The sequence below is a fragment of the Nonomuraea angiospora genome, assembly GCF_014873145.1.
In the GTDB taxonomy this organism is placed as follows: domain Bacteria; phylum Actinomycetota; class Actinomycetes; order Streptosporangiales; family Streptosporangiaceae; genus Nonomuraea; species Nonomuraea angiospora.
Genome location: NZ_JADBEK010000001.1, coordinates 4,949,127 through 5,063,991 on the forward strand (window position 1 = coordinate 4,949,127; position 114,865 = coordinate 5,063,991).

104 protein-coding genes, 3 tRNA genes, 3 rRNA genes and 1 riboswitch (1 of these 111 running past the window's edge) are annotated in these 114,865 nt (G+C 69.8%); of the genes, 35 read left to right on the forward strand and 75 right to left on the reverse strand.

The window, feature by feature from the left end; all coding sequences use genetic code 11:
- The 3 genes in view from H4W80_RS22340 to H4W80_RS22350 are tightly spaced (at most 49 nt apart) and all read left to right on the forward strand, a layout consistent with a single transcriptional unit that may run on beyond the window.
- Positions 1-637: the 3' portion of an nSTAND1 domain-containing NTPase gene (locus H4W80_RS22340; RefSeq protein ID WP_192786880.1), read on the forward strand. It extends 1,013 nt beyond the left edge of the window; 637 of the gene's 1,650 nt are visible here — the last part of the coding sequence; its start codon lies off the left edge, out of view; it ends in the stop codon at positions 635-637.
- 49 nt (positions 638-686) lie between these two features.
- A complete protein-coding gene (locus tag H4W80_RS22345) occupies positions 687-1,883 on the forward strand; it encodes an FxsB family cyclophane-forming radical SAM/SPASM peptide maturase (RefSeq protein ID WP_318786999.1) in 1,197 nt (398 codons plus the stop codon).
- Positions 1,880-3,166, forward strand: a complete 1,287-nt coding sequence (locus tag H4W80_RS22350; protein ID WP_192786881.1) for an HEXXH motif domain-containing protein — start codon at positions 1,880-1,882, stop codon at positions 3,164-3,166. Before H4W80_RS22345 ends, H4W80_RS22350 begins: the two co-directional genes overlap by 4 nt.
- A gap of 50 nt (positions 3,167-3,216) precedes the next feature.
- Here H4W80_RS22350 and H4W80_RS22355 read toward each other — a convergent pair whose 3' ends face one another.
- The 8 genes from H4W80_RS22355 to nadD all read right to left on the reverse strand — a co-directional run bounded on the left by H4W80_RS22355 (position 3,217) and on the right by nadD (position 10,520).
- Positions 3,217-3,999: a glycerophosphodiester phosphodiesterase gene (locus H4W80_RS22355; protein ID WP_192786882.1), complete on the reverse strand. Its 783-nt coding sequence runs from the start codon at positions 3,997-3,999 to the stop codon at positions 3,217-3,219.
- Between the two features lie 33 nt (positions 4,000-4,032).
- A complete protein-coding gene (locus H4W80_RS22360) occupies positions 4,033-5,262 on the reverse strand; it encodes an alpha/beta fold hydrolase (protein WP_192786883.1) in 1,230 nt (409 codons plus the stop codon).
- A gap of 99 nt (positions 5,263-5,361) precedes the next feature.
- Positions 5,362-6,042, reverse strand: coding sequence for a response regulator transcription factor (locus H4W80_RS22365; protein ID WP_318787000.1), 681 nt, complete (start codon positions 6,040-6,042; stop codon positions 5,362-5,364).
- Positions 6,039-8,501: a sensor histidine kinase gene (locus H4W80_RS22370; RefSeq protein ID WP_192786884.1), complete on the reverse strand. Its 2,463-nt coding sequence runs from the start codon at positions 8,499-8,501 to the stop codon at positions 6,039-6,041. Before H4W80_RS22370 ends, H4W80_RS22365 begins: the two co-directional genes overlap by 4 nt.
- 64 nt (positions 8,502-8,565) lie before the next feature.
- Positions 8,566-8,638, reverse strand: a tRNA-Ala gene (locus H4W80_RS22375).
- Positions 8,639-8,751: 113 nt separating this feature from the next.
- Entirely contained in the window at positions 8,752-9,381 is a 630-nt protein-coding gene (locus H4W80_RS22380; protein ID WP_192786885.1) for a histidine phosphatase family protein, read from the reverse strand.
- Between the two features lie 34 nt (positions 9,382-9,415).
- Positions 9,416-9,811: a ribosome silencing factor gene (gene rsfS, locus H4W80_RS22385; RefSeq protein ID WP_192786886.1), complete on the reverse strand. Its 396-nt coding sequence runs from the start codon at positions 9,809-9,811 to the stop codon at positions 9,416-9,418.
- A gap of 91 nt (positions 9,812-9,902) precedes the next feature.
- Positions 9,903-10,520 (reverse strand): nicotinate-nucleotide adenylyltransferase, encoded by a 618-nt coding sequence (nadD, locus tag H4W80_RS22390; protein ID WP_192793669.1) that lies wholly within the window; start codon positions 10,518-10,520, stop codon positions 9,903-9,905.
- A gap of 87 nt (positions 10,521-10,607) precedes the next feature.
- On the opposite strand from nadD, the gene H4W80_RS22395 reads away from it, so the two are divergent.
- Positions 10,608-11,639 (forward strand): M48 family metallopeptidase, encoded by a 1,032-nt coding sequence (locus H4W80_RS22395; RefSeq protein WP_378526859.1) that lies wholly within the window; start codon positions 10,608-10,610, stop codon positions 11,637-11,639.
- A 111-nt stretch (positions 11,640-11,750) separates the two neighbouring features.
- On the opposite strand, the gene H4W80_RS22400 is transcribed toward H4W80_RS22395, so the two are convergent.
- The 29 genes from H4W80_RS22400 to H4W80_RS22540 all read right to left on the reverse strand — a co-directional run bounded on the left by H4W80_RS22400 (position 11,751) and on the right by H4W80_RS22540 (position 49,245).
- Entirely contained in the window at positions 11,751-13,457 is a 1,707-nt protein-coding gene (locus H4W80_RS22400) for a serine/threonine-protein kinase (protein WP_192786888.1), read from the reverse strand.
- 82 nt (positions 13,458-13,539) lie between these two features.
- Positions 13,540-13,716 carry a hypothetical protein gene (locus H4W80_RS22405; protein WP_192786889.1) on the reverse strand — a complete coding sequence of 59 codons (177 nt, stop codon included), beginning with the start codon at positions 13,714-13,716 and terminating at the stop codon, positions 13,540-13,542.
- A 50-nt stretch (positions 13,717-13,766) separates the two neighbouring features.
- The gene (locus tag H4W80_RS22410; RefSeq protein WP_192786890.1) at positions 13,767-15,041 is read right to left on the reverse strand and encodes a glutamate-5-semialdehyde dehydrogenase; all 1,275 of its coding nucleotides are present in this window, start codon (positions 15,039-15,041) and stop codon (positions 13,767-13,769) included.
- 156 nt (positions 15,042-15,197) lie between these two features.
- Entirely contained in the window at positions 15,198-16,316 is a 1,119-nt protein-coding gene (gene proB, locus H4W80_RS22415) for a glutamate 5-kinase (protein ID WP_378526860.1), read from the reverse strand.
- Positions 16,317-16,429: 113 nt separating this feature from the next.
- Positions 16,430-17,782: a GTPase ObgE gene (obgE, locus tag H4W80_RS22420; RefSeq protein ID WP_192786891.1), complete on the reverse strand. Its 1,353-nt coding sequence runs from the start codon at positions 17,780-17,782 to the stop codon at positions 16,430-16,432.
- 120 nt (positions 17,783-17,902) lie between these two features.
- Positions 17,903-18,160, reverse strand: coding sequence for a 50S ribosomal protein L27 (gene rpmA / locus H4W80_RS22425; protein ID WP_012893687.1), 258 nt, complete (start codon positions 18,158-18,160; stop codon positions 17,903-17,905).
- Positions 18,161-18,175: 15 nt separating this feature from the next.
- Positions 18,176-18,478 carry a 50S ribosomal protein L21 gene (gene rplU / locus H4W80_RS22430; protein ID WP_049575732.1) on the reverse strand — a complete coding sequence of 101 codons (303 nt, stop codon included), beginning with the start codon at positions 18,476-18,478 and terminating at the stop codon, positions 18,176-18,178.
- A gap of 216 nt (positions 18,479-18,694) precedes the next feature.
- A complete protein-coding gene (locus H4W80_RS22435) occupies positions 18,695-21,691 on the reverse strand; it encodes an Rne/Rng family ribonuclease (RefSeq protein WP_192786892.1) in 2,997 nt (998 codons plus the stop codon).
- 144 nt (positions 21,692-21,835) lie between these two features.
- Positions 21,836-22,588, reverse strand: coding sequence for a TIGR03936 family radical SAM-associated protein (locus H4W80_RS22440; protein ID WP_366329369.1), 753 nt, complete (start codon positions 22,586-22,588; stop codon positions 21,836-21,838).
- Between the two features lie 153 nt (positions 22,589-22,741).
- A complete protein-coding gene (locus tag H4W80_RS22445) occupies positions 22,742-24,652 on the reverse strand; it encodes a TIGR03960 family B12-binding radical SAM protein (RefSeq protein ID WP_192786893.1) in 1,911 nt (636 codons plus the stop codon).
- Between the two features lie 20 nt (positions 24,653-24,672).
- Complete coding sequence (locus tag H4W80_RS22450; protein ID WP_192786894.1) at positions 24,673-24,852, reverse strand: hypothetical protein; 180 nt, start codon at positions 24,850-24,852, stop codon at positions 24,673-24,675.
- A gap of 4 nt (positions 24,853-24,856) precedes the next feature.
- A complete protein-coding gene (gene rodA / locus H4W80_RS22455) occupies positions 24,857-26,023 on the reverse strand; it encodes a rod shape-determining protein RodA (RefSeq protein WP_192786895.1) in 1,167 nt (388 codons plus the stop codon).
- 172 nt (positions 26,024-26,195) lie between these two features.
- The gene (gene mrdA, locus H4W80_RS22460; protein WP_192786896.1) at positions 26,196-28,241 is read right to left on the reverse strand and encodes a penicillin-binding protein 2; all 2,046 of its coding nucleotides are present in this window, start codon (positions 28,239-28,241) and stop codon (positions 26,196-26,198) included.
- Entirely contained in the window at positions 28,238-28,684 is a 447-nt protein-coding gene (mreD, locus tag H4W80_RS22465) for a rod shape-determining protein MreD (RefSeq protein WP_318787623.1), read from the reverse strand. The genes mrdA and mreD overlap by 4 nt, the downstream gene beginning before the upstream one ends.
- Before the next feature lie 727 nt (positions 28,685-29,411).
- A complete protein-coding gene (gene mreC, locus H4W80_RS22470; protein WP_192786898.1) occupies positions 29,412-30,305 on the reverse strand; it encodes a rod shape-determining protein MreC in 894 nt (297 codons plus the stop codon).
- Positions 30,305-31,336, reverse strand: coding sequence for a rod shape-determining protein (gene mreB, locus H4W80_RS22475; protein ID WP_192786899.1), 1,032 nt, complete (start codon positions 31,334-31,336; stop codon positions 30,305-30,307). Before mreB ends, mreC begins: the two co-directional genes overlap by 1 nt.
- A gap of 380 nt (positions 31,337-31,716) precedes the next feature.
- A complete protein-coding gene (gene ndk, locus H4W80_RS22480; RefSeq protein ID WP_138720277.1) occupies positions 31,717-32,127 on the reverse strand; it encodes a nucleoside-diphosphate kinase in 411 nt (136 codons plus the stop codon).
- Between the two features lie 153 nt (positions 32,128-32,280).
- Entirely contained in the window at positions 32,281-33,768 is a 1,488-nt protein-coding gene (locus H4W80_RS22485) for a hypothetical protein (protein WP_192786900.1), read from the reverse strand.
- Between the two features lie 9 nt (positions 33,769-33,777).
- Entirely contained in the window at positions 33,778-34,119 is a 342-nt protein-coding gene (locus H4W80_RS22490; protein ID WP_225963599.1) for a DUF4233 domain-containing protein, read from the reverse strand.
- On the reverse strand, positions 34,116-35,408 hold the full coding sequence (locus H4W80_RS22495) for a bifunctional folylpolyglutamate synthase/dihydrofolate synthase (protein WP_192793672.1): 1,293 nt from the start codon (positions 35,406-35,408) through the stop codon (positions 34,116-34,118). Before H4W80_RS22495 ends, H4W80_RS22490 begins: the two co-directional genes overlap by 4 nt.
- Positions 35,409-35,542: 134 nt before the next feature.
- A 5S ribosomal RNA gene (rrf, locus tag H4W80_RS22500) occupies positions 35,543-35,659 on the reverse strand.
- Positions 35,660-35,730: 71 nt separating this feature from the next.
- Positions 35,731-38,833 (reverse strand): 23S ribosomal RNA (locus tag H4W80_RS22505).
- A 293-nt stretch (positions 38,834-39,126) separates the two neighbouring features.
- Positions 39,127-40,647, reverse strand: a 16S ribosomal RNA gene (locus tag H4W80_RS22510).
- Together the 16S, 23S and 5S rRNA genes form the textbook arrangement of a ribosomal RNA operon.
- A gap of 431 nt (positions 40,648-41,078) precedes the next feature.
- On the reverse strand, positions 41,079-43,652 hold the full coding sequence (locus H4W80_RS22515) for a valine--tRNA ligase (RefSeq protein WP_192786902.1): 2,574 nt from the start codon (positions 43,650-43,652) through the stop codon (positions 41,079-41,081).
- 72 nt (positions 43,653-43,724) lie between these two features.
- A complete protein-coding gene (gene clpX, locus H4W80_RS22520; protein ID WP_185067261.1) occupies positions 43,725-45,008 on the reverse strand; it encodes an ATP-dependent Clp protease ATP-binding subunit ClpX in 1,284 nt (427 codons plus the stop codon).
- 186 nt (positions 45,009-45,194) lie between these two features.
- Complete coding sequence (locus H4W80_RS22525; protein ID WP_192786903.1) at positions 45,195-45,818, reverse strand: ATP-dependent Clp protease proteolytic subunit; 624 nt, start codon at positions 45,816-45,818, stop codon at positions 45,195-45,197.
- A gap of 14 nt (positions 45,819-45,832) precedes the next feature.
- Positions 45,833-46,465: a ClpP family protease gene (locus H4W80_RS22530; RefSeq protein ID WP_185078200.1), complete on the reverse strand. Its 633-nt coding sequence runs from the start codon at positions 46,463-46,465 to the stop codon at positions 45,833-45,835.
- A 321-nt stretch (positions 46,466-46,786) separates the two neighbouring features.
- The gene (tig, locus tag H4W80_RS22535; RefSeq protein WP_192786904.1) at positions 46,787-48,178 is read right to left on the reverse strand and encodes a trigger factor; all 1,392 of its coding nucleotides are present in this window, start codon (positions 48,176-48,178) and stop codon (positions 46,787-46,789) included.
- Between the two features lie 200 nt (positions 48,179-48,378).
- Complete coding sequence (locus H4W80_RS22540; protein ID WP_192786905.1) at positions 48,379-49,245, reverse strand: helix-turn-helix domain-containing protein; 867 nt, start codon at positions 49,243-49,245, stop codon at positions 48,379-48,381.
- 233 nt (positions 49,246-49,478) lie between these two features.
- Here H4W80_RS22540 and H4W80_RS22545 point away from each other — a divergent pair, with 233 nt between their 5' ends.
- The gene (locus tag H4W80_RS22545) at positions 49,479-49,955 is read left to right on the forward strand and encodes an ATP-binding protein (RefSeq protein WP_192786906.1); all 477 of its coding nucleotides are present in this window, start codon (positions 49,479-49,481) and stop codon (positions 49,953-49,955) included.
- A 9-nt stretch (positions 49,956-49,964) separates the two neighbouring features.
- Here the strand turns inward: H4W80_RS22545 and H4W80_RS22550 are convergent, their stop codons facing one another.
- The 4 genes from H4W80_RS22550 to H4W80_RS22565 all read right to left on the reverse strand — a co-directional run bounded on the left by H4W80_RS22550 (position 49,965) and on the right by H4W80_RS22565 (position 53,506).
- A complete protein-coding gene (locus tag H4W80_RS22550) occupies positions 49,965-50,465 on the reverse strand; it encodes a DinB family protein (protein ID WP_192786907.1) in 501 nt (166 codons plus the stop codon).
- A gap of 20 nt (positions 50,466-50,485) precedes the next feature.
- A complete protein-coding gene (locus H4W80_RS22555) occupies positions 50,486-51,448 on the reverse strand; it encodes a coiled-coil domain-containing protein (RefSeq protein ID WP_225963600.1) in 963 nt (320 codons plus the stop codon).
- A riboswitch (cyclic di-AMP (ydaO/yuaA leader) is annotated at positions 51,448-51,589 on the reverse strand. It overlaps the preceding gene by 1 nt.
- A 64-nt stretch (positions 51,590-51,653) precedes the next feature.
- Positions 51,654-52,733, reverse strand: a complete 1,080-nt coding sequence (galT, locus tag H4W80_RS22560; RefSeq protein ID WP_192786908.1) for a galactose-1-phosphate uridylyltransferase — start codon at positions 52,731-52,733, stop codon at positions 51,654-51,656.
- Positions 52,730-53,506: a DeoR/GlpR family DNA-binding transcription regulator gene (locus H4W80_RS22565; RefSeq protein WP_192786909.1), complete on the reverse strand. Its 777-nt coding sequence runs from the start codon at positions 53,504-53,506 to the stop codon at positions 52,730-52,732. Before H4W80_RS22565 ends, galT begins: the two co-directional genes overlap by 4 nt.
- 145 nt (positions 53,507-53,651) lie before the next feature.
- Between H4W80_RS22565 and H4W80_RS64585 the strand changes: the two genes are divergently transcribed.
- The gene (locus tag H4W80_RS64585; RefSeq protein ID WP_376776135.1) at positions 53,652-53,729 is read left to right on the forward strand and encodes a 50S ribosomal protein bL37; all 78 of its coding nucleotides are present in this window, start codon (positions 53,652-53,654) and stop codon (positions 53,727-53,729) included.
- A gap of 35 nt (positions 53,730-53,764) precedes the next feature.
- Here the strand turns inward: H4W80_RS64585 and H4W80_RS22570 are convergent, their stop codons facing one another.
- From H4W80_RS22570 to H4W80_RS22580, 3 genes are all read right to left on the reverse strand, one after another.
- A complete protein-coding gene (locus tag H4W80_RS22570) occupies positions 53,765-55,075 on the reverse strand; it encodes a TrpB-like pyridoxal phosphate-dependent enzyme (RefSeq protein WP_192786910.1) in 1,311 nt (436 codons plus the stop codon).
- Between the two features lie 98 nt (positions 55,076-55,173).
- A complete protein-coding gene (locus H4W80_RS22575; protein WP_192786911.1) occupies positions 55,174-55,800 on the reverse strand; it encodes a nucleoside/nucleotide kinase family protein in 627 nt (208 codons plus the stop codon).
- A 34-nt stretch (positions 55,801-55,834) separates the two neighbouring features.
- Positions 55,835-56,308 (reverse strand): hypothetical protein, encoded by a 474-nt coding sequence (locus H4W80_RS22580; protein WP_192786912.1) that lies wholly within the window; start codon positions 56,306-56,308, stop codon positions 55,835-55,837.
- A gap of 441 nt (positions 56,309-56,749) precedes the next feature.
- On the opposite strand from H4W80_RS22580, the gene H4W80_RS22585 reads away from it, so the two are divergent.
- Both H4W80_RS22585 and H4W80_RS22590 read left to right on the forward strand, forming a co-directional pair.
- Positions 56,750-57,277: an RICIN domain-containing protein gene (locus tag H4W80_RS22585; RefSeq protein WP_192786913.1), complete on the forward strand. Its 528-nt coding sequence runs from the start codon at positions 56,750-56,752 to the stop codon at positions 57,275-57,277.
- A 118-nt stretch (positions 57,278-57,395) separates the two neighbouring features.
- Positions 57,396-57,692, forward strand: a complete 297-nt coding sequence (locus tag H4W80_RS22590) for a site-specific integrase (RefSeq protein ID WP_192786914.1) — start codon at positions 57,396-57,398, stop codon at positions 57,690-57,692.
- A gap of 53 nt (positions 57,693-57,745) precedes the next feature.
- On the opposite strand, the gene H4W80_RS22595 is transcribed toward H4W80_RS22590, so the two are convergent.
- Positions 57,746-57,819: transfer RNA gene (locus H4W80_RS22595), tRNA-Gly, on the reverse strand.
- Positions 57,820-57,908: 89 nt separating this feature from the next.
- Between H4W80_RS22595 and H4W80_RS22600 the strand changes: the two genes are divergently transcribed.
- Positions 57,909-57,985 (forward strand) — tRNA-Pro (locus H4W80_RS22600).
- A gap of 50 nt (positions 57,986-58,035) precedes the next feature.
- Here the strand turns inward: H4W80_RS22600 and H4W80_RS22605 are convergent.
- Positions 58,036-58,386, reverse strand: a complete 351-nt coding sequence (locus H4W80_RS22605) for an MmcQ/YjbR family DNA-binding protein (RefSeq protein WP_192786915.1) — start codon at positions 58,384-58,386, stop codon at positions 58,036-58,038.
- A 7-nt stretch (positions 58,387-58,393) separates the two neighbouring features.
- Complete coding sequence (locus tag H4W80_RS22610) at positions 58,394-59,698, reverse strand: M50 family metallopeptidase (protein WP_192786916.1); 1,305 nt, start codon at positions 59,696-59,698, stop codon at positions 58,394-58,396.
- Between the two features lie 156 nt (positions 59,699-59,854).
- Here H4W80_RS22610 and H4W80_RS22615 point away from each other — a divergent pair, with 156 nt between their 5' ends.
- Entirely contained in the window at positions 59,855-60,451 is a 597-nt protein-coding gene (locus H4W80_RS22615) for a response regulator transcription factor (RefSeq protein ID WP_192786917.1), read from the forward strand.
- A 117-nt stretch (positions 60,452-60,568) separates the two neighbouring features.
- Here the strand turns inward: H4W80_RS22615 and H4W80_RS22620 are convergent, their stop codons facing one another.
- Positions 60,569-61,681 carry a PP2C family protein-serine/threonine phosphatase gene (locus H4W80_RS22620; RefSeq protein ID WP_192786918.1) on the reverse strand — a complete coding sequence of 371 codons (1,113 nt, stop codon included), beginning with the start codon at positions 61,679-61,681 and terminating at the stop codon, positions 60,569-60,571.
- Positions 61,682-61,799: 118 nt separating this feature from the next.
- Between H4W80_RS22620 and H4W80_RS22625 the strand changes: the two genes are divergently transcribed.
- Both H4W80_RS22625 and H4W80_RS22630 read left to right on the forward strand, forming a co-directional pair.
- Entirely contained in the window at positions 61,800-63,029 is a 1,230-nt protein-coding gene (locus H4W80_RS22625) for a GNAT family N-acetyltransferase (protein WP_192786919.1), read from the forward strand.
- Positions 63,030-63,077: 48 nt separating this feature from the next.
- Positions 63,078-63,224 carry a hypothetical protein gene (locus H4W80_RS22630; protein WP_192786920.1) on the forward strand — a complete coding sequence of 49 codons (147 nt, stop codon included), beginning with the start codon at positions 63,078-63,080 and terminating at the stop codon, positions 63,222-63,224.
- On the opposite strand, the gene H4W80_RS22635 is transcribed toward H4W80_RS22630, so the two are convergent.
- A complete protein-coding gene (locus tag H4W80_RS22635) occupies positions 63,221-63,700 on the reverse strand; it encodes a ribose-5-phosphate isomerase (protein WP_192786921.1) in 480 nt (159 codons plus the stop codon). The two genes, H4W80_RS22630 and H4W80_RS22635, sit on opposite strands and share 4 nt — an antisense overlap.
- Positions 63,701-63,791: 91 nt before the next feature.
- Between H4W80_RS22635 and def the strand changes: the two genes are divergently transcribed.
- Both def and H4W80_RS22645 read left to right on the forward strand, forming a co-directional pair.
- The gene (gene def, locus H4W80_RS22640; RefSeq protein ID WP_192786922.1) at positions 63,792-64,277 is read left to right on the forward strand and encodes a peptide deformylase; all 486 of its coding nucleotides are present in this window, start codon (positions 63,792-63,794) and stop codon (positions 64,275-64,277) included.
- 36 nt (positions 64,278-64,313) lie between these two features.
- Positions 64,314-65,018 (forward strand): SDR family oxidoreductase, encoded by a 705-nt coding sequence (locus H4W80_RS22645; RefSeq protein WP_264085997.1) that lies wholly within the window; start codon positions 64,314-64,316, stop codon positions 65,016-65,018.
- A gap of 53 nt (positions 65,019-65,071) precedes the next feature.
- On the opposite strand, the gene H4W80_RS22650 is transcribed toward H4W80_RS22645, so the two are convergent.
- The gene (locus H4W80_RS22650) at positions 65,072-66,475 is read right to left on the reverse strand and encodes an aldehyde dehydrogenase family protein (protein ID WP_192786924.1); all 1,404 of its coding nucleotides are present in this window, start codon (positions 66,473-66,475) and stop codon (positions 65,072-65,074) included.
- A 127-nt stretch (positions 66,476-66,602) separates the two neighbouring features.
- Positions 66,603-67,223, reverse strand: a complete 621-nt coding sequence (locus H4W80_RS22655) for a mycothiol-dependent nitroreductase Rv2466c family protein (protein WP_192786925.1) — start codon at positions 67,221-67,223, stop codon at positions 66,603-66,605.
- Between the two features lie 90 nt (positions 67,224-67,313).
- Here H4W80_RS22655 and pepN point away from each other — a divergent pair, with 90 nt between their 5' ends.
- From pepN to H4W80_RS22670, 3 genes are all read left to right on the forward strand, one after another.
- Positions 67,314-69,878: an aminopeptidase N gene (gene pepN / locus H4W80_RS22660; RefSeq protein WP_192786926.1), complete on the forward strand. Its 2,565-nt coding sequence runs from the start codon at positions 67,314-67,316 to the stop codon at positions 69,876-69,878.
- Positions 69,879-70,059: 181 nt separating this feature from the next.
- Positions 70,060-71,337 carry a serine/threonine-protein kinase gene (locus H4W80_RS22665; RefSeq protein WP_192786927.1) on the forward strand — a complete coding sequence of 426 codons (1,278 nt, stop codon included), beginning with the start codon at positions 70,060-70,062 and terminating at the stop codon, positions 71,335-71,337.
- A 50-nt stretch (positions 71,338-71,387) separates the two neighbouring features.
- The gene (locus H4W80_RS22670; RefSeq protein WP_192786928.1) at positions 71,388-72,338 is read left to right on the forward strand and encodes a hypothetical protein; all 951 of its coding nucleotides are present in this window, start codon (positions 71,388-71,390) and stop codon (positions 72,336-72,338) included.
- Here H4W80_RS22670 and H4W80_RS22675 read toward each other — a convergent pair.
- Entirely contained in the window at positions 72,335-72,697 is a 363-nt protein-coding gene (locus H4W80_RS22675) for a DUF5130 family protein (protein WP_192786929.1), read from the reverse strand. The two genes, H4W80_RS22670 and H4W80_RS22675, sit on opposite strands and share 4 nt — an antisense overlap.
- Before the next feature lie 7 nt (positions 72,698-72,704).
- Positions 72,705-72,995 carry a hypothetical protein gene (locus H4W80_RS22680; protein ID WP_192786930.1) on the reverse strand — a complete coding sequence of 97 codons (291 nt, stop codon included), beginning with the start codon at positions 72,993-72,995 and terminating at the stop codon, positions 72,705-72,707.
- Between the two features lie 256 nt (positions 72,996-73,251).
- Here H4W80_RS22680 and H4W80_RS22685 point away from each other — a divergent pair, with 256 nt between their 5' ends.
- Positions 73,252-74,028: a nuclease-related domain-containing protein gene (locus H4W80_RS22685; protein WP_318787003.1), complete on the forward strand. Its 777-nt coding sequence runs from the start codon at positions 73,252-73,254 to the stop codon at positions 74,026-74,028.
- Positions 74,029-74,076: 48 nt separating this feature from the next.
- Here H4W80_RS22685 and H4W80_RS22690 read toward each other — a convergent pair whose 3' ends face one another.
- Positions 74,077-74,796 (reverse strand): TetR/AcrR family transcriptional regulator, encoded by a 720-nt coding sequence (locus H4W80_RS22690; protein WP_192786932.1) that lies wholly within the window; start codon positions 74,794-74,796, stop codon positions 74,077-74,079.
- 96 nt (positions 74,797-74,892) lie between these two features.
- Here H4W80_RS22690 and H4W80_RS22695 point away from each other — a divergent pair, with 96 nt between their 5' ends.
- On the forward strand, positions 74,893-75,675 hold the full coding sequence (locus H4W80_RS22695; RefSeq protein WP_225963602.1) for a thioesterase family protein: 783 nt from the start codon (positions 74,893-74,895) through the stop codon (positions 75,673-75,675).
- Here H4W80_RS22695 and H4W80_RS22700 read toward each other — a convergent pair.
- Positions 75,672-78,368, reverse strand: a complete 2,697-nt coding sequence (locus tag H4W80_RS22700; protein WP_192786934.1) for an ABC transporter substrate-binding protein — start codon at positions 78,366-78,368, stop codon at positions 75,672-75,674. The two genes, H4W80_RS22695 and H4W80_RS22700, sit on opposite strands and share 4 nt — an antisense overlap.
- A gap of 146 nt (positions 78,369-78,514) precedes the next feature.
- Here H4W80_RS22700 and ilvD point away from each other — a divergent pair, with 146 nt between their 5' ends.
- From ilvD to H4W80_RS22715, 3 genes are all read left to right on the forward strand, one after another.
- The gene (gene ilvD, locus H4W80_RS22705) at positions 78,515-80,353 is read left to right on the forward strand and encodes a dihydroxy-acid dehydratase (protein WP_192786935.1); all 1,839 of its coding nucleotides are present in this window, start codon (positions 78,515-78,517) and stop codon (positions 80,351-80,353) included.
- Positions 80,354-80,446: 93 nt separating this feature from the next.
- The gene (locus tag H4W80_RS22710; protein WP_192786936.1) at positions 80,447-80,941 is read left to right on the forward strand and encodes a helix-turn-helix transcriptional regulator; all 495 of its coding nucleotides are present in this window, start codon (positions 80,447-80,449) and stop codon (positions 80,939-80,941) included.
- Between the two features lie 67 nt (positions 80,942-81,008).
- Entirely contained in the window at positions 81,009-81,884 is an 876-nt protein-coding gene (locus tag H4W80_RS22715) for a serine hydrolase (RefSeq protein WP_192786937.1), read from the forward strand.
- Positions 81,885-81,900: 16 nt separating this feature from the next.
- Here the strand turns inward: H4W80_RS22715 and H4W80_RS22720 are convergent, their stop codons facing one another.
- Genes H4W80_RS22720 through H4W80_RS22730 form a run of 3 tightly spaced genes read right to left on the reverse strand, consistent with a single transcriptional unit; the run spans position 81,901 to position 83,517 of the window.
- Positions 81,901-82,110: an FmdB family zinc ribbon protein gene (locus tag H4W80_RS22720; RefSeq protein ID WP_192786938.1), complete on the reverse strand. Its 210-nt coding sequence runs from the start codon at positions 82,108-82,110 to the stop codon at positions 81,901-81,903.
- 25 nt (positions 82,111-82,135) lie between these two features.
- Entirely contained in the window at positions 82,136-82,960 is an 825-nt protein-coding gene (locus H4W80_RS22725; protein ID WP_192786939.1) for a GNAT family N-acetyltransferase, read from the reverse strand.
- 47 nt (positions 82,961-83,007) lie between these two features.
- On the reverse strand, positions 83,008-83,517 hold the full coding sequence (locus H4W80_RS22730) for an HNH endonuclease (protein WP_192786940.1): 510 nt from the start codon (positions 83,515-83,517) through the stop codon (positions 83,008-83,010).
- A gap of 283 nt (positions 83,518-83,800) precedes the next feature.
- Here H4W80_RS22730 and H4W80_RS22735 point away from each other — a divergent pair, with 283 nt between their 5' ends.
- Positions 83,801-85,858 (forward strand): prolyl oligopeptidase family serine peptidase, encoded by a 2,058-nt coding sequence (locus tag H4W80_RS22735; RefSeq protein ID WP_192786941.1) that lies wholly within the window; start codon positions 83,801-83,803, stop codon positions 85,856-85,858.
- Positions 85,859-85,931: 73 nt separating this feature from the next.
- On the opposite strand, the gene purU is transcribed toward H4W80_RS22735, so the two are convergent.
- On the reverse strand, positions 85,932-86,786 hold the full coding sequence (gene purU, locus H4W80_RS22740) for a formyltetrahydrofolate deformylase (protein ID WP_192786942.1): 855 nt from the start codon (positions 86,784-86,786) through the stop codon (positions 85,932-85,934).
- Between the two features lie 197 nt (positions 86,787-86,983).
- Here purU and H4W80_RS22745 point away from each other — a divergent pair, with 197 nt between their 5' ends.
- Positions 86,984-87,934 (forward strand): inorganic phosphate transporter, encoded by a 951-nt coding sequence (locus tag H4W80_RS22745; RefSeq protein WP_192786943.1) that lies wholly within the window; start codon positions 86,984-86,986, stop codon positions 87,932-87,934.
- A gap of 48 nt (positions 87,935-87,982) precedes the next feature.
- Positions 87,983-88,648: a DUF47 domain-containing protein gene (locus tag H4W80_RS22750; RefSeq protein WP_318787004.1), complete on the forward strand. Its 666-nt coding sequence runs from the start codon at positions 87,983-87,985 to the stop codon at positions 88,646-88,648.
- On the opposite strand, the gene H4W80_RS22755 is transcribed toward H4W80_RS22750, so the two are convergent.
- Positions 88,645-89,598 (reverse strand): SDR family NAD(P)-dependent oxidoreductase, encoded by a 954-nt coding sequence (locus tag H4W80_RS22755; RefSeq protein WP_192786944.1) that lies wholly within the window; start codon positions 89,596-89,598, stop codon positions 88,645-88,647. The genes H4W80_RS22750 and H4W80_RS22755 overlap by 4 nt on opposite strands.
- Positions 89,599-89,651: 53 nt before the next feature.
- Positions 89,652-90,539 carry a TIGR03620 family F420-dependent LLM class oxidoreductase gene (locus H4W80_RS22760; protein WP_192786945.1) on the reverse strand — a complete coding sequence of 296 codons (888 nt, stop codon included), beginning with the start codon at positions 90,537-90,539 and terminating at the stop codon, positions 89,652-89,654.
- A 33-nt stretch (positions 90,540-90,572) separates the two neighbouring features.
- On the opposite strand from H4W80_RS22760, the gene H4W80_RS22765 reads away from it, so the two are divergent.
- Positions 90,573-90,929, forward strand: coding sequence for an ArsR/SmtB family transcription factor (locus H4W80_RS22765; protein WP_192786946.1), 357 nt, complete (start codon positions 90,573-90,575; stop codon positions 90,927-90,929).
- A 10-nt stretch (positions 90,930-90,939) separates the two neighbouring features.
- Complete coding sequence (locus H4W80_RS22770; protein WP_318787005.1) at positions 90,940-91,419, forward strand: NUDIX domain-containing protein; 480 nt, start codon at positions 90,940-90,942, stop codon at positions 91,417-91,419.
- On the opposite strand, the gene H4W80_RS22775 is transcribed toward H4W80_RS22770, so the two are convergent.
- Genes H4W80_RS22775 through H4W80_RS22785 form a run of 3 tightly spaced genes read right to left on the reverse strand, consistent with a single transcriptional unit; the run spans position 91,403 to position 93,588 of the window.
- The gene (locus H4W80_RS22775; RefSeq protein WP_192786947.1) at positions 91,403-92,143 is read right to left on the reverse strand and encodes an MBL fold metallo-hydrolase; all 741 of its coding nucleotides are present in this window, start codon (positions 92,141-92,143) and stop codon (positions 91,403-91,405) included. The genes H4W80_RS22770 and H4W80_RS22775 overlap by 17 nt on opposite strands.
- Before the next feature lie 20 nt (positions 92,144-92,163).
- Positions 92,164-92,955, reverse strand: coding sequence for a hypothetical protein (locus H4W80_RS22780; protein ID WP_192786948.1), 792 nt, complete (start codon positions 92,953-92,955; stop codon positions 92,164-92,166).
- Between the two features lie 15 nt (positions 92,956-92,970).
- A complete protein-coding gene (locus H4W80_RS22785; RefSeq protein ID WP_225963604.1) occupies positions 92,971-93,588 on the reverse strand; it encodes a TetR/AcrR family transcriptional regulator in 618 nt (205 codons plus the stop codon).
- 57 nt (positions 93,589-93,645) lie between these two features.
- Here H4W80_RS22785 and H4W80_RS22790 point away from each other — a divergent pair, with 57 nt between their 5' ends.
- Positions 93,646-94,581, forward strand: a complete 936-nt coding sequence (locus H4W80_RS22790) for a zinc-binding dehydrogenase (protein WP_192786949.1) — start codon at positions 93,646-93,648, stop codon at positions 94,579-94,581.
- Here H4W80_RS22790 and H4W80_RS22795 read toward each other — a convergent pair.
- The 5 genes from H4W80_RS22795 to H4W80_RS22815 all read right to left on the reverse strand — a co-directional run bounded on the left by H4W80_RS22795 (position 94,578) and on the right by H4W80_RS22815 (position 100,512).
- Positions 94,578-95,030, reverse strand: a complete 453-nt coding sequence (locus H4W80_RS22795) for a hypothetical protein (RefSeq protein ID WP_192786950.1) — start codon at positions 95,028-95,030, stop codon at positions 94,578-94,580. The two genes, H4W80_RS22790 and H4W80_RS22795, sit on opposite strands and share 4 nt — an antisense overlap.
- A 26-nt stretch (positions 95,031-95,056) precedes the next feature.
- The gene (locus H4W80_RS22800; protein ID WP_225963605.1) at positions 95,057-96,688 is read right to left on the reverse strand and encodes a tetratricopeptide repeat protein; all 1,632 of its coding nucleotides are present in this window, start codon (positions 96,686-96,688) and stop codon (positions 95,057-95,059) included.
- Between the two features lie 276 nt (positions 96,689-96,964).
- The gene (locus tag H4W80_RS22805; protein ID WP_192786952.1) at positions 96,965-98,188 is read right to left on the reverse strand and encodes a DMT family transporter; all 1,224 of its coding nucleotides are present in this window, start codon (positions 98,186-98,188) and stop codon (positions 96,965-96,967) included.
- A gap of 297 nt (positions 98,189-98,485) precedes the next feature.
- Complete coding sequence (locus H4W80_RS22810) at positions 98,486-98,974, reverse strand: GNAT family N-acetyltransferase (protein WP_192786953.1); 489 nt, start codon at positions 98,972-98,974, stop codon at positions 98,486-98,488.
- Positions 98,971-100,512: an NsdA family TPR-like regulatory protein gene (locus H4W80_RS22815; RefSeq protein ID WP_192786954.1), complete on the reverse strand. Its 1,542-nt coding sequence runs from the start codon at positions 100,510-100,512 to the stop codon at positions 98,971-98,973. The genes H4W80_RS22810 and H4W80_RS22815 overlap by 4 nt, the downstream gene beginning before the upstream one ends.
- Before the next feature lie 276 nt (positions 100,513-100,788).
- Here H4W80_RS22815 and H4W80_RS22820 point away from each other — a divergent pair, with 276 nt between their 5' ends.
- From H4W80_RS22820 to H4W80_RS22835, 4 genes are all read left to right on the forward strand, one after another.
- The gene (locus H4W80_RS22820; protein WP_192786955.1) at positions 100,789-101,073 is read left to right on the forward strand and encodes a hypothetical protein; all 285 of its coding nucleotides are present in this window, start codon (positions 100,789-100,791) and stop codon (positions 101,071-101,073) included.
- Between the two features lie 557 nt (positions 101,074-101,630).
- Positions 101,631-102,494 (forward strand): mechanosensitive ion channel family protein, encoded by an 864-nt coding sequence (locus tag H4W80_RS22825; protein WP_225963607.1) that lies wholly within the window; start codon positions 101,631-101,633, stop codon positions 102,492-102,494.
- Positions 102,495-102,503: 9 nt separating this feature from the next.
- On the forward strand, positions 102,504-102,884 hold the full coding sequence (locus H4W80_RS22830; protein WP_185067323.1) for a globin: 381 nt from the start codon (positions 102,504-102,506) through the stop codon (positions 102,882-102,884).
- 17 nt (positions 102,885-102,901) lie between these two features.
- Positions 102,902-104,410: a glycoside hydrolase family 13 protein gene (locus tag H4W80_RS22835; RefSeq protein ID WP_192786957.1), complete on the forward strand. Its 1,509-nt coding sequence runs from the start codon at positions 102,902-102,904 to the stop codon at positions 104,408-104,410.
- Between the two features lie 399 nt (positions 104,411-104,809).
- Here the strand turns inward: H4W80_RS22835 and H4W80_RS22840 are convergent, their stop codons facing one another.
- The 4 genes from H4W80_RS22840 to H4W80_RS62810 form a co-directional block, all read right to left on the reverse strand.
- Complete coding sequence (locus H4W80_RS22840; RefSeq protein WP_192786958.1) at positions 104,810-105,973, reverse strand: MFS transporter; 1,164 nt, start codon at positions 105,971-105,973, stop codon at positions 104,810-104,812.
- The gene (locus tag H4W80_RS22845) at positions 105,970-106,341 is read right to left on the reverse strand and encodes an acyl-CoA thioesterase (protein WP_337960002.1); all 372 of its coding nucleotides are present in this window, start codon (positions 106,339-106,341) and stop codon (positions 105,970-105,972) included. The genes H4W80_RS22840 and H4W80_RS22845 overlap by 4 nt, the downstream gene beginning before the upstream one ends.
- 571 nt (positions 106,342-106,912) lie before the next feature.
- Positions 106,913-107,518 carry a TetR/AcrR family transcriptional regulator gene (locus H4W80_RS22850; protein ID WP_192786960.1) on the reverse strand — a complete coding sequence of 202 codons (606 nt, stop codon included), beginning with the start codon at positions 107,516-107,518 and terminating at the stop codon, positions 106,913-106,915.
- Between the two features lie 289 nt (positions 107,519-107,807).
- Positions 107,808-108,320 carry a VOC family protein gene (locus tag H4W80_RS62810; RefSeq protein ID WP_192786961.1) on the reverse strand — a complete coding sequence of 171 codons (513 nt, stop codon included), beginning with the start codon at positions 108,318-108,320 and terminating at the stop codon, positions 107,808-107,810.
- 162 nt (positions 108,321-108,482) lie between these two features.
- Here H4W80_RS62810 and H4W80_RS22860 point away from each other — a divergent pair, with 162 nt between their 5' ends.
- From H4W80_RS22860 to H4W80_RS22870, 3 genes are read left to right on the forward strand one after another with little or no spacing between them, the layout of a single operon-like run.
- Positions 108,483-109,799, forward strand: a complete 1,317-nt coding sequence (locus H4W80_RS22860; protein ID WP_192786962.1) for an MFS transporter — start codon at positions 108,483-108,485, stop codon at positions 109,797-109,799.
- Positions 109,796-110,743 (forward strand): ribonucleotide-diphosphate reductase subunit beta, encoded by a 948-nt coding sequence (locus H4W80_RS22865; protein WP_192786963.1) that lies wholly within the window; start codon positions 109,796-109,798, stop codon positions 110,741-110,743. The genes H4W80_RS22860 and H4W80_RS22865 overlap by 4 nt, the downstream gene beginning before the upstream one ends.
- Before the next feature lie 3 nt (positions 110,744-110,746).
- Positions 110,747-111,157 (forward strand): hypothetical protein, encoded by a 411-nt coding sequence (locus H4W80_RS22870; protein ID WP_192786964.1) that lies wholly within the window; start codon positions 110,747-110,749, stop codon positions 111,155-111,157.
- Positions 111,158-111,407: 250 nt separating this feature from the next.
- Here the strand turns inward: H4W80_RS22870 and ettA are convergent, their stop codons facing one another.
- Positions 111,408-113,072, reverse strand: a complete 1,665-nt coding sequence (gene ettA / locus H4W80_RS22875) for an energy-dependent translational throttle protein EttA (protein WP_192786965.1) — start codon at positions 113,070-113,072, stop codon at positions 111,408-111,410.
- 480 nt (positions 113,073-113,552) lie between these two features.
- Positions 113,553-114,761: a GGDEF domain-containing protein gene (locus H4W80_RS22880; RefSeq protein ID WP_318787008.1), complete on the reverse strand. Its 1,209-nt coding sequence runs from the start codon at positions 114,759-114,761 to the stop codon at positions 113,553-113,555.
- Positions 114,762-114,865: the final 104 nt, after the last annotated feature.

The following is a 114,865-nucleotide window of genomic DNA, read 5'->3' on the forward strand; positions in this document are numbered from 1 at the left end:
GTACGAGGGCATCGAGCAGACCACGGGCATGCCCAACGCCGTGGCCCGCGCCCTGGAGGACCGGCACATCCTGCGCGGCGAGCACCGCATGGGCAGCCGCTGGTACGAGCTGGCCCACGACCGGCTCATCGGCCCGGTCTCGCACCGCGGCTCGCCCTCGACGTACCTGGAGGCGGCCCGCACGGCGCGGGCCCAGCGCAACTGGCCGCTCGCCGCCCGGCTCGCCGACGAGGCCAGGCACGCGGCCGAGCCCGACGACTCCTGGGTGCGCGCCGAGGTCGCCGAGATCCACGCCGACGCGGCGCTCGCCCAGGGCGACGTCAAGCAGGTACGCCGCTACTGCGAGGAGGCGGTGAGCCTGTACGCCGAGCGCGGCCGCTTCGACGGCGTCGCCCGCGCGCTCACCATCGACGGCCGCTGGCACCTGGCCCACGGGGATCTCAACAGAGCGATCGAGCAGATCAACGCGGCAGTGACCCTCGCACCAAATGACATAGCCGCACAAATGGCACTAGCGGAGGCATTTCACCGTTCGGGCACTCCCCGGGCCGCCGCGGCCGTGGTTCACGGCATCTTTCCCCTGCTCACCGACGAGGCGCTCGACAGGGCGAACGAGATGCTTCGACTATCAGAATGACGTCATATGCTGGGCACCTCGCAAGTCTCAATGTGGAGGCTGATCCGCGGTGTCAGAGTGGCCAGCGACATTGGACGTCGACGCGCTGCTGGCCCGCGGCTGGCGGCCGACGCCGTTCCGGCAGTTCATCCTGAAAGTACATAGCAGATGTGATTTGTCATGCACATATTGCTACATGTACGAAATGGCGGATCAAAGCTGGAGATTTCGCCCAAAACGTATGTCTCGGGAAACGGTCGAGGCCACCGCGGCCAGGATCGCCGAACACGCCAAGGCACACGATCTCGACGGCGTCGACGTGATCCTGCACGGCGGGGAGCCGCTCCTGGCCGGCCACGACGAGATCCGCGACCTCGTGGGGCTCGTCAGGTCCGCCGTGCCGGTCCGCGTGGACGTCAGCGTGCAGACCAACGCGACGCTCCTCGACACCCGCTTCCTGCGGCTCTTCGACGAGCTGGAGATCGGCGTCGGGGTCAGCCTCGACGGCGGGCAGGCCGACCACGACCGCTCCCGCCGCACCGCCGACGGCCGCGGCAGCTACCACCGGGTGGCCGCCGCGCTGGAGCTCCTCACGTCCGAGGACTTCCGGCACCTGTTCCACGGGCTGCTGTGCACCGTCGACCTCCGCAACGACCCGCTGGGCACCTACACCGCCCTCCTGGGCTTCGACCCGCCGCTGATCGACTTCCTGCTCCCCCACGGCAACTGGACCGAGCCGCCGCCCGGCAGGGTCCCGGGCTCACCGGACACCCCGTACGCGACCTGGCTGGCGACGGTCTTCGACCGGTGGTACACCACGCCGTCCCACGCCACCCGCGTCCGGCTGTTCGACGAGATCATCCATCTGCTCCTCGGCGGGGAGTCGGCCACCGAGCAGATCGGCCTCTCGCCCGCGGCCATGATCGTGATCGAGACCGACGGCGAGATCGAGCAGTCCGACCTGCTCAAGTCGGCGTTCGAGGGCGCCGGGAGCACCGGGCTGCACGTGTCCCGCGACTCCTTCGACGACCTCCTGCTCCACCCCTTCACCGCCGCCCGCCAGATCGCCCGCCTCGACCCCGCGCCGGAGTGCGCCGCGTGCGAGGTGGGCATGATCTGCGGTGGCGGCCTGTTCGCCCACCGCTACAGAGCGGGCGACGGCTTCCACAACCCCTCGGTCTACTGCGCGGACCTGCTGCACCTGATCAAGCACGTCGGCCGCACCGTGCAGGCCGACATCCGTCGCCGTACGAAGGATCCCCTATGAACCTCACTGACCACCGGATCCCGGCGGACGCGTTCGACGCCCTCGCCGACGGCGGCGGAGGCGGCGGCGCCGTGCGGCGGCTCAAGGCCGCCCAGTACAGCAAGCACCTGCTGCTCATCAGGGGTGTCCTGGACGTGGCCCGCGAGCTGGGCCACACCTCCTGGGCGCGGACGCGGCGGGCCTACGACCTGCTCGCAACGCTCCAGACGAGCCACCCGGAGGCGGTCGGCAGGGTCCTGCAGCACCCGTCCGTGGGCGCCTGGGCCCGCCACGCGGTCCGCTCCCGGCGCTCGCCGGAGCAGCTGGCCGCCCTGGCCGCGGCGGCGGCCATCCACGCCCGCACGACGTGCGAGGTGGACGTCCCGGTCATCGCCGGCAGGGCCATGCTGCCGTCGCTGGGGCAGGTCGCCTTCCCCGACGGCGTGACCATGGCGACCGTGCACTGCTGGCCGGAGGGCGCGGAGGTGAGCGCGGGCGACCTGGTGGTCGAGATCCGCGACGACGCCCCCGGCTGGCAGCGGCTGCGGGCCCTCTCGGCCGAGTCCGGCGGCAGGCGGCTCAACGTGCTCATCGACGACCTCGACCCGCACCGGCTGCCGGGGGCGAGCGACCTGCACGGGCGGCTCACGGACGCGGAGGCGGCCCGCTGGCAGCGCCTCCTGGACGAGTCCTGGCGGCTCCTGGTGAGCCACCACGAGCCGGTCGCCGAGGAGGTGTCGGCCGGCATCACGGTCCTCACGCCGCTGACCGCTCCCTCGACGGGCTCGTCCAGCGCCTCCTCGCGCGACGCCTACGGCTGCATAGCCCTCTCCGACCCGTCGGACCCCCGCACGCTGGCCGAGACCCTCACCCACGAGGCCCAGCACGCCAAGCTCTCGGCCCTGCTCGACATCGTGCCGCTGACCGAGCCGGACGACGGCTCGCGCTACTACGCGCCCTGGCGCGAGGACCCCAGGCCCGCCGGGGGACTGCTCCAGGGCGCGTACGCATACCTGGGCGTGACGGACTTCTGGCGGCGGCAGATGCGGCACGAGACGGGCGAGGACGAGATCCGCGCGGGCGCCGAGTTCGCCCGCTGGCGGGCGGCGGCCCACCTGGTCACCCGCACCCTCCTGAGCAGCGGCCGGCTGACCGAGCACGGGGTGGCCTTCGTGGGCCGGATGGGCAGCCGGCTCGGCTCCTGGGCCGGCGAGCCGGTGCCCGCCGCGGCGACGGCCCTGGCCGAGGACGCCGCCGAGCGCCACCGGGCCCGCTGGCGGGCCCGCAACGGCGACCTCAACTGATCGACCCGGCCCCGCCGGCAGGTCCGCAGACGGCCGGTCGCGTCACCGGGTCACTGGCACTTCCCCTTCAGCCACGCGTTGAACTGGGACGTGTAGTCGGTGGCCACCCGCTTGGCGCCGCGATCGAGCGCCCCCTGCCAGGCGCTCTCGTTCAGCGTCCACGAGGGAGGCGGCTCTTCCCACTTGGTGACCTCCGGCCAGATGGGCCCGCCGCTCAGCACCTTGCTCATGCCCGCGGCGCTCACCCGGCTCCTCAGCTCGGCCGCGATCTCGCTGTTGTGGGAGTACAGGATGATCTCCTGCGACTGGTAGCGCTCCTTGACGGGGTCGAGCACCTCGGCCCAGGCCCGCGCCTTGATCGCGGCGTCGGAGCTGAGCAGCGACTGCCGGGCCTCCGGCTTGATCTCGACCAGCCCGATCATGCCGGCGCTCTTCATCGCGGACAGCCACTCGCGGAAGGTGTAGACGGTCTCGCCCTGGAAGACGCCGCGGTTGATGGTCCGGCCCTTGAGCGCGGTGTCGCCGGCCGCCCACCAGATGTCGGTGATGTTCTTCTTCGTGCCCGTCAGGCCCCAGGTAGAGGTGTTGTGCCACATGACGGCCTTGGTGCCGTCCTTGGTGAGCTGCAGGTCGGCCTCGACGCCCGACGCGCCCCAGGACTGGTAGCGGCGGATGGCCGTGGGGTTGTTGGGCTGACGCACCTGGTCCCGCTCCCAGGCGTTGGCGCCCGTGGGGTAGCCGCCGTGCGCGAAGATCAGCGGGCACGTGGGCAGGGCGGAGGACGGGGCGGTGAGCAACGAGGCGAGCGCTAAAGCGGCGAGGGAGGCTGCCAAGGTCCATACCTTTCGATCTTGTTTTCCCGCACACTATCGCTCGGTCAGGAAGGTCCGCAGGAGGCGGGTGTAGGCGTCCGGCTGGTCTCCGGCGATGGAGTGACCCGCGTTCGCCACGGGCACCAGCGTGGCGTCGGGGAACGTGCGCCGGTACTCGTCGGCGCCTTCGACGGGGATGAAGTCGCAGGAGCCACGCATGATCAGCACCGGCACCCGGACGTGGCGCAGCTTGGGGCGGGGGTCGGGCACCCGGAGGAAGTCCTCGCTGGTGATCTGGTTGACGTAGAAGCCCTGGCGGTTGCCGTGCGGCTCCCGTACGGGCGCGCCAGGGCACGAGCCGGTGTTGCGGCCCACCAGCGCGAGCTCGTGGAAGCGCGCGTCGGCCTCGCGATCGCCCATCAGGGCATGCGCGGCGTTGGGGTTGATGCCCAGCAGGATGGACATGGTGAGCATCCGGGGCGAGCCCGCGAGCTCGTCGTAGCGTCGTTGCTCCTCGGGGGTGAGACGCCGGGAGAAATCGCTGTCGGGCCGGGAGCCCGGCCACAGCGCCCCGGGCGCGGTGAAGACCACCTTGGCGACGCGATCGGGGTGCGCCGCGACGTATTGGGCGGCGAGCGAGCCGCCCCACGACTGGCCGACGATGACGAGCCGGTCCGCGCCGATGGTGCGGCGGATGGCCTCGAGGTCGGCGACGTGCCGGGCGACCGTGTAGCCGGTGACGTCCGGCAGCCGGGTGGAGCGGCCGGCGCCGACCTGGTCGTAGGAGTACACATCGAAACCGGCGGCGGCCAGGGCCTCGCCGCCGACCGGGATGCCCTCGCCGGGAGTGCCGGGGCCGCCGTGCAGGAAGATCACCGGTGTGGGGCGGGGCGTGCCGGTCGCGGGCGCGTGGACGTAGGCGATGCGGGAGCCGGTCGGCAGCTCCCAGTAGCGGACGCCCGCGGGGGCCGGCGCGGCCTGCGGGATCGGGCCCGGTCGCAGGACGGTGACGGATGCGAGCACGGCCAGGGCGGCCGTCGCGCCGAGCGCGGTCAGCGTCGCCGCCCTGCGGGGGCCCCGGGCGCCGAGCAGGGTGAACGCCGGCCGGCCGATCAGGAAGGCGGTACCGGCCATCACCACCAGCCCTGCGGTCGCGAGGACGGGGATGGCCGTGCTGGCGGCCGCGGTGAGGAGGAAGGCGGCGGCGCCGGCGAACGACGCCACGACCACCGCGGTGAAGACGAGAACGCCGCCGAGCAGGCGACGGATCGAGGTGCGTGCCATGGATTTCACGCTAGAAGCGGGAGAACGCCCTTCCCTGGGCCTGCGGGACCGTCTTGGACCTCCCGGAACCACGCTGTCCGGCGGATGCCGCCCCCCGCCTCACGGCGGAGGCGCGATGGCGCGGCCACCGCTGTCGCCCGGCCTCACAAGGCCGGTTTCGTAGGCGACGATGGTCGCCTGGACCCGGTCCCGCACCCCCAGTTTGGCGAGGACGGCGGCGACGTGGTCCTTGACGGTGGCCGGGCTGATCCGGAGGTCGGCGGCGGCCTCGGCGTTGGTCAGGCCGCGCGCCACCCGCAGGAGCACCTGCCGCTCGCGCGCGGTGAGGACGGACAGCCGCCCGGCGTCGGCCGGGCCGGGTCCGGCGGCGAAATGGTCGAGCAGCCGCCGGGTCACGGCGGGGTCCAGCAGCGCCTCCCCGCCGGCGACCACGCGGATCGAGTCGATGACGCGGTCGGGGTCGGTGTCCTTGAGCAGGAAGCCGGCCGCGCCGGCGCGCAGGGCCGCGAACACGTACTCGTCGAGGTGGAACGTGGTCAGGACGATGACCCGCGTGGCGGGCACCGCGGCGGTGATCTTCGTGGTGGCGTCCAGCCCGTTCATGCCCGGCATCCGGATGTCCATGAGCGCGACGTCGGGCCGCAGCGAGGTCGCGAGGTCCACGGCGGCGGCGCCGTCGGCGGCCTGGCCGACCACGCTCAGGTCCGGCTCGGCGGCCACGATGGCGGCGATCCCCGCGCGCACCACGGCCTGGTCGTCGGCCACCATCACCCGAATCACGACAAGAACACCTCCGGCAGCCACACCTGCGCCGCCCCGTCGTCGGCGATCGTGAGCGTACCGTCCGCGGCGTCCGCGAGCGCGCGCAGCCGTCGCCGGACGACCGGGCCGGTCGGCGATCGGCCCGACACCATGACCCCGCCGTCGAGGAAGGTCACCGTGACGGCGGTCCCCTCGGTGAACAGTTCGCGGGCGACCTCGTAGGCGGTGGCCTCGGCGTCCGGTGACAGCGGCCGGCGGGCTCCCACATAGCGGGCCGCGGCGCCGCGCCGTGCCGCCAGCGCGGCGATGCCGTCCACGGTCGGTGGCGGGTCGTAGCTGACCTCGCGTTCCCGCGCCTGGGCCAGCAGCTCCCGCAACGCGCCCAGCCCGGCCCTGGCCTCGGCCAGGACGACCGCCAGGTCTCCGGCGTCGGCTCCGTCGACCACCCCCTGGGCGTGCCGGCGGGCCGTACGGCGCAGGCCGTCGAGGATCCGGCGGCGCTCGGCCGTCGCCGCCCTGGCCGCGTCCCGTTCGAGCAGATCCCGCTCCCGGGCCAGCGCCGTGCCGCGCCGCCGGCGGCGTGCCGCCACGAACCTCCCCGAGGCCCAGGCCGCCCAGGCGGGCAGGGCCAGCCCCACGGCCAGCACCAGCCAGGCGGCCGGACGATCACCCGTGATGCCGTCGCCGCTCACGAGTGCCAGCCCGCCGCACCCCGCCACCGCGGCGGGCGCGAGCCAGTCGCGGGCGCCCGCGCGGCAGGCGCCGATCGCGTAGACCAGGGCCAGCTCCACCCACCAGCACCACAGGAACGCGTCGCTGAGCGGCGGGCCCGGCCAGCCCGCGATGTCCAGGCCCAGCCACGCCATGAGGGTGGCGAGCGCGACCACCAGGCTGCGGCGGGAGGCGTTCCTGCGCCACCAGAGGGGCAGCGCGTGCAGGCCGAACAACACCGCCAGGAGCACGCCCGCGCCGGTGGAGGCGAACGGGTCGAGGTCGTCACCGGGCAGCAGGTTCGCGCCCAGCGAGAGCGCGATCGCCAGGATGACCAGGGCTCCGTCGAGCGCCGACGAGCCGCGCCAGCCGGCCCCGCGCCTGGCGGTCAGGCCGTACGGGGCCTCCGGCGGGGGCATGGGGAGGACGGCCCGCACCTCCCAGCCGCCGTCCTTGGGGCCGGCCCGCAGCGATCCGCCGGCGCTCCGCACGGCCGAGCGCAGTCCGGCGAGCCCGTTCCCCGTCCCCAGATCGGCCGCCGCCGGGGTGCCGCCGGAGTCGGTGACCGTGACGGCCAGTTCTCCCGGCAGAGCGTCGATCCGGACCCGGGAGGCGCCCGCCGCGTGACGCATCGCATTCGTCAGCGCCTCGCGGACCACCCGGTAGGCGAGGTCAGCGACCTGCGGCGGCACTGCGACGGCCGTACGCCGGTAGTCGAGGTCAGCGACCTGCGGCGGGACGGCGGCGGCCGTACGCCGGTAGTCGAGCTCGGCCACCTGGACGGCCATACGCCGGTGGTCGAGGTCAGCCACCTGCGGCGGCACGGCGGCGGACGTGCGCCGGTGGTCGAGGTTCCCGTGCTCGGAGACGAGCGCGTCGATGTCCTCCAGCGTCATGGGTTCGGACGCCTCGGCCAGGCGGTCCAGCTCCGCCACCGCCTGGCGCCCGGCTTCGGCGGCATGCCGGGCGGCCTCCACGGCGAGCCCCGCGTCAGGCAGGCGAGTGGCGGCGGCAGCGGACACCACGATTCCGGTGAGCCGGTGCGCGGCCACGTCGTGCAGCTCCGCCATCAGCCGGGCCCGCTCCGTACCGGCGGCCAGGCGCGGCACCGACGCGGAGCGCGCGCGATACGCGGCGGCAGCGGCCCGGCGGGCCTGTCCGCGCCGCCGGGACCGTCCCATCACCCAGACGACGGCCGCCAGGCCCGCGGCCTGGAGAGCGAGTCCCGCGACGGTCCTCGCCGACGCCCCGGCGGCAAGGGCCGCCCCGATCACGACCAGGACGGCGCAGAGGCCCCCGGCCGCGGCGAGCCCGGCCGTACGGCGCACGGCCAGCGAATGAAGGGCGACCAGCACCGCCACCGACGCCACCACAGCACCCCCGACCGCACCCACACCCGCCACGGGCCCCACTACAGCACCATCCATGGACACCGGCCCCACTAGAGCACCACCGACCGACACCGGCTCCACAAGAGCACCACCGACCGACACCGGCTCCACCAGAGCGCCACCGACCGTGCCCACACCCCACACCGGCCCCACCAGAGCGCCACTGACCGCGCCGACGCCCAGCACCGCCGCCGGCAGCGTGCCGCCGAAGGCCCAGGCGGGTGCGAGGCGGCGGCAGCTGAGGGCGGCGAAGGCGATCACCGTGCTCGCGGCCGGGAGGACCCCTGGGACGCGCGGTGCCCAGAGCAGGATCTGCGCCACGGCCAGGACGCCCGGAAGCAGCATCTCCCGCCATCCCAGTCTGCCGGCGCCCACAGCGACCAAGCCTAGACAGCAAAAAGCCCGGCTCCATCGCGGAAGCCGGGCTTCGTCATGCTTGTGGAGCTATGGGGATTCGAACCCCAGACCTCCTCCATGCCATGGAGGCGCGCTACCAACTGCGCTATAGCCCCTGGTCACCGCTCCGAGTCCACCCGTTGCGGCGCTCCGAGAGCATATAGCCATCCGCGCCCATTCGCCTAATCGGAGCGCGCCGGTCGTACGGCCCCCGAGCCGTACGAACTCGCTATGCCTCGGCCTCCGGCCGGTCGTCGCTGCGAACGGGCTCGGGCAGCGTCCCGGCGTTGTGCTCCAGCAACCGCCAGCCCCTGCGCCCCTCCTGCAACACCGACCACGAGCAGTTGCCCAGCCCGCCCAGCGCCGGCCAGAGCTGCTCGGGCAGCCCGAGCAGCTCGCAGATGCCGAGCCGCAGCGCGGCCCCGTGGGAGGCCACGACCAGCAGGCCGTCGTCGTCGAGCTTGGCCGCCCAGCGCCGCATGGCGCCGGCCACTCTGGTGGCCACGTCGGCGACGGGCTCTCCACCCGGCGCCTCCCAGGCCACGTACTCCTCGGGCCAGCGCGAGGCGATCTCGTCGCGCGTGAGCCCTTCCCATTCGCCGCCCCCGCGCTCGCGGAGGTCCTTGTCCACGTTCACGTCCAGCCCGACGACCCGCGCGAGCGCCAGCGCCGTGTCGTTGGCGCGCTGGAGATCGGACGAGACGATCAGGGTGGGCCGCAGGGAGGCCAGCAACGACGCCGCCCTGGCGGCCTGCGCGATGCCGGTCTCGTCGAGGGGGATGTCGGAGTGCCCCTGAAATCGCTGCTCGACGTTCCACAAGGTCTGCCCGTGCCGGAGGCAGACGATCCTCTTGCTCATGCGGAACGCTCGGGCTCGAGATGGAGGAGCCCGCTCACGCGCGTGCCCGCTGGAGGTTGGCCTGCATGACGCTCTCCGGCAGCGAGATGGCCGGGCAGTCCTTCCACAGGCGCTCGAGCGCGTAGAACGTGCGGTCTTCCTCGTGCTGGACGTGCACGACGATGTCGATGTAGTCGAGCAGCACCCAGCGGCCCTCGCGCTCGCCCTCTCGGCGCACGGGCTTGGCGTCGGCCTCGGCGCGCAGCCGCTCCTCGATCTCGTCGACGATGGCGCGTACCTGGCGGTCGTTGGTGGCGGAGCAGAGCAGGAAGGCGTCGGTGATGACGAGCTGTTCGCTCACGTCGTATGCGAGGATGTCATCGGCCAGCTTGTCCGCCGCGGCTTCCGCAGCGATGCGCACGAGCTGGACGGATCTGTCGGATGCGGTCACGATGCGGGTCTGTCCTCCTGTGTCGGCAGCATGCCTATACGTTGAGGGTACCCTTCCGGGCCGAAACCCCTCACCTACGGCACGGAGACCGTCATCCTTCCGCGTGATACAGCCCCCGCTTGTTGATGTACTGGACGATTCCGTCCGGCACCAGATACCAAATCGGCTCACCCTTGGCGACACGTTGCCGGCACTCGGACGACGAGATGGCCAGTGCGGGAATTTCCAGCAACGTCACCCGCCCCTCCGGCAGCCCGGGATCGTGGAGCGTGTGCCCCGGACGGGTACAACCGACGAAATGGGCCAGCTCGAACAGCTCGTCCGCGTTCTGCCAGTCCAGGATGGCGCCTAGAGCGTCCGCGCCGGTGATGAAGTACAGCTCAACCCCAGGACCGTAAATTTCCGAAATATCACGCAAAGTATCGATGGTGAACGTCGGCCCCGGGCGATCCACGTCCACCCTGCTCACCGAGAACCGGGGATTGGACGCGGTCGCGATGACCGTCATCAGATAGCGGTCCTCCGCGGCCGACACCTCGCGCTCGGCCTTCTGGTACGGCCGCCCGGTCGGCACGAACACGACTTCGTCCAGGTCGAAGTGGTGGGCCACCTCGCTGGCGGCCACCAAGTGGCCGTGGTGGATGGGATCGAACGTCCCACCCATCACTCCGACTCGCCGCTTCCCCTGCACACCAGGAGCATTCATCATGAAACGGACCTTACGCGGACCTTGTACCACAACATGATGGCACCCCCCTTGGTGATGACCGCGCATCGCTCCCGTTGCGGACGTAGCATGCCGGGCATGACGACCACCCCGGACCGCAACCGCGTCCAACTGCCCGGCATCTCGTCCCGAGCCTACGAACACCCCGCAGACCGGTCCGCCCTGGTCGCTCTGCGTAAGCTGAGTGGGTTCGACACGGTTCTCAAGCAGATGTCCGGTCTCATCAGCGAGCGCCGCCTGCGCCTGATGTACCTGGCGTCAGCCGTGCGCGTGAGCGAGACCCAGTTCCGCTCCGTCTACGACATGGGCCGCGACGCCGCCTACACGCTCGACCTGCACCGGATCCCCGAGATCTACATCCAGCAGGATCCGCAGGTCCAGGCCAAGGCCATCGGCTTCGACGACCCGTTCATCGTCGTGACCACCGGTCTGCTCAACCTCATGAACGAGGAGGAGCAGCGCTTCGTCATCGGCCACGAGACCGCCCACATCCTGTCGGGACACGCGGTCTACCGGACGATGCTCGACATCCTCACCCGCCTCGCCACCCGCGTCGCGTGGATTCCGCTCGGCTACATCGGCCTGCGCGCGATCGTCGCGGGCCTGGAGGAGTGGTATCGCAAGTCGGAGCTGTCCTCCGACCGCGGCGGCCTGCTCGTCGGCCAGGACCCCGAGGCGGCCAAGAGGGCGCTGATGAAGCTCGCCGGCGGCGACTACACCCACGAGATGAACATCGAGGCGTTCCTGGAGCAGTACCAGGAATACGACACCGCGGGCGACCTGCGCGACGGCTTCCTCAAGGTGCTCAACCTGCTCGGCACGACCCACCCGTTCGCGGTGGTGCGCGTGGCCGAGCTGGACAAGTGGCAGCGCAGCGGCGAGTACGAGCGCATCATCGGCGGGGACTACCCGCGCAGGGAGGACGACCCCAACGCACGAGTGACCGACGAGATCAAGGCCGCGGCCGAGTCCTACCGCGCGTCCTGGTCCCAGTCGCAGGACCCGTTCATCGGCGTCCTGCGCGACGTGGCCGAGGGCGCGGTCAACGCGGGCGAGCGCATCTTCAACCGCTTCTCGCGCCGCGACGGCGGCCAGGGCTGACCGGCCGCACCGCCGTACGCGGCCGATCAGCTTGATCGGCCGTGAAAACCGCCGCGGCCCCGCCGAGGGACAGCGGCGGCAAAGCTTCGGCCTGCCTTGGAGCGCGGCAGGTCAGAGCAGGAGAGCGATGGCGCGCACGGCGGCCGCGCACAGGGCGACGAACCCGCCCAGCACGGCCAGTGCGCGTAGCCCTTCCCGACGCAGATCGGGCAGCCGATGCCCGATCCGCTCGATCTCGCGCCCGGCGAAGCCTCCGCACAGCATCCCGAACACCACGCCCGCCACCGTCACGGGCGCGGGCTGCTGCCACCAGTCGGAGTCGATCACTCCGCCGCCGGTCACCCAGAGCGCGCCGCCCGAGGCCAGCGCGACCGGCACGCCCGGCCACACGCCGGCGGTGGCGGCCGCCCCGACCAGGGCGACCGGGAAGAGCAGCACGCGCAGCGCCACCCGCGTACGTCGCGAGCTGCGGTTTCTGACCAGCCAGTGGCTCATCCAGAGCGTCCTGGTCAGCACCACGAACACCGTGGTGATGGCGATGGAGGCGATCGGCCAGATCACCGAGGTCACCACGCACGGCACGGCGAGCACGGCCAGCATCAGCAGGGCGCCGTTGCCCGCGGGCAGCGTGGTGGCCGACTCCGCCCTGAGCCCGGCCTTCCTGCGCACCTGAGGCCGGCTCCGCACGGCCGCCGCCGCGCGCTGGCGCGGCGCGGCGGTCATTTTGGAGCGCGCGAGAGCGGACTTCCCGTCCGCCGCGCCCGTGCGCCCGCGCGGCGCGGGCACCTCGGCGCGGCTGCGCACCGCGGCGCCCTTCCCATCGGTGCCGGTACGGCTGCGCGCCGCGGCGCCCTTGCCGTCGGCGCGGACGGCCGAGCCCTTCGTGTCGGGGTTCGCCCGGGTGCGCGGCGCGGGCACCTTACTGTCGGTGTTCGCCCGACTCCGGGCGGATTTCTCCTCGGGGGTGGCGCGGCCCGTCTTGGCCTCCTCCGAGGGCCCGGCGGCGGTCTCCGGCTCGGCCGCGCTGGTGGCTCTGGCCAGCCGCGACAGCCGATCGGCCAGCAACGCCGCCGTGGGGCGCTTGCCGGGCTCCCTGTTGAGCGCGGCGCGTACCAGCGGCAGCAGCTCCACGGGCACGCCCTTGAGGTCGGCCTGCCCGTTCAGCACCGCGTACATCTGCGCCTCGGCCGTCCCCCGCCCGAACGCCGGCCGCCCCGTCGCCGCGAACGCCACCGTCGCCGCCCAGGCGTGTATGTCGGCGGGCGAGTCGACCTGCTCGTCGGCGAAGATCTCCGGCGCGGTGTAGCCGGGCGTGCCGAGGAACGTGCCGGTCATGGTGAGCCGGGTCGCGTCGAGCACCTGCGCGATGCCGAAGTCGATGAGCACGGGCCCCTCGGAGCCCATGATGATGTTGCCCGGCTTGAGGTCCCGGTGCACGACCCCGGCCGCGTGAATGATCGCCAGGGCCGCGGCGATGCCCTGCGCCAGGTCCACCAGGTCGGCGACGTCGAGCGCGCCGCTCTGGCGTACGCGGTCGAGGAGCGTGGCGCCCTGGATGTACTCCATGACCAGGTACGGGCGGGCACAGCTCAGGTCGGCGTCGAGCACCTTGGCCACGTACGGGCTCTCGACCCTGCGCAGCGCCCGGACCTCGCGCTCCAGCCGGACACGGGAGGTCTCATCCTCGGCCAGGTCGTGCAGGACCTTGAGAGCGACGCTCTCGCCCCGGCGGGTGGTCGCGAGGTAGACCTCGCCCATGCCGCCCCGACCGAGCCGCTCGACCAGGGTGTACGGCCCGATTTTGCCGAGCTTGCTCACCGTCCCTCCCCGCCCGGCGCGCCCATAAGGGACCTAACCCTAGCGCTGGGACGCCTGTCGACGCTTGAGGCACGCCGAAGGATTATCGGCGAGTGTGATCCGAGAGCATGGTGTCGAGCCGGGCCGTGGGCTCGTCCGACAGCTGCCTGCGTCCCTTCCTGCGCCAGTGGACGTGTCCGCGGCTCTCGAGCCAGAGCAGCAGCCGGTCGGCGCCGAACAGCACGACCGCCGAGAAGACGAGGGCGATGACAATCTCCATGCCTCTCAGTCAACCTGCGCTCCGCTGCGCCGGTCAGGCCGACACGCCGATCAACCGGCCACCACCGTGCCCTCTGACGTGCGCAAATGCCCCTCACCGGTGTAGATCCACTTGGTGGAGGTGAGCTCGGGCAGCCCCATCGGGCCGCGCGCGTGGAGCTTCTGCGTGGAGATGCCGATCTCCGCCCCGAACCCGAACTCCCCGCCGTCGGTGAACCTCGTCGAGGCGTTGACCGCCACGGCCGCCGAGTCGACCAGCGTCACGAACCTGCGCGCCGCCCGCTGCGACCTGGTGACGATGGCGTCGGTGTGGCCGGAGCCGTACTTCCTGATGTGGGCCACCGCCTCCTCCAGCGAGCCGACGACCGCGGCGGCGATGTCGAGCGAGAGGTATTCGGCGTAGAAGTCGTCCTCGGTGACGGGCACGACGCCGGAGCCGTACCCGGCGATGCGGTCGTCACCGTGCACGGTCACGCCCGCCTCGGCGAGCGCCGCCAGCGCCCGGGGGACGAAAGCGGCGGCGACGTCCTCGTGGACGAGGAACGTCTCGGCCGCGTTGCACACCGACGGCCGCTGCGCCTTGGCGTTGACCAGGATCTGCACGGCCAGGTCGACGTCGGCCTCGGCGTCCACGTAGACGTGGCAGTTTCCGACGCCGGTCTCGATCACCGGCACCGTGGACTCCTCCACCACCGAGTTGATCAGCGAGGCGCCGCCGCGCGGGATCAGCACGTCGACCAGGCCGCGGGCGCGCATGAGCTCCTTGACCGAGTCGCGGGTCTGCCCCGGCACGAGCTGGACGGCTCCGGCGGGCACCTCGGTGCCCTCCAGCGCGTCCTGCATGACCTTCACCAGGGCCGTGTTGGAGGAGTAGGCGCTGGAGGAGCCCCTCAGCAGCACCGCGTTGCCGCTCTTGAGGCAGAGCGCGGCGGCGTCGACGGTGACGTTGGGGCGGCCCTCGTAGATGATGCCGATGACGCCGAGCGGCACCCTGAGCTGGCGCAGCTCCAGGCCGTTGGGCAGGGTGCCGCCGCGTACGACCTCGCCGACCGGGTCGGGCAGGTCGGCCACCTGGCGCACCGCCTCGGCGATGGCGGCGACCCTGGCCTCGTCGAGCCGAAGCCGATCGATCATCGCCTCGGAAGTGCCCTGCGCCCTGGCCTGATCGACGTCCTTGGCGTTGGCCTCGACGATCTCCGCCGCGTGCGCGACCAGGGCGTCGGCCACGGCACGCAGCGCCCGGTCCTTCGGCGCCCGCGGCAGCGGGGCCAGCTCGGCAGCCGCCTCTCGCGCCGCCTGGGCCACCTTCAAGAACTCTGCGCTCATGGCTACGCTCCGCTCCGCTGTTCGGGACTCTCCGAGTCCCGCTCTTCCCTCGTCACTCCGGTCGCTCCGCTCCCTGCGCTCCTCAGTCCAGAGCGGGACGAGCCCCTCACGCTCATGGCTACGATCCGCTCTTCCCTCGTCACGCCGACCGGACGACTAGTTGTGGGCTTCCAGTATGACGATGTCGTCACGGTGGATCAGCTCACGCTCATATTCCGGACCAAGGGCGCTCGCCAACTCCCTGGTGGAGCGGCCGAGCAGCCCCGGGATCTCGGTGGCGTCGAAGTTGACCAGCCCCCGAGCCACCACGCCCCCCTGAGGCCCGCACAGATCCACCGGATCGCCCGCCGCGAACTCACCCTCCACGGACGTCACCCCCGCGGGCAGCAGCGACTTGCGCCGCCCCACGATGGCCTCCACCGCCCCCTGGTCGAGGTGGAGGCGGCCGCGCCCGGTGGTGGCGTGCGCGAGCCACAGCAGCCGCGTGCCGGGGTGGCGGCCCCCCGGGTGGAAATAGGTTCCGACGTCGGCTCCACCGAGCGCCTGGGCGGCGTGAGCGGCCGCCGTGAGCACCACGGGAACTCCCGCCCCCGTGGCGATCCTGGCGGCCTGCACCTTGGTCACCATGCCGCCGGTGCCCACCGCCGCGCCGTTCTTCCCGAGCTCGACGCCGACCAGGTCTTCCGGCCCGCGGATCTCCGACAGGCGCTGGGAGCCGCTGCGGCTCGGCGGGCCGTCGTACAGGGCGTCGACGTCCGACAGCAGCACGAGCGCGTCGGCGTGGATCAGGTGCGCCACCAGGGCCGCCAGCCGGTCGTTGTCGCCGAAGCGGATCTCGTCGGTGGCCACGGTGTCGTTCTCGTTGACGATGGGCACGATGCCCAGCTCCAGCAGGCGCGCGAGCGTGCGCTGGGCGTTGGCGTGGTGGGCGCGCCGCATCATGTCGTCGGCGGTCAGCAGCACCTGGCCCACGCGCAGGGAGTAGCGGGCGAAGGAGGAGGTGTAGCGGGCGACGAGCACACCCTGCCCGACGGACGCCGCCGCCTGCTGGGTGGCCAGGTCGCGTGGTCGCGCGGTCAGCCCGAGCGGGCCGAGGCCCGCCGCGATCGCCCCGGAGGAGACCAGGACGATCTGGGTCCCCGTACGGCGCCGCGCCGCCAGCACGTCCACAAGGGCGTCGACCCGATCGACGTCGATCGTGCCCTGGGGGGTGGTGAGCGAGGAGGAGCCGACCTTGACAACGACCTTCGACGCTGAGCTGATCTGTTCCCGCACGTCTGGCAGCCTATCCGAGCCCCGAGAGCCCTTCGCTCGCGGAGCCCGGCGGGGTACGGCCCGCCGACCCTCCACGCCGAGCGCACCCGAACGTCGGCCGGTGCGTGGCGCTCCTATACGAGGCGGTTGTCGGACCCTCGCGGGCCCTGCCGTACGGACTCGGCGCTGAGCGTGGGCTGCCAGTCGAAGACGTAGCCGCCCTCCATCGGCCCGATGACCACCTCGGCGCCGGCGGTGGCGCCGGCCTTGGCCAGCTCCGCCTCCACGCCGAGCCGTTCGAGCCGGTCGGCGAGGTATCCCACGGCCTCGTCGTTGCTGAAGTCCGTCTGCCTGATCCACCGCTCCGGCTTCTCGCCCGTGATCTGGAACAGGTTCTCGTTGACCCGCCGCACCCGGAACCCGGTGTCGCCGAGCTGCTTGGGCCTGATGACCAGCCTGGTGGGCTCCTCGATCGGCTTCTGGGCCCTGGCCGCGGCGACCCATTCGCCCATCGCGTACGTGAGCTCCCGCAGCCCGTCGTGCGTGGCCGCGGAGATCGTGAACACCCGCAGCCCCCGCGCCTCGAACTCGGGCGTGACCAGCTCGGCCAGCTCCCGCGCGTCGGGCACGTCCGCCTTGTTCAGCACGACCAGCCGGGGCCGGTCCTCCAGCTTCCCGTACGCGTGCAGCTCCGACTCGATGACCTCGTAGTCCGTGATCGGGTCGCGCCCGGGCTCCATGGTGGCGCAGTCGATGACGTGCACGAGCATGTCGCAGCGCTCGACGTGGCGCAGGAACTCGTGCCCGAGCCCCTTCCCCTGCGAGGCCCCGGGGATCAGGCCGGGCACGTCGGCGACGGTGAACACGGTCTCCCCCGCGGTCACCACCCCCAGGTTGGGGATCAAGGTCGTGAACGGGTAATCCGCGATCTTGGGCTTGGCCGCGCTCAGGGCGGCGATCAGCGAGGACTTGCCGGCGCTCGGGAACCCGACCAGCGCCACGTCCGCCACGCTCTTGAGCTCCAGCATGACGTCGAGCGCGTCCCCGGGCTCCCCGAGCAGCGCGAACCCGGGCGCCTTCCGCTTGGTCGTGGCGAGGGCGGCGTTACCCAGGCCGCCGTGCCCGCCCTCGGCGATGACGTACCGCGTGCCGACGCCCACGAGGTCGACCAGCACCTCACCCGTGGAGGCGTTCTTCACCACGGTGCCGTTGGGCACGGGCAGGATCACGTCCGCGCCGTTGGCCCCGTCCCGGTTGGAGCCCTGCCCCTGCTTGCCGTTCTCGGCCTTGCGGTGCGGCCGGCGGTGGTATTCGAGCAGCGTCGCCGTGTTGGGGTCGACCTCGAGGACGACGTCACCGCCCCGGCCGCCGTTGCCGCCGTCGGGGCCGCCGAGCGGCTTGAACTTCTCCCGATGGATGGAGGCGCACCCGTTCCCCCCATCACCGGCGCCGATATGAAGGACCACCTGGTCCACAAAGTCCGGCACTCTGCACTCCTCCACACCCGCCGCCCACCGGCGGAAGTCAGCCAAAAGCAAAGGGGCGGATCGACACCGCGATCCACCCCTCTGGCAAGAAAACCCAAGGTCTACGGAGAGGAAGAACCCCTACTCCGCGACGGGAACGATGCTCACGGCCCGCCGGCCGCGCTTGACACCGAACTGCACGTGACCGGCCGCCAGCGCGAACAGCGTGTCATCGCCGCCACGCCCCACGTTGTCGCCGGGGTGGAAGTGGGTGCCACGCTGACGGACGATGATCTCGCCCGCGTTGACCAGCTGGCCGCCGAAGCGCTTGACGCCCAGGCGCTGAGCGTTGGAGTCACGACCGTTCCGGGTGGACGACGCGCCCTTCTTGTGTGCCATCTCTCAAACTCCCGTTCAGGCCTGGTCGATACCGGTGATCTTGACCTGGGTGTACCGCTGACGGTGACCCTGGCGCTTCTTGTAACCGGTCTTGTTCTTGTACTTGAGGATCCGGATCTTCGGGCCCTTGGTCTCGCCGAGGATCTCGGCGCTGACCGTGAACTTGCCCGCCTCCGTGGTCACATCGCCGTCGTTGACGACGAGCACCGTCGGCAGCGAAACCGAAGAGCCGACCTCGCCGGCGACCTTGTCCACCTCGAGGACGTCACCGACGGAGACCTTCTGCTGCCTGCCGCCGCAACGAACGATCGCGTACACCGCGGAACCCTTCTACTGACTCACTGTTGTCTCGTACATCAGCCGCCCCATCGAGAGGCGGCCGCCGAATGCTGCGCCTGTCATTCGGCCTGTCTCAAACCGACGAACCGAGTAAGCGCGCCAACAGGGCACGTCACCTGACGCACCGATACACCAGGGTACCGGATTAACGGTGCCCTAGGCGAACCGGACGGAACGTCGGAAGCCTGCCGAGAACTACTCGGCCGACTTGGCTCGGCGCGAGCGTCGCCGCCCTCTGCCGGAAGTCTGGCTGGCCTGGTCGTCCTCAGCCGGGACGTCTTCAAGCGCACCGGTCACCGTATCACGGCTCGAGGTGTCCTTGGCCGCGGAAACCTTGTCGGAGACCGCCTTCTCGATGGCCATCTTCCCCTGCGTGCCGCGCGGCTCGGGCTTCGGCTCGACCGGCTCCGTGGAGACGAGCAGGCCACGCCCGTTGCAGCACTCGCACGGCGTGGAGAAGGCCTCCAGCAGCCCCTGTCCGACCCGCTTACGCGTCATCTGGACCAGACCCAGCGAGGTGACCTCGGCCACCTGGTGCTTGGTCCTGTCGCGGGCCAGGCACTCCAGCAGCCGCCGCAGCACCAGGTCACGGTTGGACTCCAGCACCATGTCGATGAAGTCGATCACGATGATGCCGCCGATGTCGCGCAGCCTGAGCTGGCGCACGATCTCCTCGGCCGCCTCGAGGTTGTTCCGGGTGACGGTCTCCTCGAGGTTGCCGCCCTGCCCGGTGAACTTGCCGGTGTTGACGTCGACGACGGTCATCGCCTCGGTACGGTCGATCACCAGCGAGCCGCCGCTGGGCAGCCACACCTTGCGCTCGAGCGCCTTGCCGAGCTGCTCGTCGATCCGGTAGTGCTCGAACACGTCGCCCTGGTCGCCGTCCCACCGCGCCAGGCGCTCGCCCAGGTGCGGGGCGACGTACTTGACGTAGTCGTCCACCGTGTCCCAGGCGTCGGCGCCCTGCACGATCAGCGAGGTGAAGTCCTCGTTGAAGACGTCGCGCACGACCCGGATCGTGAGATCGGGCTCGGCGGACAGCAGCTCGGGCGGGCTGGCCGACTTGGCCTTCTTCTGGATGCTCTCCCACTGGGCGGACAGGCGGGCCACGTCGCGCGCCAGTTCGTCCTCGGAGGCGCCCTCCGCGGCGGTACGCACGATCACGCCGGCGTTCTCCGGCATGACCTTCTTCAGGATGCTCTTGAGCCGCGTGCGCTCCTTGTCGGGCAGCTTGCGGCTGATGCCGGTCATCGACCCGTCCGGCACGTAGACGAGGTATCGCCCGGGCAGGCTGATCTGGGACGTGAGCCGGGCGCCCTTGTGCCCGATCGGGTCCTTCGTGACCTGTACGAGCACCGACTGGCCCGACTTCAGCGCCGACTCGATGCGCTTGGGCTGGCCCTCCAGCCCGGCGGTGTCGAAGTTGACCTCTCCGGCGTACAGGACGGCGTTCCTGCCCTTGCCGATGTCCACGAACGCCGCCTCCATCGAGGGCAGCACGTTCTGGACCTTGCCGAGGTAGACGTTGCCGACGTAGGACTGGCTGGCCTCGCGGTTGACGTAGTGCTCGACGAGCACGCCGTCCTCCAGGACCGCGATCTGCGTACGGTCGCCGTGGCGGCGCACCACCATCATCCGGTCGACGGACTCGCGGCGGGCCAGGAACTCCGACTCCGTGATGATCGGCGGACGCCTGCGCCCCAGCTCGCGCCCCTCGCGGCGGCGCTGCTTCTTGGCCTCCAGCCGGGTGGAGCCGCGCACGCTCTGCACGCCGTCGGTCGCGGTCTCCAGCGTGCTGCTGCGGCCCGCGCGCGGCGCGCGGATGCGCACCACCGTGTTCGGCGGGTCGTCGCTGGCCGGCTCGGCGCCCTCGTCGGAGCCCCGGCGGCGACGGCGACGGCGGCGGCGCGAGGTGGAGGACTCCTCGTCGTTGGCGCCCTCGTCGGCCTGCTCCTCCTCGGACTCCTCGTCCTGCTCCTCGCCTTCCTCGCCCTCGTCACGCTCGCGCGACTTGCCGCGGCCCCGGCCGCCCCGCCTGCGGCGGCGACGACGGCCCGCGCCCTCTTCCTCCTCCTGCTCGTCGGAGGTGTCGAGGTCGGTCTCGTCCTCTACCGCGGACTCGTCGACCGGCTCCTCGATCTCCTCGGGCTCAGGAGCGGGCTGCGGCGCCTCGGCCCGCCGGGTGACGGCGGGCTTGGCCTGGCTGGGGTCGGGCGCCTGGAACAGCGGCGCGAAGATCGCCGCCGGCCGCTGGAACGCGGTGCCGGGCTCGGCCGGCGTGCGCGCGGCGAACCCGAACGGGTCGGACAGCAGGCTCGGCCGTACGGGCTCCTCGTCGAGGTCCTCGCCGGCAGGCTCGTCGTCCAGGGGCTCGTTGTCGGGCAGGATCTCCAGGATGTCCTCATCCTCGGCCGCCTGGGCATCACCGGCGCGCTCGGCGTCGGCCTGCCCACCGTCGGCACGGGCCGCCTGGGCGCCACCGGCGCGTGCAGCCTCAGCACCACCGGCGCGTGCGGCCTCGGCGGTCGCCTGGGCGCCGGCGGCGGGTGCCGTCCCGGCGCTCGGCGTGGTCGTCGCGGCCGGGCCCTCGCTCGCGGCGGCCTTCTCGGAGTCGGCCACCGCCCCCACAGCGCCTGCGACGGCCTCCTCGACGGCCTCTTCCGCCTTCTTGCGCGTCCTGCGCCGCTTCACCGGCTCGGCGGCCTCGGCGGCCGGCTCCTCCACGGGGGAGGCGGCCTCCGCCTCGGCCTCGGCGGCCTTCTTCGTCGTGCGGCGCCGCGTCGTCGTGGCGGTGGACCGGGTCCGCGTGGTCCTCTTGGGCTTCTCCTCGACCGCCTCAGCGACGGCCTCGGCCGCGGCCGCCTCGACCGGGCTCTCCGGCGCGGCCGCCTCGACCGGGCTCTCCGGCGCGGCCGCCGCAGCGGCCTCCGGCGCGGGCGCGGCGGAGATGATCTCGGGCGCGGGCTCTCCCGCCGCGCGCTGCGCGGCGGTGCTCTGCACCGGTTGTACGTCAGCCACGGACGGCGCGGCCTGCGCCGCGACAGTGGTGACCGGAACGTGGACAGGCTCCTCCGGCTCCGGCGGCGGACCCGCCGGGCGGCTGGCGGAGCGGCGACGTGGGGTCACCTCGGGCTGTTCAATTGTCTCCCCGTCAGGGCCAATGGCCCCGGCGTTGGGCTCGTTCTCGAGCATGCGGGCGCTCTCCCGTCAGCTCCCGGGCGCGTCGCCGCGCCGCGCAGGAGCTCTCGTGTCTCGTTGTCCGCCAACGCCCCCGATGAGGGGGTGTCGGCGCCAAGTCCTGTCAGCGGTCGTGCCCCGCTCACGCAGGGCACCTCCTCAACCGGCGACGTGCTCACTCGCCGGTCCCGCCTCGCCGCCGCGCGTGGTGTCGCGGTCCAGGTCGAGCGGATCGGCAAGCGCACCAGTGCTGGCGTCGAGCGGCCCCTGCGCCAGCCTGGTCACCTCGGGGGGAACCGGCGGCGCGAAGTCGGCCACAAGGCGCAGCCCTGTGAGCACATCGTCGGGTCGAACGGCAGGCGTCATGTGCCGAACAACCATGCGCAGTATGACACACGGCCCTCCGAGCACCTGAGCTGCAGTTCTGTCTGTTCCCTCGGACACCGTCAGCCCCAGGACGGCCTCCCGCGCGTCAAAGCGACGGGGGCCCTTCTTGGTGAGGCGCTCGACCTCCACAGTGCCTGCCGCGAGAAACTTCTCGGCCGCCACCTCGGCGAGCTCGCGATCGGCACCGGGCAGCCGCACCTCCCAGTCGGAGACCTCCAAGCGGTCAGCCAGCCCACCCGGGCCCGCCGCCACAACGTCGAGCACATCGAGCCCCGGCGGCAGCGACCCGTCCAGGTCCTGTCTCACCTGCTCCGGATCGCACGGCGTGGTGACACCGATCTCGAGGTATTCGGCTTCGCTGGCGACGCCGGTCGGCGCCGCGCCCGCGTAGGAGATCTTCGGGTGGGGCGAGAAACCTGCGCTGTAGGCCACCGGTATGCCGGCACGGCGGACCGCCCTTTCAACGGCCCGCGAGATGTCGCGGTGGCTGGTGAAGCGCAGGCGGCCGCGCTTGGCGTAGCGCACGCGAAGGCGCTGCGCCGTGGGCGCGGGCGGAGGCCCTTCGGGAACAGGTTTCAGAGCTGGTCGTCCTTCCCTTGTAAGAGTTCCTTCGTCTCAGGATAAGCCGCCCCGGCGCGTGTGCGTGTACGCCGAGGCACCGGCTGCCCACTGAGCGCGCTAGACCACCGTCAGAGGAAGGAGTTTTCGCCCCGTGGGGCCGATTTGAATTTCCGTGCCCATCGTCGGGCAGACCCCGCAGTCGTAGCAAGGAGTCCAGCGGCAGTCTTCGACCTCGCCGCCGGAGACGGCCTCCTGCCAGTCCTGCCAGAGCCACTCACGGTCGAGCCCGGCGTCGAGGTGGTCCCACGGCAGGACCTCGTTCTCCGCCCGCTCGCGCGTGGTGTACCAGTCGACGTCGACGCCCGCCTTCGCGGCGGCCGCCATCCAGCGCTCGTAGGAGAAGTGCTCGCTCCAGCCGTCGAACCTGCCGCCGTCCTCCCAGACGGCGCGGATCACGGCGCCGACCCGGCGGTCGCCGCGCGAGAGCAGGCCCTCCACGATCGAGGGCTTGCCGTCGTGGTAGCGGAAGCCGATGGATCTGCCGTACTGCTTGTCGCCTCTGAGCGAGTCGCGCAGCGCCTTGAGCCGTCGGTCGACGGTCTCGTGGTCGGCCTGCCCGGCCCACTGGAACGGCGTGTGCGGCTTGGGCACGAAGCCGCCGATGGAGACCGTGCAGCGGATGTCGCGGCTGCCGGTCGCCTCGCGGCCCGCCTGGATGACCTTCTTGGCCAGGTCGGCGATGCCCAGCACGTCTTCGTCCTGCTCGGTGGGCAGGCCGCACATGAAGTAGAGCTTGACCTGCCGCCACCCCTGCGAATAGGCCGTGGTGACGGTGCGGATCAGGTCTTCCTCGGTGACCATCTTGTTGATCACCTTGCGCATGCGCTCGGAGCCGCCCTCCGGGGCGAACGTCAGGCCGGATCGCCTGCCGTTCCTGGAGAACTCGTTGGCCAGATCGATGTTGAACGCGTCGACCCTGGTGGACGGCAGCGAGAGCGAGGTGTTGGTGCCCTCGTAGCGGTCGGCCAGGCCCTTGGCGACGTCGCCGATCTCGGAGTGGTCGGCCGACGACAGCGACAGCAGGCCGACCTCGTTGAAGCCGGACTCCTTGATGCCGTTTTCGACCATCGCCCCGATCGTGGTGATCGAGCGCTCCCGCACCGGGCGCGTGATCATGCCCGCCTGGCAGAACCTGCAGCCCCGGGTGCAGCCGCGGAAGATCTCCACGCTGAACCGCTCGTGCACGGTCTCGGCCAGCGGGACCAGCGGCTTCTTCGGGTAGGGCCACTCGTCGAGGTCCATCACGGTGTGCTTGTGCACCCGCCACGGCACGTCGGCCCTGTTGGGGGCGACGCGCTTGATGCGACCGTCCGGGTGGTAGTCCACATCGTAAAATTTCGGGACATATACCCCGCCGGACTCGGCGAGCCGCATGAGCAGCTCGTCCCGCCCGCCGGGTTTGCCCTCGGCCTTCCACTCGCGGATGACCTCGGAGATGGCGATGGAGATCTGCTCTCCGTCACCGAGCACGGCCGCGTCGAGGAAGTCGGCGATCGGCTCGGGGTTGAAGGCCGCGTGGCCGCCGGCGAGCACGATCGGGTCGTCCTCACCCCGGTCCACGGCCATCAGCGGGATGCCCGCCAGATCGAGCGCGTTGAGCATGTTGGTGTAGCCCAGCTCCGTCGAGAACGACACGCCGAGCACGTCGAAGGCGCGCACCGGCCGGTGCGCGTCGACGGTGAACTGCGGGACTCCCTCGGCCCGCATGAGCGCCTCGAGATCCGGCCACACCGCGTAGGTGCGCTCGGCCAGCGTGCCGGGCAGCTCGTTGAGGATCTCGTAGAGGATCGCCACACCCTGGTTGGGCAGCCCGACCTCATAGGCGTCCGGATACATCAGCGCCCACCGCACGTCGGCGGAGTCCCAGTCCTTGAGGGTCGAGTTGAGCTCACCCCCGACGTACTGGATGGGCTTCTGCACCTTGGGCAGCAGCGCTTCCAGGCGGGGGAACACCGACTCGACAGACATACGGTCCAGCGTAGCGGCGCTCAGACGGTGGCAGGTCCAGGGATGTCGATGTCGTTTCCGCTGAGCACCAGGATCCGGTGCCCTTCGTAGCAGGTCAGCTCGACGGCGATCACGCCGCTCGCCAGATTGTGCACGCCGACGACGTGGTTCGCGGGCAGCAGAAAGCGCTCCTCGCACTCATCGCAATAGGCCAAGAACATGTCTCTAATTAAACGACTGTCTTCGCACTCTGATGGCTTGAAGAAGCCCAATCGCAATGAGATTCGCGAACGTGGCCGTACCGCCGTACGACACGAACGGCAGCGGCAGCCCCGTGATCGGCATGATCCCGATCGTCATGCCCACATTGATGAACGTCTGGAACGCGAACCAGCACACGATCGTGCCCGCCACCAGCGTCCCGAACCTGTCGTCACACTGCCTGGCGATCTTCAGCCCGCGCAGCAGCACCACGCCGAGCAGCAGCACCACCGTGACCGACCCGAGGAACCCGAACTCCTCCCCCGCCACCGTGAAGATGAAGTCGGTGTGCTGCTCGGGCACGAACCGCCCGGTCGTCTGCCCGCCGCCCAGCAGCCCCTTCCCCAGGAGCTGCCCGGAGCCGATCGCGATCATCGACTGCGTGCTGTTGTAGCCCACGCCGCGCGGATCGACGCTCGGATCGACGAACGCCGTGAACCGGGCCACCTGGTACGGCTCCAGCAGCTGGAAGTAGAACACCGAGAACACCCCGGCGATCGCCAGCAGCGTCAGCACCCCGATCCACCGCTTGCGCACCCCCGCGATGATCAGCCCGGCGGCCGTGATCACCGCCAGCACCAGCGCCGTCCCCAGGTCCGGCTGGAGCATCACCAGCCCCATCGTGATCCCCGAGGCTAGGAGCGCCAGCCATATGTCCAGCCCGCGCGGCCGATCGCTGCCCTCGGCCGGCTGCGCGAGCACCATCGCGATGATCAGCAGCAGCCCGACCTTGGCGAACTCCGACGGCTGCACCGCGAACCCGCCGCCGAGCAGGATCCACGAGTGCGACCCGTTGATCGTCGCGCCCAGCGGCGTGATGACCAGCCCCAGCCCTATCAGCGACACCAGGAACACCAGCGGCGCGTACGCGCGCATCGCCCGGTGGTCTACGGTCGCCACGATCGCGCACAGGACGATCCCGATCGCCTCGTTGAAAATGTGCTTCTTCACCAGCCCCGTCGAGCCCGGGGCCCAGGTCCTGGTGGACGACCAGACGAGCAGCGTGCCGATCACGCACAGCCCGGCCACCGCGACCAGCATCAGGGCATCCAGCCTGCGCACCGTCGAGTTCTCACCGGCGACTCGGCGGAACAGCGACGGCCGCCGGACACCCACCGTCCGATCGATCACCTCCGCACCTCCATCCCAGCCACCATCCACCCGCCCGCACAGCCGGCCACCCAGCCGCCCACCGATCCGGCCGCACAGCCGCCCACCCACCCGCCTGCACAGCCGGCCGCACAGCCGCCTGCACAGGCGCCAACCGCCCGACCGCCCGCGCCCGGCCCCGGGCTCAGGGCGCTCATCCTCCGGCCACCGTTCCGTCAGGCGAGAAGCGGGGCAGCCTCGTCGTGAGCCTCCCACCAGGCACGGCGGGCGGCCGCTTGATGCCGTAGATCCCTTCGTAGATCTCCCGCGCGGCAGGCGCCGCCGTCTGCGCGCCCATCCCACCCTGCGAGACCATGACCACGACCACGTACTGCGGATTCTTCGTAGGCGCGAATGACGCGAACCACGAGGTGTCCTGCTTGCCCCAGACCTCCGCCGTACCGGTCTTGCCACCGATGCGCACCTTGTCCATCGGGAACCCGGCGAAGGCCCCCGCCGCGGTGCCGTCCGATGGGACGTCGCTCAGCGCGTTCTTGATGTAGAGCCGTTCCTTCTCGCTGATCGGCAGCTTGCCCACGACCGGCACCGGGATGGTCCGGACCACCTTGCCGTCAGGCCGCACCTGCGCCCAGCCGATGCGCGGGCTGCGCAGCTTCCCGTCGCTCACCAGCGCCATGTACGCCCGCGCGAGCTGCATCGGCGTCACCAGCACGTCGCCCTGGCCGATGGAGAAGTTGGCCGAGTCTCCCGGCCGCAGCAGGAACCCCTCGGTGCAGTTCTCCAGCGCGAGCCGTTTGAGGAAGTCGGCCCGCGCCCGATCCTTGACCTCCGGATATCCCTTGCGCGACCGCTCGCAGGTCACGGCGTTGGTGCGGTTCCACAGGTCCTTCTTCCACGCTCGGTCGGGGATGCGCCCGGAGGACTCACCCGGCAGGTCCACCCCGGTCGGCCTGCCGAACCCGAACGCCCTGGCCGTGTTCGCGAAGATTTCCTTGGTCGCCTTCTTCGGGTTGCGCCCGCCGTCCTTCAGGTACTGCTCGTACGCGGCTTTGTAGAAGATCGTGTCGCACGACTTGACCAGCGCGGTGTGCAGGCTGAGATCGCCGAGAGAAACGCCGCGGAAGTTGCTGAACGCCCGGTCGCCGACCATGTAGGAGCCGGGGCATCCGTACGTGCCGTTCAGCGGGTATCCGGACCGCAGCATCGCCGACACCGACGAGATCTTGAACGTCGAACCCGGCGCGAACTGCCCGTTGATCGCCCGGGACACGAGCGGCTTGCCGGACTTATCCGACAGCAGCCATTGATATCCGCGCGTCGAGATCCCGCCCGCCCAGACCGCCGGGTCGTACCCGGGAGCGCTGGCCAGCGCCACCACCCGTCCCGAACGCGCGTCGAGCACCACCGCGGCACCGCCGTCGGCCCCCGGCGCGGACTTCATCGCCTTCTCCAGCGCCCTCTCCACCACGGCCTGCACCCGCGAGTCGATGCTGGTCACCAGATGGTCGCCGGGGATCGGCGTGATCTGCTCCTCGACGCCGAGCGCCTTGCCCATCCTGTCGACCTGCACCCTGCGCAGCCCCGACTTGCCGCGCAACGCCTCGTCGTAGACGTACTCGAGCCCGTCACGCCCCGCCAGGTCCACCCCGGAGAAGCTGGCCTTCAGCCCTTCGCGCTTCTCCAGCTCGGCCTCGGTGACCGGCTGCAGGTAGCCGAGCATCTGCGCCCCGTCACGCCCGCCGGGATACTGCCTGACGGAGTGGATCTCCGCCGTGACCCCGGGAAACTCCTCCTGCCGCTCGAGGATCTGCAGCGCCTCCCGAGTGTCCACCTTCTCGTCGAGCGGAACCGGCTGGTACGGCGACCCCGTCCAGCAGGGCTTGGAGACCCCGGGACCGCACGGCGTGATGCGCTGCTGCAGATCGGCGACCGGCCGGCCGAGCACCGCCGACAGCTTGCCCAGCACCTTGAGCCCGCCGTCCTTCATCCTGGTCAGCCTGGTCCGGTCCACGGACACGACCAACGCGGTCTTGTTGCGCACCAACGGCCGCCCGTGCGAGTCGAGGATCTGCCCCCGCACCGCGGGCACGATCACGGCCCGTGTCCTGGTCTCCGTCGCCCGCGTCACGAACTCGTTCCCGCGCACCACCTGCACCTGCCACAGGCGCACGGCCAGCACGACGAGCAGCGTCACCACGAGCACCTGAACCACCAGCAGCCTGGCCCGCATCCGCATCATGTCGAGAACCTCGCCTCCCTGCCCCGTGTGGTCAGCCAGATCACGATGGGGGACACGACCAGCGTGTAGACGATGGTGACGGGCACCTGCTCGGTCAGCGTGGAGATCGTCACCCGTGGATCGGCGATCAGCCCGCTCACGACCGCCGCCAGCAACGGCGCCATCAGCACGCACAACACCACGGTCGTGACCGGCCCGCCGGCGCCACGCCCGGCCACGTAACCCACGAGCGCCAGCACGAACGCGTACTGCCCCACGAGGTGCGCGGTCGGCGGCATGACATCGACGAGCAGCCCGGTGCTGAACCCGAGCACCGCCCCGGACGCCGCGCCCCGCCCCAACACCGCCCCGATCACGGCCAGCAGCACCAGGTCAGGCGAGCCCCCGGCCGGCAGGGGAAATCGGTTGACCAACATGACCTGCGCCAGCAAGGCCAACAACACGGACAACCCGCCGATCACCGCGCCCCCTCCCGGGAATCCCTCACAATCCGCCCCGCCCCACACGCCCGCCCCACGCCCGGCTCGCCGGATGGAGCCCGGCCAGGCCGTTCGAGCCGTTCCAGCGAACCGCGCCACCGACGGTCCAGCCCGATCGTCACCAACGCCCACCGGCCACCGCCCGCCGCTCGGACCCGCGCCAACGACGAGACCCGCGCCCGCAACCGGACTCGCGCCGACGACCGGAGCCCACGCGAGCCCGATGCCCAAGCCGACGTCCTCACCGACTCCCACACCGGGGCCGAGGCCGAGCTTCCGCAAGTCGCCCGCACGCCGATCCACCCCGATGCCCTCCGCACCGGCCACGCCCAGCCATCGCCAGGGGCCGCCACAAGCCCTCTCAGAGACCCGCAGCGCCACCTCTTGATGGAACGCTCCAGCCGGCCACCGCTGCCCTGACAGGCGCCCACACGCCCGCCGGCGCCCCACCTCACGTCGACGCGCCCGCCGGCGCCCCACCGCGCGCCCGCATGCCCACCAGCACGCCACGCCACGTCCGCATGCCCACCAGCGCCCCATCGCGCGCCAAGCCACCCGCCACCACTGCACCGCGCGCCCAGAAACCTGCCGGCACCGCCCCAGGAAGCCAGACAGCCGGCGCCGCTTCCGCGAGCTCCGGTATCACCACGCCCATTGATCGGCAGGCGCCGTGGAACCGCCCGCCGCCCGATCATCGCGATCCCTCCGTGGCAGGCAGCGCCTTGGCGGGCAGCACCGCGTCACGCGGATCCCGCTTCGGAGCCTCCACCACCACACCGACCACGTCCAGGGCCGACAGATCCGCGTACGGACGGGCGTACGCGATACGCGTGAGCTCCCCCGGCGTCGACTCCACCCGCTCGATCACCCCGATCGGCACCCCGGGCACGTACGGGCTGCCGTTCTGCGAGCCGAAGCTCACGATCCGCGCGCCACTGGTCAGCGGGGCCGTGGAGTCGAGGAGGCGGAACTGGACGAGCCGCCCGTTCTCCCCCACCCCATGCACCACGCCGATCTCCTTGCCGCCCTCCAGCCGCGCCCCGACGGCCGAGGCCGGGTCGCTGAGGAGCACCACCGTCGAGCTGTGCGGGGCGGCGTTGACGACGCGTCCGACCAGGCCTTCGCCGCTGAGGACGGTCATCTCCGTACGGATGCCGTCACTCGTGCCCGCGTCGATCTGCACGGCGTCCTCGAAGCCCGGTAGCCCGCGCCGCGCGACCACGTTGGCCGGGACCACCTTGTATCCGCCCGACCCCGACAGGCCGAGCAGCTGCTTGAGCTCCTTCGAGCGGGTCGCGTCGAGCTTGCTGGCGACCAGCCCGGCCCGCAGCTCGGCGTTCTCCGCTTTGAGCGCGTTGATGCGGTCCTGGGCGCCGGGCGCGTTCAGGAGGGCGCGGACGAACCCTCCGACGGGGCGCACCAGCCCCCCGCCGAACTGCTCCGCTGTGCCGAACACATAAGCCGCCGCAGTCCGCAGCGGCCGCAGCGGCGAGCTGTCGCCAGTGCGATGGTCGACGGTCAGGATGATCAGGGCCGCCGTCAGCAGCCCGCCCAGGATCAGCCGCGCATGGCGAGAGTCTCTCATCAGTGCCGCGACTCCGGCACCAGGACCTGCTGGAGCGCCTCGAACTCCTCGGCGCACTTACCGGAGCCGATGGCGACCGAGTCGAGGGCGTTTTCGACCAGGTGCACGGGCATGCCCGTCTCGGCCTTGACGCGCTCGTCCATCCCCTTGAGCAGGGCGCCCCCGCCGGTGAGCGCGATGCCGCGGTCCATGATGTCGCCGGACAGCTCGGGCGGGCACTTGTCGAGCGTGGTCTTGACCGCGTCGACGATGGCGTTGACCGGCTCCTCGATGGCCTTCCTGACCTCTTCGCTCGACACGACGATGGTCTTGGGCAGCCCGCTGACCAGGTCGCGCCCGCGGATCTCCGCGTGCGACTCCTCCCCGGTCGGGCCGGCCGAGCCGATCGCGATCTTGATCTCCTCGGCGGTGCGCTCGCCGAGCATCAGCGAGTGCTCCTTCTTGGCGAACGCGATCACCGCCTGGTCGAGCTCGTCGCCGCCGATCCTGATGGACTGGCTGGTGACCACGCCGCCCATCGAGATGATCGCCACCTCGGTGGTGCCCCCGCCGATGTCGACCACCATGTTTCCGGTCGGCTCGTGCACCGGGAGCCCGGCCCCGATGGCGGCGGCCATGGGCTCCTCGACGATGTAGACCTTCCTGGCGCCTGCCTGGTAGCCGGCCTCCTTCACCGCGCGCTGCTCCACGCTGGTGATGCCGCTCGGCACGGCGATGATGATGCGCGGCTTGGCGAGATGGCGACGTCGGTGCACCCTCTGGATGAAATATCGCAACATCCGCTCAGTCACATCGAAGTCGGCGATCACGCCGTCTTTGAGCGGGCGGACGGCGACGATGTTGCCAGGCGTACGACCGATCATCCGCTTGGCCTCGATGCCGACCGCCACGATCTTGCCTGTGGCGGTGTTGATCGCTACGACTGAGGGCTCGTTGAGCACGATGCCCCGGCCGCGCACGTAGACCAGCGTGTTGGCGGTGCCCAGGTCGACCGCCATGTCACGGCCGAGAAACGCGAGCTTGCTGCCCATGGGGAACGGAGCCCTCCGTAACGTCGTTCGCGAATGATTACGGATCGAATTCGAATCGTAACGTGACGTACCCACCGATGGGCGCAATGAGCCCTCGCGCCCCACAAAAATCTCCAGCCCCTACCTCAACCGCAATTTTGCCCGGATTGCACCACAACACCCAAAGGCTTGCTGGAACGATCCAAAACGCCCATCAGCTTGAGGCCTCACGTATCGACCCTGCCAACCGTACGCGGAAGCCCCGACAAAATCCCGCCCCCACCTCGCCCAGGAATCTTCCCCGCACACCAAGACGTCGCCACCCTACGGCAGGCGCCCGACAAAAACGCGCGCCCGCGCAGCGACATGCTGCACGGGCGCGGATTGGCGAGGCGAATCGCCTAGAAACGGTCAGGGAAGAAGATCTTGATCTCCCTGGCGGCGGACTCGGGCGAGTCGGAGCCGTGGACGACGTTTTCGCCGATCTCGAGTGCATGGTCGCCGCGGATCGTGCCGGGGGCCGACTTGACCGGGTCGGTCGCGCCGGCCAGCGCGCGAAACGCCTCGACGGCGCGCGGGCCCTCGAGGACCATGGCGACGAGCGGCCCGGACGTGATGAACTCGACGAGCTCACCGAAGAACGGCCGCTCGGAGTGCTCGGCGTAGTGCGACTTGGCGGTGTCGGCGTCGAGGGTGCGCAGGTCCATCGCCACGACCTTGAGGCCCTTGCGCTCCACACGGGCGATCACGTCACCGATGAGGCCGCGCTTAACCCCGTCGGGCTTGATCAGGACAAGAGTGCGCTCGGACACTTGGAGTTCTCCTTCGAACAGAGTGAGGATCGCGATCACGGGCGCCCGGCCCGGCCGCGGGATTCTTCGCGAGGGACGGGCCCACGCGTCACCGTGGCTTGGGCCTCAGCTTACCGTCCCGCGCCCCCACCCTCGGTTTCCCACGGAACGGTGTCACGGAGAGGCGGTGTCCTCGGGCGATTGGCCGGGCGGCGGCACGGCGGGCACCGAACCGGCAGGTTCTTCCTCTTCCTCCGCCTTGTCGGCGCCCTCCCCGGGCGGCACGGACGCCGTTTCCCCGGGCCCGGCGGCACCCCTCCGGGCCATCACGGTGGAGAGCACGATGACCAGCACCGCGAGGAAACCGCCGATCAGGGCCCACGAGTGCAGCGCGCCGACGAAGCTGTCGACCAGCTCCTGAGCCGACGAAACGCCGTCCAGCATGGCCATCTGCACACCCGTACCGAGCAGGAACCCCGCCAGCACCCCCGCGACGCACAGCGAGAGCCCGAAGACCGCCGTCCCGACCCCCACCTCCTGCAGCGCCGACGTCAACGTCACCGCCGCCCCCACGGCGAGCAGCGTGAACGGCACCGCCAGCACCAACCCGTCGGCCGACGGCACGACGAGCCGCACCGAGCACAGCCCCACGACCATCGCGAGCAGCCCCAGAGGCACCAGCCACCGCCCGGAAGCCCCCGCGAACCGGCGCACGGCCGCGGCGGCGCCGACGGCGAGCAGCCCGGCCACCGCGTACGGCACCCAGAGCCCCCGCAGCCCCGGCCCGCCGAGCCCGCCCATCTCCACCAGCGTGATCTGGGCCGCGCTGGGCAGCAGCACCACGCCGACCGCCACCATGGAGTACGCCAGCGTACGGCTCTCCGCGGCCCCGATCGTGGCCAGCCCCAGCAGCCCGGCCACGGCGACCACCGCCAGTGCGATCACCGGAAGGGCCCGCCATCCCTCGGTCGCGGTGCTGATCGCCACAACCGCGATGCCCGCCGCCGGCACGGCGGCCAGCAGCAGCCGGCTCCGCTCCCCGTCGTTGAGCATCGGCGTGGCGGGCCGCCCGAGCAGGATCCAGAGCATCAGGTACGCGCCGGCCAGGGCCAGCGCGATCCCCGTCAGCATCGGGTAGGGCTGCAGCGTGACCCTCCAGCTGCTCGCCTCGTCGAGCGGCCACAGCGCCAGCGCCTCGGCCGCGAGCAGGCTCAGGCTGAACACGCCCACCCACAGCGCCCGCAGCACCGGCACGCGGTCCCAGACGGCCGCCAGCGTGGCCGGCACGACCAGGCCCGCGCCGACGCCGCGCAGCACCCGCACCGCTCCGGCGAGCAGCTCCGAGCCCGCGTACCCGCCGGCGACGTCGGACAGGGCCACCAGCGCCAGCCCCAGCAGCACGACGTGAACCACCTGGACGCGCCGCAGCACCACCGCCGCCAGCGGCACGGTCAGCATGAGCGCGGGCAGGGCCAGGCCGTGCGTGCGCATCAGCCCGACCTGGTCGATGTCGCCGGGCAGCAGCTTGGCGACGACGGAGAGCGTGTTGGGAACGGTGACGATCGCCAGCGGCAGCGCGGCAACGACGAGCAACCCGAGCGTCACATCGAGCAGCCATGGGACCCGGGGCCCGGCCGACCGCTGAATCGGGGGGACGGTCATGCGCCGACTTTAGCGGGAAGTAGCGCCCTCAACACGGCGAGCGACGATAATCGCTGTGATCCACAGCGCCGTGAAGATCGCGCCGAGGAAGAACATCATCGGCACGAGGAAGCCCGTGCAGATCGCCAGCACCTGGACGAGGCTGCCGAGGATGTAGCCGAAAGGCCGCTTGAGCAGGCCCGCGGCGACCACGCACAGCACGGCCAGCCCGATGCCGGCGGTCACCGCGAGCGCGGGCGCGACCCCGCCCACGGTGATCGCCACAGGCGTGATCAGCCCCGCCACGATGGCCTCCATGCCGAGCACGCTGGCGCCCAGCCTGCGCATGCCTGGAGTCACCTGGAAATTCATCGTGAACCATCCGCCTTGAGCAGCTGCCGCGCGTCACCCGCCGTCACGACCGACCCGGTGATGAACACGCCCGTGCCGCTGAACTCGCCCTCGGCGTCGGCGGCGCCGATGGCCTGGTCGATGGCGTCGTCGAGCCGCTCGACCAGGTGGACGCGCTCCTCGCCGAACAGCGGCTCGGCCAGGGCCGCGAGCTCCTCCGGCGACATGGACCTGGGGGAGGAGTTACGCGTGACGATGATCTCGTCGAGCACCGGTTCGAGCAGCTCGAGCAGCGCGTCGACGTCCTTGTCCCGCATGACCGCGACGACCCCGACGACCTTGGCGAAGTCGAACGCCTCGTGCAGCCCCTCCAGGGTCGCCTGCATGCCGCCCGGGTTGTGGGCCGCGTCGATCACGACCGTCGGCGTCCGCCGCACGACCTCCATCCGCCCCGGCGAGGCCGCCTGCGCGAACGCCTGCCGTACGAGATCGACGTCGAGCGGGTCGTCACCGCCGGTCAGCGCCTCGACGGCGGCCAGTGCGCAGGCCGCGTTGCTCGCCTGGTGCGCGCCGTAGAGCGGCAGGTAGACCTCGTCGTAGACGCCCTTGAGGCCGCGCAGGGTGAGCAGCTGCCCGCCGATGGCCACCTCCCGGTTGAGCACGCCGAACTCGAGCCCCTCACGGGCCACGACCGCGCCGACCTCGGCGGCCCGTCGCATGAGCACCTCGGCGGCGGCCAGCTCCTGCTGGGCGAGCACGGTGGTCGAGCCGGGCTTGATGATGCCCGCCTTCTCGCCGGCGATGCTGGGAATGTCGGGACCCAGGCGATCGGTGTGATCGAGCGAGATGGGCGTGATCACGGACACGGTGCCGTCGGCCACGTTCGTCGCGTCCCAGGACCCGCCCATGCCGGCCTCGATCACGCCGACGTCGACCGGGGTGTCCGCGAAGGCGGCGAAGGCCATGGCGGTCAGCAGCTCGAAGAACTGGATGCGCCGCCCCTGGGTGTCGGTCAGCTCGACATACGGGATGATCTCCTCGTATACCTCCGCGAACCGCTCCTCGCTCAGCGGCTCGCCGTCCACCGTGATCCGCTCGCGCACCGACACCAGATGAGGGCTGGTGAACCGTCCCACTCTGAGATTGCGCTCCTTGAGCAGGGCCTCGGTAAGCCGGGCCGTGCTCGTCTTTCCGTTGGTGCCCGCGATGTGTATGACCGGGTACGCCCTTTGCGGCGAACCGAGCACATCGAGAAGGGCCGCGATCCTGTCGAGCGTCGGCTCGAAATCCCACTCGACGCCGCGCTCCATGATCGCGCGTTCTACCGCACGATAATCCACGCCTCAACCCTACTGACCGCCGGAAGCGGTCCCGACCGGGGGCCGTGACAGCACACAAAAAAAAGGGGGTCCGACACCCAAGGCGTCGAACCCCCTCAAAGATTGTCCGGCGGCGACCTACTCTCCCACACCCTCCCGAGTGCAGTACCATCGGCGCAGAGAAGCTTAACTTCCGGGTTCGGAATGTAACCGGGTGTTTCCTTCCCGCCATAACCGCCGTAACCCTATGAAACTATCAAGCACTACCGCTTGTTGTTTCAGAATTGCCTAGTGGACGCGAGCAAGAAGCTTTGTGGTCAAGTCCTCGGCCTATTAGTACCGGTCAGCTCCACACGTTACCGTGCTTCCACCTCCGGCCTATCAACCCGGTCGTCTACCGGGAGCCTTACCCACTCTCGTGGTGGGAGACCTCATCTCAAGGCAAGCTTCCCGCTTAGATGCTTTCAGCGGTTATCCCTCCCGAACGTAGCCAACCAGCCGTGCACCTGGCGGTACAACTGGCACACCAGAGGTTCGTCCGTCCCGGTCCTCTCGTACTAGGGACAGCCCCTTTCAAGTCTCCTGCGCGCGCAGCGGATAGGGACCGAACTGTCTCGCGACGTTCTAAACCCAGCTCGCGTACCGCTTTAATGGGCGAACAGCCCAACCCTTGGGACCTACTCCAGCCCCAGGATGCGACGAGCCGACATCGAGGTGCCAAACCATCCCGTCGATATGGACTCTTGGGGAAGATCAGCCTGTTATCCCCGGGGTACCTTTTAGCCGTTGAGCGACACCGCTTCCACACGCCGATGCCGGATCACTAGTCCCAGCTTTCGCTCCTGCTCGACCCGTCAGTCTCACAGTCAAGCTCCCTTGTGCACTTACACTCAACACCTGATTGCCAACCAGGCTGAGGGAACCTTTGGGCGCCTCCGTTACCCTTTGGGAGGCAACCGCCCCAGTTAAACTACCCACCAGACACTGTCCCCGATCCGGATCACGGACCAGAGTTAGACATCCAAAACGACCAGAGTGGTATTTCACCAATGACTCCACCCGAACTAGCGTCCGAGCTTCCCAGTCTCCCACCTATCCTACACAAGCCGTTCCAAACACCAATGTCAAGCTGTAGTGAAGGTCCCGGGGTCTTTCCGTCCTGCTGCGCGAAACGAGCATCTTTACTCGTACTGCAATTTCACCGGGTCTGCGGTTGAGACAGCGGGGAAGTCGTTACGCCATTCGTGCAGGTCGGAACTTACCCGACAAGGAATTTCGCTACCTTAGGATGGTTATAGTTACCACCGCCGTTTACCGGCGCTTAAGTTCTCACCTTCGCACGATTACTCGCACTAAGCGGTCCCCTTAACGTTCCGGCACCGGGCAGGCGTCAGTCCGTATACATCGTCTTACGACTTCGCACGGACCTGTGTTTTTAGTAAACAGTCGCTTCCCCCTGGCCACTGCGACCCCCACCAGCTCCGAGTGCAAGACTCATCACCAGCAGAGGTCCCCCTTCTCCCGAAGTTACGGGGGCAATTTGCCGAGTTCCTTAACCACAGTTCACCCGATCGCCTTAGTATTCTCTACCTGACCACCTGAGTCGGTTTAGGGTACGGGCCGCCACAACACTCGCTAGAGGCTTTTCTCGGCAGCATAGGATCATCCACTTCACCACAATCGGCTCGGCATCACATCTCAGGATATATGCGAGGCGGATTTGCCTACCTCACTCCCTACATGCTTACCCCAGGACAACCATCGCCTGGGCTGGACTACCTTCCTGCGTCACCCCATCGCTTACCTACTACCCGATCGGTTCGAGCGTTCACTCTGACGGCCGTCCCGAAGGACAACCCGAGTTAAGGACTCTTAGCATCACGAGGTTCAGTATGGGCGCGTTAAAGCGGGTACGGGAATATCAACCCGTTGTCCATCGACTACGCCTGTCGGCCTCGCCTTAGGTCCCGACTTACCCTGGGCGGATTAGCCTGCCCCAGGAACCCTTGGTCATCCGGCGCGAGGGTTTCTCACCCTCGATTCGCTACTCATGCCTGCATTCTCACTCGCACAGCCTCCACAACTAGATCACTCTGCTGCTTCGCCGGCTGCACGACGCTCCCCTACCCATCAACACAACATGTGTGTCAATGCCACGACTTCGGCGGTGTACTTGAGCCCCGCTACATTGTCGGCGCAGAATCACTTGACCAGTGAGCTATTACGCACTCTTTCAAGGGTGGCTGCTTCTAAGCCAACCTCCTGGTTGTCTCTGCGACTCCACATCCTTTCCCACTTAGCACACGCTTAGGGGCCTTAGTCGGTGATCTGGGCTGTTTCCCTCTCGACTACGAACCTTATCGCCCGCAGTCTCACTGCCACGCTCTCACTTACCGGCATTCGGAGTTTGGCTGACGTCAGTAACCTTGTCGGGCCCATTAGCCATCCAGTGCTCTACCTCCGGCAAGAAACACGCGACGCTGCACCTAAATGCATTTCGGGGAGAACCAGCTATCACGGAGTTTGATTGGCCTTTCACCCCTACACACAGATCATCCCCCAGGTTTTCAACCCTGGTGGGTTCGGTCCTCCACCCAGTCTTACCTGAGCTTCAACCTGCCCATGCGTAGATCACTCCGCTTCGGGTCTACAGCATGCGACTCAACGCCCTATTCAGACTCGCTTTCGCTACGGCTCCCCCACACGGGTTAACCTCGCCACACACCATAACTCGCAGGCTCATTCTTCAAAAGGCACGCAGTCACATCACACAGAAGCAAGCTTCTGTAAGCTCCTACGGCTTGTAGGCACACGGTTTCAGGTACTATTTCACGACCCCTCACCGGGGCACTTTTCACCTTTCCCTCACGGTACTCGTGCACTATCGGTCATCAGGGAGTATTTAGGCTTACCAGGTGGTCCTGGCAGATTCACACAGGATTTCTCGAGCCCCGTGCTACTTGGGATCCCCTCAAACAGTCGACAAGGTTTCGCCTACCCGGCTCTCACGGTCTACGGCAGCCCTTCCCAGAGCTTTCAACTACCCCATCGATTTCTTACTGTCCGGCCGATCGGCAGATCGACCAAGAGGGTCCCACGACCCCGGACATGCAACGCCTGCCGGCTATCACACACGCCCGGTTTAGCCTCATCCGCTTTCGCTCACCACTACTCACGGAATCACTGTTGTTTTCTCTTCCTACGGGTACTGAGATGTTTCACTTCCCCGCGTTACCACCAACCGCCCTATACATTCAGGCGGAGGCAACACCACATGACTGGTGCTAGGTTTCCCCATTCGGACATCCCCGGATCAACGTCTGGTTGGCGACTCCCCGAGGCTTAACGCAGCCTCCCACGTCCTTCATCGGCTCCTGATGCCAAGGCATCCACCGTGTGCCCTAAAAAACTTGGCCACAAAGATGCTCGCGTCCACTATGCAAATCTCAAACAACAAACAGCAACCACCTCCACAACCCGAAAGGTTGCTTCAGTGGCCCTGTACGTCAGAAGAACCGAACACGCATGCCCGTTTCCTCAGGACCCAACAGTGTGTCCAATCAGCCCGGACCCTCGAAACCCCGTTCCCACTCCCTCACGGGCGGTACTAGCAGTCCGACAATCACGGCCTGGTTGAGTAGCCAGTGCTCCACTAGTGAGCTGTCACCCCACCACACATTCGGTGGTGAAGGGTGAAGATGCTCCTTAGAAAGGAGGTGATCCAGCCGCACCTTCCGGTACGGCTACCTTGTTACGACTTCGTCCCAATCGCCAGCCCCACCTTCGACCGCTCCCCCCAGCAAGCTGGTTGGGCCACGGGCTTCGGGTGTTGCCGACTTTCGTGACGTGACGGGCGGTGTGTACAAGGCCCGGGAACGTATTCACCGCAGCATTGCTGATCTGCGATTACTAGCGACTCCGACTTCATGGGGTCGAGTTGCAGACCCCAATCCGAACTGAGACCGGCTTTTAGGGATTCGCTCCACCTCACGGTATCGCAACCCTCTGTACCGGCCATTGTAGCATGTTTGCAGCCCAAGACATAAGGGGCATGATGACTTGACGTCATCCCCACCTTCCTCCGAGTTGACCCCGGCAGTCCCCCATGAGTCCCCACCACCCCGAAGGGCGTGCTGGCAACATGGAGCAAGGGTTGCGCTCGTTGCGGGACTTAACCCAACATCTCACGACACGAGCTGACGACAGCCATGCACCACCTGTCACCCAGTCCGAAGAGGGCCCCATCTCTGGAGCTTTCCGGGTGATGTCAAACCTTGGTAAGGTTCTTCGCGTTGCGTCGAATTAAGCAACATGCTCCGCCGCTTGTGCGGGCCCCCGTCAATTCCTTTGAGTTTTAGCCTTGCGGCCGTACTCCCCAGGCGGGGCGCTTAATGCGTTAGCTCCGGCACGGAGATCGTGGAAGATCCCCACACCTAGCGCCCAACGTTTACAGCGTGGACTACCAGGGTATCTAATCCTGTTCGCTCCCCACGCTTTCGCTCCTCAGCGTCAGGTAAGGCCCAGCAAGCCGCCTTCGCCACCGGTGTTCCTCCTGATATCTGCGCATTTCACCGCTACACCAGGAATTCCACTTGCCCCTACCTACCTCTAGCCGGCCCGTATCCACCGCAGACCCGCAGTTAAGCTGCGGGCTTTCACGGCAGACGCGACCAGCCACCTACGAGCTCTTTACGCCCAATAATTCCGGACAACGCTTGCGCCCTACGTATTACCGCGGCTGCTGGCACGTAGTTAGCCGGCGCTTCTTCTGCAGGTACACGTCAACTTCGTCCCTGCTGAAAGAGGTTTACAACCCGAAGGCCGTCATCCCCCACGCGGCGTCGCTGCGTCAGGCTTCCGCCCATTGCGCAATATTCCCCACTGCTGCCTCCCGTAGGAGTCTGGGCCGTGTCTCAGTCCCAGTGTGGCCGGTCGCCCTCTCAGGCCGGCTACCCGTCGTCGCCTTGGTAGGCCACTACCCCACCAACAAGCTGATAGGCCGCGAGCCCATCCCCAACCGAAAAACTTTCCACCACCACCCGATGCCGGGGGCGGTCGTATCCGGTATTAGACCCAGTTTCCCGGGCTTATCCCAGAGTCAGGGGCAGGTTGCTCACGTGTTACTCACCCGTTCGCCGCTCGAGTACCCCGAAGGGCCTTTCCGCTCGACTTGCATGTGTTAAGCACGCCGCCAGCGTTCGTCCTGAGCCAGGATCAAACTCTCCAAACAATGTCTTTCGTTTGGATTGTGAATCCAAGCAATTTCCGTCAATAATGACGGGGATATGCATGTATCTCATGCACTGGCTTTTAACACACTGTTGAGTTCTCAAGAAACGGACGCGTACATCCCCGCCAAGATCTTGCTTCAGACCCTAGCGCGGAGGCGCACATTTCATTTCCTTCAGTCTAGCAGATCCGGACGATCCTTGTCAAACCGCCCGATCCGGTAGCTTCCGGACTTGCCTCTCTCCGAGGCAACCCTGCTAACTTACTCCAACTTTCGGCGCTTGTCCAACCGCGCGGCTGGAACCGCCCGAAACCGGGAGTCGATCAGAAGGGGTGTCAGGGCAACCGCCCTACGTTGAAAACTGTAGCAGCCCCGACGGCGTCGAAGGTCCATCTTAGGTAACGAATGGACCTTCCCCGCGTTCGTATGGTTCAAACCCCGAGCCCGGCGAGCTGTGCCTCGAGGCGCGCGATGTCCGCGGCGGCCTGCTCGGCCCGGCTCCTGACCTTGGTGACCACGTCTTCCGGCGCCTTGGCCATGAACTGCTCGTTGCCCAACTTGGCAGCCACCTGCGCAGCCTCCTTGCGGGCGACCGCCAGATCCTTCTCCAGGCGCTTGCGCTCGGCCACGACGTCGATGGCGCCCGCGGTGTCGATCTCCACGGTCACCCCGCCCACCGTGAAGCTCGCCGTCGCGCTGAACGACTCCGCCGGCTCCGTGAGACGCAGCAACGCCCGGATCGCGCTCTCCTGACCGGTCAGCGCAGTGCCCGCCAGGCCGAGCCGGGCGGCGACCTTCTGGCCCGGCTTGAGCCCTTGGTCCGAGCGGAACCTGCGGACCTCCGTCACCAGCTCCTGCAGCGCCCCGATCTCCGCCTCTGCCGAGGCGTCGGCGTAGCGGGTGTCGACCTCCGGCCACGGGGCCGTCACGATCGACGCGCCGCCCGTGACGGCCCGCCAGAGCTCCTCGGTCACGAACGGCACGAGCGGATGCATCAGCCGCAGCAGCGCGTCGAGCACGTGGCCGAGGACCAGCCGAGTGTGTTCGAGCCCCTCGCCGAGCTGGATCTTGGCCAGCTCCAGGTACCAGTCGCAGACCTCGTCCCACGCGAAGTGGTAGAGCAGGTCGGACGCCTTGGCGAACTCGTAATCCTCGAAGGCCGCGTCGGCGGCCGCCACCACGGACTGCAGGCGCGACAGGATCCACCGGTCGGCCGCCGTCAGCTCGGCCCCTTCCAGCGATCCCACGGCCGCGCCGTTCATCAGGGCGAACCTGGTGGCGTTCCAGATCTTGTTGCAGAAATTGCGGGACCCGGCCGCCCACTCCTCGCTCACCGCGACGTCGGCGCCGGGGTTGGCCCCGCGCAGCAGGGTGAAGCGGGTGGCGTCGGCGCCGAACCGGTCGATCCAGTCGAGCGGATCGACCACGTTGCCGAACGACTTGGACATCTTCTTGCCGTACTGGTCGCGGACCATGCCGTGCAGCGCGACCACGCGGAACGGCGGCTCGCCGTCCATGGCGTAGAGCCCGAACATCATCATCCTGGCCACCCAGAAGAACAGGATGTCGTATCCGGTGACCAGCACGGACGTCGGGTAGAAGCGCTGGAGCTCGGGCGTCGTGTCCGGCCAGCCGAGCGTCGAGAACGGCCACAGCGCCGAGGAGAACCACGTGTCGAGGACGTCGGAGTCCTGCGTGTAGCCGGCGGGCGGCTCCTCGTCGGGACCCACGCACACGACCTCGCCGTCCGGCCCGTACCAGACCGGAATGCGGTGCCCCCACCAGAGCTGCCGGGAGATGCACCAGTCGTGCATGTCGTCGACCCAGTCGAAGTAGCGCTTGGCCAGCTCCGGCGGGTGGACGCGGGTGCGGCCGTCGCGGACGGCGTCGCCCGCCTCCTTGGCCAGCGGCCCGACGTTGACGAACCACTGCAGCGACAGCCTGGGCTCGACCACGGTCTTGCAGCGCGAGCAGTGGCCGACCGAGTGGAGGTAGGGGCGCTTCTCGGCGACGATGCGGCCATCGGCGCGCAGCGCGGCGACGACGGCGGGCCTGGCCTCGAAGCGGTCGAGCCCCTGGAAGGGACCGTGCGCGGTGATGACGCCGCGCTCGTCCATGACCGTGATCGACGGCAGGGAGTGACGCCGTCCGATCTCGAAGTCGTTGGGGTCGTGGGCGGGGGTCACCTTGACCGCGCCGGTGCCGAAGGCGGGGTCGACGTGCTCGTCGGCGACCACGGGGATCATGCGCCCGGTGAGCGGCAGCTCCACCATCGTGCCGACCAGGTGCGCATACCGCTCGTCGGAGGGGTGGACGGCCACGGCCGTGTCGCCGAGCATCGTCTCGGCGCGCGTGGTGGCCACCACGATCTCGTCGGAGTAGCGGATCGAGACCAGCTCGCCCTCGTCCTCGCTGTGCTCCACCTCGATGTCGGACAGCGCGGTCAGGCAGCGCGGGCACCAGTTGATGATCCGCTCGGCGCGGTAGATCAGCCCGTCGTCGAACAGCTTCTTGAAGATCGTCTGCACGGCCCGCGAGAGCCCGGTGTCCATCGTGAACCGCTCGCGCGACCAGTCGACGCCGTCACCGAGCTTGCGCATCTGGCCGAGGATCCGGCCGCCGGACTCCTCCTTCCACTCCCAGACCCGCTCGACGAACGCCTCGCGCCCGAGGTCGTGGCGCGACTTGCCCTGCTTGGCCAGCTCGCGCTCGACGACGTTCTGGGTGGCGATGCCGGCGTGGTCCATGCCCGGCAGCCAGAGGGTCTCGCGCCCCTGCATGCGGGCGCGCCGCGTCAGCGCGTCCTGGATGGAGTGGTCGAGCGCGTGGCCGATGTGCAGGACACCCGTCACGTTGGGCGGGGGCAGGACGATGCTGTACGGCACGCGCGAGCTGCCCGGGTCGGCGGTGAAGTACCCCTGGGATACCCAGCGCTCATAGCTCCGGGTCTCGACGTCGGCCGGGGTGTACTGGGTGGGCAGCTCTGGCGTTGTCACGGTGACCAATTCTAAGGAGGTGGGAAAGCAAAACGCCCCAGGGATCGACTCCGCCGGGGCGCTTGCCGTGGGTTTATGGGATCAGGCTGACTTTTCCCGCGGCGTGCGCTGCTGCTTGGCGGCAAGCTGGTCGCGGGGTACGAGCGTCGGGATGGCGTGTTCGAGCACGGACTCGCGGGTGATGACGACGCGGGCCACGTCTTGGCGCGACGGCACTTCGTACATCACCGACTGGAGCACTTCCTCCAGGATCGCGCGCAGCCCGCGGGCGCCGGTGCCGCGCAGGATGGCCTGGTCGGCGATGGCCTCGAGGGCGCCGTCGGTGAACTCCAGCTCCACCCCGTCGAGCTCGAGCAGCTTGCGGTACTGCTTGACCAGCGCGTTGCGCGGCTCGGTGAGGATCTGGATGAGCGCCTCGCGGTCGAGGTTGTGCACCGAGGTGATGACCGGCAGCCGCCCGACGAACTCGGGGATCATGCCGAACTTCAGCAGGTCCTCGGGCATCACGTCGCCGAAGATGTCGGCCGTGTCGACCTCTTCCTTCGACCGGATGATCGCGTTGAAGCCGATGCCCTTCTTGCCGATGCGCGACTCGATGATCTTCTCCAGACCGGCGAACGCGCCACCACAGATGAACAGCACGTTGGTGGTGTCGATCTGGATGAACTCCTGGTGCGGGTGCTTGCGGCCGCCCTGCGGGGGCACGCTGGCCGTGGTGCCCTCCAGGATCTTCAGCAGCGCCTGCTGCACACCCTCACCGGAGACGTCGCGCGTGATCGACGGGTTTTCGCTCTTACGAGCGATCTTGTCGACCTCGTCGATGTAGATGATGCCGGTCTCGGCCTTCTTGACGTCGTAGTCGGCGGCCTGGATGAGCTTGAGGAGGATGTTCTCGACATCCTCACCGACATATCCCGCCTCGGTCAGCGCGGTGGCGTCGGCGATGGCGAACGGCACGTTGAGCATCTTCGCCAGGGTCTGCGCCAGCAGCGTCTTGCCCGAACCGGTGGGCCCGAGCAGCAGGATGTTGCTCTTGGCCAGCTCGAGGCCGTCGTCTCTGCCCCGGTCTCCCGACTGCACCCGCTTGTAGTGGTTGTAGACCGCCACCGAGAGGGCCTTCTTCGCCTTGTCCTGACCGATGACGTAGGCGTCGAGGAACTCGTAGATCTCCCTCGGCTTGGGCAGGTTGTCCCACTTGAGCTCGGAGGACTCCGAGAGCTCCTCCTCGATGATCTCGTTGCAGAGATCAATGCACTCATCGCAGATGTAGACGCCTGGACCGGCAATGAGCTTCTTGACTTGCTTCTGGCTCTTTCCACAGAAAGAGCACTTCAGCAGGTCTCCCCCGTCGCCGATGCGTGCCACCCCAGATACTCCTTTGCGTGGGACCGCCCTGCTCCTGCGAGAGCAGTGTCTCCGGACATCCTCCGGACTTGGCCGAACCGCTCAGGTTTCGACGTTACCGTCTTCTGGGCCCTCAGTGAGCCCCCTAGCGGCGAGTCGCACCGGAACGTGCCCTATTGGGCAGCGCCCCGGTGCGTCACGTCTCGTCTAGGAAGCCACGGCCTGAGCGCGCTTCTTCCTGGACGGGATGATGTCATCGATCAGACCATACGCCTTTGCCTCGTCCGCGTTGAGAATTTTGTCGCGTTCGATGTCCTTGCGGACTTGGGCGGCGGTCTTCCCGGAGTGCCTTGCCACGATGTCCTCGAGGAGGTTTCGCATGCGAAGGATCTCGCGGGCCTGGATCTCGATGTCACTGCCCTGGCCGCCACCCTCGGTGGACGGCTGGTGGATCAGCACCCGGGCGTTGGGCAGCGCGAAGCGCTTGCCCGGGGTGCCGCCGGCCAGCAGCACGGCCGCGGCCGAGGCTGCCTGGCCCAGGCAGACGGTCTGGATCTCCGGCCGGACGAACTGCATCGTGTCGTAGATCGCCGTCATGGCGGTGAAGGAGCCACCCGGCGAGTTGATGTAGATGCTGATGTCACGGTCGGGGTCGAGCGATTCCAGCGTCAGCAGCTGGGCCATCACGTCGTTGGCCGACGCGTCGTCGATCTGCACTCCGAGGAAGATGATGCGGTCCTCGAAGAGCTTGTTGTACGGGTTCATCTCCTTCACGCCATATGACGTGCGCTCGACGAAGGAGGGGAGAACGTAGCGGCTCTGGATGTTCACTTCTCTGCTCCCCCTTAGGAGACCGGGCCCTGTGAGGGCACCTGCCGCGCGCTGCGGACCACGTGGTCGATGAAGCCGTAGTCCTTGGCTTCCTCGGCCGTGAACCAGCGGTCGCGGTCGGAATCGGCCTCGATCTGCTCCAGCGGCTGGCCCGTGTGGTGGGCGATCCGCTCGGCCAGTGTCTTCTTCACGTAGAGCATCTGCTCGGCCTGGATGGCGATGTCGGCCGCGGTGCCGCCGATGCCTCCGGACGGCTGGTGCATCATGACCCGGGCGTGGGGCAGGCCATATCGCTTGCCCTTGGTGCCCGCGGTGAGCAGGAACTGCCCCATCGAAGCGGCCATGCCCATCACAACCGTGGAAACGTCGTTCGGTACGTATTCCATCATGTCGTAGATGGCCATGCCAGCGCTCACCGAGCCACCCGGTGAGTTGATGTAGAGCGTGATGTCACGATCGGGGTCGTCGGCCGCGAGCAGCAGGAGTTCGGCGCAGATGCGGTTGGCGATCTCATCGTTGACTTCCTGCCCGAGCACGATGATGCGCTCCCGGAGCAGGCGCTGGTAAAGCTGGTCCTCAAGCCGGAAGGACGAGCCGTTCTCACGGCCTCGCGACTCAGGCTGATAGAAGGTCGGCGGGCTGGTCACAGCGTCACCTTCCGATGCGTCGTAATCGATTGGCTTTGCTTGTGACCTTAACGCGCGTCGCGCACAGCTCATGCCCGGTCCCCGTACTGTTCGCTGACGGCGCAGGTTCATCGGGCCCTCCTGCGGCGTGGCTCCCTGAAGTGCCGCGCACGGCCTGCTGGACCCCGGACCGGCACCCTGAGGCCACTCGGAGCCCTTCGGGCGCCCACGAGCCTTCTGAGGGCCTCACACGGCCTGCACGCCTTCTTCCGGAGCGTCCCCGGAAAGGCCGAAGCCCCCGGACCGGACGGTTCGGGGGCTTCGGAAAGAGCTTGAGGGCGGTCAGGCCTCGGACTTCTCCCCGGCGGGCTCGTCCTCGGCGGCGGCCTCTTCCTCCACGACCTCCTGGCCGTTGACCTCGGCGTAGATGGCCTTGAGGTCCACCTCGTTGCCGTCGGTGTCGACGACCTTGGCGGCGTCGCCGAGGACCGACTTGGCCTTGTCGCGCACGATCTCGACCATGGCCAGCGTGAGCTGGTCGTTGTCGGCGAGGTGCTTGGCCAGCTCGTTGGGCTGCACGCCCATCTCCATGGCGCGGCGCACGACGAAGTTGGTCAGCTCCTGCTCGGAGACGCCCAGCTCCTCGGCCTTGACGATCTTGTCGAGCACGAAGCCGACCTTGATCGCACGGGCGGAGTTGGTCTCGAACTCGGCGAAGCGCTCCTCCTCCGTCGTCTGGTAGAGACGGAAGAAGGCGTCGCGGCTCAGACCGCTCTCGGCCACCTGGTGGTTGAGGTTGTGCTTGCGGGCGTCGACCTCGGCCTTGAGCGCGCTGTCGGGCAGCGGGATGTCGATCTGCTCCAGCAGCGTGTCGAGGGCCTTCTCGCGGGCCTGGACGACCTGGTCGATCAGCTTGTTGCGGCGGGCCTGCTCGCGGATGCTGGTCTTGAGCTCGTCGAGCGTGTCGAACTCGCTGGCGAGCTGGGCGAACTCGTCGTCGAGCTCGGGCAGGACCTTCTCCTTGACCGACTTGACGGTGATGATCACGTCGGCCTCGTCGCCGGCGTTCTCGCCGCCGACGAGCTCGGTCTTGAAGCTCTTCTCCTCGCCCGCGGACATGCCCTCGAGCGCGGCGTCGAGGCCCTGGAGCACGGAGCCGGCGCCGACCTCGTAGGAGACCTCGCTGGCCTGCTGCTCCTCGATGTTGGCGCCGTCGATCTCGGCGCGCAGGTCCATGACGACGAAGTCGCCGTTGGCGGCCGCGCGCTCGACGCCGGTCAGCGTCGCGAAACGCTGGCGCAGGGCGTTGAGCTGGGCGTCGACGTCCTCGTCGGAGACCTCGGCGGAGTCGACCGTGACCTCGAGGCCCTGGTAGTCGGGAACCTCGAAGTTGGGCCGGATGTCGACCTCGGCGGTGAACTCGATCTGCTCGCCGTCCTCGATCTTGGTGACCTCGATGTCGGGCTGCGCGACCGGGAACACGTCGACCTCGTCGACGGCCTTGCCGTACAGCTTGGGCACCGCGTCGTTGAGGGTCTCCTCCAGCACTACCGCCCGGCCGAAGCGCTGCTCGATGATGCGGGCCGGAACCTTGCCAGGCCGGAACCCGGGGACGCGCACCTGCTGCGCGACCTTCTTGTACGCCGCATCCATGCTCGGGCGCAGCTCGTCGAACGGCACCTCGACAGTGAGCTTGACCCGGGTCGGGCTGAGCTCCTCGACAGCGGTCTTCACGGAATGGTCTCCTTGATCAAGCTACGAGTGATCGCGGGCGCGTCCATCGGTTACGGCACACGCGCCGCGCCCACATGTGCGGTGTTGGGCATGCTCCGCTACGGCGGGATCCAACGCCGATGGCCAGTCTAGGGCAGATGCGTACCCAACAACGACGTCCGCGCCGTCACAAGTCGCCCGCGATCATCCGTAACCGTCCGTCAGAACTCGTCCGCGATCGTCCGCAACAGCTCGACCGTCTCGTCCGGGGTGGTGCTCACGGCGCAGAGCCGCTCCATCACCTCGGTGTATCGGTCCACGTCCTCACGCTTGTCGAGGTAGAGCGCGCTGGCCAACTGCTCGACGTACACGACGTCGGGCAGATCGGTGTCGGGGAAGCGCAGGACGCTGAACGCCCCGCCTTCCGCGCTGTGCCCGCCGAAACTGAACGGCATGATCTGGATCGTGATCTTGGGCTGGCGCATCAGGTCGATGAGGTGCTCGATCTGGGCCCGCATCACCTCGACGCCGCCGATGGGGCGTCGTAGGGCGGCCTCGTCGATCACGGCCCAGAACACCGGCCCGTCCTGCCTGTCGAACATCCTCTGGCGCTCCAGCCGGAGATCCACTCTTCTGGAGATCTCCTCGGCCCCGATTCCCGCCGATCCGGCGGTCACGACGGCCCTTGCGTACTCCTTGGTCTGCAGCAGTCCTGGCACGAACTGGACTTCGTAGGTCCTGATCCTGGCGGCGGCCTCTTCAAGGCCGACGTACGCCTGGAACCACGTGGGCAGGACATCGTTGAACCGGTGCCACCAACCAGGCTCGTTGGCGGTGGCGACCAGGTCGAGTACGGCGGAGCGGGCCTGCTTGTCGACGACCCCGTAGAGGGTCAGCAGGTCCGCCACGTCCCGTTCTTTGAACCCCACCCGGCCCAGCTCCATGCGGCTGATCTTGGATTCGGAGCCACGGATGAGGTGGCCCGCCTCCTCGCGGGTGACGTTCTTCGCTTCCCTGAGCTTGCGCAGCTGGGAGCCCAGGAGGATGCGCAGCGCCGTCGGTCCGGAACCCGGCTGGTTCTGCGTCACTTTGCCTCCTATCAAGGTCCGCACACACAGTGACACCACATTGCCGGGTATGACAAGGTCTCAACCTCGTGTCCGATTAGCAGAGTTATGCCCCAAAACGCCGCTTGCTACTGCACAATGCAAGTGCACGTGCATTTGGGTCTTGCAGGTGCAGCGATCGTGACCCATGATGGCTTAGTGCATATTGGGCCAAACATGCACTAAGTCGGGCTGAACGGGGAGGTATCGGCAGCATGGTGGAGGATCCTCTGGCCACTGCCGATGCGTTGCAAATCACCCGCGAAGTGGGCTTCGACCATCTGCTCATGGGTGGCAAGCCGTACACGACCTCGTGCCCGTTGCCCTTCCAGGCCGACTCCGTGAAGACGGCCAGGGACGTGACCCGCTCGACCCTGAAGGGCTGGGGCCTGCACGAACTCAGCGACGACGCCGCGCTGGTGGTCTCGGAGCTGGTGACCAACGCGGTGCGGTACGCGATGTACGCGGCGGGCCGGCGCGAGATCGAGCTCTTGCTGATGCGCGTACAGCCGCACGTGCTGCTGGCCGTGGCCGACCCCAGCGACGAGGTGCCGCGCCCCAAGGAGCCGGATTTCATCTCGGAGAACGGGCGCGGCCTCTACATCGTCGAGACCTACAGCCAGTGCTGGGGCTGGGACCCGCTGGCCCGCGGCGGCAAGGCCGTGTGGGCGTTGTTCCGCACCGAGCCCTGATCGGTCCCGTTACTCTCCGGTCACCCCGTCGATGCGCTCGCGCAGCAGGTCCGCGTGACCGTTGTGCCGCGCGTACTCCTCGATCATGTGGATGAGGATCCAGCGATGGGTGCAGTCCTGCCCCCTGTGGTCGCCGACGGCGTCCAGCGGCTTGGCGTCCGAGATGGCGCGGGCGCGCTCGACCTCCTCTTCCCACGTGGCGAAGGCCTCCTTGACGGAGGCGGTGTCCACTTCCTTGAAGTCGGCGTCGTTGTCGCGGTCCTTGTCCCAGAGCTTGGGCAGGTCCTCGCCGTTGAGCACGCGGCGGAACCAGGAGCGTTCGACGTGCGCCATGTGCCGGACCAGGCCGAGCAGGGACAGGGTCGAGGGTGCGGCGGAGCGCAGGCGCAGCTGGTCGTCCGACAGGCCCGCGCACTTGACGGCGAGGGTGCCGCGGTGCCATTCGAGCCAGTTGTTCAGCGTGGTCCGCTCGTCGCCCGTGCGAGGGGGCGGGATCCGGGTGTCAGTCATGAGGTCCGACCTTACCCAGCTCAGTACATCGAGATGTGAACGTGGTCGTAGTGGTTCTCGGTGACGCTGCCGCGGTCCGACATGGCCCGCCAGCCCGAGCCCGTGTTGATGCGCTGCTTCCAGATCACGTACTTGACGCCGAGCTTGCCCTTGTTCTTGAGCGCCCAGTCCGCGATGCGGTCGCCCAGGGCGTTGTTGATGGCCGCGGGCATCGTGCCGCCCGTGCTCATCATGAAGTCGCAGGCCCGCCCCAGGGGGTGCTCGCCGCTGGAGCCCGAGCGGAAGCACCCCACCGTGTACGGCAGCTTGAAGTTCTTGGCCAGCTCCGCCTTCATCAGCCGCGTGCGGGCCGTGATGTTGTCCGAGCCCGAGGGCAGCTCGGGCGCCCAGCTCCCGTCGGACTTGCGGCCCGGGCCGAGCGGCACGAGGTCCTGGAGCTTCTTCTTGATGTCGTCGATGACGTCCTCGGCCTCGGCGCGCTGTGCGGTCACCTCCTTGGCGTCCACGCCGATCTGGGTGGCCAGCGCGGCGGCCTCGTCGGAGGCCCTCTTCTTGTCGTCGCGGGCCCTGGCCACCCCCTGGACCATGGCCTGCTGCTCGGCCGTGAGCTGCTCGAGCAGGGCGGCGGCGCCGCCGTTCTGGGCCATCAGGATGGAGGGCAGCGACGGGTCGTGGCTCTGGTAGCGCATCCTGGCGAGGTCGCCGACCCGCCGCTCGGCGGTGTCCAGCGTCTTCTCCGCGACCGCCAGCCGCTCCTTGGCCGCTTTGGCGGCCTCCTGCGCCCTGGCCAGCTCGACGCGCTTGAGGTTGTACTTCTCGATGAGCTTGTCGATCTTGCTGTTGAGCTGCTTGAGCTGGGCGCGGAGCTCGGCCTCCGACGGCTTGGGAGCCGCCGAGGCCGCGGTCGCCGGCAGGAGCGCGACGGCGGCGGCGGTGACGAGGCCGATGGCAAGAGTCGCGGGGGACGGAGCCGCCACGTGCATGTTCCTCTCCCTCTGCCGGCCGGGTTAGCTGACGGGTTCGGGCTGGGAGCTGCGTGCCCTACCACCGAAGTGGATTCACCCCAGGTGCGGGTGGGTCCCCGGCTCCCGGGCGACTCGCCCGGGATTAGGCGTGCGTCAGCTGTTACGGCTGACACAAAAGGGATATTAGTGGTAGATCACGAGTCACGCGACCCCCATTAGAAATCTAATAGTGATCTACTTGTGATCGAATCATCCGGGCGGCCTCCTCCGGCAGCACGTCGTTCACGAAGGCCCCCATCGCGGACTCCGACCCGGCGAGATACTTGAGCTTGCCCGGCGCCCGCCTGATGCTGAACAGCTCCAGGTGCAGGTAGCCGAGCTCGCGGTCCTGCCGCACGGGCGCCTGGTGCCAGGCCGAGATGTACGGCATCACCACGCCGAACAGGTCGTCGAAGGCCCGCAGCACCGAGGTGTAGAGAGGCGCGAACGCCGAGCGCTCCTCCTCCGTCAGCGCGGCCAGATCGGGCACCTGCCGGTGCGGGTAGATGTGCACCTCGTACGGCCACCGCGCCGCGGCCGGCACGAACGCCGTCCACAGCTCGTTGGCGGCCACCACGCGCGTCCCGGCGGCCCGCTCGGCGGCCAGCACGTCGGCGAACAGGTTGCCCTTCGAGTAACGCCTGGCGGCGGCGAGCTGGAGCCTGGTCCTGGGCGTGACGTACGGGTAGGCGTAGATCTGGCCGTGCGGGTGGGCCAGCGTGATGCCGATCTCCTCGCCCCGGTTCTCGAAGCAGAACACCTGCTCCACGCCCTCGATCCCGGACAGCTCGGCCGTCCGGTCGGCCCACGCCTCCATGACCAGCTCCACCTGGCCGTCGGAGAGCCTGGAGAACGACGACGAATGCTCAGAGGTGAAGCAGACCACCTCGCACCGCCCCACTCCCGGCCGGACCTCACTCAGGCCCCCCACATCTGTATAAGTCCCGAAATTTGTGGAGAAGGAGGGGAATCGGTTCTCGAACACCACCACGTCGTAGTCGTACGCCGGGATCTCCGACGAGCGCGTGTCCGACGACGGGCACAGCGGGCACTCGCTCGCCGAGCCGGTCGGCTGGAACGTGCGCGTCTGCCGGTGCCCCGCCACCGCGATCCACTCCTCGGTCAGCGGGTCGTAACGCAGCTCGGAGGCCACCGGCCGGGGGTCGAGCACCCGCCGGTCGATCGCGCCGCGATCGGCGTCGTCCCGCCGATCGAAGTAGATCAGCTCACGGCCGTCGGCCAGGTGGGTGATGGTGCGCTTCACGAGCCCTCCGCGATGATCAGTTCTCCGGCCCGTTCGGCCAGCTCCATGCGTGCGTCCTCAGGCAGCCCCGCGTCGCTGATGACCACGTCGGCCTCGGTCAGCTCGGCGATGGTGCTGATGCCGACCGTGTTCCACTTCGTGTGGTCGGCGGGGATGACCAGCCGGCCGGCGGCCGTCACCAGCTCCCTGTCGGTCTCCGACTCCAGCAGGTTGGGGGTGGTGAACCCGGCCCGCACGCTCATCCCGTGCACGCCGAGGAACAGCGTGTCCACGTGCAGGCGGCGGATCGCGGCCACGGCCACCGGGCCCACCAGCGCGTCGGACGGCGTGCGCACGCCGCCGGTCAGCACGACCGTGCGGTCGGGACGCGGGTTGCGGTGGAACACCTCGGCGACGGGGATCGAATTGGTGATCACGGTCAGCTCGGGGACGGCGATCAGGTGGCGGGCCAGCGCCCACGTGGTGGTGCCCGCCGAGAGGGCCACGGCCGTGCCCGGCCGGACGAGGCCGGCCGCCCGGCGCGCGATGATTTCCTTCTCCTGCTGCTGGCGGGCCGACTTGGCGGTGAAGCCGGGCTCCTCGGTGGAGCCGGGGCCGAGGGCGGTGGCGCCGCCGTGCACCTTCTCCAGCAGCCCGCGCTCGGCCAGCACCTCGAGGTCCCGACGGATGGTCATGTCGGATACGCCGAGCTCGCGGACCAGGTCCGCGACCCGGACGCCGCCGTTGCTGCGCACACGTTCGAGGATCGTCTGCTGACGCTGCTGTGCGAGCACGCCCGCTCCTTCCAACAGATTCCACCAAATTATGACACGGAATTGTTGGGGAATGTTAGTTCGCGTGCTGCGCTTGCGCTGGTCAGCACGGGCGGGGAGGCTCGTGGCGTAGCCGATCATTGGCCCGATCACCGGAGGTGAGCTTATGGCCAGGCGCTCACGCAAGGGCAAGGCACGTAAGAAGAAGAAGGCGAACCACGGCAAGCGCCCCACGGCGCGTTGACCGGGTGGCCGCCTCTCGCGGCGGCCACCCCGCCGTCATCCCGGCAGCTCGGTCAGGGCCTGCTCGATGCGGTCCTGCGGCAGCGTGTAGTCCTCCAGGTGCCCGGCCAGGTAGCGGTCGTACGCGCCCAGGTCGAAGTGGCCGTGGCCGCAGAGTGCGGTCAGGATCACCTTCTCCTCGCCGCTCTCCTTGCACCGCAGGGCCTCGGCGATCGTCTCCGCGAGCGCGTGCGTGGGCTCCGGGGCGGGCACGATGCCCTCGGTCCTGGCGAAGCGGACACCGGCCTCGAAACACTCGCTCTGGGCGCGGGTGACCGCCTCGAACAGGCCCAGCTCGTACATGTGCGACAGCAGCGGCGACATGCCGTGGTAGCGCAGGCCGCCCGCGTGGATCGGGTCGGGGACGAATCCGTGCCCCAGCGTGTGCATCTTGAGCAGCGGCGTGAGGCCCGCGGTGTCGCCGAAGTCGTAGGCGTACACGCCGCGGGTGAACGACGGGCAGGCGGCCGGCTCGACCGCCCTGAACACCGTCTCGATCCGCCCGGCCAGCTTCTCGCGCAGGAACGGGAAGGTGAGGCCGGCGAAGTTCGAGCCGCCGCCGGTGCAGCCGATGACCAGGTCCGGCATCTCGGGCAGCTGTTCCAGCGCCTCCTCGCCGATCACGGTCTGGTGCAGGAGCACGTGGTTGAGGACCGAGCCGAGCGCGTACCGGGCGTCGGGCGTGGCGGCGGCCACCTCGACGGCCTCGCTGATCGCGATGCCCAGGCTGCCGGGCGAGTCCGGGTCGTCCGCCAGCACCTTGCCGCCCGAGCCGGTGAGGGGCGACGGGCTGGCGTGGACGGTGGCGCCGTACACCTGCATGAGAGAGCGGCGGTACGGCTTCTGGTCGTACGAGGCGCGCACCATCCAGATCTGGCACTCGAGGTCGAACTGGGAGCAGGCGAACGCCAGGGCCGACCCCCACTGCCCGGCGCCCGTCTCGGTGGTCAGCAGCCGCACCCCTTCGCGGGCGTTGTAGTACGCCTGGGGCACGGCCGTGTTCGCCTTGTGCGACCCGGCGGGCGAGACCCCCTCGTACTTGTAGTAGATCCTGGCCGGCGTGCCGAGGGCCTTCTCGAGCCGGCGCGCCCGGATCAGCGGCGTCGGCCGCCAGAGCCGGTAGACGTCGAGCACCTCTTGCGGGATCGGGACGAACCGCTCACCGCTCACCTCCTGGCCGATCAGCTCCGTCGGGAAGAGCGGAGCCAGGTCGCCGGGCCCCACGGGCTCGCGCGTCGCCGGGTGCAGCGGCGGCGGAGGCGGGGCGGGCAGGTCGGGAACGATGTTGTACCAGTGGCTGGGGATCATCGCCCCAGTCTGCGCCGCTCCCGCGCCACGTTCCAGCACCCCGCGCCGCGTCCCGGCGTCACGCGTCGCGTCCCGGCGTCACGCGTCGCGTCCCGGCGTCACGCGTCGCGGGTCATGACGGCGAGTCTGCGGGGATGGTCGGCCCTGACCACGACGTCGGCCGCCTGCTGGGGGCGCGCCTCACGCTCGTACCGCTCGTACGCGGGCAGCCGCCACCGCTCGTCCTCGGCCGTCCCGCGCTCCAGCGCCCCTGCCGACAGCCACACGTGCACGCTCACCTCGAACGCCAGCCCCCGCCCCAGCAGCAGCGTCCCGTCCACGATCAGCACGCCGCCCGGCGGCAGCTCCTCGTACGACGCCCGGTAGGCGCGGTCGACCCGGCTGTCCCAGAGCCGCGGCAGCACCCGCCCCGAGCCGCCCTCGTCCAAGGGCTCCAGCACTTCCCTGCGGAGCGCCTTGACGTCGAGCCAGTCCTCGTAGAAGGCGTCCGGATCGGTCCTGCCGTGCTCCAGTCGCAGCGACGCGGGCCGCAGGAAGTCGTCCGCCGACACACGCAGCACCGGCCGCCCGCGCATCCGGAGCGGGGCGACGAGCTCGTCCGCCAGCGCCCCGGGACGCGCCGGCGGAGCCCCGTCCACGGCCATCCGCACCCACCCCGGGCGTCCGGCGACCAGCTCGGCCAGCTCCTCGACGAGGCCGTCACGGGAGATCGCTCGCGCGCGCATGCCTACGATCGCACGCCCGCCGCGAACCGGTCACTCACGTCCCTGAGAACCGCGCCGGCGAGGTGGAGGAGGGGACAGGCGGGCACCATCCCCCAAGGATAGGCACACCCGCGAGGTCGGCCCCCGCCCACTGTCTCGCCGGCTCGGGCAGACGTTCGTCGTCCACCTCGGCCAGGGTGTCGCGCACGGACGCCGGCAGCTCGAAGATCCCCGGCCCGTCCAGGTACGGCGAGTCCGGCGGCAGCGCCTCCCACTCCTCGTCCGTCTGAGGCGCCCCTTCGCCCGGTGGGTAGATCTCCTCCACCTCGACCAGATCACCCGTCGGAGGAACCCCGCGGATCAGCCCGACGAGCTCGGCGAGGTCCACCTGCGGGGCGATGCCCTTCGCGTGCACCCCGTCGAAGACCGGCCGGCCCGGCAGGACGGGAGTCTCCGTGCGCCCGAGGTCCGGCCGCACCGTCGCCGCCTCGCGGTCCGCGGCCTGGTAATGGTCGTAAAGAACGCCCACGTTGCGACTCCGCCTCGTCGGACAGAATTTCGTGAAAGAACTCGAAAGGCCAGGTCGCCTCAAGAGGCTGACCTGGCCTTTCGCCGTCCGGAGCGGACGACGGGAATCGAACCCGCGTAGCTATTTTGGAAGATTTCGGCTCATGATCCCCTGGCGTGCTCCCCCTCTGGTCAGAGGCTGTGCGGCCCTGCCCTCGAGTCCCTGCCACTCCCCCTTGTTCACCGCCTCATCGGGCACGCAACGGGCACGGCCCTGACGGTCCTGCCCAATCCGCACCAGCAGGTCGGATCTTGGCCGTTGACCGCGGTTCAGCCTGACCCAACGCGCCCGACCGGTTGTACTGGAGCGGCGCACGGCTTTGCATACGGAAAGTAATTGATCGGCAACTGTCTGTTGCAGCATGGTGTTTGAGTTCCAACCAACTCTTCCCGGGAGGCAACCATGCTCGCTCGCCGTCTGCTGGCAGTCGCCGTCATCTCCGCCGCGGTGAGTGCGGCCACCATCCTGCCCGCCGCGGCCTCCACTCACCAGCGCGCCAGCCGCGCCGCCCTGGCCGGGCCCCCAATGTGCATCGACGCCACCAACAACCGCGGCAACGGCACCCAGTTCCGCCTGTGGCAGTGCATGGACCACGCCAACCAGAGGTTCGTCATCGAGGACGGCCTCATCAAGGTGCAAGACACCATCGGTAAGAGCCAGGAGATGTGTCTGGACGCCTCCAACGACCGCGCCAACGGCACCCGGGTGTACCAGTGGCAGTGCATAAGTAACGCCAACCAGCTCTGGGTCGTCCAGAGGGGCCTGATCATCCTCAAGTCCACCCTCAACTCAGGCAATCGCATATGCCTGGACGTCACCAACAGCCGCACCAATGGCGCGCAGGTATACCTGTGGCAGTGTGTCCCCAACAACAACCAGACATTCGTGATCGACGACGGCCAGATCAAGGTCAAGGACACCCTGTCCTGATCTCTGGTCACGTCCGGCGCTTTCCCGATGTGCCGCAGGGCAGCGGTGGCAGGCAGGACAGCAACCCGGTTCCTCGGTGGGCCGGGGCTGAGGAACGAAGTCCCGGGCCGGTCGTCGGATGGTGGCCATCCCTCCGGAGATCCTTTCCGACCTTCGGAGACATCTGGAGCGGTACGCCGAACCAGGAGAGAACGGTCACGTCTTCATCGGCCCCAAGGGTGGCCTGCTACGGCGCTCGGCCTTCCGGCGCATCTGGAACAAGGTCCAGATCAAGGTGGGGCTGCCCGATCTTCACTTCCATGACCTCCGGCAGGCCATCGCGCAGGCGCTCGGCAAGGCGCTGAAGGGGGCACGGAAGGAGCACGGGAAAAAGACATCGGGCACGCAACGGGCACGGAAGATCAATAAGAATTAGTGGAGATCACAAAGGCCAGGTCACCTCATGAGGCTGACCTGGCCTTTTGCCTTTGGAGCGGACGACGGGAATCGAACCCGCGTAGCTAGTTTGGAAGACTAGGGCTCTACCATTGAGCTACGTCCGCGCGAACCGGTCGAACTCTGGTCTAGACTTCATCCGGTCGTTAGGGCGTAAGCGTACCGGAGTCCCGGAGCGCATGCGCACTCGGCGAGGCGGGGCGTGGCGCAGCTTGGCAGCGCGCTTGCTTTGGGAGCAAGAAGTCGCAGGTTCAAATCCTGTCGCCCCGACCAGCAAGAAGGCCACCTCCACTACGGAGGTGGCCTTCGGTGTTTCGCGCCGGTCAGGGCATGCGGGCGATCAACGACTTCGGGGCGATCTGGCGGTAGGCGTCGGCGACGATCTCCGTGACCTCCGCCCAGTCCACCTCCACGTCCAGGTAGACCCCCAGCCACCCCCGGTGCCCCACGTACGGCGGGCGGAAGAAGCGCTCCGGATCCTCGGCCACCAGCTCCCCCTGCGCGCCGGGAGGCGCGGCGCACCAGAAGGCGAGCCGGTCGTCGTGATGGTGGTCGGCGAACATCACGAACGTCTTCTTCCCACGGACGAACCAGGTCGGCTCCCCGTGGCTGGGCCGTTCGGTGACCTCCGGCAGCGCGAGGCAGAGGGCGCGCAGCCGCTCCAGGGCGTCCACGGCGGCGTCAGCCGGTCAGCGTGAGCGGGTTGACCAGGTCGGCGTAGACGAGCAGGCCGGCCATGATCATCATGACGAACGCGATCGCGTACGTCAGCGGCAGCACCTTGGCGATGTCCACGTAGCCCGGCTCCGGCCGCCGCATGATCTTCGCGTACGCCCGCTTGATGCCCTCCCACAGCCCGCCGGCGATGTGGCCGCCGTCGAGCGGCAGCAGCGGGATGAGGTTGAACATGCCGATCGCCAGGTTGAACCCGGCCAGCAGGTTGACGAAGATGGCGATCTTCTGCTGGTTGGACAGGTCGGAGGCGAGGATCTCGCCGCCCAGGCGGCCCGCGCCGACCACGCCCACCGGACCCTCGGGGTCACGCGCCTCGCCCGAGAAGGCCGCCTGCCAGACGCCGACCATCTTCTGCGGCAGGTTGACGATCGAGCCCGCCACGCGGCCCGTCAGCTCGCCCATGTAGCCGAGCACCTGGCCCATGCTCTGCTGCTGCATGACCTCCGTGGGCCGGACGCCGAGGTAGCCGACGTTCTTGTCGATCTGCTTCGGGTCCTCGGGGTTGGGCCGGTCCTGGGCGATGAGCGTGACGTTGAGGGTCATGGGCTTGCCGTCGCGGACGATGCCGAGCGCGACCGGGCCGGCGCCGTGGGAGCGGATCAGGCGGGTGGCGTCCGCCCAGGAGCCGATCTTCTGGCCGTTGAAGGAGACCATGCGGTCGCCGGCCTTCATGCCCGCCTGGGCGGCCGGGCTGGGCTTGTCGGTGGGCTTGCACGTGGTGCGGTGCTCCGAGATCGGGATCACGCACGTCTCGGTGTTGGGCGACACGATCGGGGCCAGGGTGGGCAGGCCGATGCCGACCAGCAGGATGCTGAAGAAGATGAACGAGAGCACGAAGTTCATCGCCGGGCCGCCGGACATGATGATGACCTTCTGCCACCACTTCTTGCGGTAGAAGACCCGGTCCTCGTCGCCGGGGCGCACCTCCTCCTGCGCGGCCTCGCGCGCGGAGTCGATGAGGCCCTGGAACGGCCCCGTCGAGGTGCTCCTGAGCTTGGTCGGGTCGTCACCGGGGCGCGGCGGCAGCATGCCGATCATGCGGATGTAGCCGCCGAACGGGATCCACTTGATGCCGTACTCGGTCTCGCCCTTCCGCCGTGACCAGGCCGTCGAGCCGAAGCCGACCATGTACTGGGTCACCTTGACGCCGAAGATCTTGGCCGGCACGAGGTGTCCGATCTCGTGCAACGCGATGGAGAACATCAGCCCGAGGAGAAAGAGGATGATCCCCACGATGTAGAGCCAGTTCATCTATGCGCGCTCCGTAGCCGACGACAGGGGTGGACGAACCGTCCGACAGCCCCAGAGTAGTCGAACAACCCCCGCTCCACGGCTTGCGTGCCATTTAGAGAGCATTGACAGTCCGCTATCAAACAATCACTCTGGGTGACGACAGAGGGGGACGTCTTGATCAAGATTCTGATAGCCGAGCACCTGCCCTTGGTCCGCCGCGGGCTGCTCGCCACTCTCGAGACCGAGCCCGATCTGCGCGTCGTCGCCGAGGTCGGCGGCCCCGAGGAGGCGGTGCGGGCGGCGCTGGCGTACGGGCCCGACGTGGCGGTCGTCGACCTCGACCTGCCGGGGCTGCCGGTGGCCGCCGAGCTCGCCGAGCTGGCGCCGCGCTGCGGGGTGCTGATCCTGTCGGCCCGCCCCAACCCCGGCCAGGTACGCAAGGCGCTGGCCGGGCCCGCTCTGGGGTTCATGAGCCTGTGCGTGGGGCCGGAGCGCCTCGCCGAGGGGGTGCGCCAGGTCGCGGAGGGCCGCAGGGCCATCGAGGCGGAGCTGGCCGTGGCCGCGCTCCAATGCGCGACCAACCCGCTGACCCGGCGGGAGCTCGACGTGCTGCGGATCGCCGCGGGCGGCGCCCGTTCCACGGAGATCGCCGATCAGCTCTTCCTGTCGGTGGGCACTGTGCGTAACCATCTGTCGCGGATCATGTGCAAGACGGGCGCCCGCAACCGTCTCGACGCCGTACGCATCGCGAGCGACTCCGGGTGGATCTGAGACGGGTCCGGCGGAGCCGCGCCGCTCCCCCGGGCCCGAACCCCTAGATGATCTCAGCATGGCGAGCGCGCTGCCAGTGAGCACGATCACGACCGGCCCGTGTCAAACGTCACCGGTCTAGGGCCGCCAGATCAGCACCAGCGCGCAGTCGTCGTTGTGGCCCGAGGACATGGCGTTGACCAGGGCCCTGGCACCGTCGCGGAAGCCGGACGGCAGCAGCCGCTCCGCCTCCCCGAGCAGCCGGTCGAGCCCGGCGTCGATGTCGCGGCCCGGCTGCTCGATCAGCCCGTCGGTGTAGAGCAGCAGCGCGTCGCCCTTGCGCAGCGTGCCGCTGTCGGGCTCGCAGTGCAGGTCGGGAACGACGCCGAGCACCACGCCCTTGGCCGAGGCCACCTGCCAGTTTCCGGTGCCCGCGTCGAACTTCACCACCGGCGGATGGCCGGCCGAGGTGATCGTGTAGTCGCCGGTGTCGAGGTCGAGGCGTACGTGGACCGCGGTCACGAAGCCCTCGTCGCCCCGCTGCCGGTGCAGGTAGGTGTTGCACGCGGGCAGGAAGTCCTCGACCGAGCCGAGCAGCCCGCCGAAGGTGCCCGACAGCAGCAGCGCCCTGGTGCCCGCGTCGACCCCCTTGCCCGACACGTCGACCAGCGCGATCTCCACGGAGTTGCCGTCACGCATGGAGACCAGGAAGTCACCGCCGAACGACGACCCGCCCGCCTGCTTGAGCACGACCTTGCCGCCCCAGTCTTTCGGCAGCGCGGGCAGCTCGCCCTGGCTCTTGAGCCGGTCGCGCAGCTCCAGCAGCATCGCGTCGCCGCGCAGCCCCTGGACGCCCAGCTTGCCCCTGGTGCGCGCCATGAGCACGGCCAGCACCGTGGTGAACCCGATCGTCACCATCAGCCCCAGCCCGACGCCGCCCACGCCCAGCGTGATCGCGATGTAGCCGAGCGCGGCCCCGACCCCCACCAGCAGCTTGACCAGGCTGCGCAGCCGGAGCTGGAGCCCGCCGATCAGGGTGACCAGGATGAGCAGCGACGGCGAGAAGAATTCGGTCGAGACCTTCGCCGCCAGGAACCCGATGACGAGCGCGAGCGTGATCAGCGCGACGAGCAGGTTGCGGTCACGCAGCGGGCCACGCCGGACGAACCGCACGGCAGCCACCAGAAACGGCACCCGCACCAAGACCGCGCGGACCCGTGGCGGGATCAGCGGCGCCGGACGGGTACTCATGATGGGCCTGACTGTATCGGTCTGACCCGTGTTTGGGCAGCCCACTTGACCAAGGCCTTGATCATTAAGCACGTATATTGGGTGGCCGTCCCCCTTTGCCCGCTCCTACCGTGGACAGATGACGTATCCGATCCGTCCGATAGACGAGTCCGAGTGGCCGCTCTACTTCCCGGTCATCGAAGAGGCGTTCGGCTGGACTCCTCACCCGCAGCAACGGGAACGGTTCAAGGCGGAGACCGAGTTCGATCGCACGCTGGCGGCGTTTGACGGCGATGTGATCGCGGGCACCGCCGCCGTCCTGAGCTTCACCATGACCGTTCCCGGCGGCCGGCTCCCCGTCGCGGGCGTGACGAGCGTCAGCGTGCTCCCCTCGCACCGCCGCCGCGGCATCCTGTCCGCGCTGATGCGCAGGCAGCTCGCCGACATCCGCGAGCGCGGCGAGAGCGTCGCCGCGCTCTACGCCTCCGAGGCGGCCATCTACGGCCGGTACGGGTACGGCAGGGCCTCGCACGAGCTGTCGTTCCGCATCAACAAGGCCGGCTCCGCGTTCGTCAGGAACGCTCCCGTGGACCCGTCGCTCAGGATCAGGGTGGCCACGCCCGCCGACGTCCGCGCCGACCTGGAGAAGGTGTTCGCCTCCGTCGCGGCCCGCCGCCCTGGCCGCTATGACCGCCGGCCGCACACCTGGGACTCGGTGCTGGCCGACGAGGAGTTCGACCAGCGCGGCAACGGGCCGCTGCGCTCGCTGCTCGCCGAGGACGACGGCGGCGTGCGCGGTTACGCGCTGTTCCGGATCACCGGCTCCTGGGACGCCAACAGCGTGCCGGACAAGGAATTGAAGCTGCAGGAGCTGGAGGCGACCGACCCGGCGGCCTACGCCCTGCTCTGGCGCAACATCCTGGACCGCGACCTCGTCTCCAAGGTCGAGGCGGGCAGCAGGCCGGCGGACGACCCGCTGATCGCGCTGATCGCCGACCAGCGCCAGCTCCGCGCGACCTGGGCGGACGACCTGTGGGTACGCGTGGTCGAGGTCGACAAGGCGCTGACCTCGCGCGCCTACTCGGCCCCGGTGGACGTGGTGATCGAGGTCGAGGACGACGTGTGCCCGTGGAACGCCGGACGCTGGCGGCTGACCGCCGACCCGACCGGCGCCGAGTGCAAGCCGGTCGAGGACGAGCCGGACGTGACGCTGCCGGTGGCCGCGCTCGGCTCGGCGTACCTGGGCGACGGCCTGCTCCTGGAGTCGCTGCAGGCGGGCCTGCTGCGCGAGCACTCGAGCGGCTCGGTACGGGCGCTGGCCACCGCGATGTCGTGGAGCCCGAAACCGTGGTGCGGCCTCGTCTTCTGATGAGTCTTCTGATGAGTCTTCTGGGGAGCTTGGCGTAAGGTCGGACACATGGCATTGCAGAGCCTGCAGATCACCGCGACCATCGCCATGCGCGCCCGCGACGTGTCGAAACCGTCGAAGGAGCAGCAGGAGGCCGCCGACCGGCGGCCTCTGCGCGACGAGATGCCCAGGCGCGAGGCCAAGCGCAAGGGTTAGGGCTGCTCCTCGGGCAGCGAGGGCAGCTGGCCGATCGTCTCGTACGTGGTCAGCTGCGCGATGCGCCTGCTGTGACGCTCGCTGCCGGTGAACACCGTGGCCAGGAAGACCTCCACGAACCTGGTGGCGTCCTCGGTGGAGTGCATGCGCGCGCCGATGCTGACCACGTTGGCGTTGTTGTGCTCGCGGGCCAGGCCGGCCGTCTCCTCACTCCAGGCCAGCGCGGCGCGGATGCCGCGCACCTTGTTGGCGGCGATCTGCTCGCCGTTGCCCGAGCCTCCGATGACCACCCCCAGGCTGCCGGGGTCGCCGGCGACGCCCTCGGCGGCGCGCAGCACGAACGCGGGATAGTCGTCCTCGGCGTCGTAGACGAAGGGACCGCAGTCGGTGACCTCGTGACCGTGGTCTTTCAGCCAGGACACGAGGTGGTTCTTGAGCTCATAGCCGGCATGGTCGGCACCGATGTAGACACGCACCCGCCCAGTCTTCCACAGCCCCCGCGGATGAGCCTCGCTGGCTAGAGTAAGGACCTCTACCGTTGTCCAGTCCTTACGAAAGTAGATGTCCATGCGTGAGATCCGCGTCATCGGCGATCCGGTGCTGCGCACGCCCGCCGATCCCGTGACGGATTTCGACCGCGAGCTGCGCCGGTTGATCGACGAGATGTTCCAGGCGATGTACGCGGTCAACGGCGTGGGCCTGGCCGGCCCGCAGATCGGCGTGTCACGCCGGCTGTTCGTGTACGACATCGCCGGGCGCAAGGGTCACGTGCTCAATCCGGTGCTGACCGTCGACGACCCGGAGGAGGTGACGGACGAGGAGGGCTGCCTATCCGTGCCCGACCGGCAGACGCGGTTGCCGATCTACGCCCCGGTGGCGCGCGCCGCGGGCGTGACCGTCGAGGGGATCGACCGGCTCCAGCGTCCGGTGCGGATCAAGGCCCGCGGCTCGCTCGCGCGCTGCTTCCAGCACGAGACCGAGCACCTCGACGGCAAGCTGTACGTCGACCGCCTGCCCAGAAACGAGGCGCGCAAGATCATGCTCCGAGCATAGGTTGGGCGCATGAGCATACTTTCCGGGAAAGGTGCGTTGGTCACAGGAGGATCCAGGGGAATCGGCAGGGCCATCGTGGAGCGGCTGACCGCCGACGGGGCGGAGGTCGTCTTCTGCTACGAGCGCTCGGCCGAGGCCGCGGAGCAGGTCGCCAAGGAGACGGGCGCGCACGCCGTACAGGCGGATCTGGGCAGCAAGGAGGACGTGGCGCGGCTGTTCGGCGAGGCCGAGTCGCGGCTGCCCGGGCTCGACGTCCTGGTCAACAATGCCGCGGCCGTGCTCGGGCAGAAGCCCATGGCGGAGATCACGGACGAGGAGTACGAGCGGGTGTTCGCGGTCAACACCCGGTCGGTCTACCTGGCCATGCAGTGGGCCGCGCGGGTGATGCGCGACGGCGGGCGCATCATCAACATCTCCACGCTCAACACGCAGGTGCCCGCTCCCGCCCTGACGCTCTACTGCGGCAGCAAGGGGGCCGTCGAGCAGTTCGCCAAGGTGGCGGCGCGGGAGCTGGGCGGGCGCGGGATCACCGTCAACGTGGTCTCGTCCGGCGCCACCGACACGGACATGCTGCGCGGCGCCAACCCGCCGGAGGCGCTGGCGCAGACCGCGGCGATGACGGCGCTGGGACGGCTCGGGCAGCCCGGCGACATCGCCTCCGTGGTCGCCTTCCTGGCGGGGCCCGACTCGCGCTGGATCACCGGCCAGAACCTGATCGCCACGGGCGGCCTGCTCGTCTGAGCCGCCCCCTGACCGTCGGCGCCGCCCCTCACCCGAGGGGCGGCGCAGGCGTGTTACAGCTGCATGGCCTTGGTCTCGAGGTATTCCTCCAGGCCCTGCTCCCCCAGCTCCCGCCCCACCCCCGACTGCTTGTAGCCGCCGAAGGGCGCCAGCGGGTTGAAGCGGCCGCCGTTGATGGCCACCTGCCCCGTGCGCAGCCGCCGGGCGACGCCGACCGCGCGGTCCTCGGTGGCCGCCCAGACCGCTCCGGCCAGGCCGTACTTGGTGTCGTTGGCGATCGCGACGGCCTGGTCCTCGCTCGTGTACGGGATCAGCGACAGCACCGGCCCGAAGATCTCCTCCCGCTCGATCGTCATCCCCGGCTCCACCGCCGCGAACACGGTGGGCTCCACGTAGTAGCCCCGCTCGTGGGGCCGCTCGGTGCCGCCGGTCACCAGCCGGGCGCCCTCCTCCTGGCCCCGGTTGATGTAGCGGACGACGCGGTCGCGCTGGGTGGCGGAGACCAGCGGGCCGATCCGGGTGGACTCGTCGAAGGGGTCGCCGACGGTGTAGCCGCGCGCCGCCTCGACGGCCAGGCGGACGGCCTCGTCGTACTGGTCGCGGTGGACGATCATGCGGGTCCACGCCGAGCAGGTCTGGCCGGCGTTGACGAAGCAGTTGGCGACGCCGACCTTGACGGCCAGCGCCAGGTCGGCGTCGGGGAGGATGACGTTCGCCGACTTGCCCCCGAGCTCGAGCGCGACCCGCTTGACGGACTCGGCGGCGAGCGCGGCCACCCGGCGCCCGGCGGCGGTCGAGCCGGTGAAGGAGACCATGTCGACCTCGGGGTGGGCGGCCATGGCCTCACCGACGACCGGGCCGCGCCCGCTGACCAGGTTGAACACGCCCGGCGGCAGGCCCACCTCGGCGAGGATCTCCGCCAGCGCGTACGCCGCCAGCGGCGCCACCTCGCTCGGCTTGAGCACCACGGTGCAGCCGGCGGCCAGCGCGGGGGCCACCTTGCAGACGATCTGGTGCAGCGGGTAGTTCCACGGCGTGATCGCGGCGACCACCCCGATGGGCTCCTTGACCACCATCGAGTTGCCGACGCGCGACTCGCGGGGATGGCTCTCGGCCAGCTGCGCGTAGGAGGACAGCACGGTCGCCGGCATGAGCGTCTGCACCTTGCGCGCGAAGCCCAGCGGCGCGCCCATGTCGGTCGCGATCGTCTTGGCGATCTCCTCGGAGCGCTGCTTCAGCAGCTCGGCGGCGTCACCGAGCAGCTTGCCGCGCTCCGAGGCGGCCGTTTCCGACCAGCCGGGGAAGGCTCTTCGAGCGGCGCCCGCGGCCGACTCGACGTCGTCGGGAGATCCCGCGGGCACGCGATCGATGATCTCTTCCGTGGCCGGGTTGACGACGTCGATGAACTCGTCCGACGCAGAAGCGGTCCAGGAGCCGCCGATGTACAGCTGACGCATAGCCACCATCCTGTCAGGACCTCAGGTGGCGGTGAGAGGCTTGTCCTGACGCGGGGATAAGTCTTCTGCACCGCAAGCAGCGTTCTTCCGTCAGCGTACGACGATTGACACCCGGAAAATGAGAGGGTTAGTCGAATTCGGGGCGCTTGGTCCGGCTTCGCTTAAGCTCGAAGAAATCCTCGAAGGACGTGACGGCGAGCACGCCGTCCCAGAGCCGGCCCGCGTCCTCACCCTTGATGATCTTGGTGATCACCGGCCCGAAGAAGGCGTTGGCGCCGACCCGGATGACCGGGGTGCCGACCTCCTGGCCGACGAGGTCGATGCCCTCGTTGTGGGAGATGCGGATGGCCTCGTCCCATTCGTCGGAGTCGATGGCCTCGATGAGCTCCTTCTCGAGCCCCGCGCCCTCGAGCGCGCTCGCGATGACCTCGCGCAGGCGCTCCGGCTCCTTGCCCAGGCCCTGGTTGTGCAGGCGGGTGCCGAGCTCGGTGTAGAGCGGGCCGAGGATCTGCTCGCCGTGCTTGGCGGCCGCGGCGGCGACCACGCGGACGGTCCCCCTGGCTCGCTCGGTCGACTTGCGGTAGTCATCCGGGATGTCCTTGTCCGCGTTGAGGACGTAGAGGGACATGATGCGCCAGCGAGGCTCGATGGGACGAACCTTCTCGACTTCGAGAAGCCATCGTGACGTGACCCATGCGAAGGGACAGGCAGGATCGAACCACAGATCCACGGGAATCTTTTCGCTCATGTGGACCCGTAACCTGAGGTGGATCGGGTCCTATTCCCAGCGTGGCACGATACGGACAGAGTTCGATGAAGTGGTGAAAAGGAGCGCAACTTGGCAGGCAATCTGACCCGGGACGAGGCTCGTGAGCGCGCCCGGCTGCTGAAGGTCGAGTCGTACGAGGTCGCACTCGACCTGACCGAGGGGGAGGAGCGCTTCGAGAGCGTCACGACGGTCCGTTTCACCAGCGCCCGGCCGGGCGCGTCCACCTTCATCGACCTGCACGGCGCCCACGTTCGCAAGGTGACGCTCAACGGCGAGGACCTCGACGTCTCCGCCTACGACGAGGAGAAGGGCCGCTTCCCGCTCCCGTCACTGGCCGGCTCCAACGAGCTGCGCGTGGACGCCGACTGCAGCTACATGCGCACCGGCGAGGGCCTGCACCGCTTCGTCGACCCGGTGGACCAGAAGGTCTACCTGCACAGCCAGTTCGAGACGGCCGACGCGCACCGCATGTACGCCTGTTTCGACCAGCCCGACCTCAAGGCCACCTTCCAGCTCACCGTGCTGGCCCCGGCCGACTGGGAGGTCGTCTCCAACGCGGCCGCCTCGGCGGTCGAGGAGCTGCCGGAGCAGGGCGGCAGGCACGGGGCGGTGGCCCCGGCCAGGCGGTGGGAGTTCCCGCCCACGGAGGTCATGTCGACGTACATCACCGCGCTGGTGGCGGGGCCGTACCACAAGGTGACCTCGGAGCACGACGGCATCCCGCTGGGGATCTACTGCCGGGCCTCGCTGGCCGAGCACCTCGACGCCGACAACATCCTCGAGGTCACCAGGCAGGGGTTCGACTTCTTCCACAAGGTGTTCGGGGTGCGTTACCCGTTCGGGAAGTACGACCAGTGCTTCGTGCCCGAGTTCAACGCCGGCGCCATGGAGAACGCGGGCTGCGTGACGTTCCTGGAGGACTACGTCTTCCGCTCCCGGGTCACCGACGCGGTGGTCGAGCGGCGCGCCGAGACGATCCTGCACGAGATGGCGCACATGTGGTTCGGCGACCTGGTCACCATGCGCTGGTGGGACGACCTGTGGCTGAACGAGTCGTTCGCCACCTACATGTCCGTGCTGGCCCAGGCCGAGGCCACCAGGTGGGGCACGGGCGCGTGGACCACGTTCGCCAACGTCGAGAAGGCCTGGGCCTACCGCCAGGACCAGCTGCCCTCGACCCACCCCATCGCCGCGGACATCCCGGACATGCAGGCGGTCGAGGTCAACTTCGACGGCATCACGTACGCCAAGGGCGCCTCGGTGCTCAAGCAGCTCGTGGCCTACGTCGGCCTGGACAACTTCCTGGCCGGCGTGCGCGACTACTTCGCCGAGCACGCCTGGGGCAACACCGAGCTGAAGGACCTGCTCAACGCCCTGGAGCGGACCTCGGGCCGCGACCTGTCGTCCTGGTCGAAGGAGTGGCTGGAGACCTCCTGGGTCAACACGCTGCGGCCCTCGTTCGAGGTGTCCGGCGGACGGTTCACCAGCTTCGAGGTGCTGCAGGAGGCGCCCGCCGAGCACCCGACGCTGCGTTCGCACCGGGTCGCGGTCGGCCTCTACTCGCTGGTGGACGGCGAGCTGAAGCGGACCAAGCGGGTCGAGCTGGACGTGGTCGGCCCCCGTACGAGCGTGGCCCAGCTGGTCGGCGAGGAGCAGCCGGACCTGGTGCTGCTCAACGACGACGACCTCACCTACGCCAAGATCCGCCTCGACGACCGCTCGATGCGGACGCTGGTCGACGGCGGCATCGCGGCGTTCACCGAGTCGCTGCCGCGCGCCCTGTGCTGGTCGGCGGCCTGGGACATGACCCGTGACGGCGAGATGGCCACGCGCGACTACGTCAGGCTGGTCGTCTCGGGCGCCGGCACGCTCAAGGACATCACGGTCCTGCAGGCGGTGCTGCGCCAGGCGCGCATGGCCGTCCAGCAGTACGCCGACCCGGCCTGGCGGGCCGAGGGCCTGGCGCTGCTGGCCGCGGAGCTGCGCACGCAGCTCGGGCGGGCCGCGGCGGGCTCCGACCACCAGCTCGCGTTCCTGCAGGCGTTCGCGCCGGTGGCCACCTCCGGCGCGGACCTCGACCTGCTGCAGCGCATCCTCGACGGCTCCGAGGTGCCCGAGGGCCTGAGCGTGGACGCCGACCTGCGCTGGTCGCTCGTTCACGCGCTGGTCACCGGCGGCCGGCTGGGCGAGGCCGACATCGACGCCGAGCTCGAGCGGGACCCTACGGCCACGGGTGAGCGGTCGGCGGCGCAGTGCCGGGCCGCGATCCCGGCGGCCGAGGCCAAGGCCGCCGCCTGGGAGCGGATCGTGGGCGGCAAGCTGGCCAACCACATCGCGCGTACGACGATCACCGGGTTCCAGGACGCGCACCACCCCGAGCTGCTGGCGCCGTACCGGGCGAAGTACTTCGCCGAGGTGGGGCGCATCTACCGGGAGTGGACGTTCGACCAGGCGTCGACGTTCGCGGTGGGGTGCTTCCCCGCGCTGCTCATCGAGCCGGAGACCGTGCAGGCCGCGCAGGACTACCTGGAGGCCGAGCAGCCGCCGCAGGCGCTGCGGCGGCTGATCCTGGAGGGCGCCGACGGCGTCAGCCGGGCGCTGCGCAACCGGGAGAAGGACGCCGCGTCCGCCTGACGCGCCGTTTCGCGGAGGACCCCTGCCACCGGCGGGGGTCCTTTCGCGTCCCCTGGGTTGACGCTGCCGGCCCACCTTGATCGCCCGCCCCTCACCTGCGCGAAGGGGCACTGGACACGCCTCGCGGGAGTGTTCACCGACTTGCCGATAGCACACCGGACGCGGTGTTAGCCTCGGTACCGTGCTAGGGGCCGGGACCACTCTCAATGATCGCTACGTGCTCGCCGGCCGCCTCGGCGGCGGTGGCATGGGCGAGGTGTGGCGTGCCGACGACACGGTTCTCGGGCGCGCGGTGGCGGTCAAGGTGCTCATGCCCGCGTTGTCGGAGAGCCCGGCGTTCATCCAGCGCTTCCAGAACGAGGCCCGCGCCATGGCCACGCTCCGGCACCCCGGCGTGGTCGACGTCTACGACTACGGCATCTGCGAGGTCGAGGGCCGCCAGGTCAGCTTCCTGGTGATGGAATACGTGCGCGGCGAGTCGCTCGACCGGGTCCTGCGGCGCGGCCCGCTCGGCGCCGAGGCCACCATGCGGCTGATCGCGGAGGTCGGCGACGCGCTGGCCGCCGCGCACGCGCAGGGCATCGTCCACCGCGACGTCAAGCCGGCCAACCTCATGATCAGGACCGACGGCGGCGTGGTGCTCACCGACTTCGGCATCGCCCACTCGGCCTCGGCCGGCCATCTGACGGCCACGGGCACGATGCTCTGCTCGGCCGGCTACTGCGCCCCCGAGCTGGCCACGGCCAGCGACGTGACGCCGTCGGTCGACGTCTACGCCCTGGGCGTGGTGGCGTACGAGTGCCTGACGGGGGAGCTCCCGTTCCAGGGCGACACCCCCGTACAGATCATCTTCAAGCACCTCAACGCCCCCATCCCCCGCCTGCCCGACGACGTGCCCGCCGGGCCGCGCCAGGTGGTGGCGCGGGCGCTGGAGAAGACGCCCGACCGGCGCTGGCCGTCGGCCGCCGTGATGGCGCAGGCCGCCCGCACGGCGATGGACGCCCCGGAGCGGCCGCTCGTGCCGCGCCGCCACCGCACGCTGCGGGCGGTGTTCACCGCGGCCGTCGCCGTGGTCGTCTCGGGGGTGGTGGCGGGCTCGGTGTGGCTGCGCCCGGCCGGCCCGGCGACCACCGTCGACGAGGTGTCGCCCACCGTGGACGCCACCTCCGTCACCGCCGCCCCGCCGTCGCCGAGCTCCAGGAAGCCGTCCACGCCCCCGGCCAGGCGAGCTCCGACCGCCAAGCCGACGGCGACCGGCATCGTGACGCACGCGCCGAGCCCCAGCGCCTCGGTCTCCGCCACCCCGACCGTGACGCCCACCCCCACGCCGACCACCTCGGAGCCCGAGCCCACGGCGGAGCCGACCACGGCCGGTCCGGAGGAGCCCCCGACCGCCGATCCCACGATCAGCCACTCTTCCGGCGAGATCCAGTGCATCCGCTCCCCATGCCCGGGATGACCGCCTTTTCCGTGTCCTCAGCCGCTCGCCGATCGTGAGAGAGTCATCCGGTGGACTCGACTCGTGACCTGCTCGTCGCCCTGGCCCGCCGCTACGCCTTCGCCGATCTCGGCGCGCTCGCGCCGGCCGCGGAGATCGCCGAGGTCTGCGAGTTCGGTCACCGTCTGCTCTCGCTCGACGCCGAGGACTTCGCGGCCGAGGCCAAGGGCGTCCCTGCCGACCTGCGGCGGCGCGCGCGGGCCTGCCACATGCCGCAGACGCCGCGCGAGCAGCCGCGCGGGGCGCTGGAGTCGCTGCGGCCCGCGTACGGCCTGCTGCTCGAGGTGATCGCCGCACGGTGGCACCGGCGCGAGCTGAGCCCGATGATCGCCGCGGTCCACATCGCCAGCGAATACCTGCCGCTGCTGGCCTTCGAGCCCCAGCTCGGCCACGCCGGCGACCCGGCCCGCTGGCCGGCGGGGCTGAGCGCGCCGGGGAGCCGTTTCGGCGTGATCGGCGACCGGGAGTGCGACCACACCAAGTCCGAGCAGTCCGCCACCAACCGGACGCTGCGGGTGTCGGTGGAGCCGGGCGAGGGCTGGCGCGCGTACTTCGACCGGCAGCACAGCCAGGTCGCCGGCGCGCTGGCCGTCTGCGTCGCCACCTGCCGCAACCCGTGCACGGCCATGGACTGGATCGCCCCCGGGCCGCGCGCCGACCTCCACGTACGGGCCCGCACGGCGCTCACCTTCGCCGACACCCCTCTCGTCCGGCTGCGGCACGCGGCCCCGGTGGGGCACGGGTTCGGGGTGCCGTCACCCGAAGAGGTCCTGGACGCCTGGGAGCGCAGCCGCGTCGCCCTCGACAAGAACCCCGTCGGAGCCACGGCCACGAAGGACGACGGGTTCCCGCTGCCCGGGCTGCCCTCGCTGTTCTCGGCCGTCGCGGCCGCGCCCATCGAGCCCGCGACGCTGCTGAGCGGCGTCAGCGAGCACATCGTCGGCCTGCTCCAGCGCCTCTAGCGGCGGGCGGTGGCCTGCTCCCCCAGGGCGCCGATGCCGTAGAGGAGGCCGCCCACCAGGTCGCCCACGCTGAACGCCGTCGCCATCGACATCGCCGTGAGCCGGCAGGACCCGTCCGACAGCCGCCTGCGGGCGTTCTCCCCCGTCACGATCTCCAGCGCCCGGCCCTTCAGGTCGACGAGGAGCACCACGGCGTCGTCGGCCTCCTCGCCCAGGGCCGCGTGCAGCCGCTCGGCGAAGTGGCGGCGCGAGCCCACCGGATCCCCCAGGAACACCCCGAACCGCAGCCCGCTGCGCCGCTCGGCGGTGTGCAGGGCGCGCCTGACGTCGTCGGCCTGTGCGGCCGTCAGCCCTCGCATCGTCACCTCACCATCCCGCGGAGGCCCCGCCGAGGTGTCCGCCGGGCTCGGCCGTCTCGGCGGCGGCCAGCCAGTCGTGCTCCGGAACGTCCGCCCAGCGCGCCACCCGGTCGGTCAGCACCAGATCGGAGGTGCTCACGCCGCGCTCGCTCCCGGACGGGCCGCCCAGCCACACCGGGCCGGCCTCCACCCGCCGCTGCGCGCTGCGTCCCGGCAGCATGACCAGCAGGCTGATCAGGATGAACAGCCCGAACGACACCCCGATGAGAAAGAGCAGAATCTCGCCTGCGCTGTGCACACCCTGAACGTAATCCCGATGCGCGCAGCGGGCCAGACCCCACCTGGGAGTGTCCACCAGGTAAGATCTTTTTTGAGACGGCATCTCTAGAGAAGAACGTAGAACATACCCCGAAAACATGCGTGGAACACGATGAGCTGGGCCATAAAACTATGGACAGGGCAACACTAGGAATCGTTCCGATCTCCGAGCTACGGTGAGTTGCGTGGACTCCGACATCCAGCGAGAAGACGGTCACAATGCGTCACCTATCTGGGTGAACGACCGGCCAGAGAGCGAGCAGACCGCTGCCGCGAAGCCTTCGGCGCCCACCTCCACGTACGCGCCCGTCGAGCGGGCGTCCATGCGTAGCCTGCTGCAACAACCGCGCTTCGTCCGCCTGCGCAACCGCGCGCTGCTGGGGATAGTCGTCGCGGTGGTGGTGGGCTTCCTCGTGGGCGACTGGCGCCTGGGCGTGACCGCGGGTGTGATCGCGGCCGTCGCCGAGGCGGTTTATCGCTCGCGATCCCATTCGTCCGTGCCCGCCTGGCGGCGCACGTCCGTGGCGGAGCGCCGTACCGAGTCGCAGTTGCGCAAGCTCGAACGCAACGGCTACCGCACGCTCCACGCCAGGGCGATCCCCAACAGCGAGGCCCAGATCGACCATCTCGTGGTGGGCCCGACCGGCGTGTACGCGGTCGACTCCGAGCAGTGGGACAAGCGGCTCCCGGTGCGGGTGCAGATGGGCAAGAAGCTCTTCCACGGCCCCTTCGACAAGAAGGCCCGCCTCACCGAGGCGAAGTGGGAGGCGTCGCAGGCCAGCGAGCTGATCACCAAGTCGTTCGGCCGCGAGGTCTCGGTCGTGCCCTCGCTCGCCATCTACGGCCCGGCCGTGCCGTGGAAGATCATGACCATCCGCGGCGTGGACGTCTACCAGGGCGACCGCGCCCGCAAGTGGATCACCAAGCGGGAGCGGGCCCTGACCGACGGCGAGATCGACCGGATCTTCGACATCGCCGCCCAGGTCCTGCCCGCCCGCTACGGCGAAGACTAGGCCCCGGCCCGGCATACCCGTTCGCTATGGCGGGGTCCGGGCCGACGGTCATCCCCCGGCCCCGTCGGGCTCGTCCCCGCGGGGCTTTTCCACGCCCGAGGCCAGGCGCGCGCCGAAGTCGTCCAGGGCGGCGGCCAGGTCCGCGCTCGGCGGGGGCGTCGGCGGCAGGCGCGAGTACACCGCGGTGCCGAACCCGGCGACGCGGACGATCTGGTCGATGAGCGCCTCCTTGTCGCGTGGCCAAGGGAACGACGGCTGGGCGATCATCAGCGAGACGCAGCCGTGCACGGCCGACCACAGGCCCAGCGCGAGCTCCTCGGGATCGCCCTCCAGCACGCGCGTCTCCACGCAGGCCGCGACCGCGGCGACCATGTGACGGAAGCACTCGGCGGCGGCCGGCGGCACGCCCGGCCCGGCCGTGGCCCGCATCATCAGCACCCGGTACTGCACCGGATGTTCCAGGGCGAAGCGGGCATAGGCGCGCCCGCACCTGCCCAGGGCGAGGAACGGGTCGCCGCCCAGGTTCTCGCGGAACATCCGGCCGAACTCGCCCCAGACCCGCATGCAGACCGCCTCGACCAGCGCCTCCTTGTCGGCGAAGTGCAGGTAGACGGAGGGCGTGGAGACGCCGGCCCGCAGGGCGACCGCGCGTAGCGTGAGCGCGTCCTCGCTGCCGGACTCGGCCAGCAGGTCCTCGGCCGCGCGCAGGATCTCCTCGCGCAGCAGCGCTCCCTCTCCGCGCCGGGCGCGGACGCGTCTGGTGGTCATGGATCTCAGGTTGACGCCGTCAGGTTAACGGTGTCAATCTGAGGCCCTGGGGAAGGGATTTACTAAAAAATGGGGAATTTTAGCGAAGCGACCGCCTTGACCCGTCGCGGCGAAGGCGAGTTCGGGGCCGTGCTGGACGCCCAGTGGAGCGTCGGCAACCGGCTGCACGGCGGCTACCTGCTGGCCGTGCTCGCCAGGGCCGCCTGCGAGAGCCCGGCGGGCGCGGGCCACCCGCACGTGACGGCCGTCAGCGGCTCCTTCATCGAGCCGCCCGAGCCCGGCGAGGCCGTGGCCCGGGTGGAGACGCTGCGGGTCGGCAGGAGCGTGGCCCAGGTCAGGGCCGCGCTGCTGCAGGAGGGCCGCGTCCGCGTCGAGTCGCACATCACGCTCGGCCTGCTGGACGACACCGGCCCCTGGTGGTCCTCGCACGAGCCGGTCGAGCTGCCGCCCGAGCAGGACTGCTTCCTGGCCCCCACCAACCCTCCGGGCACGGACCTCACGGTGCCGCTGATGGCCGTGGTCGAGGAGCGCATCGTCCCCGAGCACCTGTCCTTCGCGTTCGGCGCCCCCACCAGGGCCGGCGTCATCGCGAGCTGGCAGCGGCTGGCGGACGGCTCCGACTGGGACCCGCTGAGCCTGCTGGTCGCGCTCGACCCGGTGCCGCCGGTCTCGTTCGACCTGGGCCTGTCCGGGTGGGTGCCGACGATCCAGCTCTCGGCGTACATCCGCAGGCTGCCCGCTCCGGGGCCGATCAGGGTGCGGCTGGCGGCCACGGACGTCGGCGGCGACCGGATGGACGAGGTGGCCCATGTCTGGGACGACAAGGGCCGCCTGGTGGCCCAGGCGACCCAGCTCGCCGCCGTACGGCTGCCGTCCTAGCGGTAGATCTCCGGGACCGAGGCGCACCACGGGAAGATCTCGCTCCGGCCGGCACGGGTGACGTCGCCGCACAGGCCGACCTGGGTCGGCCGCTCGGCCCCCTTGGCGTGCAGGATCAGCACGGCCTTGTCCAGGGGGTACTGCCGGGGCGAGTCCGCGCCGAAGTCGAGCGCGCCCGTGGCGCCCTCGATGGCGTGCCCGCTCTGGTCGGGCGTGTAGAGCGTGCCGAGCTGGCGCCAGACGGTGTACGAGTTCACCGGCACGCGGTGCCGCTCCTTGCCGAGCCGCCGGATGGCGGTGATCATCGTCTCCGTGGCGTCGTAGGCCAGGGCGGCGTGCCCGTCCAGCGTCCGCCCCGGCCCCGGCTCCTCGCACTCGAAGGGGAACGTGGCGAACAGGGCCGCGTAGAAGTCGTGCCGCTGCGGCTCGCCGCACTTGTTCGGCGCGGCGGCGAACGACTCGTAGTAGTAGCCCACGCCGCTGACGGCCGACCTGACGCGCACGTCCGCGGCGTACCTGGTGACGTCGTCGCCGCCGAGGATGGTCGGCGGCGCGTCCGCGCACTTGTCGGCCACCCCCTTCACGAACTCGGCGAAGTCGGGGATACCGCGCCCGGCGAAGTACACCAGCCCGTCGAACCCGCACGCCGACACCCCCGCGTCCCTGGGCTCCCCCGCGTAGGCGTCGTCGCTGCGGTCGTCGGGGCCCGGCTTGCCCCCGCCGACGGGCGTGAACCTGAGCCCCTCCACCGCGAACCCGCGCTCCTCCAGCCGGGCGACGACCCGGGCCCTGAGGTTGGAGGCGTAGTAGTCGGTCACGTCGTGCGAGTAGTAGACCCGGGCCCGCCGCTTCACCTCGCCCTTCTTGACCAGCGAGTCGGCGAAGGCGGCCGCCATCCACGCCTGGCGGGAGTTCTGCGGGGCGACCTGGAAGTAGAACGGCGACTCGTTCACGAGGCGGTCGGCCGACAGCGTCGAGGCCACCATGGGCAGCCCGGCCTTGCCCAGCTCCTGGATGGCCGCGACGGTCTCCTGGCGGCTCTGGTCCAGGCCCACCACGCCCACGATGGGCGCCTCCTCGTCGCGGTAGCGCAGCAGCAGCCGGGCGATGCTCGAACCGTGCTGCATCCTGCCGCCCGCGTTCGCCAGGAGGATGCGCACCAGCGGCTCGCTGGCGCCGGCGGAGTTGTTCTGCCGCCGCTGCGCGATGGCGACGCCCGCCAGGCCCTCGCGGGCGGCGGCCAGCGCGTCCCGGTCCGTGGAGGTGAGAGCCGCGAGGTAGGCGATCGTCACGTACGGCCGGTCGCTGCCCTCGTGCAGCTTCGCGGCCCGCTCGTTCTCCTGCTGGAGCACCGCCTGGACCTGCCGCATCTCGGCGTTGCCCGGCGAGAACAGGTAGTCGGGCTCGGCCACGCCCACGCACTCGGTGCCGGCCAGCTGCCTGCCGCTCTCCGTCCACGGCGTCCACAGGCCGGTGGCGCAGGCGTTGCGGTGCCAGGCGGCGGTCTGGCCCGCGTACGCGCCGACGGCGCCCGCCAGGGCCATCCAGAACAGCGCGATGGCCGTCCAGGACGACCACCACGGCGCCACGCGGGCGGGCGGCACCCACGCGGGGTCGGCGACGTCGTACCTGGTGAGGTCGGCGGGCACGGGCGGGGCCGAGATGGTGAGCGGCGTGTCCAGCACCCGCCGCCAGGCGTCGCGGTCCTCGGCCGTGACCAGCTCGCGGCGCCAGCGGATGAGCCGCCACAGCGGCTCATCGTCGTCCTCCAGGAGCACGGCGTCCGGCGTGCAGGAGACCACCACGACCGGATCGAACCTGCCGAGGTCCGCGCGCCGCTCCTCGAGGAGCTCGACGAGCGCCTCGCCGTGCTCGTTGAGCAGCAGGAGCGGGTAGAAGACGTGGCCCGCGCCCCGCACGTGCAGCGGGGAGCGCCGGTACTGCCCGCTCAGGTCGTCCATGAACGCGCGCAGCAGCAGCCGCGCGACGCCCGGCTCGTCGGCGGGGTCCAGGCCGGCCAGCAGGGCGGCGACGCCGGGCGCCTTGGGGGCGTCGTCCGACAGCGCGCGCCGCAGCCACCGGAACCGCCCGCCGAGTCCGGGCACGCGCCCGCTGAGCCGCAGGTCGTGCAGGAAGCCGGGTAACAGGTTGAGCAGCAGGTTGAGCGGGAAGGGGACGTGTTCGGCGCCCCTGCCGGCGGTGTCGACGCCCCACCCCCAGTTGCGGTCGGACTCGCGCAGCACGCGGCGGGCCTGGTCCTCCTTGCCGTGCGACTCGGCCAGCCGCTCGACGATCTGGGCGGTCAGCTGATAGCGGGGGAAGCGCAGCCTCGTGCCGCGCAGGGCGGACACGATCCGGGAGAGGATCTTCGGCACCCCTTCGCCCGGCTGGATGTCGGGCCGGGCGCGCGGGATCCCGCGCGAGATGACGGGCGTCGCCTGCCTGTCCTGCGGCGCCAGGATCTCCGGCCAGGCCCCCGCCTCGCTCAGCTGGACCAGCGGGATGCCCATCCGCTCGACGTGCTGTTTCCTGTCCTCTCCCCCTCGCCACCTGGCCAGCCGCGGCTGCCTGGCGGCGTGCGGCGAGTCCTGGACCCCCTCGCCCCTGGCCGGTCTGCGGCACAGGCGGTCTATCGTGTGGATGAAGTTGCCGACCCTGGCGGGGTCGTCGAGCATGACTGCCCCGTTGCTCATCTGATCTCTGTAACACGAGTTCGGGTGCGGACGGCTGCTTTTTCGGGCTCGATCCGGTAACCAACCGTCCGATGTGTGGACACGTGTCTCAGTTGCCGGGCAGTGGCCGTAACATGTGAAGACTCGCTAGCGATGGGAGATGCGCAATGCCCGCCCTCAGGTCACGTACAGTCACCCACGGCAGGAACATGGCCGGTGCCCGGGCCCTGCTCCGGGCGACCGGCGTAGCCGGGAGCGACTTCGGCAAGCCGATCATCGCGGTGGCCAACAGCTACACCCAGTTCGTGCCGGGTCACGTGCATCTCAAGGACGTCGGCGAGGTGGTGTCGGCCGCGATCCGGGAGGCCGGGGCGATCCCGCGGGAGTTCAACACGATCGCCGTGGACGACGGCATCGCGATGGGTCACGGCGGCATGCTCTACTCGCTCCCGTCGCGCGAGCTGATCGCCGACTCCGTCGAGTACATGGTCAACGCCCACTGCGCCGACGCGCTGATCTGCGTCTCCAACTGTGACAAGATCACGCCGGGTATGCTGCTGGCCGCGTTCAGGCTGAACATTCCGACGATCTTCGTCTCCGGCGGGCCCATGGAGGCCGGCAAGATCCCGGGCAAGAAGCTCGACCTGATCGACCCGATGATCGCCTCCGCCGACGACTCCGTCTCCGACGCCGCGCTGCTGGAGCTGGAGGAGAGCGCCTGCCCGACCTGCGGCTCGTGCTCCGGCATGTTCACCGCCAACTCCATGAACTGCCTGGCCGAGGCCATCGGCCTCGCGCTGCCCGGCAACGGCACGATCCTGGCCACGCACAAGGCGCGCAAGAAGCTGTTCGAGGACGCGGGCCGCCAGCTCGTAGAGATCACCCGCCGCTACTACGAGGACGACGACGCGTCGGTGCTGCCGCGCGCGATCGCCACCCGCGAGGCGTTCGAGAACGCCATGACGCTCGACGTCGCGATGGGCGGCTCGACCAACACGATCCTGCACATCCTGGCCGCCGCCCGCGAGGCCGGCGTCGACTTCGGGCTCAAGGAGATCAACGAGATCTCGCTGCGGGTGCCGTGCGTCTGCAAGGTCGCCCCGGCCACGGACAAGTACCACATCGAGGACGTCCACCGCGCCGGCGGCATCCCCGGCATCCTGGGCGAGCTCGATCGGGCCGGGCTGCTGCACCGCGACGTGCCCACCGTGAACGGCGGCTCCCTGGCCGACATGCTGGCCGCCTGGGACGCCAAGTCGCCGACGGTGCTGCCCGAGGCCGTCGAGCTCTGGCACGCGGCCCCCGGCAACGTGCGCACGGTCAAGGCGTACTCGCAGGACAACCGCTGGGACGACCTCGACCTCGACCGCGCGGCCGGGTGCATCCGCGACCTGGAGCACGCCTACACCGCGGACGGCGGCCTGGCCGTCCTCTACGGCAACATCTCGCGCGACGGCGCGGTGGTGAAGACGGCCGGCGTGGACGAGTCGATCTGGAAGTTCAGCGGGCCCGCGGTGGTGTTCGAGTCGCAGGACGACGCGGTCGAGGGCATCCTCGGCGGGCGCGTCAAGGAGGGCGACGTGGTGGTCATCCGCTACGAGGGCCCCAAGGGCGGTCCCGGCATGCAGGAGATGCTCTACCCGACGTCCTTCCTCAAGGGCAAGGGGCTCGGCAAGGCCTGCGCGCTGGTCACCGACGGCCGCTTCTCCGGCGGCACCTCCGGCCTGTCCATCGGCCACGCCTCGCCCGAGGCCGCCGAGGGCGGCGCGATCGCGCTGGTCGAGGACGGTGACATCATCGACATCGACATCCCCAACCGGTCGATGGAGCTGCGGGTGCCCGAGGCCGAGCTGGCCGCGCGGCGCGAGCGGCTCCTGGCCGACCTGGGCGGATATCGGCCGCGCGAGCGCAACCGGCCGGTGAGCGCTGCGCTGCAGGCGTACGCGGCGATGACCACGTCCGCGTCCACGGGCGCCTCGCGCGACCTGTCCCAGCTGTCGCGGTGACTTAGTAAGGAAGCCCTGTGCGGCAGGTGACAAGGACCTTGCCTGCCGCACAGGTTTTCGAAAAATGTCGGTCGTCGTCTCTAATATTGGGGTATGACGACAGTCGTGAAGCACGATACTCGCCCGCTGACGACCGCCGAGATCGCCGCCCTCGCCCTCTCCCTCGCTCATCTCGGAGCGGGCCCGCAGGCCGTCATCGCACGGCGTGGCCTGCAACACGCACTCGAGCACCTGGAGCTCGACGACGACGTCATCGCCACCACGCTCACGACTCTGACCGAGCCGCTGCCCGTCGAGGTCGCCTCCAGAGCCAGGCTCATGGCCGACGCCATCACCAGCCGCCTCATGATCCGCCTCCACTACCGCGACGCCTCCGGCATCGTCACCTCGCGCGAGGTCGAGCCGGTGACGTGCCTGGTCCACCGCGAATACTGGTATCTGGTCGGCGTGTGCAGGATGCGCCGGGCGATCAGGGCGTTCCGCTTCGACCGGATCATCGCGGTCGAGCCCACGCTCACGCCGTCCCGTCCGCACCTGGCCGACCGGTTCCTCCCGTTCCAGCGCCGCAAGCGCCCCAGGGCCGCCTAGGAAACTGACCGGCGTTTGACCCTCCGCGCCCCCGGCCTTTGGGGTGGCGGCTGGCAGGCTCCCGCACATGCGCGTTCGGGGGATCTCGCTCGTCGTTGCCCTGCTGGCCGTGGCCGGTTGTGCAAACCCGTCAACCGTCGTCCCGCCCCAGGCCGCCTCCTTCGGGCAGCCGGGCGGGGTGGTCGTCGAGAGCGCGCTGCCAGTTGCCGCGCAGCGCGCTCTCGACCGCACGCTGGACCGCTACCTGCGCGACCGCCCCGGGCGCGCGGCGCTGGCCGTCTACGACCGCACGACCGGCGCCAGATACTCCTACCGCGAGCGCACGCCGTTCGTGCTGGCCAGCGTGGCGAAGGTGGACATCCTGCTGGCGTTCCTGCTGGGCAAGCAGGGCGAGCTGAGCGCGTACGAGCGCACGCTGACCTCCAAGATGATCCGCGAGAGCGACAACGACTGCGCGCACGAGCTCTACCTGACGGTCGGCGGCCAGAAGGGGCTCACCAGGGCCCTGCGCCGCCTCGGCGTCGAGCACACGTGGCCGGGGCCCGGGCTCTACTGGGGGACGACCCGCAGCCGGCCGTCCGACCAGGTCAGGGTGCTGGAGTGGCTCACGGACCCCGAGGGGCCGCTGCCGGCCTCCGACCGGCGCTACGCGCTGAAGCTCATGTCGTCCGTCGAGCCGTCGCAGGCGTGGGGGGTCAGCGCGGCAGGGGGCGACGTGGCGCTCAAGAACGGCTGGCTGCCCGTGGACGCGCACGACGGGCTGTGGACGATCAACAGCGTGGGCCGGCTCGGCGTGGACGGGCACGACCTGCTCATCGCGGTGCTGTCGGAGCGCAGCCCCACGATGGAGACGGGGATCGCCACGGTCGAGCGGCTCGCCGAGCTGGCGGTGGAGGAGCTGACGCGTTCGCAGGCGACCTTCACCGCCGCCCAGGTGTTCTAGGCCCTTCCAGGCCGTGCTAGGAGCAGCATCCTCCGCCGCAGCAGCCGCCACCGCCGCCGCTCGCCCGGGGAGCGGCGGCGGCGCCCGTCATCGACACCGTGGACAGCAGCTTCACCGTGTCGGCGTGGCCGTCGGGGCAGGTGGCCGGATCGTCGGAGGCCGACATGGGACGGGAGACCTCGAACGTGGAGCCGCAGGCGCGGCAGCGGAAGTCGTAACGCGGCATGGCCTAAGCGTAGCCGCACACTGTGCTAGCTGCGATGGCCCGCTGAGCGCGGGCCATCGTAGGTCATGTGCTCGTAGTCGGACACGGGCACATAGCCGATCGACTGGTAGACGGCGTTGCTCGTCGGGTTGCCCAGGTCGGTGAAGAGCACCACCTGGTCGCAGCGCTCGGCCAGGCCGACCTGGCTGGCGTACGCGGTGACCGCGGCGCCGTAGCCGTTCCTGCGGCACGAGGGCGGCGTGTAGACGGGACCGATGCGGCAGACCCCGCCGACCGCCGGGGAGAGCGCGGCCAGCGAGACCGGCGCCTCACCCGCCTCCCACACGAACAGCTCGCGGGCCGCCAGCCGCCGCGCGACCACCTCGACCACGTCGTCGCCCATGCCCATCCGCACCTCTTCGGCGAACGCGTGGTACCAGCTGACCAGCAGCGGGAAGTCGGCCGGGGCGGCGAGCCTGCCGCGCCCGGGCGTGCCGGGGACGGCGAGCGCCCCCAAGCGGTAGAGCCGCTCGGGCACCAGCCGCCCAGGCTCGCCCAGCAGCCGCTTGACCTCGGAGGTCAGCTCCACCCTGCCCACGACCTCGGCGGGGTCGCCGAGCGCGGCCAGGAGCGGCGCGACGGCCTCCAGGGGCATGTCGGCGAGCCCGAGCGGGTGCGGCGGGGTGTGGAAGACCGCGCCCCGAACCTCGCCGTCGGCCGTCCACCAGCCGAACCGGGGACCCTTCGCGGGCATGCCGGCGCGCAGGTTGGCCAGGACGGTCAGCGCGACCGTGTTGCGCACCGGGTCGCCGAGCAGGAACGGCTCGGCGACCGCGGCGTACTCCTCAACATCTGAGGTGAAGGTCCACATGCCTGCTCATGGTGTCAGGCGGTGGCCACCCCTTACAAAGCGATATCTCAGGCCGCGGCCTCGAGGTAGGGCGCCCATTGGGGGTCTCCGATCAGCGACGCGCCGATGAGCCTCCAGTGAGCGCCCCGTGGCACCGCCGGGCTGAAGCGCAGCGTCCAGCCCAGCTCCTCGAGGTACTTGTCGGCCTTCCTGTGGTTGCAGGTGGTGCAGGAGGCGACACAGTTTTCCCAGGTGTGGGTGCCGCCTCTGGACCGCGGGATGACGTGGTCGATGGTCTCGGCCCGTTGCCCGCAGTAGGCGCAGCGGTAGTCGTCGCGCCTCATGAGGGCGGCCCTGGTCAGCGGGATGCGGGACCGGTAGGGGATGCGGACATATCTTCTCAGCCTGATCACCGAGGGGACGTCGAGCGTGTGGCTGGCGGAGCGCAGCACCGCGCCCCTGCCGTCACGGTGGACGACGTCGGCCTTCTCCCGCAGCACCAGCACGACGGCCCGGTGCAGGGAAAGGGTGGTCAGCGGTTCGTAGGTGGCATTCAGCAGCAGGACCTGGCGCGTCATGGAGCCTCTCCCTGCTGCGCGCGTATCAAAGGGGACATGCCACGGCATGTCCCGGCTGTCGGCCCCTCCTGGGGCACTTGTGCTTCCGTCACGTGGACCTCCGCCGGACGGTCCAGCGGATGGTCACCACGGCACCGTCCTGTCACCAAGTCTGGCGTTTGCACCGTGGTCCCCGCCACCCCAAAAATCCTCCAACCGGAATGGACCAGAGGGACACACATTACGTTTTATGCCCGCTTCACCAGCGCTTTACGCATGTTCCTTTGGCAGTAGGGTTCCCAACATGAAGCTGGAGCCGTACCCGACCGCACGCCGCGAAGACACCGTCGACACCCTGCACGGCACGCCCGTCCCAGATCCTTATCGATGGCTGGAGGATCCCGACAGTCCAGAAACGAAGGGGTGGTTGCTCGGCCAGGCCGACCTCTTCAGCAGGGGCAGCGGGCCGCAGCGGTTCAAGAGCCGCATCGCCGAGCTGCTCAGGTCCGGCTCGGTCGGCGCGCCGGCCTGGCGCGGTGGCCGCCACTTCTTCAGCCGCCGCACGCCCGACCAGGAGCACGCCGTCTACTACGTCGTCGAGCCCGACGGGACCGAGCGGGCGCTGATCGACCCGATGGCGATCGACCCGTCGGGGTTGACCACGCTCGACGCCGTGCAGCCCGACAAGGAGGGGCGCCTGCTGGCGTACCAGATCTCCGTGGGCGGCAACGAGGAGTCGATCCTCTACGTCATCGACGTCACCACGGGCGAGCGGGTCGAGGGGCCCATCGACCGCTGCCGCTACTCCCCCATCGCGTGGCTGCCCGGCGGGGAGGCGTACTACTACGTCCGCAGGCTGCCCAGCACCGAGGTGCCGGAGAACGAGGCGCAGTTCCACCGCCGCGTCTACCTGCACCGCGTCGGCACCTCCACCGAGGACGACGCGATGATCTTCGGCCAGGGGCTGAAGATGACCAACTACTACGGCGTCTCGGTCTCGCGTGACGGCCGCTGGCTGCAGGTCTCGGCGCACGAGGGCACCGCGCCGCGCAACGACCTCTGGGTGGCCGACCTGACCGCGTCCCCGGCCGACCGGCCGGAGCTGCGGGTCGTGCAGGAGGGCGTGGACGCGCAGGCGGGGCTGGTGTTCGGCCGCGACGGCAGGCTCTACGTCCACACCGACCGCGACGCGCCCAGGGCCCGGGTGTGCGTCACCGACCCGGCCGAGCCGGGCTTCGAGACCTGGCGCGACCTCATCCCCGAGGACCCCGAGGCGGTGCTGAACGACTTCGCGATCCTCGACGACCTGGAGCGCCCGGTCATGCTGGTGGGCTGGACCCGCCACGCGATCAGCGAGATCACCGTCCACGACCTGGAGACCGGCGAGCGCGTCGGCGAGGTGCCCACGCCGGGGCTCGGCTCCATCGGGAGCCTCGCCGAGCGTCCCGAGGGTGGCCACGAGGCGTGGTTCGTCTACACCGACAACACCAGGCCGCCCTCCGTCCAGCGCTACGACGCCAGGACGGGCGAGACCACGCTCTGGGCCGCCTCCCCGGGCGCGGTCGAGGTGCCCGCGGTGCGCACCTCGCAGGTCGTCTACCGGTCGAAGGACGGCACCGACGTCCGCATGCTGATCATCTCTCCCGACGACGACACGCCGGGGCCGCGCCCCACCATCCTGTACGGCTACGGCGGCTTCGGCCTGTCGATGACCCCCGGCTACTCGGCGTCGATCCTGACCTGGGTCGAGGCCGGCGGCGTCTACGCCATCGCCAACCTGCGCGGCGGCGGCGAGGAGGGCGAGGAGTGGCACCGCGCGGGCATGCTCGGCAACAAGCAGAACGTGTTCGACGACTTCCACGCGGCGGCCGAGCACCTCATCGCCACCGGGGTGACCACGCCCGAGCAGCTCGGCATCTCCGGCGGCTCCAACGGCGGCCTGCTGGTGGGCGCCGCGCTGACGCAGCGGCCCGAGCTGTACGCGGCCGTGGTCTGCTCGGCGCCGCTGCTCGACATGGTCAGGTACGAGCAGTTCGGGCTCGGCGCCACCTGGAACGTCGAATACGGCACCGTCGAGGACCCCGAGCAGTTCGGCTGGCTGCTGGGCTACTCGCCCTACCACCACGTCCAGGAGTCGGTGAACTATCCCGCGACGCTCTTCACCGTCTTCCAGTCCGACACGCGCGTGCACCCGCTGCACGCGTGGAAGATGTGCGCGGCGCTGCAGCACGCCTCGACCGGCGACCGCCCGGTGCTGCTGCGCAACGAGACCGAGGTGGGGCACGGCGCGCGGTCGGTGAGCAGGTCGGTCGACCTGTCGGCCGACTCGCTGACCTTCCTCGCCCGGCACACCGGTCTGTAGCCTCGACGGCATGAGCGCGCTGGGGCCGGCCATGGTCGAGGCCACCCCAGCACCGCCCCGGAGTCCGGCCCGGCTAGCGCGGGAAGACGATCGTCTTGTGCCCGTCCAGCAGGACCCGCTGCTCGGCGTGCCACTTGACCGCCCTGGCCAGGGCCAGGCACTCCACGTCGCGCCCGATCGCCACCAGGTCCTCGGCGGAGTGGCTGTGGTTGACCCGGGCCACCTCCTGCTCGATGATCGGCCCCTCGTCCAGGTCGGAGGTCACGTAGTGGGCCGTGGCGCCGATCAGCTTGACGCCGCGGTTGTGGGCCTGGTGGTACGGCTTGGCGCCCTTGAACGACGGCAGGAACGAGTGGTGGATGTTGATCGCCCGCCCGGCCAGCTTCTCGCACAGCTCGGCCGAGAGCACCTGCATGTAGCGGGCCAGCACCACCAGGTCCACCTGGTAGTGCTCCACCAGCGCCAGCACCTCGGCCTCCTGCCGCGCCTTGGTCTCGGGCGTGACCGGCAGGTGGTGGTAGTCGATCCCGTTGGACTGGGTGAGCGGCCGCAGGTCGGGATGGTTGGAGACGACCGCGACGATCTCGATGTCCAGGGCCTTGGACCTGACGCGGTAGAGCAGGTCGTTGAGGCAGTGGTCGAACTTGCTGACCATGATCAGCACCCGCGGCTTCCTGGCCACGTCGCGCACCTGGAACTCCATGGCGAAGTCCGGCGCGAGCGCCGCGAAGGCACTGTTGAGCTCGTCCTCGCCCAACGGCCCCGCGAACTGGACACGCATGAAGAAGCGCTGCCCGACCCGGTCGCCGAACTGCTGGCTCTCGATGATGTTGCATCCGTGCCGGGCCAGCAGGCCGGAGACGGCGGCCACCACACCGGGCCGGTCGGGGCAGGACAGCGTCAGGATGTATTCGGCGGGGCTGGTCATGCCTTCACTCTCGCGGGCGTGGGATCGTCGGCCACCGCGGGGCTGATCCTGGCCGGTGACCATCACAGAGAGTACCTGACACACGTTACGCGTCCGATCCTCCATCATCCACGCGATCCCGGGTAGTAAAGGGGGAGACGCGGATTCGGGAGGGGCAACCCCGAGTTGTCTCGCGGCTCGGGGATGGAGCGCGCTTCTTGGACGTCGCCGTACTGATCGTGGTCGCCGGCCTCTTCGCCGTCGTGTCCGGGGTCAACGACGGGGGCGCCCTCCTCGCCACCGGCCTCAAGCTGCCCTCGGTGCGCCCGGCCACCGGCATCCTCGTGCTCGTGGTGCTGGTGGCGGTGGTCCCGCTGGTCACGCATCAGGTGGCGGTGACGTTCACGACCAGGCTGGCCTCGTTCCAGGCGCCGGGCGGCAAGATCGCGATGACCGTCGCGGTGATCTCGGCGCTGGCCGTGGTGACCGCGCTCAGTATGAAGGGCCTGCCCACCAGCCTCACGCTCGCCGTCGTGGGCGGGCTCACCGGTGCGGGGCTGGGCTGGGGGCTGCCGGTGTCGCTCGGCTCGGTGGTGCTGGTGCTGGCGTTCGGGATGGCGGCGCCCTTCGCCGGCGGGCTGCTGGGCTGGCTGCTCGTCCGGGTGCTCCTGATCACGACCTCGGCCGACGGGCTGCGGCGCTGGCACCAGGTGGGGTTCCTGCTGCAGAGCCTCGCCTACGCCGCCAACGACGGGCAGAAGATGCTGGCCGTGTTCATGATCGTGCTCGGCTTCTCGGGCGCGCCGCTCCCGTACACGTCGCTGGTGGCCGTCCTCTTCGGGCTCGGCACCATGTACGGGCTCCCCCGGGCGGGCCGCACGCTGGGCCGCGAGCTCATCGCCTCCCGGCCTCCGCACGGAGTCGCGGCCGAGCTGGCCGCGGGCACGGCGGTGATCGCCTGCGCGGCCGTGGGCATGCCGGTGAGCATGACCCAGGCCATCGCCGGCGGGCTCATCGGCGCGGGCGTGGCACAGGGCGGCGGCCGCGTCCGCTGGTACGCCACCGGCAAGATCGTCGCGGCCTGGCTCCTGACGCTGCCGGCCGGCGCCCTGCTGGGCGCGGGGCTGGCGGCGCTGGTGAAGGGCATCGCGAGCGTTGAACTCTCATGAAGGGACGGTGAACGTGAAGCACTCCTCGAGGACGGCTCCCCTCGTGCCGTGCCGCCCCGGCTCCACGAGGGCGGCGGGGCCATGAAGCGGCTGCGGCGCATCCGCAACCTCATGACCGGCCGCATGGACACCGCGCTCACGGAGGCCCTGCTCGGCCAGCTACGGGCCACCAAGGAAGGCGCGTGGCTGGCGATGGCCATGATCGGCGGCGAGGTGGGCAGGACGGGCGCGCACGAGGAGATGCGCTCGATCGAGCACACCGGCGACGAGGAGCGCGCCGCCCTCATCAAGGAGCTCAAGACGGCCCTGGTCACCCCCATCGACCCGGAGGACCTCTTCCGCCTGTCACGCGCCATCGACGACGTGCTGGACTCCTTGCGGGACTTCGTCCGCGAGTCCCACCTCTACCGGATCCCCGACCAGATCCGCTTCACTCCCCTGCTCGACCAGGTCATCGTCGGCATCGAAGCCCTGGAGAAAGCGGTCCGCGACCTCGCCTCCCGACCCTCCGCCGTGGTCCAGGACGCGCTGGAGGCGAAGAAGGTGGGCGGGTCGATCCGGCGGATGTACCAGTACGAGATCTCGCGCATCTTCTCGGGCGAGGTGACCGCGGACGCGCTGAAGACGCGGGAGCTGGTGCGCCGCCTCGAGATCGTCGGCGTCGCCATCGCCGATGCCGCGGACGCCATCGCCGACGGCGCCATGAAGCGCTAGCCGAAGGCGTTGACCCCGGTCAGCTCGGCGGACAGCGCCCACAGCCGAGCGGCCTGCTCCGGGTCGATCGCATAGTCGCGCACCCCGGGCCCGGCGGCCTGCGTGGTCGGCTCGGCGATGTCGCAATCCTCGCAGTAGACGCCGCCCATGCCCGCCAGCTGCGGCGAGGTGGCCGCCCACACCTGGGTGGCCGCGCCCTGCTCGGGGGTCTTGAACGTGGGGTCGAGGGCGTTGCCCTCCTCGTCGATCCACCCCGCGGCGACCATCTCCTCCTTGGGGAGGTGGCGCTGCAGAGGCGTGAGGATGGCGCCCGGGTGCAGCGCGAACGCCCGCACCCCGGCGTCCCGGCCGAGCGCGTCGAGCTGGACGGCGAACAGGACGTTGGCGGTCTTCGCCTGCCCGTAGGCCTGCCACTTGTCGTAGCCCCGCTCGAACTGGACGTCGTCCCACCGGATGCCCGCGTGCCGGTGCCCCGCCGACGACACGGACACGACCCGTCCCCGGCCCTGGGCGACGGCCGGCCAGAGGCGGTTGACGAGCGCGTAGTGGCCCAGGTGGTTGGTGGCGAACTGCGCCTCCCACCCGGGGCCGACCCTCGTCTCCGGGCAGGCCATGATCCCGGCGCTGGCGATGACGATCTCGACGCTGCGGCCGGTGGCCAGGAAGCGCTCGGCGAAGCGCCGTACGCTCTCCAGATCGGCGAGGTCGAGCTCGTCGACCTCGACCCCGCCGATGCCCCCGACCGCTTCCTCGGCGACCTCACGACGGCGCGCGGGCACCACGACGCGCGCTCCGGCTCGGGCGAGCGCCCGTGTGGTCTCCAGGCCGATGCCCGAGTAGCCACCGGTGACGATCGCCAGCTTTCCTGAGAGGTCGATGCCGTGGAGCACGTCGTCCGCGGTGCTCCTGGCCCCGAATCCCGACCCGATCTTGTGTTGTGGCGTTGTCATGCGACTCACGCTACGAGTTGGAGCCCACTCGAGGTCAAACGCCCCCATGGGCGTTACAGGCCGAGGGGCTGGGCGAGGTCGGTCAGCTGGGTCAGGGCGTGGGCGAGGTCCGGGGTGTCCGGGGAGAGGGGCTGGATGACGACGTGGTCGGCCCCCGCGTCCAGGTGGGCGCGCACGCGCCCGGTGATGGCGTCGGCGTCGCCCCAGGCCACGATGGCGTCCGCGAGGCGGTCGCTGCCGCCGCCGGCGAAGTCGTCGTCCGTGAAGCCCAGCGTGCGCAGGTTGTTGAGGTAGTTGGGCAGGGTCAGGTAGTGGGACATGTGGGCGCGGGCGATCTCGCGGGCGCGGGCCGGGTCGGACTCCAGGACGACCGCCTGCTCGGGGATCAGGAGCGGGCCCGTGCCGAGGATCCGGCGGGCCTGCGCGGTGTGCTCCGGCGGCACGAAGTAGCTGTGGGCGCCGTCCGCCAGGTCCCTGGAGAGCTCCAACATCTTGGGCCTCAGCGCGGCCAGGATCCGGGGGGCCGGGGTCGGGGGCACGGGCAGCGTCTGGTCGGCCTGGTCCATGGCCTCCAGGTAGGTGCGCATCGCGGCCAGGGGCCTGGCGTAGTCGTGGCCGCGGCCGGTGACCAGGGGGGCATGGCTGACCCCTATGCCCAGCAGGAACCGGTCGGGGAAGGCGTCGCCCAGCGCGGCCGCGCCCGCGGCCATGGCCGTGGCGTCGCGCACCCAGAGATTGGCGATGCCGGTGCCGACCGCGATGCGCCGGGTGGCCGCCAGCAGGACGGCGGACATGACGAGCGGCTCCTTGCTGCCCAAGCCCTCGTTGACCCAGAGCGAGCCGTAGCCCAGCGACTCGATCGTGGCCGCCGCCCGGCGCGCCTCCTCTGCGGGGGCCTTGCTGATCATGGGATGCCACACTCCGACGCGCCCGATGTCCACGGCCGCTCCCCTCGCATAGAATGTTCGATCGAGATGGAACACTACACTGATGTTCGATCGCAGTCGAACAGGACGCGCGGTCTGACGCACACATCCCCGCTCGAGGTCTCGCTGCAGGCCGCCCTCGACGCGCTGGGCGATCCGATCCGCCGCCGCATCGTGCGGGAGCTGGCGGACGTCCCCGACTGGACGCGCGCCTGCGGCACGTTCTCCCACCTGCCGGTGGCCAAGTCCACGCTCAGCCACCACTTCTCGGTGTTACGCAACGTGGGGCTGCTGGAGCAGCGCGACGAGGGCGCCCGGCGGCTCAACCGCCTGCGCCAGGAGGAGTTCGACCACCGCTTCCCCGGGTTGCTGGCGCTCGTGCTGGAGGAGGAGCGACAGGGGTAACGTCTGGCTGGTGGATGCCATAGAGGGGCAAGCGGGCAGCAGCGACCGGCCCGCGGCCCGGGTCGTCTGCCTGGATCGCGACGGCAGGGTGCTGCTCATGCACTGGTACGACCCGGTCAGCCGCATGGACGTCTGGGAGCCGCCCGGCGGCGGGATCGACCCCGGCGAGACGGCGCTGGAGGCGGCCAGGCGGGAGCTGGGCGAGGAGACCGGGCTGCCGGGCTCGGCGGTGCTGGAGCGGTTCGTCGAGGTCGAGCGCGACTTCTCGTGGCTCGGAGTGCGATACGTGAAGACCGAGCCGTTCTTCCTGGCCACCTTCGAGGAGGCTCGGCCGGAGGTGGATCCCGGGGAGCTCACCGAGGAGGAGCGGGCGGCCTACCGTGGCTACACCTGGGCCGAGGAGCTGCCCGACGACGTGGAGCCGCCCGAGCTGGCGAAGGTGATCGAGCGGCTCACCACGCGACGAGGCGGCGTCACAGGTCCAGAGTGACGCCCTCGGCGGCCGCCGTCAGCGTGCCGTCATAGGACTTCGCGGCGGCCAGCAGCGCGGGCGCCGGGGACGTGTCGGGCCACAGGTGGGTGAGGAGCAGGCGGGCCACGCCCGCCGAGGCCGCGGTGCGGCCCGCGTCCAGGGCGCTGGACAGGTAAGGCGCGTCCTCTTCGGGGACGCGTTCCGGATATGTCGCCTCGGCCACCAGCAGGTCCGCTCCCTCCGCCAGCGCCATCAGCTCGGGGGACGGCCCCGTGTCACCGGTGTAGGCGATCACGCGGCCTCCGGCGCTCAGTCGCAGTCCGGCATTGGGCACGTGGTGCGGCAGGTCGAACACGTCCAGGCGGAACGGCCCGATCTCGTACGGCACGCCGGGCGCGAGATCGCGCGCCACGAAGCTGCCCGCCAGCATGCGCGGCTTGTCCAGCGCCAGGACGGCGTCCAGCGCGCCCGGCGGCGCGTACACCGGCAGGGCGGGAGCGGGGACGTCGGCGAGGGCGCGGGCGCGCAGCAGCGGGTTGAGGTCGGCGCAGTGGTCGGGGTGGCCGTGGGTGACCAGCACCGCGTCCACCTCGTCGGCCCGCATGCGCCCGAGGAGCCTCGGCAGCGTGGCGTAGCCGGGATCGACGAGGACGCGGAACCCCTCGGCCTCCACCACGTAGCCGCTGCACGCCTCCCCCGCGGCAGGCCAAGCCCCACATCCACCCAAAACAGTAAATTTCACACTTACCCCAAAATCGGTTGTCAGGCGTGGGGGCCGTCGCGGAAGTGGCCGAGTTCGTCGAGCGTCGTCACCAGGAGCCCGCGTAGCAGCCGCCCCGCCACCTTCTCGTGCTCGGGCTCCACGGGCACGCCCTTGCCCACCTTCTCCACGTACACCTCGCGCTCCCGCAGGTCGGTGTACGGCAGCGCGGTCATCCCCACGGCCACCGCGACCCGGGTGCCGCCTCGGGGCAGCACGGCCACGGTGTGCGTGCGCAGGCAGGTCTCGTCAGGGGCGCCGTACCAGCCGCTCTTGACCCCGGCCCCGGGCGAGCGGATCGCCTCCCTGGCCCCGAACGCCTGCGACGCGCTGACCTGCCGCATCCACCCCAAAATGGTCTCCGCGATCGGGTCACCGGCGACGGCGGCCTGGGCGAGCACCGCGTACGCGATCGCGACCTCGTCGGCGGCCACCTCGACCGAGCCGAACCGCGAGGGGTCGCCGTTGGGCGGCGACCAGGCGATCCCGGTGCGGCTGCGCAGGTCGTCGAGGATGACCCGGGGGCCGACGGCCAGCCACAGGTTGAGCGTGTCGGCGTTGGAGGACACGACCACGGCGGGCTCGGCGTGCCGCCGCCACCGTTCGGCGTCGGAGATGTGGGCGGCGCTCACCCACGCGTACAGGGGCTTGAGCAGCGAGGCGCAGCGCAGCCGCGCCAGCCCCACGGTGACGCCCACCGTGCGGGCGGGCGGCCCGCCGTAGCCGCGTCTGATGCCCGCGGCCTGGACGCTGGCGCTGTGGTCGAGGTCTTTGAGCAGGTCGTTGAAGCCCACGCCCCCACCGTAGACCTAGGAGGGACTCCCCCAGCGCCCTTCGTACCACTCCGCGCTCGGCGGGTCGCCGGGCAGCTCGGTCGCCCCCGGCGCGCGCAGGCCGTCGAGCGCGATGGTCAGCAGCCGCTCCTTGACGTGCGGATGCTCGCCGCCGGGCGCCGGGCGGCTGAACTGCTCCACGAGCAGCGAGACGTCCAGCGTGGTGACGTCGCCCCTGAGCACGCCGGCCGCGCGCGCCCTGGCGATCAGCCGGTCGGCGAGGTCGGTGCCCTTGCGCGCCGTGCGCCACATCTCGTCGGTGACCTCGATGGTGCCCGCGACCGGCGCGAGGGCGCCCGCCCTGAACCCCACGCACGCGCGGATGTAGGAGACCAGCCCCTCCCAGGGGTCCGGCTCGGCCAGCCCCGCCTCGGCCGCCTCGACCCCGCGCTCCATGGCGATCACGCACAGGCGCTGGAGCAGCTCCTCCTTGGTGCGGTAGCGGCGGTAGAGGCTGCCCATGCCCACGCCCGTCGCCTTGGCGATGGCCGCCACCGGCGCGTCGAACCCCTGCGTCGTGAACACCTCGTGCGCGGCCCGCAGCAGCCGCAGATCGTTGCGCGCGGCCTCTGCCTGCCTCCCGCGTGTGCTCATGCCGTACAGGATATTAGTATTTTCGGAGCGAATCGCTCCGATAGAGAAGGGCTCATCATGCGTGCGGTGGTCTTGAGGCGGTACGGCGGGCCGGAGGCGCTGGTCGTGGAGGAGGTGCCGGACCCGGTGGCCGGGCCCGGGCAGGTGCTCGTGGAGGTGTCGGTGGCGGGCATCACGTTCGTGGAGACGCAGGTACGCGCCAACCGGGGGCCGCGGCAGGCCGAGCTGCCCGCGATCCTGGGCAACGGCGTCGCGGGGACGGTGGCCGCGACCGGCGAAGGCGTCGACCCGGCGCTGACCGGCACGCCGGTGGTCAGCACGCTCGGCGGTCACGGCGGATACGCGGAGCTCGCGGTGGCGAGCGCCGACGACCTGATCCCGATCCCCGGCGGCCTGTCGCCCGAGTTCGCGGTGGCGCTGCTCGCGGACGGGCGCACCGCCGTCGGCCTGGCGCGGGCCGCCGCCCCCGAGCCCGGGGAGTGGGTGCTGGTCGAGGCGGCCGGCGGCGGCGTCGGCAGCCTGCTGGTGCAGCTCGCCACGGCCGCGGGGGCGCGCGTGGTGGGCGCGGCGAGCAGCGCCGCCAAGCGCGACCTGGCGGCGAGCCTGGGCGCGGAGCTGACGGTCGACTACACCGACCCCGGCTGGACCCGCCTGGTACGCGACGCGACCGGCGGCCTCGACCTGGTCTTCGACGGGGTCGGCGGCCAGGTCGGCGCGGCGGCGCAGGGGCTGCTCAAGGACGGCGGCCGGTTGAGCGTGTACGGCATGGCGGGCGGTCCGATGACCACGCCGGAGCCGCGCGTGACGGCGGTCGCCTGGCCCCAGGCGGACATGCGGGAGCTGGCCAGGCAGGCCCTGACGCTGGCCGCCGCCGGCCGCCTGCGCCCGACCGTCGGCGCCACCTATCCCCTGGAGTCGGCCGCCGAGGCGCACGCCACCATCGAGGCCCGCGCGGTGACCGGCAAGAGCCTGCTCGTGCTCCGGCCCGTCTAGGCGCCGAAGCGCGCCCACGACACGACGAGCGCGGCAGGCACCAGCGCGACCACCCCCAGCGCGGTCACCACCTTCCACCGCCGCGCCACCCCAGGCTCCGTCACGAACGCCGCCACGGCCCCTGCCCCGGCGAAGAGCGCCCCGGCCGTGACAGCGTGCGCGAGCGAGGACGTCCACGACGGCACCGCCTCGCCGACGAGCCTGAACACCACCAGCACCCCGCCCGCCACCAGCGCCACCCGCCGCCCCGGCCGTACGTCCACCCGCTCCAGCACGAGCGCGGACGCGGCGAGCAGTGCGAGCGTGATCACCACGACGACGCCGACGGCGGGGGCCAGGCACCCCCAGTCCTCACAGCCGATGCCCGCCCAGGCCAGGCGCACGCTGGCCCACCACAGCACCCCCAGAGCCGCGCACACCGCGGCCGACCGCCCCATTCGCCCCCGCATAACCCAATAGTCCCATCGGCCGGTCGTCAGGAGAGGCGATCGGCCCGCCGCTCGTCCGCCTCGGCCTCGGCGGCCCGCCCGAGCGCGCGCAGGGCGACGGCCCGGTTGGTGTACAGGTCGGGCTCGGGCCGCAGCCCGATGGCCCGGCTCAGGTCCTCGACCGCCCCCTCCAGGTCCCCGGCGGCGTACCGCAGCACCCCCCGGTTCCCCCAGGCGGCGGCCAGCCCGGGCGCGCGCTCCACCGCGCGGTCCAGCGCCTCCCCCGCCGCCGCCAGCCGCCCCGCCGCCGTCTCCAGCTGCCCCAGCACCGTGAGCAGGTGGGGGTTGCCGGGCTCCAGGACGAGCCCGGCGACGACGTCGGCCAGGGCCTCCTCGTCCCGGCCCACCGCGGCCAGCAGCCCGGCCCGGTTGATGTACGCGTCCAGGTAGGACGGGTCCAGCTCGATCACCCGTCCCAGGTCGGCCAGCGCCTGCTCGTTGTCACCCCGCACGGTGTGCAGCTCCGCCCGGTTGTAGTACGCCTCGGGCAGCGGCGGCCCGGCCCGCATGGCCCGCTCGAAGTCGGCCAGCGCCTCCTCGTGCCGCCCTAGCTTGAACAGCAGGTTCCCCCGCTCCAGGTAGTAGTCGGGAAAGGCCGGGTCCAGCGCGATCGCCGCCGCGTAGTCCTCCATCGCCTCCTTGACGTGACCGAGCGCGGCCAGCAGCTGGGCCCGGTTGGCCAGCAGCACCATCCGGTGCAGCGGATGCCGCTCCCGCAGCTCGCGTGCCAGCTCGACGGCCGACTCGACCAGCGACAGCGCCGCGTCCGGCCGGCCGTGGCGCAGCTCGATCAGCGCCAGGCCGTTGAGGTCGAAGCCCAGCTTGAACGCCCGGTCCAAGGGCTCCGGAAGCAGGGTGGAGATGGCGATGGCCTCATTGATCCAGCGCCGGGCCCGGCCCAGGTCCCGTTGTGCGGGGTCGGGGTGGCGGGCGTCGAGCATGGCGGTGCCGTACGCGCTGGCGGCGTGCATCGCCGGATCCTGGCTGACCGAGCGCACCTGGTCCCAGATCGCCCGGGCGTCGTCGGCGCGGCCGAGGCCGCCCAGCGCCGTCGCGGTGCGCTGCGCGAAGCGCCACCAGTGCCCGCCGCCCGGCTCGGTGCGCGCCATGCCGCGCTCCCCCAGCTCGACGGCGGCGTGCAGGAAGCCGTCGCGCATGCACCGGTCCACCAGGGCCCAGAGCTCGTCGGCGCTTCGGGTGTCGGGCGGCGGGTCGGGGCCGCCGGAATACAGCATGATCGTGAGAAGGTCCGGCGGGATCCGCCGCATCATGACGTCCAGCAGCTCGGTGTCCGTCGGGTCGGCCTCGGCGCCGTTGCACACGGCGATCGCCTGCCCGGGGCGTACGGCGTCCCTGAAGAACTCCGCGAGCCCGTTGGCCAGCCGCAGCGTACGGCGGGGCGCGGGCACGAGGATGCGCTCGTCCTCGGGCAGCCCGGCGTCGATCGTGGCCCGCCGGAGCGGCACGAGAGGGGCGAGTTCGGGGGCGGCGGCACGGATCTCGATGTCGTGCGCCGCCACCAGGTCCCCGTCCCGTTCCAGAGCCTGCGGCACCAGGTGACGCAGCAGGGCGGCGGCGACAGTGTAGGGGCCGCGCGGCCGGCGATGTCCGTCGATCAACGGTGTCAGCAGCCCCACGGCCCCCCACTGAGCGGGTGGTTCACCCTGAACTCTGAGATGGGACCTTGCCTCGGTCACCCCTTGTGAAGGACGCTGGAGGTCCCCGCCAGCCTCGCGGTTCCAGGCTTGCGGACAATGATGCGCTTCATGACATACCTCTCCCACTGGGGCTATTTCCCCATTATTAGTGCGTCCCGCCGAATATCAAGATTTATGGTGTATAAGTGGGAGGTTAAACCGCGAAAAAGCGGTTGCCTTTTGATTGACGCCTGTAACCTATTGGGACCGAAACCAACGTGGGAGTGCTTTCGTCCGGGCCTGCTCGGCCTCGCCCATCAGATCGCACAGGCACCGGCCCAGGAGGGTGACCGACCGGCAGCACCCCGGCCCCGGCAGATTCCGCGCCCGGACGATGACCGTGGCCCGTTCGATCAGCCGCTCCAGGCTGGGCTCCGCGCCGCCCTTGAGCGAGCGCGTGTGCCAGGGACACGCCTCTCTGTTCGCGCAGGCCCCTCTGTCGAGGTACGGCGTCTGGCCGCCGCCGAGCGGCAGCGGATCCTCGCGTTTGATCCTCAGGTCGTACAGCGTCCTGGCCGCCCGTGCGGCGACGGCGAGGAGGGCGTGGTTGGGCCGGGGGCGCTCTTTTCCCAGCGCGGCGGTCCTCGAGGGAAGCGCGAGCAGCATCGCGCCGGCCATCAACCCCCCGCCGACGACCATGCCCCAGCCGATCTGCTCGTGGAACCAGATCACCGAGATCGCCGCCACCCAGAGTGGCTGCGACGACATGAGGATCGCGCTCGGCACGGCCGTGACGTGCGCCTGGCCGTACGAGCGGGCCAGGAACCCCAGCGCGCACGACACCACGGCCAGGTGCCCCAGGATCAGCCAGTCGGACCCTCCCGACGGCAGCACGACCCCGTCGCGGACGGCGAAGACCCCGGTGAGCAGCCCGATGGTGAACAGCTGGATCACCGTCAGCGCGTACGCGTGGAAGTTCTCCCCCCGCTTGGACAACTGCGCCAGCAGCAGCGTGTGGCCGGAGTAGAGGGCGGCGGCGGCCAGCGTGACCCCGAGCGCGAGCACCGAGACCTCCTGGTCCTCCATCCCCCTCAGGAGCGTGAACACGGTCATCCCGGCCAGCGCGAGCACCACCCCCGCCCAGATCCGGCGCGGCACTTTCACCTTGAACAGGACGAGCGCCAGGATCGGCGTGATCACCACGCCGCAGCCGACGGCGAACCCCGACAGCGAGGACGGCAGCCCGTGCAGCGCGGCGGCCTGACCGGCCTGGCCGAGCCCGAACATGCCCCCGAGAACGACCCCGTAGATCCAGGTCCTGCGCGGCAGCCCCCTAAGGCAGCGCGGCCTGATGACGAGGAGGGTGAGCGCGGCGATCAGGTAGCGCTCGGCGAGCAGATCCTCAACCGGTAACCGGAGGATGAGGTCTTTCATCAGCGGGAACGCCGACCCCCAAGCGGCGCTGACGAACAACAGAAGCACAGCTCCCAGGAGGGGGCGGGGAGCGGGCACGACTGCCATAGCAAAAGCATCTCACTACTGTTCGCAGCCACTGATGTACAGGGCGCAGCCGGTGAGGTTCCTCTACCACTCGGTGTTAAGAGCCTCACCCGCGGGTTCGTAACATCCATACCGCGGACGCTGTAACCGGCGTCTTCGCGTACTGCGGGTGACGGAAGGAATGTCGGCGGTGAAGTCACGCCGGGAGCCCGGGGAAGATCACCGGGGAAGGGGAGCGGCCCCAGGAGGGGTTGGGTGGGGCCGTGTGCCGGGAGGCTCTCAGAGCTCGATGACCGCCGGAGGAGCCAGGCGTTTTTCGAGGTACACGACCGTGTGGTCGCCGACCTGCTGTCTGGAGAGCTCGCGCCATCCCTCTCGCTCGTAGAGCGCGAGGGCGGCCTCCTGGCTGAGCGTGGTGTCGCCTCTGACGCGCTCGAAGCCGAGCTCCACCGCGCGCCGTTCGAGTGCGAGCAGCATGGCCGAGCCGAAGCCGCGCCGCTGGAACTCCGGATGCACCCTCAGCCGGCACATCTCGGCCGTGGCCGTGTCGACGGGTTTCAGCCCGCCCATCGCGACGACTCGCCTGTCCACCTCGCCGACCAGGAAGTCACCACCGCAGCCCAGGTAGATCTCCTGGATGCGCGGGAAGTCGTCGTCGTAGTAGACGCCGTCGCCCGGCACCAGTCCCACCTCGGCGAGGGAGATCCGGTGGAGTGCGAGGATGGTGTCGAGATCGGACCACCGATAGCGCCGGATCTCCAGGTTCATGCACCGGCCTCTTTCATCTGGACCCTCGGCCGGCGCAGTTGGGCCCTGTACTCCTCGAGCTTCTTGTTGTTGGCGTCACGGGCCGTGATGGCCTGTTCGAGCGTCAGGGCGGGACGCATGATGAAGTCGGTCATGTACTCGTCGCCGAGCATCCCCAGCGCCTTGGTGGCGATGTCCAGCGCGGAGTCGAACTCCCCGTCGATCATGCGGCACGTGGCCTGGTCGAGCCTGATCAGCGTCTGGTCGAGGATGTGGTCCTCGTACTTGTCCAGCGCCTGGTCGAGCACCACCTCGGCCTCCAGGGTCTGGCCGAGCTTGGTGAGCACGTCGCCCTGGTAGAAGTAGAGCTGCTTCTCCGTGTAGCCGAAGGCCATGTCCTCCTGGTGCTCGGGCCGCATGTGGGAGAAGGCGTTCCTGGCCCTGGCCAGCGCGCGTTTCGCCTGGTCGACGATCTCCTTCTTGTTCTCGGCGCCCGAGAGCATGGCCAGCGCCCGCGCCTCGACGACCGGCGCCATCGCCTGCGCGGGGCAGGGCAGGGTGCCGGCCAGGTCACGGCTCTTCTTCGCCAGGTTGAGCGCCTCGCGGGCGTCCCCGAAGTAGAGCGGGACGAGCGACTCGCGGGCGGTGATCCACGCTCGCAGCGCGCGGTCGCCCGTCTCGTCGGCGGCGGTGCGCCCGGTCCTGAAGAAGGAGCGGGCCAGCCGGTGGTCCCCGAGATTGATCATGATCATGCCGCTCAGCCCCGCCAGCTGGGCCGCTATCCGCATCAGGCGTTCGTGCAGGTCGATGGGCTGACGGCGGGACAGCGCCGCGCGTACGGAGCTCATCTCGAGCATCACGTCGCACAGGAGGCGCAGGGGGGCCGTCGTCGTGTACTGGCGGCCGAAGCTCGCCGTGGCCTCTTCCCACTGGTCGAGCATCGCCGCCGACACCGTGGCCATGACGAGCGTCTCGTCCATCCGGCGCCTGATGCCCTCGCACGCGCCGAGCACCGGCCCGTCGAGCTCGGTGGCGGCGCTGGTCCCCGGGTTGAGCAGGTTGAGCATGGTGCGCCGGAGGATGTTCTCGTCCTCGTCGCCCTCGGGCTCCGGAGGCGGCTCGCTCTCGCACTTCGCCGGCGTTAACGGCCGCTCCGTGCTGTCTCCCAGCCGCACGCCCGGATTGCGGTGCCCGTGACCGCAGATGCACGGCCCGTCGAAGCCGAGCTCCAGCGGCTCCACCCGATAGACCGTGCACAGGTAGTGCAGGTATTCGGGCCCTGGACGCTTGAGCCCGCTCTCGTAGGCCGACAGCAGGGTCTCTCCGATGCCGGGCATCGCCTTGTTGTCACGCTCGAACAGAGCTCTGATCTGCTCGATGACGTCCGCCAGCGCGATGCCGTAGGAAAGACGGTGGGATTTGACGCGGCTGGTACCGAACTGCGGAGTGCACTGCTCATGGATCTCGTCAGCTATCTGGGCCGAAGTGCGTCCGGCGGCCAGGCCCTTGGCTCTGATCCGCCGTGCGATCTCCGTTTCCCTGTGCTGTCTGCCGGACATCCCGGCCCCTCTCGCGCGTGTCTCGACCGGTCCACAACTGGTGACTCAGCGTAGCGTCCATGTAGCTCTGCGCCTACCCAAGAGTGTGAACCAATGTCGCCGGCTTGAAAACGCCCGGCATCCAGCGTACGGATAAGGATCGTCCTCCGAGGGACTGTTTCTTACATCCCATGAGGGAGAAGCAACTCCCCGCACCCGGGGGAGCGACATTGCGCCCGCTCTTGACATGAGCCATGTTTGGCCCACCAGCCGATTCCCAAAAGGAGGGGACGAAAGGTGGGGGACGACAACTTCGAGCATCTGAAGCGTCTCGTAGCAGAACTCGACGCTCACGGGTTGCTCGCGAGAGTGGTCCAGACCCAGGGCGGGCGCATTTTCGCTCGGGTCATCAACCCGAACGCGACGAGCCTGTCGGAGAACGTCAGCTGTCGGTCGACGAGCGCATCCGACGTACCGGACTGGTGGTACTGCTGGTCCTGGGGTGAACGGATGCACAAGGCCGACGACCCGGCTGGAGCGGCCACGAAGGTCGCGCGCGTGCTGGCCGCCGTGGGCGAGTGACAAAGCGGTGACCCGGGTGGAGCGCAGCCACCCCGGCTCACCGCACCCACGGCGGCGTCAACGGAGCCGGCGGGGTGGCCGGTGCGGAGGGACTCCCGTATGCCGGAGCCCTTGGTCGCCCCGCCGGTTCCGGCCCCAGGCACGGTCTCGCATGCCGTGCCTGGCCACAGCCACCCGTCCGGCCTTCCCGGGCGGGTGTTCGGGGGATCCCTCCCGGAACCGGCACGGGACACGCTTCCGGGTGCGCGTCCCGTACCGAGCCGTCCGTCATCGGAGCGTCCCGCTCTCTCCCTCCGCGGCCCAGAGAGCAGGCGTCCCCGTCTTCCCCGGCGTGATGTGACGGCGGGCGGTCCGGTCGGCGGTATTTTTGGATCGAATCGGTCCAAAGCAGCCGACCGAACCGCTTCCGGAGGGGGATCTACCCAGTGTTACTGCTGGTGACAGCGTCGCCACCACCCGCTTCTCCGTCGGGCCTGCCCGACTTCCAGAAGCTGACCCAGCAAATGGCTGGGAGCTGCGAGAACGACCCGGCGGGCATTTGCTCTACCCTTGTCGGGATGTTGGACAATGCGACCTGGGCACCCTTGGTGGCCAGCCTGATCACCATCGTCCTGATCCTCGTGCTCGCGATCGTGCTCCGCAAAGTCGCGCACCGGGTCATCACGAGGGTGGTCAACCGCGCGGCCACGGGTGGTTCGATAACCAGCAGGTTCCGCAAGAACGCGGTGCCCGACAGCATCGACGCGCTGCTGCACGAACGGCGCAAGCAGCGCGCCGAGACCATGGGCTCCGTGCTCAAGCACGTCGCCTCGATCGTCATCCTCGGCACCGCGGCGCTGACCGTGCTCGACCGGCTGACGATCCCGATCGCACCCCTGCTGACCAGCGTCGGCATCCTCGGCGTGGCCATCGGCTTCGGCGCCCAGGAACTGGTCAAGGACTTCATCGCGGGCATGTTCATGCTGCTGGAAGACCAGTACGGCGTGGGCGACGTGATCGACGCCGGCGCCGCGGTCGGCACGGTCGAGGCGGTCACCCTGCGCGTCACCAGGCTGCGCGACGTCGACGGCCGCGTCTGGTACGTCCGCAACGGCACCATCACCCGGGTCGGCAACGAGTCGCAGGGCTGGTCGCGGGCCTATATGGACGTCCCGGTGGCCTACGACGCGGACATCGTGAGCGTCCGGGTGCTCCTGGAGCACGTGGCCGAGGAGATCTGGGCCGACGGCGAGTTCCGCGAGACCAAGATCGTGGAGCAGCCGCAGGTGTACGGCGTCGAGCAGATGTCCGACAGCTCGCTGGTGTTCCGTATCAGCGCCAAGACCCTGCCCTCGGCGCAGGCCGAGGTGTCCAGGGAGCTCAGGTTCCGGGTCAAGTCCGCACTCGACTCCGCCGGCATCCCCATGGTCGCCACCGCATAGGCTGAGACGGTGAGTGAGACCTCCTTCTACGACGCCGTCGGGGGCGACGAGACCTTCCGGCGCCTCGTGCACCGTTTCTACGAGGGCGTCGCGGAAGACCCTTTGCTGCGGCCGCTCTACCCGGAGTCCGATTTCGAGGGCGCCGAAGAGCGGCTGCGGGGCTTCCTGATCCAGTACTGGGGCGGGCCCAACACCTACAGCCAGCAGCGCGGCCACCCGAGGCTGCGCATGCGGCACATGCCGTTCGTGATCGGCGAGCCGGAGCGGGACGCCTGGCTGCGGCACATGCGTGACGCGGTCGACTCGCTCGACCTGCCGGAAGAGCTGGAGACCAGGCTCTGGGACTATCTGGTCTACGCGGCCCACAGCCTGGTGAACTCCCCGACATAGCGGGCAGAACACGCCACATGGATATCCCCTGGTGGCGTGATGCCATCGTCTACGAAATCTACGTTCGCAGCTTCGCCGACGCCTCAGGAGACGGCGTCGGCGATCTGGCCGGGGTGCGCGAGCGCCTGCCGTACCTTCGGCGGCTGGGGGCCGACGCCATCTGGCTGACGCCCTTCTACCCCTCCCCCATGGCCGACGGCGGCTATGACGTGGCGGACTACCGGGGTGTCGATCCGCTGTTCGGCACGCTGGCCGACTTCGAGTCGCTGGTCGAGCAGGCGCACGAGCACGGGTTGCGGGTGCTGGTCGACATCGTGCCCAACCACAGCTCCTCCGAGCATCCCTGGTTCCAGGCGGCGCTGCGCGGCGAGCGGCGCGACCGCTACATCTTCCGCGACACCACCAACAACTGGCAGTCCACGTTCGGCGGGCCCGCCTGGACGAAGGTGGCGGACGGGCAGTACTACCTGCATCTGTTCGCCCCCGGGCAGCCCGACTTCAACTGGCGCAACCCCGAGGTGCACGCCGAGTTCCTGGACATCCTGCGGTTCTGGCTGGACCGGGGCGTCGACGGGTTCCGCATCGACGTGGCCATGGGGCTCTACAAGGCCGAGGGGCTGCCCGACGTGGGCGACCAGTCGTTCAAGTCGGTCTCGCCGGTGTGGGGGCAGCCCGAGGTGCACAACGTCTACCGCGACTGGCGCCGGCTGCTGAACGGCTATCCGGGCGAGCGGATGGCCGTGGGCGAGGTGTGGACGGACAGCTCCGAGGACCTCGCCCTCTACGTACGCCCGGACGAGCTGCACCAGAGCTTCAACTTCGCCTGGCTGCAGGCGCCGTGGTCGCCGACGGCGTTCAAGAAGGTGATCGACGACACCCTGGCCTCCGTGCCGTTCGCCACGTGGGTGCTGTCCAACCACGACGTCGTACGCCACCGCACCCGCTACGGGACCGCCGACCCCGGCACGGGGCTCGCGCGGGCCAGGGCGGCGCTGCTGACGATGCTGGCCCTGCCCGGGTCCGCCTACCTCTACCAGGGCGAGGAACTGGGGCTGCCCGAGGTGACCGACCTGCCCGACGAGGCCAGGCAGGACCCCGTCTTCTTCCAGTCGAAGGGCGAGCTGCCCGGGCGCGACGGGTGCCGGGTGCCGATCCCGTGGACGGTGGACCCGCCCTCCCACGGGTTCTCCCCCGGCGGGGTGGAGCCGTGGCTGCCGCAGCCGGCCACGTTCGCGGAGCTGAGCGTGGAGAAGCAGGAAGGGGACGCCGGCTCGACGCTGGAGTTCTACCGCCGGGCCCTGGCCTGCCGCCGTGACCTGGTCAGATCAATTCCTTATACCTTGGAGTGGCTGGACTCACCCGAGGGTGTGCTTTTCTTCACCCGCGGCCCGCTGACCTGCGCCATCAACTGCGGGCTCCGGCCGGTACACCTGCCTGAGCACGACACGGTGCTGCTGTCGAGCGGTCCGCTCAAGGGCGACCTGCTGCCGCCGGACACTGCGGTGTGGCTCCGGCGCGACTCATAGCCATCTCGATCGCTCACCGACACCGCGGTGGAGCTCCGGCACGAGCCGCACCCTTCACAAGCGCTCACCGACACCGCGGTGTGGTCCTGGCGCGGCGCGACTCCGGAACGGCACGACTCCCGCACGGCACAGCGCGACTCCGGAACGGCGCGACTCCGGAACGGCGCGACTCCGGAACGGCGCGACTCCGGAACGGCGCGACTCCGGAACGGCGCGACTCCGGAACGGCACGACTCCCGCACGGCACAGCGCGACTCCGGAACGGCGCGACTCCGGAACGGCGCGACTCCGGAACGGCGCGACTCCGGAACGGCGCGACTCCGGAACGAGCCATAGCCTCGCCTCCTCAAACTCTCGCCGACGCCAACGCCGACGCCGCGGTGTAGCTCCGGCGCCGAGTCATACCCTTCGCGAGCGCTCGCCGCGGAAGGGGATGACGGGCAGCGAGAGCAGCGCGCACGCCAGGCCCCCCGCGAACCCCGCCCAGAACCCGACATGCTCGATCAGCACGCCGGCCAGCGGCGTGATGACGAGGGAGACGGTGTTCTGGATGGTGTTGTGGGTGGCCAGCACCCTGCCGGCCCAGGCGGGCCCGGCCAGTTCGCCGGCGGCGAGGTAGGCGAGCCCGTTGCCGGCCACGGTCATCACCGCGGCCAGGGCGAGCATGGCGGGCCCTAACGCGCCGCCGGTGAGCGTGCCGGTGACCAGCAGCACCAGCACGCCGATGGTGGCGAGGGTGATGAGCAGCAGGGGCCGCATGCGCAGGCCGGTCCTGTCGGACCAGCGCCCGGCCGCGATGCGCACCGCCGCCCCGCCGATCGCCGCCACCCCGAACAACTGCCCGGCCGCCACGCTGTCCCAGCCGTACACGTGCACCAGGCAGGTCACGCCGTACGTGCTGACCACCATCTGGGGCACCACGTGCAGGGCGCTGGTCGCGTGCACCCGCCACAGCGCGGGCTGCCGGTACGGCGTGCCCGCCGGCGCGGTGCCCGGCCCGGCGATCGTGCGCGGCGGTTCGGCCAGGAAGAGGGCGGCCAGCACGGCGGCCAGCAGGCTGACGGTGGCGCAGACGGCGAGCACGCCGGGCAGGCCGTACGCCCGCGCCACCGGCGGGAGGACGAAGGCGCCGATGGCCATGCCGAGGGTGAAGGAGACCTGGCGCACGCCCATCGCGACGCCGCGTTCGGGCGGCTCGAACCAGCGCAGGACGATCCGCCCGCCGCCGACCAGCGCGGCCGAGCCCGCCGCACCGGCCAGGGCCAGCAGCGCGATCACCGCCCAGGTCCGGTCGACGAACGCGACCGCGGCGAACAGCACCGCCGCCAGGCCCACGCCGGTGCCGAGGACCACCCGTTCACCGTGCCGGTCGGCCAGCGCGCCCCAGGCGACCAGGGCGAACAGGATGCCGATGGCCGGGGCGTTCGCGATGATCCCCGCGACCGGCAACGAAACTTCGAAATGTCGCTGTATTTCGGGCAGGATCAGGGGCAGGCCGCCCAGTCCTAAGGTGACGCTGGTGTGCGCGTTGACGCCCAGCGCCAGCATCAACCATCGCTTCACGAGAAGCGTTTGAGGTAGGCCAGTTCGCTCTCGGTGAGCCTGCGCGGTGCCGCCCGCTCGACGTCGTAGGCCGCGAGGACGGAGGTGGCGGTGACGTACACGTCGGTGTCGTCGCGGATCTCGTACTGAATCGTGAACCGCACCGACCTGATCTCGGTCACCCACGTCTCGACCCGCACCGGCTCGGCACGGAAGCCGAGGGGGCGGCGGTAGTCGATCTCGTGGCGGGTCACCACCAGCCCTTTGAACGGCTCCTCGCCCGCGTTGTACGGATCGATGTGGAACATGCCGAAGCGGGCGTCCTCGAGATAGTCGAGGAAGCGCACGTTGTTCACGTGATCCTGGGAGTCGATGTCGGCAAATCTCACCGTTCGGAGGTATACGTGCCGCTGGGCTTGGGAGCGTTCAACCACGTCCGCCACCGTACCCGCCCGGGTCAGGTGTCCTTGCGCCAGGTCTATTTGTCGTAGTTGGGGGTGTCGCAGAAGCAGGTAGGCCGAAGGCTGCAGTGGCCGTCCCGGGCGCGGGCGGGAGATCGAGTTGCAGGCACGCACCCAAGCCCACCAGGCAAGGGGATGAGACACCGACATACGCCCGAATCCGCAAAGCAGGGAACCAGGCACAGACACGCGCCCGAATCCACCAAGCAAGGGAACCAGGCGCCGGCACGCGCCCGACCAGGCAAGGGAACCAGGCGCCGGCACGCGCCCGAGTCCGCCTTCCACCGGGGACATGCGAACCACGTCCCGGGCGACGGGGATCTATGGGCTACCACCCATCCCTACAACTTTTGATTACCCAGCGTAACCATCACCGCCCCGCTCGCCGCCGAATCCACTCAGCGCCCGGCCTCTCAGCGTCCGGTGTCCCCCCGCCCTGCCGCCGTTGCCCGGCCGTCTGTTCCCGCTGCCCGCCACACCCCACCAGGCACGCAGCGGCCTACCCGAGGACCTTGAGGGGGTCGAGGCGCCGGATCAGGGTCATCGCCGCTTCGATGACCTCCTGCGCCTCCTCCTCCGTATCCGAGGTGGCGACCTCCCGGGCGGCCTCGCCGATGATGCTGGTCAGCACCGCCACGGTGAACCGATCGAGCGGGTCACCCCCGGCCCCCAGCAGCACGGCGTTCTGGCGTACCCACTCCCGCCCCCGCGTACGGCGGATCAGCTCGAACCCCGGCGGCCCGTCCCCGTCGATGAAGAGCCGCACCAGATCGCGCCGGTCCCACGCCCCGGCGAGGTACGCGCGAGCCCCGGCGATCAGCAGCTCGACGGGATCATCCACGCCCGCCTTCTTGGCCCTGGCCACGCTGGCGGCCGACGCCTCCTCATGCGCCGCCTGATGGTCCTCGTACAGAGCCAGGAACAGCTCGGTCTTGCCCCCGAAGTGGTGGTAGAGGCTGCCGACGCTGGAGCCGGCACGGGCGACCACCTCGGAGACGCTGGCCTCGGCGAAGCCGTGCTCGCCGAAGACCTCGCGAGCCGCCTGCAGCATGGTCTTACGCGTCTGAGCCGTACGACTCCACTCCCACGAGGACTTACGCGCCACGCAGCAGAGTATAACCCCGCGAATTCTAGAATTTGATTCTTTACACCTCACTACAGCGATGGTCGGAGAAGGCGGCTGACGGACTTCTCGCTCGCCCGAAGATCTGCAAGTCCATGAGGCAGACGATCTCGGAGTAGGCGGTGGCACCCGGAGTTGCGGCTGCGGGCATCTTCGGGGGCACTGAGGAGATTCAGCGCCGTACATCGCCCGATCGCGCCGAAGCGGGGAAGCGCTCCTGCCGCCTACGCAGCCCCACTGGTTTTCCTCCCTCGCCCCGGACCCCAAGGCGTCAAGGGCTGGGTATGCCATTGCCGTTGTGTCCGCGGCCGGCCAGCACCTCCTCCAAGGTCGGCCGGACGTCGCCCGGCTCGCGCGGGCCCGGCTGGGCCAGTTGGATCAGGACGCCGTGGGCTTCCTTGGGGTGCAGGAAGACCTCGCGCCAGCGGGGGTCCGCCTGGTTGAGGCCGTGCAGGCGGTAGCCGCGGGCGGTCAGCAGGGCCACCGCGGCCGTCAGGTCGTCGACGTGGAAGTTCAGGTGGTGGACGCCGCCCCGACCCCTCGTGAGCTCGAAGAAGCTGTCGAAGAACGTCGATCCGGCCAGGGGCTCCATGAGCTCGACCTTGCTGCCGTTCGCATAAGTGAGCTGTAACGTGCGGAAACCAACGAGCCGGTTGTCGCCACCGCCGCCCAGGTGCCGGCCGCCGAGCAGGTCGCCGTAGATCGGCAACAGGTCCCTGATCCGGGGAGCGGCCACGGCCGTGTGGTCGAAGGAGACTTCGAGGCCGTCGAGTTCGAGATCCAACGCACGACTCCTTAGTCCAAGCAATCCTAGAATTGGATTCTAGCCAGGGATGAGCATCTCACCCTTGACGACGGGAACACTGAGGAGCAACATCACAGAAACGAATTCTAGAGCAAGCTTCTAGAACGCTTGACGGGGGTCCAGCCCACAGAAAGGCAAGCCATGAGGCTGTCCTACGTCCGCGAGCTCGACGAGTACCCGACCGGCGCCCGCCGCATGAAGATCCTCACGATGGCCGTGCTGGCCATCCTCATCGGCTCCTACGAAGGGCAGATCGCACCCGTCGTACCTCTCCTCCTCAAAGATCTGGACATGTCGCTGGCCACGTACGGCGCCGTGTCGGGCGCCGCGGCAGTGGCCGGGGCGATCGCCTCCATCCTGGGCGGCAGACTCACCGACCGGCTCGGCCGGGTGCGGCTGCTCATCCCGCTCATGGGCCTGACGGCCGTGTGCTGTTTCGCCATGACACTCGTGCACAGCCCGCGCGACCTGCTGATCGCCCGGATCGTGCTGGCATTCGTGGACGGCGTGGCCATGGCCAGCACCGCGCCGCTGATCAGGGACTTCTCACCGCGCCTGGGGCGGGCTCAGGCGTTCGGCTTCTGGACGTGGGGACCCGTCGGCGCGAACTTCCTGGCCGCGGCCATCGCCGGCTGGACACTGCCGATCTTCAACGATTCGTGGCGCTCGCAGTTCGTCATCATGGGGTGCTTCTCGCTCGTCATTTCGGCGGTCATCGCACTCAACATCGCGGACCTGTCTCCCGAGCTGCGGGCCCGGATCCAGCACACCGAGCGGGCGGCGGCTCAGGTGGTGGATCTCGGACGGCCGGCGCGCGTGCGCTCGCTCTTCGTCAGGCGGAACATCTGGGCGCACGTCATCGGCATCTCGCTGTGGCTGGTGCTCTACATCACGCTGTCGCTCTTCGGGCAGACGATGCTGGTCGATGCGCTCGGTATCAGCAGTGCTCAGGCTTCGACGATCATGGCGGCGTTCTGGAGTCTCAATCTGCTCACGCTGATCGTAACAGGCCGCCTGTCCGACCGGACCCAGCTGCGCAAGCCGTTCTCCCTGGGCGGAACCATCGCGGCCGTCCTCGTCACCGCCTACCTCGCCGCCTCCCTGGGCCAGGAAGACGTCTCGACCGGCACGCTCATGGTGGTCGGCGCGCTGCTCGGCGGCTCGCTCGGAGTGGCGTACGCGCCCTGGATGGCCAACTACTCGGAGGACGCCGAGGACGCCGACCCGCGGCTGCAGGGCACGGCTTGGGGGCTGTTCGGGTTCCTGACCAAGGCTATCGCGGTGGTCGGGCTGCTGGTCATCCCGCGAGTCGTCGCGGCGACGGGCTGGCAGACGTGGCTGTTCGTGGCGCTGGGGTGTCTTGTTCTGTTCATCCCTGCGATCCTCATGTTCAACGGGCCGTGGCGCCGCCCCGCCCGCACGCCTGTCACAGTCGCCCTCGGGGAGGCCGAAGGATGACCGAACTGTCCGACGTCGCCGCTTCCGACCTGCGCGGGATCCGTCACCTCGACATCGACGACGTGCTCGCGTACGTGCACCGCGACCTCAAGCGGCTGCCCGACTACACCGAGCTGTACAAGCGCTACCTGCGCCAACGGTGGGACGTCTACGAGCTGGACTTCTCGCAGGACATCGTCGACTGGCGCGAGCGCATGTCACAGGAGGAACGCGACGCGTTCGTCGGCATCTCCGCCGGGTTCCACCATGGGGAGCGGCAGGTGGAGGTGGAGCTGCCGGTGTTCATGCTGGGCGGCTCCGAGGAGTCCAAGATCTACATGTCCAGCCAGATCGAGGACGAGGCCCGGCACACGGTGTTCTTCGACCGTTTCTACCGCGAAGTGGTCGGCATGCCGGGCGACTCGGTCCAGGATGTGCTGGACGCGTCGTTCGAACACGTGTCGGAGACGTTCGTGGGGCCGTTCGGGCTGCTCGCCTACCAGGCCGACGAACTGCGGAAGGACCCCGAAGACCCCGCCGCCCGGGTGCGCTACGGCACGACGTACTTCCTGTGGATCGAGGGCGTGCTCGCTCTTTCCGTCATGAAGATCACGCTCACGTACTGCCGGGAGCGGGGGTTCCTGCCCGGCTACTACACCGGCTTCACGGCCACGTGCCGGGACGAGGCCAGGCACGTGCAGTTCGGGATGCGGTTCCTGCGCGACTCGGTGCAGGAGGATCCGCGGCTGCTGCTCCAGATCCACGAGACGCTCCGTACGATCCTCGCCATCAACGCCGCCACCAGCCGCAGGCTCGCCCTCGAGTCCCTGGGCTGGTCGCCGGAGGAGGTCAGGCGCCTCATGATCCGCCAACTCCACATGAAGCTGGTGGACGTGGGCATCGCACTCCCTCCGGACATCCAGGACATGATCGCCCGCATCCAACCAGAGCTCGCCGGAGGCTGACGTATGCGCTTCTTCACCCCGGAATGGGCCGAAGCCGTCCGCGCCGCCGTGGACACGGGGCCTCCGCAGGAGGGCAAGCTGCCGTCGTACTGGAGCTGGATCGACCGCGCCCGAGCCGGCTACACCGCCACCTGGGCGCTGGGCGTACGCGAGGCGGGGGCCTACCTGGTTCTGACCTGGAAGGACGGCAAGTGCGCGGAGGCGGCGATCACCTCCGACCCCGCAGCCGCCGACTATGTGCTGGCGGCCGGGGAATCGACGTGGCGGGAGCTGCGGGAAGGAGCCGATCCCGGACGGGTGGTGATGTATCGGGGGTTACGCCTGGAACGCGGGGATGCGCTGGCGTTCTTCCGGGTCATCTACTTCTTCGTGGAATCTCTCGCCGCCCTGTCCCACGTACCCGTCGAGCCCTGAACGAACGCCGCGGCCGATCGGCGCCGCCTGCCCGGCGCGTCCGTCCATCACGTCGCCGGGCACCTGTCCGCCACCAGGCCGGCCGCCGGTCCCGGCACCCGTACACGACCCGGCGATCCTGGCATTCGTCCGCCACCCGGGGCCGGTCGGCGGTCCCAGCGACCGGCCGGGTGCGTCAGGCGACGTCACCCGCGCCCCGCCGTACACGACGGAGGTTCCCTCCGGAACGGCGGAGCGCGGGCGGATCAGCTCAGTCTCGGTGGAGCTTCCGGTACGTGACGCGGTGCGGGCGGGCGGCGTCGGCGCCCAGCCGCTCGATCTTGTTCTTCTCGTAGTCGGCGAAGTTGCCCTCGAACCAGAACCAGTTCGAGCCTTCCTCCCACGCCAGGATGTGGGTGGCGATGCGGTCGAGGAACCACCGGTCGTGCGAGGTGATCACCGCGCAGCCCGGGAAGTCGAGCAGCGCGTTCTCCAGCGACGACAGCGTCTCCGTGTCGAGGTCGTTGGTGGGCTCGTCGAGCAGCAGGACGTTGCCGCCCTGCTTGAGGGTGAGCGCGAGGTTGAGCCGGTTGCGCTCGCCGCCCGACAGCACCCCCGCCTTCTTCTGCTGGTCGGGCCCCTTGAACCCGAACGCCGCGATGTACGCCCTGGACGGCATCTCCACGTTGCCGACCTTGATGTGGTCGAGCCCGTCGGAGACGACCTCCCAGACGTTCTTGTTCGGGTCGATGCCGCCGCGGCTCTGGTCCGCGTACGAGATCTTGACCGTCTCACCGACGGTGATGGAGCCGGTGTCGGGCGTCTCGCTACCGGTGATCATGCGGAACAGCGTGGTCTTGCCGACGCCGTTGGGGCCGATGATGCCGACGATGCCGTTACGCGGCAGGTCGAACGTCAGCCCCTCCATCAGCAGCCGGTCGCCGAAGCCCTTCGTCAGCTCCTCGGACTTGATCACCGTGGTGCCCAGGCGCGGGCCCGGCGGGATCTGGATCTCGTCGAAGTCCAGCTTGCGGAACTTGTCCGCCTCAGCCGCCATCTCCTCGTACCGCTGGAGTCGGGCCTTGCTCTTGGTCTGGCGGGCCTTCGGGTTGGACCGGACCCACTCGAGCTCGTCCTCCAGGCGCTTCTTCCGCTTGACGTCCTTCTGCCCCTCGACCTTGAGGCGCTGCGCCTTGGCCTCCAGGTAGGTGGAGTAGTTGCCCTCGTACGCGTACGCGCGGCCGCGGTCGAGCTCCAGGATCCAGCCCGCGACGTTGTCGAGGAAGTAGCGGTCGTGGGTGACGGCCAGCACGGTGCCGGCGTACTTCTCCAGGTGCTGCTCCAGCCACTGCACGCTCTCGGCGTCGAGGTGGTTGGTGGGCTCGTCGAGCAGCAGCAGGTCGGGGGCCTCGAGGAGCAGCTTGCACAGCGCGACCCGGCGACGCTCACCACCGGACAGCTTCGTCACCTCGGCGTCGGGCGGCGGGCAGCGCAGCGCGTCCATGGCCTGCTCGAGCTGACTGTCGAGGTCCCACGCGTTGCGGTGCTCGAGCTGGTCCTGGAGCTTGCCCATCTCCTCCAGCAGCTCGTCGCTGTAGTCGGTGGCCATCTGCTCGGCGATCTCGTTGTAGCGCTGGAGCATCGCCATCGTCTCGGCGACGCCCTCCTGCACATTGCCGAGGACGGTCTTCTCCTCGTTGAGCGGCGGCTCCTGCTGGAGCATGCCCACCGTGAAGCCCGGCATCAGCCTGGCCTCACCATTGGACGGCTGCTCCAGGCCGGCCATCATCCGGAGCAGCGTCGACTTTCCGGTGCCGTTCGGGCCGAGAACGCCGATCTTGGCTCCGGGCAGGAACGACAGCGTGACGTCGTCAAGGACAACCTTGTCGCCGTGCGCCTTGCGCACGCGCTGCAGCGTATAGATGTACTCCGGCATGCCCTCTAGCTTAGGGGCTCTCCACCCAGGCTTCCGCCGCTCCTCCCGGTAAGACCCGAAAGACCAGGCAGCGTCCGCCCGTCCACCGCGGGGCCCCACGCTCTGACGTACGCGCAAGGCCGCGTGGAAGGTGAGAGACCTCCGCGAGTACCACACCCTGACAGGCCGAGAGCGGCCGTGCGCCACACGTTCATGTGCAGCAGCACGTTCGCCGGACACGGCCATCGGTGACGACTACGCCTCTTCAAGCTCTGGGCATTGGCGTGCGCAGAGCCAGCGTCCCAAGCCAGAACCGGCGCCCCCAACCAGAGCCAGTGTCCCAAGCCAGAGCCAGCGGCCAACTCGGTGGGGCTCAGGGGCTCACGGGCTCACGGGCTCACGGGCTCACGGGCTCACGGGCTCACGGGCTCACGGGCTCACGGGCTCAGGGGCTCAGGGGCTCAGGGGCTCAGGGGCTCAGGGGCTCAGGGGGTCAGGGGGTCAGGAGTTGTGATCGTCGCTGGGGAGGGAGCGTGGCGGAGGGGGTGATTGGACGACGGGAATGCAGACACGGTCCCGCCCCAGCTCCTTCGCCCGGTAAAGCGCCAGGTCAGCGGCTGCCAGCAGGTCGATCAGGTCGTCTCCGTGCACGCTCATCAACGCGACCCCCGTCGAAATGGTCACCCTGACGAGGGCATCGTCGACGGGGATGGCCATGCGGCCGATGCGGGTGCGGAGGCGTTCGGCCACCTGGCGGGCCTCGTGAATGTCGGCGCCAGGCAGGAGGACGACGAACTCCTCACCCCCGAACCGCCCCACAACGTCGTAGTCCCGCAGCTGGCTGCGCAACGTGGACGCCACCCCCACCAGCACCTGATCGCCGACCAGATGTCCGTAGGCGTCGTTGACCCGTTTGAAGTGATCGATGTCGATGATCAGGAGCGCCAGCGTTTCACCCGTCCGGCGGGCCCGGACGATTTCGGTGTCGGCCTCGCGCTGCCAGGCGGCGGCGTTCAGCAGGCCGGTCTTCGCGTCTGTGCGGGCTGCGGCCTGGAGCTGGGCGTGGAGGAGGCTGCGCTGCAGCAGCACCACCGGCGGCAGCGTCAGGATCAGCAGGGCCAGGTTGAGTCCGCAGCAGATGGACACCGTCACGCCCAGGCAGAGCTCGACGATGTCCAGCAGCACGCTCTCCCTGTCCCACAGGACCTCCCGCCACGGCATGTCGGGGTCTGCGGTGTGGGCGGCGATGGCGATGAGAGCGATGTTGAGCAGGGAGAACAGCACAGCCGCCCCGACCGCGCAAAGGATCGGCGGTCCGCTCCCGAGCGACAGCACCCATGGGTCCTCGATCATCCAGTGGAACGTGACGGACGCCGCACATCCGGCCAGACCGATGGCGGCCGCGCTGAACACCCGGCGGTAGAGGACGGTCGCACGCACGCGTACCTGGAGCAGAATCTGCAGGACGATCGGCGCGAAGATGGCGTAAAGCGGCGGCAGGAGCAGCGCAACCGGCAGCCACCAGGCCGACAGCAGGTCTCGCGAGACGCCGGCGGGCATGCCCAGCCGCCGGCTGGCCTCGATGCAGACCGCGCCGCAGGCCATGAGAGCACCGAACGTGACCAGGTCCCACCATTGGAAGACGGTGGTCACCGCGAACACCATGATCGCGGCAAGGTCGAGGGCGACGATCGCACACAAATAGATCACGAGCGGGCGACGTTGCCCAAGCAACGGCCAGCGGCCGGCCAATGTTGACACACCGTCGCGAGACCCGATCGAGGCGTGACTGGTCGCCGCCATCTCGTCTCCTC

What these genes read in the sequence shown, in the direction of transcription:
- H4W80_RS22350 (WP_192786881.1), top strand. Translation starts at nt 1,880, where the DNA reads ATGAACCTCACTGACCACCGGATCCCGGCGGACGCGTTCGACGCCCTC.
- H4W80_RS22360 (WP_192786883.1), bottom strand. Translation starts at nt 5,262, where the DNA reads ATGGCACGCACCTCGATCCGTCGCCTGCTCGGCGGCGTTCTCGTCTTC.
- H4W80_RS22380 (WP_192786885.1), bottom strand. Translation starts at nt 9,381, where the DNA reads ATGAGCAAGAGGATCGTCTGCCTCCGGCACGGGCAGACCTTGTGGAAC.
- nadD (WP_192793669.1), bottom strand. Translation starts at nt 10,520, where the DNA reads ATGATGAATGCTCCTGGTGTGCAGGGGAAGCGGCGAGTCGGAGTGATG.
- H4W80_RS22395 (WP_378526859.1), top strand. Translation starts at nt 10,608, where the DNA reads ATGCCGGGCATGACGACCACCCCGGACCGCAACCGCGTCCAACTGCCC.
- H4W80_RS22405 (WP_192786889.1), bottom strand. Translation starts at nt 13,716, where the DNA reads ATGGAGATTGTCATCGCCCTCGTCTTCTCGGCGGTCGTGCTGTTCGGC.
- H4W80_RS22410 (WP_192786890.1), bottom strand. Translation starts at nt 15,041, where the DNA reads ATGAGCGCAGAGTTCTTGAAGGTGGCCCAGGCGGCGCGAGAGGCGGCT.
- rpmA (WP_012893687.1), bottom strand. Translation starts at nt 18,160, where the DNA reads ATGGCACACAAGAAGGGCGCGTCGTCCACCCGGAACGGTCGTGACTCC.
- H4W80_RS22435 (WP_192786892.1), bottom strand. Translation starts at nt 21,691, where the DNA reads ATGCTCGAGAACGAGCCCAACGCCGGGGCCATTGGCCCTGACGGGGAG.
- H4W80_RS22445 (WP_192786893.1), bottom strand. Translation starts at nt 24,652, where the DNA reads ATGTCTGTCGAGTCGGTGTTCCCCCGCCTGGAAGCGCTGCTGCCCAAG.
- H4W80_RS22450 (WP_192786894.1), bottom strand. Translation starts at nt 24,852, where the DNA reads ATGTTCTTGGCCTATTGCGATGAGTGCGAGGAGCGCTTTCTGCTGCCC.
- mrdA (WP_192786896.1), bottom strand. Translation starts at nt 28,241, where the DNA reads ATGATGCGGATGCGGGCCAGGCTGCTGGTGGTTCAGGTGCTCGTGGTG.
- mreC (WP_192786898.1), bottom strand. Translation starts at nt 30,305, where the DNA reads ATGAGAGACTCTCGCCATGCGCGGCTGATCCTGGGCGGGCTGCTGACG.
- mreB (WP_192786899.1), bottom strand. Translation starts at nt 31,336, where the DNA reads ATGGGCAGCAAGCTCGCGTTTCTCGGCCGTGACATGGCGGTCGACCTG.
- H4W80_RS22485 (WP_192786900.1), bottom strand. Translation starts at nt 33,768, where the DNA reads ATGACCGTCCCCCCGATTCAGCGGTCGGCCGGGCCCCGGGTCCCATGG.
- H4W80_RS22490 (WP_225963599.1), bottom strand. Translation starts at nt 34,119, where the DNA reads ATGAATTTCCAGGTGACTCCAGGCATGCGCAGGCTGGGCGCCAGCGTG.
- H4W80_RS22495 (WP_192793672.1), bottom strand. Translation starts at nt 35,408, where the DNA reads ATGGAGCGCGGCGTCGAGTGGGATTTCGAGCCGACGCTCGACAGGATC.
- H4W80_RS22545 (WP_192786906.1), top strand. Translation starts at nt 49,479, where the DNA reads ATGGTGGAGGATCCTCTGGCCACTGCCGATGCGTTGCAAATCACCCGC.
- H4W80_RS22550 (WP_192786907.1), bottom strand. Translation starts at nt 50,465, where the DNA reads ATGACTGACACCCGGATCCCGCCCCCTCGCACGGGCGACGAGCGGACC.
- H4W80_RS22555 (WP_225963600.1), bottom strand. Translation starts at nt 51,448, where the DNA reads ATGCACGTGGCGGCTCCGTCCCCCGCGACTCTTGCCATCGGCCTCGTC.
- H4W80_RS64585 (WP_376776135.1), top strand. Translation starts at nt 53,652, where the DNA reads ATGGCCAGGCGCTCACGCAAGGGCAAGGCACGTAAGAAGAAGAAGGCG.
- H4W80_RS22570 (WP_192786910.1), bottom strand. Translation starts at nt 55,075, where the DNA reads ATGATCCCCAGCCACTGGTACAACATCGTTCCCGACCTGCCCGCCCCG.
- H4W80_RS22575 (WP_192786911.1), bottom strand. Translation starts at nt 55,800, where the DNA reads ATGCGCGCGCGAGCGATCTCCCGTGACGGCCTCGTCGAGGAGCTGGCC.
- H4W80_RS22585 (WP_192786913.1), top strand. Translation starts at nt 56,750, where the DNA reads ATGCTCGCTCGCCGTCTGCTGGCAGTCGCCGTCATCTCCGCCGCGGTG.
- H4W80_RS22590 (WP_192786914.1), top strand. Translation starts at nt 57,396, where the DNA reads ATGGTGGCCATCCCTCCGGAGATCCTTTCCGACCTTCGGAGACATCTG.
- H4W80_RS22610 (WP_192786916.1), bottom strand. Translation starts at nt 59,698, where the DNA reads ATGAACTGGCTCTACATCGTGGGGATCATCCTCTTTCTCCTCGGGCTG.
- H4W80_RS22620 (WP_192786918.1), bottom strand. Translation starts at nt 61,681, where the DNA reads ATGAGTACCCGTCCGGCGCCGCTGATCCCGCCACGGGTCCGCGCGGTC.
- H4W80_RS22625 (WP_192786919.1), top strand. Translation starts at nt 61,800, where the DNA reads ATGACGTATCCGATCCGTCCGATAGACGAGTCCGAGTGGCCGCTCTAC.
- H4W80_RS22630 (WP_192786920.1), top strand. Translation starts at nt 63,078, where the DNA reads ATGGCATTGCAGAGCCTGCAGATCACCGCGACCATCGCCATGCGCGCC.
- def (WP_192786922.1), top strand. Translation starts at nt 63,792, where the DNA reads ATGCGTGAGATCCGCGTCATCGGCGATCCGGTGCTGCGCACGCCCGCC.
- H4W80_RS22650 (WP_192786924.1), bottom strand. Translation starts at nt 66,475, where the DNA reads ATGCGTCAGCTGTACATCGGCGGCTCCTGGACCGCTTCTGCGTCGGAC.
- H4W80_RS22655 (WP_192786925.1), bottom strand. Translation starts at nt 67,223, where the DNA reads ATGAGCGAAAAGATTCCCGTGGATCTGTGGTTCGATCCTGCCTGTCCC.
- H4W80_RS22675 (WP_192786929.1), bottom strand. Translation starts at nt 72,697, where the DNA reads ATGCGAGGGCTGACGGCCGCACAGGCCGACGACGTCAGGCGCGCCCTG.
- H4W80_RS22690 (WP_192786932.1), bottom strand. Translation starts at nt 74,796, where the DNA reads ATGACCACCAGACGCGTCCGCGCCCGGCGCGGAGAGGGAGCGCTGCTG.
- H4W80_RS22700 (WP_192786934.1), bottom strand. Translation starts at nt 78,368, where the DNA reads ATGAGCAACGGGGCAGTCATGCTCGACGACCCCGCCAGGGTCGGCAAC.
- ilvD (WP_192786935.1), top strand. Translation starts at nt 78,515, where the DNA reads ATGCCCGCCCTCAGGTCACGTACAGTCACCCACGGCAGGAACATGGCC.
- H4W80_RS22710 (WP_192786936.1), top strand. Translation starts at nt 80,447, where the DNA reads ATGACGACAGTCGTGAAGCACGATACTCGCCCGCTGACGACCGCCGAG.
- H4W80_RS22715 (WP_192786937.1), top strand. Translation starts at nt 81,009, where the DNA reads ATGCGCGTTCGGGGGATCTCGCTCGTCGTTGCCCTGCTGGCCGTGGCC.
- H4W80_RS22720 (WP_192786938.1), bottom strand. Translation starts at nt 82,110, where the DNA reads ATGCCGCGTTACGACTTCCGCTGCCGCGCCTGCGGCTCCACGTTCGAG.
- H4W80_RS22725 (WP_192786939.1), bottom strand. Translation starts at nt 82,960, where the DNA reads ATGTGGACCTTCACCTCAGATGTTGAGGAGTACGCCGCGGTCGCCGAG.
- H4W80_RS22730 (WP_192786940.1), bottom strand. Translation starts at nt 83,517, where the DNA reads ATGACGCGCCAGGTCCTGCTGCTGAATGCCACCTACGAACCGCTGACC.
- H4W80_RS22735 (WP_192786941.1), top strand. Translation starts at nt 83,801, where the DNA reads ATGAAGCTGGAGCCGTACCCGACCGCACGCCGCGAAGACACCGTCGAC.
- purU (WP_192786942.1), bottom strand. Translation starts at nt 86,786, where the DNA reads ATGACCAGCCCCGCCGAATACATCCTGACGCTGTCCTGCCCCGACCGG.
- H4W80_RS22755 (WP_192786944.1), bottom strand. Translation starts at nt 89,598, where the DNA reads ATGACAACGCCACAACACAAGATCGGGTCGGGATTCGGGGCCAGGAGC.
- H4W80_RS22765 (WP_192786946.1), top strand. Translation starts at nt 90,573, where the DNA reads ATGGAACACTACACTGATGTTCGATCGCAGTCGAACAGGACGCGCGGT.
- H4W80_RS22785 (WP_225963604.1), bottom strand. Translation starts at nt 93,588, where the DNA reads ATGAGCACACGCGGGAGGCAGGCAGAGGCCGCGCGCAACGATCTGCGG.
- H4W80_RS22790 (WP_192786949.1), top strand. Translation starts at nt 93,646, where the DNA reads ATGCGTGCGGTGGTCTTGAGGCGGTACGGCGGGCCGGAGGCGCTGGTC.
- H4W80_RS22795 (WP_192786950.1), bottom strand. Translation starts at nt 95,030, where the DNA reads ATGCGGGGGCGAATGGGGCGGTCGGCCGCGGTGTGCGCGGCTCTGGGG.
- H4W80_RS22810 (WP_192786953.1), bottom strand. Translation starts at nt 98,974, where the DNA reads ATGAACCTGGAGATCCGGCGCTATCGGTGGTCCGATCTCGACACCATC.
- H4W80_RS22815 (WP_192786954.1), bottom strand. Translation starts at nt 100,512, where the DNA reads ATGTCCGGCAGACAGCACAGGGAAACGGAGATCGCACGGCGGATCAGA.
- H4W80_RS22825 (WP_225963607.1), top strand. Translation starts at nt 101,631, where the DNA reads ATGTTGGACAATGCGACCTGGGCACCCTTGGTGGCCAGCCTGATCACC.
- H4W80_RS22835 (WP_192786957.1), top strand. Translation starts at nt 102,902, where the DNA reads ATGGATATCCCCTGGTGGCGTGATGCCATCGTCTACGAAATCTACGTT.
- H4W80_RS22860 (WP_192786962.1), top strand. Translation starts at nt 108,483, where the DNA reads ATGAGGCTGTCCTACGTCCGCGAGCTCGACGAGTACCCGACCGGCGCC.
- H4W80_RS22865 (WP_192786963.1), top strand. Translation starts at nt 109,796, where the DNA reads ATGACCGAACTGTCCGACGTCGCCGCTTCCGACCTGCGCGGGATCCGT.
- H4W80_RS22870 (WP_192786964.1), top strand. Translation starts at nt 110,747, where the DNA reads ATGCGCTTCTTCACCCCGGAATGGGCCGAAGCCGTCCGCGCCGCCGTG.
- ettA (WP_192786965.1), bottom strand. Translation starts at nt 113,072, where the DNA reads ATGCCGGAGTACATCTATACGCTGCAGCGCGTGCGCAAGGCGCACGGC.